Annotated in this window: 96 protein-coding genes, 1 tRNA gene, 1 pseudogene and 1 riboswitch (2 of these 99 cut by a window edge); of the genes and pseudogenes, 61 read left to right on the forward strand and 37 right to left on the reverse strand. The window is 48.5% G+C overall.

What is annotated here, in order from left to right; genetic code table 11:
* The 4 genes in view from PRU_RS14090 to PRU_RS14105 are tightly spaced (at most 19 nt apart) and all read left to right on the forward strand, a layout consistent with a single transcriptional unit that may run on beyond the window.
* Window positions 1-1,499: the 3' portion of a glycoside hydrolase family 31 protein gene (locus PRU_RS14090; protein ID WP_013064576.1), read on the forward strand. It extends 649 nt beyond the left edge of the window; the window shows 1,499 of its 2,148 coding nt (coding positions 650-2,148); the start codon falls outside the window, past its left edge; its stop codon occupies window positions 1,497-1,499.
* 19 nt (window positions 1,500-1,518) lie between these two features.
* On the forward strand, window positions 1,519-3,447 hold the full coding sequence (locus PRU_RS15485) for an alpha/beta hydrolase-fold protein (protein WP_080517214.1): 1,929 nt from the start codon (window positions 1,519-1,521) through the stop codon (window positions 3,445-3,447).
* A 17-nt stretch (window positions 3,448-3,464) separates the two neighbouring features.
* Window positions 3,465-4,649, forward strand: a complete 1,185-nt coding sequence (locus PRU_RS14100; RefSeq protein WP_013065393.1) for a glucuronyl esterase domain-containing protein — start codon at window positions 3,465-3,467, stop codon at window positions 4,647-4,649.
* Window positions 4,646-5,590, forward strand: coding sequence for an alpha/beta hydrolase (locus tag PRU_RS14105; protein ID WP_041386361.1), 945 nt, complete (start codon window positions 4,646-4,648; stop codon window positions 5,588-5,590). The genes PRU_RS14100 and PRU_RS14105 overlap by 4 nt, the downstream gene beginning before the upstream one ends.
* 102 nt (window positions 5,591-5,692) lie before the next feature.
* Here the strand turns inward: PRU_RS14105 and pulA are convergent, their stop codons facing one another.
* The 5 genes from pulA to rnr all read right to left on the reverse strand — a co-directional run bounded on the left by pulA (window position 5,693) and on the right by rnr (window position 16,441).
* On the reverse strand, window positions 5,693-7,564 hold the full coding sequence (gene pulA, locus PRU_RS14110; RefSeq protein WP_224083064.1) for a type I pullulanase: 1,872 nt from the start codon (window positions 7,562-7,564) through the stop codon (window positions 5,693-5,695).
* Between the two features lie 36 nt (window positions 7,565-7,600).
* The gene (locus tag PRU_RS14115; protein ID WP_013065504.1) at window positions 7,601-9,814 is read right to left on the reverse strand and encodes a glycoside hydrolase family 97 protein; all 2,214 of its coding nucleotides are present in this window, start codon (window positions 9,812-9,814) and stop codon (window positions 7,601-7,603) included.
* Window positions 9,815-12,493, reverse strand: a complete 2,679-nt coding sequence (locus tag PRU_RS14120; RefSeq protein ID WP_041386364.1) for a 4-alpha-glucanotransferase — start codon at window positions 12,491-12,493, stop codon at window positions 9,815-9,817.
* Window positions 12,494-12,610: 117 nt separating this feature from the next.
* Window positions 12,611-14,194, reverse strand: coding sequence for an ATP-binding protein (locus PRU_RS14125; protein WP_041386365.1), 1,584 nt, complete (start codon window positions 14,192-14,194; stop codon window positions 12,611-12,613).
* Between the two features lie 105 nt (window positions 14,195-14,299).
* Window positions 14,300-16,441: a ribonuclease R gene (gene rnr / locus PRU_RS14130; RefSeq protein ID WP_013064580.1), complete on the reverse strand. Its 2,142-nt coding sequence runs from the start codon at window positions 16,439-16,441 to the stop codon at window positions 14,300-14,302.
* A gap of 159 nt (window positions 16,442-16,600) precedes the next feature.
* Here rnr and PRU_RS14135 point away from each other — a divergent pair, with 159 nt between their 5' ends.
* The 4 genes from PRU_RS14135 to PRU_RS14150 all read left to right on the forward strand — a co-directional run bounded on the left by PRU_RS14135 (window position 16,601) and on the right by PRU_RS14150 (window position 19,579).
* On the forward strand, window positions 16,601-17,596 hold the full coding sequence (locus PRU_RS14135) for an NAD-dependent epimerase/dehydratase family protein (RefSeq protein ID WP_013063410.1): 996 nt from the start codon (window positions 16,601-16,603) through the stop codon (window positions 17,594-17,596).
* A complete protein-coding gene (locus tag PRU_RS14140; RefSeq protein ID WP_013065396.1) occupies window positions 17,587-18,543 on the forward strand; it encodes a phosphatase PAP2 family protein in 957 nt (318 codons plus the stop codon). The genes PRU_RS14135 and PRU_RS14140 overlap by 10 nt, the downstream gene beginning before the upstream one ends.
* 144 nt (window positions 18,544-18,687) lie before the next feature.
* A complete protein-coding gene (gene greA / locus PRU_RS14145; RefSeq protein ID WP_013064600.1) occupies window positions 18,688-19,155 on the forward strand; it encodes a transcription elongation factor GreA in 468 nt (155 codons plus the stop codon).
* Window positions 19,156-19,186: 31 nt separating this feature from the next.
* A complete protein-coding gene (locus PRU_RS14150) occupies window positions 19,187-19,579 on the forward strand; it encodes an HIT family protein (protein ID WP_013064248.1) in 393 nt (130 codons plus the stop codon).
* Here the strand turns inward: PRU_RS14150 and PRU_RS14155 are convergent, their stop codons facing one another.
* On the reverse strand, window positions 19,580-20,677 hold the full coding sequence (locus PRU_RS14155) for a mannose-1-phosphate guanylyltransferase (RefSeq protein ID WP_013063060.1): 1,098 nt from the start codon (window positions 20,675-20,677) through the stop codon (window positions 19,580-19,582).
* 156 nt (window positions 20,678-20,833) lie between these two features.
* Here PRU_RS14155 and PRU_RS14160 point away from each other — a divergent pair.
* From PRU_RS14160 to pdxT, 10 genes are all read left to right on the forward strand, one after another.
* Window positions 20,834-20,918: transfer RNA gene (locus tag PRU_RS14160), tRNA-Leu, on the forward strand.
* Window positions 20,919-21,067: 149 nt separating this feature from the next.
* Window positions 21,068-22,447 carry a glycoside hydrolase family 28 protein gene (locus PRU_RS14165; RefSeq protein ID WP_224082998.1) on the forward strand — a complete coding sequence of 460 codons (1,380 nt, stop codon included), beginning with the start codon at window positions 21,068-21,070 and terminating at the stop codon, window positions 22,445-22,447.
* Between the two features lie 47 nt (window positions 22,448-22,494).
* Entirely contained in the window at window positions 22,495-23,142 is a 648-nt protein-coding gene (gene trhA / locus PRU_RS14170; protein ID WP_013065398.1) for a PAQR family membrane homeostasis protein TrhA, read from the forward strand.
* A gap of 83 nt (window positions 23,143-23,225) precedes the next feature.
* Entirely contained in the window at window positions 23,226-24,731 is a 1,506-nt protein-coding gene (locus tag PRU_RS14175; protein WP_013065192.1) for a succinate CoA transferase, read from the forward strand.
* A gap of 24 nt (window positions 24,732-24,755) precedes the next feature.
* On the forward strand, window positions 24,756-26,849 hold the full coding sequence (locus tag PRU_RS15490) for a PP2C family protein-serine/threonine phosphatase (RefSeq protein WP_013065692.1): 2,094 nt from the start codon (window positions 24,756-24,758) through the stop codon (window positions 26,847-26,849).
* A 341-nt stretch (window positions 26,850-27,190) separates the two neighbouring features.
* Window positions 27,191-28,189 (forward strand): LacI family DNA-binding transcriptional regulator, encoded by a 999-nt coding sequence (locus PRU_RS14185; RefSeq protein WP_013064016.1) that lies wholly within the window; start codon window positions 27,191-27,193, stop codon window positions 28,187-28,189.
* Window positions 28,190-28,216: 27 nt separating this feature from the next.
* The gene (locus PRU_RS14190) at window positions 28,217-31,120 is read left to right on the forward strand and encodes a TonB-dependent receptor (protein ID WP_013063117.1); all 2,904 of its coding nucleotides are present in this window, start codon (window positions 28,217-28,219) and stop codon (window positions 31,118-31,120) included.
* A 100-nt stretch (window positions 31,121-31,220) separates the two neighbouring features.
* Window positions 31,221-32,111 carry a bifunctional hydroxymethylpyrimidine kinase/phosphomethylpyrimidine kinase gene (locus PRU_RS14195; RefSeq protein ID WP_013065545.1) on the forward strand — a complete coding sequence of 297 codons (891 nt, stop codon included), beginning with the start codon at window positions 31,221-31,223 and terminating at the stop codon, window positions 32,109-32,111.
* A 7-nt stretch (window positions 32,112-32,118) separates the two neighbouring features.
* Complete coding sequence (gene pdxS / locus PRU_RS14200; RefSeq protein WP_013065551.1) at window positions 32,119-32,994, forward strand: pyridoxal 5'-phosphate synthase lyase subunit PdxS; 876 nt, start codon at window positions 32,119-32,121, stop codon at window positions 32,992-32,994.
* A 22-nt stretch (window positions 32,995-33,016) separates the two neighbouring features.
* Window positions 33,017-33,616, forward strand: a complete 600-nt coding sequence (pdxT, locus tag PRU_RS14205) for a pyridoxal 5'-phosphate synthase glutaminase subunit PdxT (protein WP_013064779.1) — start codon at window positions 33,017-33,019, stop codon at window positions 33,614-33,616.
* Here pdxT and galA read toward each other — a convergent pair.
* Together galA and PRU_RS14215 are read right to left on the reverse strand one after the other, a co-directional pair.
* Window positions 33,600-36,035 carry a beta-galactosidase GalA gene (galA, locus tag PRU_RS14210; protein WP_041386366.1) on the reverse strand — a complete coding sequence of 812 codons (2,436 nt, stop codon included), beginning with the start codon at window positions 36,033-36,035 and terminating at the stop codon, window positions 33,600-33,602. The two genes, pdxT and galA, sit on opposite strands and share 17 nt — an antisense overlap.
* Before the next feature lie 122 nt (window positions 36,036-36,157).
* Entirely contained in the window at window positions 36,158-37,288 is a 1,131-nt protein-coding gene (locus tag PRU_RS14215; protein ID WP_080517215.1) for a DUF4421 family protein, read from the reverse strand.
* 261 nt (window positions 37,289-37,549) lie between these two features.
* Here PRU_RS14215 and PRU_RS14220 point away from each other — a divergent pair, with 261 nt between their 5' ends.
* The 9 genes from PRU_RS14220 (at window position 37,550) to PRU_RS16190 (ending at window position 45,877) form a co-directional block, all read left to right on the forward strand.
* On the forward strand, window positions 37,550-37,879 hold the full coding sequence (locus PRU_RS14220; protein WP_041386368.1) for a hypothetical protein: 330 nt from the start codon (window positions 37,550-37,552) through the stop codon (window positions 37,877-37,879).
* A gap of 263 nt (window positions 37,880-38,142) precedes the next feature.
* Window positions 38,143-38,616, forward strand: coding sequence for a D-Ala-D-Ala carboxypeptidase family metallohydrolase (locus tag PRU_RS14225; protein ID WP_049769190.1), 474 nt, complete (start codon window positions 38,143-38,145; stop codon window positions 38,614-38,616).
* A 22-nt stretch (window positions 38,617-38,638) separates the two neighbouring features.
* Window positions 38,639-39,328 carry a Lin1244/Lin1753 domain-containing protein gene (locus PRU_RS14230; RefSeq protein ID WP_013064608.1) on the forward strand — a complete coding sequence of 230 codons (690 nt, stop codon included), beginning with the start codon at window positions 38,639-38,641 and terminating at the stop codon, window positions 39,326-39,328.
* Window positions 39,285-41,204: a bifunctional DNA primase/helicase gene (locus PRU_RS14235; protein ID WP_074683851.1), complete on the forward strand. Its 1,920-nt coding sequence runs from the start codon at window positions 39,285-39,287 to the stop codon at window positions 41,202-41,204. Before PRU_RS14230 ends, PRU_RS14235 begins: the two co-directional genes overlap by 44 nt.
* 431 nt (window positions 41,205-41,635) lie before the next feature.
* Entirely contained in the window at window positions 41,636-42,271 is a 636-nt protein-coding gene (locus PRU_RS14240; protein ID WP_013064722.1) for a type IV toxin-antitoxin system AbiEi family antitoxin domain-containing protein, read from the forward strand.
* Complete coding sequence (locus tag PRU_RS14245) at window positions 42,255-43,079, forward strand: nucleotidyl transferase AbiEii/AbiGii toxin family protein (protein ID WP_041386372.1); 825 nt, start codon at window positions 42,255-42,257, stop codon at window positions 43,077-43,079. The genes PRU_RS14240 and PRU_RS14245 overlap by 17 nt, the downstream gene beginning before the upstream one ends.
* Window positions 43,080-43,200: 121 nt before the next feature.
* Complete coding sequence (locus PRU_RS14250; RefSeq protein WP_080517216.1) at window positions 43,201-45,000, forward strand: clostripain-related cysteine peptidase; 1,800 nt, start codon at window positions 43,201-43,203, stop codon at window positions 44,998-45,000.
* 177 nt (window positions 45,001-45,177) lie between these two features.
* Window positions 45,178-45,702: an HU family DNA-binding protein gene (locus PRU_RS14255; protein ID WP_013064338.1), complete on the forward strand. Its 525-nt coding sequence runs from the start codon at window positions 45,178-45,180 to the stop codon at window positions 45,700-45,702.
* A gap of 73 nt (window positions 45,703-45,775) precedes the next feature.
* Complete coding sequence (locus PRU_RS16190) at window positions 45,776-45,877, forward strand: smalltalk protein (protein WP_157054556.1); 102 nt, start codon at window positions 45,776-45,778, stop codon at window positions 45,875-45,877.
* Between the two features lie 73 nt (window positions 45,878-45,950).
* On the opposite strand, the gene PRU_RS14260 is transcribed toward PRU_RS16190, so the two are convergent.
* From PRU_RS14260 to PRU_RS14270, 3 genes are read right to left on the reverse strand one after another with little or no spacing between them, the layout of a single operon-like run.
* The gene (locus PRU_RS14260; RefSeq protein ID WP_049769191.1) at window positions 45,951-47,570 is read right to left on the reverse strand and encodes an alpha-L-fucosidase; all 1,620 of its coding nucleotides are present in this window, start codon (window positions 47,568-47,570) and stop codon (window positions 45,951-45,953) included.
* 29 nt (window positions 47,571-47,599) lie between these two features.
* Complete coding sequence (locus tag PRU_RS14265) at window positions 47,600-49,420, reverse strand: L-fucose isomerase (protein ID WP_013065244.1); 1,821 nt, start codon at window positions 49,418-49,420, stop codon at window positions 47,600-47,602.
* A complete protein-coding gene (locus PRU_RS14270; RefSeq protein ID WP_013064670.1) occupies window positions 49,413-49,808 on the reverse strand; it encodes an L-rhamnose mutarotase in 396 nt (131 codons plus the stop codon). Before PRU_RS14270 ends, PRU_RS14265 begins: the two co-directional genes overlap by 8 nt.
* 248 nt (window positions 49,809-50,056) lie before the next feature.
* Between PRU_RS14270 and PRU_RS14275 the strand changes: the two genes are divergently transcribed.
* The 7 genes from PRU_RS14275 to PRU_RS14305 all read left to right on the forward strand — a co-directional run bounded on the left by PRU_RS14275 (window position 50,057) and on the right by PRU_RS14305 (window position 58,171).
* Window positions 50,057-50,920, forward strand: coding sequence for an AraC family transcriptional regulator (locus PRU_RS14275; RefSeq protein ID WP_033150429.1), 864 nt, complete (start codon window positions 50,057-50,059; stop codon window positions 50,918-50,920).
* Between the two features lie 53 nt (window positions 50,921-50,973).
* Window positions 50,974-52,338, forward strand: coding sequence for an oxygen-independent coproporphyrinogen III oxidase (gene hemN / locus PRU_RS14280; protein WP_013063369.1), 1,365 nt, complete (start codon window positions 50,974-50,976; stop codon window positions 52,336-52,338).
* A 2-nt stretch (window positions 52,339-52,340) separates the two neighbouring features.
* Window positions 52,341-53,696, forward strand: a complete 1,356-nt coding sequence (hemG, locus tag PRU_RS14285; RefSeq protein WP_013065713.1) for a protoporphyrinogen oxidase — start codon at window positions 52,341-52,343, stop codon at window positions 53,694-53,696.
* Between the two features lie 79 nt (window positions 53,697-53,775).
* On the forward strand, window positions 53,776-56,403 hold the full coding sequence (locus tag PRU_RS14290; protein ID WP_013063552.1) for a beta-glucosidase: 2,628 nt from the start codon (window positions 53,776-53,778) through the stop codon (window positions 56,401-56,403).
* 9 nt (window positions 56,404-56,412) lie between these two features.
* A complete protein-coding gene (locus PRU_RS14295; RefSeq protein ID WP_049769192.1) occupies window positions 56,413-57,030 on the forward strand; it encodes a nitroreductase family protein in 618 nt (205 codons plus the stop codon).
* A 129-nt stretch (window positions 57,031-57,159) separates the two neighbouring features.
* Entirely contained in the window at window positions 57,160-57,705 is a 546-nt protein-coding gene (locus PRU_RS14300; RefSeq protein WP_013064456.1) for a glutathione peroxidase, read from the forward strand.
* Between the two features lie 22 nt (window positions 57,706-57,727).
* Window positions 57,728-58,171: a MarR family winged helix-turn-helix transcriptional regulator gene (locus PRU_RS14305; protein WP_013063869.1), complete on the forward strand. Its 444-nt coding sequence runs from the start codon at window positions 57,728-57,730 to the stop codon at window positions 58,169-58,171.
* A 3-nt stretch (window positions 58,172-58,174) separates the two neighbouring features.
* On the opposite strand, the gene PRU_RS14310 is transcribed toward PRU_RS14305, so the two are convergent.
* Window positions 58,175-58,636, reverse strand: a complete 462-nt coding sequence (locus tag PRU_RS14310) for an Lrp/AsnC family transcriptional regulator (RefSeq protein ID WP_013063543.1) — start codon at window positions 58,634-58,636, stop codon at window positions 58,175-58,177.
* 216 nt (window positions 58,637-58,852) lie between these two features.
* On the opposite strand from PRU_RS14310, the gene PRU_RS14315 reads away from it, so the two are divergent.
* Entirely contained in the window at window positions 58,853-60,145 is a 1,293-nt protein-coding gene (locus PRU_RS14315) for an O-acetylhomoserine aminocarboxypropyltransferase/cysteine synthase family protein (protein WP_013065213.1), read from the forward strand.
* Between the two features lie 176 nt (window positions 60,146-60,321).
* Window positions 60,322-61,269: a cysteine synthase A gene (gene cysK, locus PRU_RS14320; protein WP_013064323.1), complete on the forward strand. Its 948-nt coding sequence runs from the start codon at window positions 60,322-60,324 to the stop codon at window positions 61,267-61,269.
* Between the two features lie 156 nt (window positions 61,270-61,425).
* Here cysK and PRU_RS14325 read toward each other — a convergent pair whose 3' ends face one another.
* Entirely contained in the window at window positions 61,426-62,835 is a 1,410-nt protein-coding gene (locus tag PRU_RS14325; RefSeq protein ID WP_013064780.1) for a histidine-type phosphatase, read from the reverse strand.
* A gap of 21 nt (window positions 62,836-62,856) precedes the next feature.
* Window positions 62,857-64,662, reverse strand: a complete 1,806-nt coding sequence (locus PRU_RS14330; protein ID WP_041386378.1) for a helix-turn-helix domain-containing protein — start codon at window positions 64,660-64,662, stop codon at window positions 62,857-62,859.
* Between the two features lie 1,094 nt (window positions 64,663-65,756).
* Window positions 65,757-65,941, forward strand: a riboswitch (cobalamin riboswitch).
* A gap of 47 nt (window positions 65,942-65,988) precedes the next feature.
* Between PRU_RS14330 and PRU_RS14335 the strand changes: the two genes are divergently transcribed.
* Entirely contained in the window at window positions 65,989-66,384 is a 396-nt protein-coding gene (locus PRU_RS14335) for an NADPH-dependent FMN reductase family protein (protein ID WP_036908982.1), read from the forward strand.
* A gap of 229 nt (window positions 66,385-66,613) precedes the next feature.
* Here the strand turns inward: PRU_RS14335 and fldA are convergent, their stop codons facing one another.
* The 16 genes from fldA to PRU_RS14410 all read right to left on the reverse strand — a co-directional run bounded on the left by fldA (window position 66,614) and on the right by PRU_RS14410 (window position 83,107).
* Window positions 66,614-67,108 (reverse strand): flavodoxin FldA, encoded by a 495-nt coding sequence (fldA, locus tag PRU_RS14340; RefSeq protein WP_013064475.1) that lies wholly within the window; start codon window positions 67,106-67,108, stop codon window positions 66,614-66,616.
* 24 nt (window positions 67,109-67,132) lie between these two features.
* Window positions 67,133-67,507 carry a DUF2023 family protein gene (locus PRU_RS14345; protein WP_028908099.1) on the reverse strand — a complete coding sequence of 125 codons (375 nt, stop codon included), beginning with the start codon at window positions 67,505-67,507 and terminating at the stop codon, window positions 67,133-67,135.
* A gap of 139 nt (window positions 67,508-67,646) precedes the next feature.
* Window positions 67,647-68,807 carry a cytochrome c biogenesis protein CcsA gene (locus PRU_RS14350; protein WP_013063176.1) on the reverse strand — a complete coding sequence of 387 codons (1,161 nt, stop codon included), beginning with the start codon at window positions 68,805-68,807 and terminating at the stop codon, window positions 67,647-67,649.
* Window positions 68,808-68,837: 30 nt separating this feature from the next.
* Window positions 68,838-70,592 (reverse strand): di-heme oxidoredictase family protein, encoded by a 1,755-nt coding sequence (locus PRU_RS14355; RefSeq protein WP_041386380.1) that lies wholly within the window; start codon window positions 70,590-70,592, stop codon window positions 68,838-68,840.
* A 32-nt stretch (window positions 70,593-70,624) separates the two neighbouring features.
* Entirely contained in the window at window positions 70,625-71,959 is a 1,335-nt protein-coding gene (locus PRU_RS14360) for an imelysin family protein (protein ID WP_013064031.1), read from the reverse strand.
* Between the two features lie 33 nt (window positions 71,960-71,992).
* On the reverse strand, window positions 71,993-73,273 hold the full coding sequence (locus tag PRU_RS14365; RefSeq protein WP_033150438.1) for a hypothetical protein: 1,281 nt from the start codon (window positions 73,271-73,273) through the stop codon (window positions 71,993-71,995).
* A gap of 111 nt (window positions 73,274-73,384) precedes the next feature.
* On the reverse strand, window positions 73,385-74,104 hold the full coding sequence (locus PRU_RS14370; protein WP_013063659.1) for a LytR/AlgR family response regulator transcription factor: 720 nt from the start codon (window positions 74,102-74,104) through the stop codon (window positions 73,385-73,387).
* Window positions 74,101-75,255 carry a sensor histidine kinase gene (locus PRU_RS14375; protein ID WP_041386932.1) on the reverse strand — a complete coding sequence of 385 codons (1,155 nt, stop codon included), beginning with the start codon at window positions 75,253-75,255 and terminating at the stop codon, window positions 74,101-74,103. Before PRU_RS14375 ends, PRU_RS14370 begins: the two co-directional genes overlap by 4 nt.
* A gap of 54 nt (window positions 75,256-75,309) precedes the next feature.
* The gene (locus PRU_RS14380) at window positions 75,310-77,076 is read right to left on the reverse strand and encodes a carbohydrate-binding domain-containing protein (RefSeq protein WP_013065099.1); all 1,767 of its coding nucleotides are present in this window, start codon (window positions 77,074-77,076) and stop codon (window positions 75,310-75,312) included.
* Between the two features lie 103 nt (window positions 77,077-77,179).
* Window positions 77,180-77,626 (reverse strand): DUF5675 family protein, encoded by a 447-nt coding sequence (locus PRU_RS14385; protein WP_013063724.1) that lies wholly within the window; start codon window positions 77,624-77,626, stop codon window positions 77,180-77,182.
* An 82-nt stretch (window positions 77,627-77,708) separates the two neighbouring features.
* On the reverse strand, window positions 77,709-80,015 hold the full coding sequence (locus PRU_RS14390; RefSeq protein ID WP_013064978.1) for a DUF3987 domain-containing protein: 2,307 nt from the start codon (window positions 80,013-80,015) through the stop codon (window positions 77,709-77,711).
* A complete protein-coding gene (locus PRU_RS14395; protein ID WP_041386382.1) occupies window positions 80,006-80,470 on the reverse strand; it encodes a hypothetical protein in 465 nt (154 codons plus the stop codon). The genes PRU_RS14390 and PRU_RS14395 overlap by 10 nt, the downstream gene beginning before the upstream one ends.
* 106 nt (window positions 80,471-80,576) lie before the next feature.
* Entirely contained in the window at window positions 80,577-80,732 is a 156-nt protein-coding gene (locus tag PRU_RS16195; protein WP_177168165.1) for a hypothetical protein, read from the reverse strand.
* A 151-nt stretch (window positions 80,733-80,883) separates the two neighbouring features.
* Window positions 80,884-81,360 carry a hypothetical protein gene (locus tag PRU_RS14400; protein WP_013063392.1) on the reverse strand — a complete coding sequence of 159 codons (477 nt, stop codon included), beginning with the start codon at window positions 81,358-81,360 and terminating at the stop codon, window positions 80,884-80,886.
* Entirely contained in the window at window positions 81,360-82,121 is a 762-nt protein-coding gene (locus tag PRU_RS14405; protein WP_013065174.1) for a hypothetical protein, read from the reverse strand. The genes PRU_RS14400 and PRU_RS14405 overlap by 1 nt, the downstream gene beginning before the upstream one ends.
* Window positions 82,118-83,107: a hypothetical protein gene (locus PRU_RS14410; RefSeq protein ID WP_041386384.1), complete on the reverse strand. Its 990-nt coding sequence runs from the start codon at window positions 83,105-83,107 to the stop codon at window positions 82,118-82,120. Before PRU_RS14410 ends, PRU_RS14405 begins: the two co-directional genes overlap by 4 nt.
* 833 nt (window positions 83,108-83,940) lie before the next feature.
* Here PRU_RS14410 and PRU_RS14420 point away from each other — a divergent pair.
* The 16 genes from PRU_RS14420 to PRU_RS16200 all read left to right on the forward strand — a co-directional run bounded on the left by PRU_RS14420 (window position 83,941) and on the right by PRU_RS16200 (window position 96,144).
* A complete protein-coding gene (locus PRU_RS14420; RefSeq protein ID WP_013063059.1) occupies window positions 83,941-84,852 on the forward strand; it encodes a WYL domain-containing protein in 912 nt (303 codons plus the stop codon).
* Window positions 84,849-85,340 (forward strand): 3'-5' exonuclease, encoded by a 492-nt coding sequence (locus PRU_RS14425; protein WP_013065021.1) that lies wholly within the window; start codon window positions 84,849-84,851, stop codon window positions 85,338-85,340. Before PRU_RS14420 ends, PRU_RS14425 begins: the two co-directional genes overlap by 4 nt.
* Before the next feature lie 125 nt (window positions 85,341-85,465).
* Window positions 85,466-86,437: a virulence protein RhuM/Fic/DOC family protein gene (rhuM, locus tag PRU_RS14430; RefSeq protein WP_013064447.1), complete on the forward strand. Its 972-nt coding sequence runs from the start codon at window positions 85,466-85,468 to the stop codon at window positions 86,435-86,437.
* 162 nt (window positions 86,438-86,599) lie between these two features.
* On the forward strand, window positions 86,600-86,995 hold the full coding sequence (locus PRU_RS14435) for a DUF6557 family protein (RefSeq protein ID WP_041386388.1): 396 nt from the start codon (window positions 86,600-86,602) through the stop codon (window positions 86,993-86,995).
* Between the two features lie 78 nt (window positions 86,996-87,073).
* Window positions 87,074-87,904 carry a hypothetical protein gene (locus PRU_RS16380; RefSeq protein ID WP_013063433.1) on the forward strand — a complete coding sequence of 277 codons (831 nt, stop codon included), beginning with the start codon at window positions 87,074-87,076 and terminating at the stop codon, window positions 87,902-87,904.
* Window positions 87,905-87,908: 4 nt separating this feature from the next.
* Window positions 87,909-88,268, forward strand: a complete 360-nt coding sequence (locus PRU_RS14445) for a hypothetical protein (RefSeq protein WP_041386390.1) — start codon at window positions 87,909-87,911, stop codon at window positions 88,266-88,268.
* 39 nt (window positions 88,269-88,307) lie between these two features.
* Window positions 88,308-89,486, forward strand: a complete 1,179-nt coding sequence (locus tag PRU_RS14450; RefSeq protein WP_143040102.1) for a hypothetical protein — start codon at window positions 88,308-88,310, stop codon at window positions 89,484-89,486.
* Between the two features lie 94 nt (window positions 89,487-89,580).
* Window positions 89,581-90,234, forward strand: a complete 654-nt coding sequence (locus PRU_RS14455) for an ATP-binding protein (RefSeq protein WP_013063007.1) — start codon at window positions 89,581-89,583, stop codon at window positions 90,232-90,234.
* A gap of 132 nt (window positions 90,235-90,366) precedes the next feature.
* A complete protein-coding gene (locus PRU_RS14460; RefSeq protein ID WP_187288012.1) occupies window positions 90,367-90,765 on the forward strand; it encodes a hypothetical protein in 399 nt (132 codons plus the stop codon).
* A 16-nt stretch (window positions 90,766-90,781) separates the two neighbouring features.
* A complete protein-coding gene (locus PRU_RS14465; RefSeq protein ID WP_143040100.1) occupies window positions 90,782-91,804 on the forward strand; it encodes a DUF6557 family protein in 1,023 nt (340 codons plus the stop codon).
* 1 nt (window position 91,805) lies between these two features.
* Window positions 91,806-92,108, forward strand: a complete 303-nt coding sequence (locus PRU_RS14470; RefSeq protein WP_041386393.1) for a hypothetical protein — start codon at window positions 91,806-91,808, stop codon at window positions 92,106-92,108.
* Window positions 92,109-92,123: 15 nt separating this feature from the next.
* Window positions 92,124-92,438 (forward strand): hypothetical protein, encoded by a 315-nt coding sequence (locus tag PRU_RS14475; protein WP_041386395.1) that lies wholly within the window; start codon window positions 92,124-92,126, stop codon window positions 92,436-92,438.
* Complete coding sequence (locus tag PRU_RS14480) at window positions 92,429-93,079, forward strand: hypothetical protein (RefSeq protein ID WP_143040099.1); 651 nt, start codon at window positions 92,429-92,431, stop codon at window positions 93,077-93,079. Before PRU_RS14475 ends, PRU_RS14480 begins: the two co-directional genes overlap by 10 nt.
* Window positions 93,080-93,641: 562 nt before the next feature.
* The gene (locus tag PRU_RS14485) at window positions 93,642-94,850 is read left to right on the forward strand and encodes a PDDEXK nuclease domain-containing protein (RefSeq protein WP_013063459.1); all 1,209 of its coding nucleotides are present in this window, start codon (window positions 93,642-93,644) and stop codon (window positions 94,848-94,850) included.
* A gap of 583 nt (window positions 94,851-95,433) precedes the next feature.
* Window positions 95,434-95,979, forward strand: coding sequence for an HU family DNA-binding protein (locus tag PRU_RS14490; RefSeq protein ID WP_013063743.1), 546 nt, complete (start codon window positions 95,434-95,436; stop codon window positions 95,977-95,979).
* 63 nt (window positions 95,980-96,042) lie between these two features.
* Complete coding sequence (locus tag PRU_RS16200) at window positions 96,043-96,144, forward strand: smalltalk protein (RefSeq protein WP_177168164.1); 102 nt, start codon at window positions 96,043-96,045, stop codon at window positions 96,142-96,144.
* A 69-nt stretch (window positions 96,145-96,213) separates the two neighbouring features.
* Here the strand turns inward: PRU_RS16200 and PRU_RS14495 are convergent, their stop codons facing one another.
* Window positions 96,214-96,855 carry a helix-turn-helix transcriptional regulator gene (locus tag PRU_RS14495; RefSeq protein WP_013064366.1) on the reverse strand — a complete coding sequence of 214 codons (642 nt, stop codon included), beginning with the start codon at window positions 96,853-96,855 and terminating at the stop codon, window positions 96,214-96,216.
* Between the two features lie 130 nt (window positions 96,856-96,985).
* Window positions 96,986-97,795, reverse strand: a complete 810-nt coding sequence (locus tag PRU_RS14500) for a tRNA threonylcarbamoyladenosine dehydratase (RefSeq protein WP_013065272.1) — start codon at window positions 97,793-97,795, stop codon at window positions 96,986-96,988.
* A 307-nt stretch (window positions 97,796-98,102) separates the two neighbouring features.
* Between PRU_RS14500 and PRU_RS14505 the strand changes: the two genes are divergently transcribed.
* The 8 genes from PRU_RS14505 to PRU_RS14540 are packed head-to-tail and all read left to right on the forward strand — an operon-like array spanning window position 98,103 to window position 109,789.
* Window positions 98,103-98,981 (forward strand): hypothetical protein, encoded by an 879-nt coding sequence (locus PRU_RS14505; protein ID WP_013063145.1) that lies wholly within the window; start codon window positions 98,103-98,105, stop codon window positions 98,979-98,981.
* A gap of 17 nt (window positions 98,982-98,998) precedes the next feature.
* On the forward strand, window positions 98,999-102,067 hold the full coding sequence (locus PRU_RS14510; RefSeq protein WP_013064792.1) for a SusC/RagA family TonB-linked outer membrane protein: 3,069 nt from the start codon (window positions 98,999-99,001) through the stop codon (window positions 102,065-102,067).
* A gap of 20 nt (window positions 102,068-102,087) precedes the next feature.
* Window positions 102,088-103,719, forward strand: a complete 1,632-nt coding sequence (locus PRU_RS14515; RefSeq protein ID WP_013065383.1) for a RagB/SusD family nutrient uptake outer membrane protein — start codon at window positions 102,088-102,090, stop codon at window positions 103,717-103,719.
* A gap of 21 nt (window positions 103,720-103,740) precedes the next feature.
* Window positions 103,741-105,009 carry an OsmC family protein gene (locus PRU_RS15495; protein ID WP_013063383.1) on the forward strand — a complete coding sequence of 423 codons (1,269 nt, stop codon included), beginning with the start codon at window positions 103,741-103,743 and terminating at the stop codon, window positions 105,007-105,009.
* A gap of 21 nt (window positions 105,010-105,030) precedes the next feature.
* On the forward strand, window positions 105,031-106,266 hold the full coding sequence (locus PRU_RS15500; protein WP_013064099.1) for an OsmC family protein: 1,236 nt from the start codon (window positions 105,031-105,033) through the stop codon (window positions 106,264-106,266).
* The gene (locus PRU_RS15505; protein WP_049769197.1) at window positions 106,266-106,862 is read left to right on the forward strand and encodes a C-GCAxxG-C-C family protein; all 597 of its coding nucleotides are present in this window, start codon (window positions 106,266-106,268) and stop codon (window positions 106,860-106,862) included. The genes PRU_RS15500 and PRU_RS15505 overlap by 1 nt, the downstream gene beginning before the upstream one ends.
* A 16-nt stretch (window positions 106,863-106,878) precedes the next feature.
* Window positions 106,879-107,838: a FixH family protein gene (locus PRU_RS14535; RefSeq protein ID WP_170857884.1), complete on the forward strand. Its 960-nt coding sequence runs from the start codon at window positions 106,879-106,881 to the stop codon at window positions 107,836-107,838.
* Window positions 107,839-107,854: 16 nt separating this feature from the next.
* Window positions 107,855-109,789 (forward strand): TonB-dependent receptor, encoded by a 1,935-nt coding sequence (locus PRU_RS14540; protein WP_177168163.1) that lies wholly within the window; start codon window positions 107,855-107,857, stop codon window positions 109,787-109,789.
* 1 nt (window position 109,790) lies between these two features.
* On the opposite strand, the gene PRU_RS14545 is transcribed toward PRU_RS14540, so the two are convergent.
* The 5 genes and pseudogenes from PRU_RS14545 to PRU_RS14565 all read right to left on the reverse strand — a co-directional run.
* Window positions 109,791-110,168 carry a RidA family protein gene (locus tag PRU_RS14545; RefSeq protein ID WP_013063066.1) on the reverse strand — a complete coding sequence of 126 codons (378 nt, stop codon included), beginning with the start codon at window positions 110,166-110,168 and terminating at the stop codon, window positions 109,791-109,793.
* Window positions 110,169-110,181: 13 nt separating this feature from the next.
* Window positions 110,182-110,712: a peroxiredoxin family protein gene (locus tag PRU_RS14550; protein WP_013064017.1), complete on the reverse strand. Its 531-nt coding sequence runs from the start codon at window positions 110,710-110,712 to the stop codon at window positions 110,182-110,184.
* 22 nt (window positions 110,713-110,734) lie between these two features.
* Window positions 110,735-112,225 (reverse strand): cysteine--tRNA ligase, encoded by a 1,491-nt coding sequence (cysS, locus tag PRU_RS14555; protein ID WP_013065397.1) that lies wholly within the window; start codon window positions 112,223-112,225, stop codon window positions 110,735-110,737.
* 153 nt (window positions 112,226-112,378) lie between these two features.
* Window positions 112,379-113,563: pseudogene (locus PRU_RS14560) on the reverse strand (iron-containing alcohol dehydrogenase).
* A gap of 8 nt (window positions 113,564-113,571) precedes the next feature.
* On the reverse strand, window positions 113,572-115,343 hold the 3' portion of the coding sequence (locus PRU_RS14565; protein ID WP_013063726.1) for a glycoside hydrolase family 97 protein. It continues 94 nt past the right edge of the window; the window shows 1,772 of its 1,866 coding nt (coding positions 95-1,866); its start codon lies off the right edge, out of view — the gene reads right to left on this strand; the stop codon is at window positions 113,572-113,574.

Below are 115,343 nucleotides of genomic sequence, written 5' to 3' on the forward strand. Positions count from 1 at the left end.
CGCGCCGCCATAACCTGACCATAGATGGCGAGCAGGTGATAGAGATGCAGAACGTATGGCTGCCACCTACGGCCTCTAAGATAGTACATCTGACCAAAGGTCGTCACCAGCTGTCGGCAGAACTGACCAAGATTGATCAGCCTGTCGTATATTATAATAAGGTGAAAGACGAGACTGTGTTCCGTTCGCCAGTAGCCGATGGTGTTGACTATACGGTGTTTGTGGGTTCGCCTGATGAGATTATTGCGACCTATCGCGAGCTGACCGGTGAGTGCCCTCAGATGCCAGAGTGGGCTTTGGGGTATATCCACTGTCGCGAGCGTTTCCACTCGTCGGATGAGATTCTCCAGACCGCCAACCGCTTCCGTAGCGAGAACCTGCCCGTGAGTATGCTGGTTCAGGACTGGCAGTATTGGGGCAAATACGGTTGGAACTCGATGCGTTTCGATGAGGCGTTCTATCCCGATCCCAAGGCGCTGACCGACAGTCTGCACCAGATGGGCATGAAACTGATGCTGAGTGTGTGGTCGAAGATCGACAAGAACTCTGAAGTGGGTCAGCAGATGCTAGCCGCCAACTATTATATCCCTGAAACTGATTGGATTGACTTTTTTAATCCTGAGGCTGCCGCTGCCTATTGGAAGAACTTCAAAGAGCGCCTGTTGCCTTTGGGTATCGATGCCTGGTGGCAGGATGCTACCGAACCTGAGAACGACGACCTGTTGGACCGTAAGGTGAACAACGGTCGATGGAATGGTGAACAGGTGCGTAATGTCTATCCGCTACTGGTGAACAAGACGGTGTATGAAGGTCTTTTGGCTGCTGGTAAGGAACCAATGATACTCACCCGTTGCGGTTTTGCTGGTATCCAGCGCTATGGCTCGGCCATGTGGAGTGGTGATGTGGGTAACGATTGGGAGACTTTCCGCCGCCAGATTACAGCAGGTCTTGGCATGCAGGCTGCTGGTATCCCCTGGTGGACCTACGATGCCGGCGGCTTCTTCCGTCCGCAGAACCAATATACCGATAGTGCTTATATTGAACGCATGCTGCGCTGGATAGAGACCGCTGTTTATCTGCCACTGATGCGTGTGCATGGTTATATGAGTAATACCGAACCCTGGAACTATGGTCAGGAGGCGCAGACAATCATTGCTAACTGTCTGAAAGAGCGCTATCAGCTTCTGCCTTATATCAAGCGTTGCGCCAAGGCTGTCTCTGAACAGGGTAGTACACTGATGCGCCCATTGGTGTTCGACTTCGCACATGATGCCGAGGCTCTGAAGCAAAAGTATGAATACATGTTTGGTCCGGCACTGCTCATCAGTCCGGTTACCGAGCCAGGTGTGACCACATGGCGCACCTATCTGCCCAAGCATCCTGGCGGTTGGACCGACTATCATACAGGAAAATACTACGATGGCGGACAGTATGTTGAAACGCCAGTAACTAAGGCCTATATCCCTGTGTTTGTCAGAGTTGGATATTCTATAGAATAATTACATAAACTTTAAACTTATGAGCAAAAAACTATTATTAACTCTACTCATGGCCTGCGCTATGCAGGCAAAGGCCGGCACCATCACCAATGCTGATGGTACGGTAACATTCCAGTATAAGAACGACCAGGCCAAAGAGGTGCTGGTTGATGTGCAGTTTGCAGGGCGTAAAGCCATGCAGAAAGATGCCAAGACAGGCTTATGGACCGTAACGCTGGGTCCGGCTGCCCCCGACATGTATCCCTATTGCTTCGTGGTTGACGGTGTGAGCATCATGGACCCCGACAATCCACAGTACTTCCCCAACGAGGGCTTTAAGAACAGTCTGTTGGAGATCAAATCGAAAGACGGATTGCCCCACGACATCAAGAATGTGCCCCATGGCACCATGGAGTATATCCATTATTACTCTAAGAGTCTGGGCGGCACCAATACCGCCATCGTGTATTTGCCACCCAACTACATGATGAGTCGTGATAAGAAATACCCTGTATTCTATCTGATTAGTGGTACTACTGATACCGAAGAGGTTTATTATAAGGTGGGTCGTGTGAACTATATCCTCGACAATCTGCTGGCACAGAAGGCTGCCAAGGAGATGATTATCGTGCAGCCTTATGGTAATCCCACCAAACTGTTGGCAGCGCCTGCTGCTAACGGTGCCCCACAAACCCGTTTTGGTGGCGACGTGTTCAGTAAGGACCTGATCAACGACCTGATGCCTTATATCGAGAAAAACTACCGTACCATCAACAATAAGGATCATCGTGCCATCGGTGGTTTCTCGCGTGGTGGAAACCAGGCTTTGTTCAATGGCTTGAGCAACCTGGATAAGTTCTCGTATCTGTGCAGCTACAGTTCGTTTACATCAACCGATATTGCTGGTGTTTACGATAATGCTGAGGATACGAATAAGAAGATACGCCTGTTCTGGTTGGGTGTTGGTACCGACGATTTCCTGTATGGCAATGCCCGCGACTATATGGAGTTCCTCGACACCAAGGGTATCCGCAGTGTGAAGGAGTTTACCAACGATAAGTTCGGACATACCTGGATGAACGCCAAGTATTTCCTGACCAAGACCTTGCCACTGCTCTTCAATAAGAAAGCTGCCGAAACAGCCATGGCTACCGGTGAGCCAGCCCCTGCCAAGACCGGAAAGGAGCAGCAGTTCACTCCTGGTGTTATGGCCCGACTCTTCCCACGTCCTATCATCTCGCCCGAATATACCGAGGATGGTATCATCTTCCGTTTCAAGGCGCCTGAGGCTAAGAAGGTGGAGCTGGAGTGCGAGATGCTGCCCGAGAATGTGGCTATGGAGCGCGACAGCGACGGCGTGTGGAGCGTGAGGCTGAACGAGTATCTGTTTGAGACCTTTAAGTATTGCTTTGTGGTTGACAGCATGCAGGTTACCGACCCCAGCAACATGTATATCTCGCCCGATGCCGGCTTTAAGTACAGTGTGGCCGACAATCCTAAGTCGCCATTCAACTTCGCCTCGCAAGGTGAGATGGATCACGGTCGTGTCAGCTACGACTTGGAGCGTAATACCGCTTTCTATATCTCTGGCAATATGCGTATGGGCGTGATGCCTGCCTTTATCCAGCTGATTCCTGTCGAAGGTGAATCGGTAGAAAGCTGGTTTAAGGTAGGTGGTGCCGATGCCATTACCGACCGTTTGATTGCCGATGGCAATGCCAAGCCCTGTATGATCACCGTGAGCGCTCAGGATCTAAGTCAGCAGCAGGGTGGTATGCAGATGCCTGGCTTTAAGATGAATAAGCTGGACGCCAACGATTATCCTACATGGAGCTTGCGTCGCAGAGCCTTAGTAAAACTGTTGCTCGAAATTAAGAAGCAGCCCGATCCTGAGTTCCCCGCTATGGGCGGCTTTGGCGGTGGCGGCTTTAATGGAGGCGGTGGCTTTGGCGGCGGCTTCGGTATGTAAATCAAGAGAAAAAAACTATGAGACTTATATCAACTATTGTACTGTGTTGTGCTGCCCTCTGCGCTCAGGCGCAGCAGGGTGGCCAACTTCCATTAGCTTATCAGGTAGAGAATACTGGCGCAGCTTTTGCAAAGCCTGCCATGCCTGCAGCTAATGAACTGCCCGTTATCAAGGATCTGCCCGACCCACTGAAAGGCGTGAATGGTTTTAGTGACTGGGCGCGTAAGCGTAGTGAGATAGCTGCGCTGATACAGCATTATGGTATTGGCGAGAAACCTGCTGTGAAGAAAGAGAATATCAAGGCCCGCATGAGTGGCGACACCCTCATTGTGGATGTGACCGTGAATGGACAGACACTCACTTTGACCTCTGAAATCAGATATCCCAAAACGGGCAAGGCGCCTTATCCCCTGATGATTGGCTCGAGCATGATTGCGCTGCCACGCCAGTTGTTCGAGGACCGTCCCATTGCCACCATGAACTTCCACGAGAAGCAGGTGAACGACTACGGACAGTGGGGCAAGCACCATGAGCGTGGTGAGCACAACTTCGACCGTCTCTATCCACAGTTGAAGGATAACGGTGCTTATAGCGAATGGGCTTGGGGCTTCAGTCGTTTGATTGATGGCTTGGAGCTGTTAGGTCCTGAGGTAACCAAGATTGATACCAAGCGTATTGGTGTTACAGGTTGCTCGTATGCCGGAAAAATGGCCCTGTATTGTGGTGCTTTTGATGAGCGTGTGGCTCTGACCATCGCTCAGGAACCTGGTGGTGGCGGTGCTGCTGCCTGGCGCTACTCGCATCTGCAGGACAGCGTAGAGAATCTGGATAAGACCGACTATCACTGGTTCTTGGAGAGTCAGCTCACTAACTTCCATGGCGACAGTGTGTATCAGCTGCCTTACGACCAACATGAGCTCTGTGCACTGATTTGTCCACGTGCCTTGCTGCTGTTAGGTAATCCCGATTACAAGTGGTTGGCCGACGATGCCATGTTGGTATCAGCCAAGGCAGCCAAGAAGGTATGGGAGCGTTTCGGTATTGCCGATCGTATGGGTTGGAGTATCGTTGGTGGTCACGGCCACTGTCAGTTGCCTGAGTGCCAATGGCCCGAAGTTTTGGCCTTTATTGATAAATTTTTGTTAGGCAAAGATACTAAAACGAGTGATATTCGCGTTTATTCTAAAACATTAATCAAATGAAGAAGACTATATTATCAGTATGTATGTGTTGCCTCTCGGCTATGGCCATGGCTCAGCCAGCAGGCGGATTCGGAGGTTTTCAGGCACCTCAGGTGAAGCTGGAAACCTCGCAGGAATGGAAGGATGTGAATTATGCTGGCGACGACCAGGCTTATCACACCTGTGATATCTATCTCCCTAAGAAGGAGCAGGCATCCTATCCTGTGGTGATTCATATCTATGGCAGTGCCTGGTTCAGTAACAGCAGTAAGGGTATGGCTGATTTGGGTACCATCGTCAAGAGTCTGTTGGATGCCGGTTTTGCAGTGGTTTGTCCAAACCACCGTTCGAGCATGGATGCCAAGTGGCCTGCTCAGATTCACGATATTCGTGCCGTCATCCGTTTTGTACGTGGTGAGGCTAAGAAGTATAAGTTTGATACCAAGTTCATCGCTACCAGCGGCTTCTCATCAGGTGGTCATCTGGCTTCTACTGCTGCTACTACCAGTGGTACCAAGCAGACTAAGGTGGGCACCGTGGATATCGACCTGGAGGGCAACGTAGGTAACTATCTGAACGAGAGCAGTTCTGTAAATGCTGCTTGCGACTGGTCGGGACCTATCGACCTGACTGCTATGGACTGTGGTGAGTCGATGAAGATGGGCGAGAACAGTCCTGAGGACGTGCTGTTGAACTCAAAGTTGGCTAAGGAACCTGATAAGTATCTCAGTCTGAGTGCCAATACCTATGTGGATAAGAACGATCCTCCTATCATCATCTTCCACGGTGAGAAGGATAACGTTGTGCCCTGCTGCCAGGGAAAGGCTTTCTTCGAGACGTTGAAGGCTGCAGGAGTAAAGACCGAGGCTACCTTCGTTCCCGAAGGCAGTCATGGCGGACCAGCTATGTATGTAGAAGAAAACCTTCAGAAGATGGTGAATTTCCTGAAGGCGCTCCTGTAAAATGACTATTCTTATAACAAGAAGTAGCTTTTCGCCATGCGAAAAGCTACTTCTTGTTGGGTGATAAGCTACTTTTCGATTAGCGAAAAGTTACTTTTTGATTTAGTCGTGGAGAATTAATGCCGACTGGGCATCTACGATGGCCTTGGAGCCTTTGAGGGTGCCGAGGCCATTCTCATTGATGGTGCCATCGCAGCATACGATGGTGTAGTGGCCATCAGGGATGGTGAGCTCCATGGGCTCCTTGTTGGCATTGAGCACCACGATGATGTTGCGCCAGTCGTCGCGTCCTGCATAGTTCTTCAGACGGAAGGCTACCACACTCTCTGGAGCATCGATAAACTCCAGATGCTTGCGCACCAAGTCGGCATTGCCCAAACGGAAAGCAGGATGATTCTTGCGCAACTGAATCAGGTTCTTATAATAATTGAACACCTGTGGATACTGCTTCAGGTTGTCCCAGTTGAGCTGATTGATGCTGTCGGGCGACTCAAAGCTGTTGTGCACACCTTTCTTATTGCGCAGCAGCTCCTCGCCACTGAGCATGAAAGGCACGCCCTGTGAGGTGAACACGGCTGTCTGTGCCAGCAGGTCGAGCTTGATCAGTTCCTCGGTGGTGATGCCTGGGATGCTGCTCTGCAGGCGATCCACCAGGCACATGTCGTCGTGACAGCTCACGTAGCTGATCATTTGCGTAGGCTCTGTGGCCCAAGGCTCCTTGCTGTAGTTCACCTTGGTCATATCCACCTGCGGATGACTGATGGCACCAGCGATACCGAACTTGATGCTCTCCTTATGGCCTGCCAAGCCAGCTAAGAATGCGGGCTGCTTATCGTCGCTGAACGGACCGCGCAAAGCATCGCGAATCTCATCGCTAAAGGCTGCGATAGTTGGCATCTGTGGGATGTTGGCCTTCATGCCCAACTGCTCGTTAGGAATAGCACAGGCACCAGCACTCCAACCCTCGCCATAAATAAAGATGGTGGGATCGATGTCGTTAACAGCCTTTCGGATGGCGTTCATCGTCTCGATGTCGTGAACGCCCATCAGATCGAAACGGAATCCATCGATATGGAATTCGTTAATCCAGTACTTCACGCTCTCAATCATGAACTGGCGCATCATGGGCTTTTCGGATGCAGTCTCGTTGCCACAGCCACTGCCGTTGCTGTACTGACCATCGGCTGTTTTGCGATAGAAATAGTCGGGATAGGTGCGCTGGAAGTTGGAGTGCTCGATGTCGTAGGTGTGGTTATACACCACGTCGAGAATCACGCGGATGCCAGCCTTGTGCAGCGCCTGCACCATCTGCTTGAACTCACGAATACGCACCTCGGGCTTGTAAGGATTGGTGGAATAGCCACCCTCGGGCACATTGTAGTTCACTGGATCGTAGCCCCAGTTGTACTTGTTGTCGCTCAGTCGTGTCTCATCCACTGAACCATAGTCGTAGCTGGGCAGGATATGCACAGCGTTGATACCCAACGACTTCAGATGGTCGATAGCCCAAGGCTCGGTGAGCGCCATGAACTTGCCTGGATACTGCGCATCCTGACGATTGATAGAGAAGTCGCGATGGTGCATCTCGTAGATAATCAGATCTGCAGGCGATTTTGTGACAGGACGCTCATCACAGCACCAGTGCTCAGGATCGGTGCTGGCCATATTGATGATGGCGCCACGCTTACCGTTGGCACCTACGGCCTTGGCAAAGACACCAGGGCACTCGCCCTTACCCATGTCGAAGGTGTAGAACTTTCCCATCAGGTCGCCCTTGATGGTAGCTGTCCAGCACTCGTTGCCAGTCTTCTGCATTTTTACGCGTTTGATGGCCTTGCCTCCTAGTCCGTCTTTATAGACACGGACAGTAATCTGCTTGGCATCATTGGGTGCAAACAACTGGAACTTGGTTGCTTGAGGTGCATAGCTCACCTCTTTAAACGTCTGTGCTACTACCTGATGGGGTAGTAGCATAGACAACAATCCTGCAAAAATCAATTTCTTCATGCTTTATTTTGCAATAAGTGATACGGCGAAACCTCCACCAGGAGCCTCTGTGAGCTTAAGCACATCCTTGGCTGTTACCACCTTCTTGGTGATGACATAAGCCTGAGGATTCTTCTCGTAGTGAGCATCCTTGGCATCGGCATAGATGGTACAGTCGTACTTACGACCTTTGTCTAAGAAGTTGAGTTTGATGGTGCTCTTGTGTCCGTTCTCATCACATTTGCCACCGATAAACCAGTTGTCGGTGCCCTTGGCCTTGCGGGCTACGGTGATATAGTCGGCAGGCTCGGCCTCCAGGTAGATGCTCTCGTCCCAGTCGCAAGCCACATCACGGATGAACTGGAAGGCATCGTCGAACTTCTCGTAGTTTTCGGGCAGGTCGGCAGCCATCTGCAATGGTGAGTACATGGTGAGATAGAGGGCCAGCGAACCGGCGATGGTGATGCGTGCCCAAGAGTCGTTGTCGCTCCACTCCTTCAGCTTGGTGACGAAGATACCTGGGGTGTAGTCCATCGGACCGCCCTGCAAACGGGTGAATGGCAGGATGCAGGTGTGATCGGGGTTAGAACCACCGAAGGCCTCGTACTCTGTGCCGCGAGCCGACTCGTTACCAACGAGGTTAGGCCATGTACGGCAGAGACCTGTAGGACGTGTTGCCTCGTGGGCATTGACCATGATATGGTGCTTGGCAGCCTCTTTCACTACATAGAGGTAGTGGTTGTTCATCGACTGTGAGTAGTGATGGTCGCCACGAGGGATGATGTCACCCACGTAACCGGTCTTCACAGCGTCGTAGCCGTATTTGTTCATCAGGTTGAAAGCCTGTTCCATGTGGCGCTCGTAGTTCTGGGTAGAGCTTGAGGTCTCGTGGTGCATCAGCAGTTTCACACCCTTAGAGTGGGCATAGTCGTTGAGCATCTTGATGTCGAAATCAGGATAGGGGGTCACGAAGTCAAACACGTCGCGCTTCCACAGGTTGGCCCAGTCTTCCCAACCAACGTTCCAACCTTCAACCAATACCTCGTCGAGGCCGTTCTTGGCTGCAAAGTCGATATAACGCTTCACCTTCTCGTTGTTGGCACCATGACGACCGTTAGGCTTCACCTTGTTCCAGTCGATCTGGTCGAGCTTAATGCTGGGATACTCATCGGTATAGTTCCATGAGCTCTTGCCCACAATCATTTCCCACCATACACCGCAGTACTTAGTGGGGTGGATCCATGAGGTGTCTTCAATCTTACAAGGCTCGTTCAGGTTCAGGATGAGGTTGTTCGACAGCATGTCGCGTGCATCATCCGATACCATCACGGTGCGCCAAGGGGTATTGCAAGGTGTCTGCATGGCACCCTTCAAGCCTGTAGCATCGGGAGTAAGGTGGCTCACGAAGGTGAAAGGCTGTGGCAAAGGATAGCGTGAAGGAGCCGGATTTGGGGTATAGGCATTAGTAAAGCCTTTCAGCTCCTGTGAGAGATGCTTGGTCTGAGCATCAACCAACTCCAGGTGCATCGTAGCGTAATCCTGGCAGGCTGCTTCGTGGATGTTGATGTACAGTCCATCGTCGCTCTTCATCTGGAGCGAAGTCTGAACGCCAGTCTCTGAGAATACGGCTACCGATGAGTTATACCAGTTAACGGCCTCGTTGAAACGGGCACGTATGCCAGAGAGCTTGGTCTCTTGTGTCTCCTGCTCCTGGGTGTCGTAATCGCCAGGCAGCCACCAGGCAGTGTGATCGCCTGCCATGGCAAACTCTGTGCGTTCCTCTTCAATCAGGAAGTAGTTGAGCTCTTTCTGCTGAGGGAACTCGTAACGGAATCCGATACCATCGTCATAGACACGGAAACGGATGAGCATCTGGCGCTTAGCTGATGGCTGATCCAACGTTACTGCCAGTTCGTTGTAATGGTTGCGAATGTTCTTGGTTTCGCCCCATACTGGCTGCCAGGTCTCGTCGAAGGTAGAGGTTTCTTCCTTGGCGATAGCGAAGCCGTCCATCAGGTCGGTCTCGTTGGTCCACTTGGATGAGTGGCGGTCCTTAGCCAGCTCCAGTCCGAGATGAGAAGGCTTGATGACGGCACGTCCCTTGTAGGTCATCTCATAGACAGGGCGACCAGTGTTGTCAACAGAAAACTTTAATTCAATGTTGCCGTTAGGCGATTTCACATTGCCGGCGATGGCCATCAGTGGCAGCAAAGCCAGCGATAAGAGTAACTTTTTCATTTATTTTCTTCCGCTTTGAATAATTAATGTGCTGATTTCGTTATTGAAGTCGTCGGCCTGCAGCAACTGCTCGATAGTGAGGTGCATGCGATAACGCCAGTAGTGGCGTGGATTGGCCGGGATGTTGATGCGCTCGGCATTCTGGTCGGGAAGGCGAAGGCCCTCGTCGATGCTCAGCCAATCCTGCAATGACAGCAGACAGAGCATAGAGGGCGATGTGAGATGACGACTCACAATGTCCTTTGCCAACCAACCAGGCAGTGGGTGTGGAGCTGCACCACCACGACGTAAAGTGGTGTTATAGTAAGTCTGTGTCTGCTCCTCGTCCTCGTCCCACCATTGGCGCAATGTTGACATATCGTGGGTAGAGATGGTATCTACCGAGCGATAGGGGTTGTGCGACAGTTTGCCGAAGCGTGTAGTCGGATCCTTTGGCATCGACTGGATTTCGAGGCTCAGGATGCGCAGTTCGTTCATCACCCAGGGTACGCAATCGGGCACCATACCCAGGTCTTCGGCACATACCAGCATGCGTGTGGCCTGTGTCAAACGTGGCATCTTCTTCATCGCTTCGGTGTACCAGAACTGGTTGTTGCGGCGATAGAAGTAGTCGTTGTACAAACGATTGAACACGAACTTATCGTTGTCCCAAAGGGCCTCGTAGATAAAGTCGTTCTGCACACCGATGCGTGGGTGGAACTTGTCCTTGTTCTTGCGATCGCGCACAAAGAGCACATCGCTGATGAGGGCATATAGACCATCGCGCAGATTCAGATCAGCCTCGTCGGTCTTGCCCTTGAATACGGCTTCAACCTTACGCTGGGTGTCGTATTCGGGCTTCATCTGCCAGATATCGTCGTGAGCATGATCCAGGAAGGTGTCCTTCACGTACTGAGCACGCTCGCCAAATATGCGCTCCAAAGTCCAGTCGGCAATGAATGGCTTGGTGAACAGCTCTTCCTGGAAGTGCAGACCGTAGGCTTCGATTTCCTCGCGGGTCATACCCAGTGAGGGCGAGAACTGACCTAACAAACCGTGAACGGCATCGATAGGTATTTCCCAAATGCGGAAGAAACCTAACACGTGGTCGATGCGATAGGCATCGAAGTACTCTGCCATCTTGCGGAAACGGCGAACCCACCAAGAGCAGCCGTCTTCAAGCATGGCATCCCAGTTGTAGGTGGGGAAGCCCCAGTTCTGTCCGTTAGCCGAGAATGCATCGGGTGGTGCACCGGCCTGTCCGTTCAGGTTAAAGTACTTGGGCTCTACCCAAGCCTCTACACCATCGCGACTGATGCCGATGGGGATATCGCCCTTCAAAACCACGCGCTTCTTGCGGGCATAAGCATGGGCGGCACGCATCTGCTGATCGAGGTTGAACTGTACATAGTACCAGAAGGCCACCTCTTTATATAACTTAGTTGTTGACTTGCTCATGGCCTCGCGCTCGCTGTCGGGCAACTCATGATGGTCGGGCCAGTCTTGGAATGTGGCTGTGCCGTATAGATCACGGTAATGACAGAAAGCGGCATAAGGTACCAGCCACTCCTTATTCTGTTCGAAGAACTGCTTGAAGGCTGCCGTCTTCATGGTCTTGGCACCTTCCTGAGCATAGATGGCACGCAGATACTCCATCTTGGCATTGTTTACACGCTCATAGTCGATTTGTGGTAGGGCGTTCAGCGATTTACGCAGAACCTCGTACTCCTGGCGCAGTTTTTCGTCTTTCAGCTGTGGCAGCTGGCGCAAATCGGTGTATTGCGGATGCAGTGCATAGATGCTGATAGAGTTGTAGGGATATGAATCCTGCCAGGTGTGGGTGATATTGGTATCGTTGATGGGCAGCACTTGCAGTACGCGCTGCTTGGTCTTGTCGCACCAGTCAATCATCAGCTTCAGGTCGCCGAAGTCGCCAACACCAAAGCTGCCCTCACTGCGTAATGAGAAGATAGGGATAACGGTACCGGCACCCTTCCAAGGATAGACAGGGAAGTAGGCCTGCGACAGTTCATAGACAACGACCTCGCCATCTGCTATTTCCGGTAGCTCAACGGTACGGTTCATACCGTTCTCCCACAATGGAGTGACATCTACCTCTTCGTCGAGGGCCACGAATTTGAACTCGATGGTACGAGGGAGTTTGTCGGCGTCAAGACTGATCACCCATTCGTTGTTCTCGTGCTCAGCCATGTCGATGGCACGCTTTGCCTCCCAGTTTCCTAAGGTCTCGCCGCCACCAATCAGTGCCAGGCGCTCGTTGTTGCGCAGCTGTGGGGCACGAACCTTCAGACGTACGGTCTTGCCATAGGATGTAAGGTTGCTCATTTTTTGTGTACGGGCGGCCACACATTCGGTAAAAGCAGTCGAGTACATATACGAATCCTCTGGGATATCAATCCAGTGGTCGTAAACCATATAACGGGCTCCCTTGGCTGCAGCAAACTCCAAACGGTGTGGAATAACCAGCCACTCGTGACGCTGCTCATGGTCGCCGCGCATCACGGTATAATAATAGTCGATGTGGGCAGCCGATTTCTCTGCCTTATTCATTTCGCACATCCAGTGCAGCCCATCCAGGGTTGTCATCTTGTGCTCTTCCGTCTTGCCATCCGTTAGGATGTTCAGTGCCAGCTCTTCGCCGAAGATAGTCTGGTACTCCAGGTTGAAAGTGATCTTCATACCAACTTGCTTTTAGTTATTTTTGGCAAAAGTACAAAAATAACCCGTTCGGTGTTTCCAAACGGGCTTGTAATTGATAGTTTCTCGATGCAAACGATTGCATGCAAGAAACTCTGCTTATCGGGGGAGTGTCATGACGAATCTGGCGCCAGGATTGAAGTCGGTATCCAGTTGTATATCGCCTCCCATTCGGCGGGCCATACTACGTGCTACGGTTAGTCCGATACCAGTGCCTTCGTAATAGGCGTCGAGCTGTACAAACTCGTCGAAGATGTGCTCAGCTTCCTTGGCTGGAACGCCTATACCATTGTCTTCGATTGCGAACTGTACACTGCTGGGCAGGGCCTCTATATGCAGTTTTACATGTTGATCGGCACTTTTTGCACTGAATTTGCGCGCATTGTCGAGTAACAAAGTCAGGGCACGAACAGCTGCCTGCATATTTGTCTTCAGTAGAATCTTCTCTACCTCAGGCTGTATCTCCAGATCAAACGTCAGTGAGGGATTATCGGCAATCATACTCTTGGCGATGGCCTCGCTGGCAATCTTGTTAGGCGATACCTTATCGGTTCGCTCAATCACGTTGCGACTGTTGGCATCGCTCAGTTCCAACATCTTGTTAACCAGACCGGTAATACGTTCGGTATTGGTTACAATGTCGTTGGCAATCTGCTTCTTCTCGTCCTCGCCTAACTCTAAGTCTGGAGTGGTGAGTATCTGTGTAAAGCCACTCAGGATATTCAATGGGGTACGTATCTCGTGCGAAATCTGTTGGATAAAGTGGGTCTTCATCTTCGATGATTCCTCAGCTCTGGCTGTGGCCTCTATCAACTGGTGGTTGGTTTGCTCCAACTCCATGTGGCTCATTTCCAAGATGTTGTAGTTGGTTTCTAACATAGCGTTAGTGAACTGCAACTTGCGGCGAGAGCGATAGAGGGTAAAGATATAAAGTGAGATGAGTGCCAGGATGATTATAACACTTAGATACCAGATCCACATGGGCACACCATGATGACTAACGCCTTCCTTGATTTCCGAGCCATATATCTTGTCAACCAGTCCTTCGCTGTCCATCTTGGCTATCTCCAGACTGATGGCGTCGATCAGCTCCTTGTTGTGGCCTACATAGCAGTATTCGCGTGGCTGTAGCGAAATCTCCTCTCGAGCCAGACTCTCGAGGCCGTAATGATCGATAAAGTATTTGGCCTGATAACGGTAGCAGATAATGGCATCGTAACGGCCGTTTGCCAGTTCGCGGAACGACTGGTCGAGATCGTTAACTTTTACGCAAGTACCACCTTCGCGCTCCACCAGTTCGGAAATATGGCGTGAGTTCAGGAAGGCAAATGTCTTACCTTTCAGGTTACGGAAGTCAAACGTCTTGTAGTCGCTTTTACGATACACCACCTGGTAGTACAGACGGAAGATAGGACGCGAATAATAGATGGTATCCTTGCGATAGGATGAGTAAACCATCATCGCCAGATCGGTATCGCCGTTAAGCACCGAGGTGGCCACCTTGTTCCACAGGTTGGGCACATAATAGTATTTGATACCCATACGCTTCATCAACTCGCGTGTAAAGTCGATGTCGTAACCATGGGGAAGTCCGTCTTTATCTACCGATTGCAGTGGGGCATAGTTGGCATCCAGACCAATGGTAATCTGGTCTGTAGGTGGCACGAATGCTATTGCTCGCATAGATATACTGCATAGAGTTGTTATCAACAACCCTACAATCCAGTATCTGTCTAGTCTCAATTTAATCACGTGTATTTGTTTTATTAATATAAGTTCTTAATCTTCTTAATCATCAGCCAGCGTAAAGTCTAACTGCTTGCGCTCCAGATTGGCACGGGCTACCTGAATACGTATGGGGTCGCCCAACTGGTACTTGGTGTGATGACGACGACCTACAATCATGTAGTTCTTCTCGTCGAAGTCGTAGTAGTCGTTACCCAGGTCGCGAATAGGTATCATTCCTTCACAGTGGGTCTCGTCAATCTGGGCATAGATACCGTACGACTGGATGCCGCTGATATGTGCATCGTAGGTATTACCAATCTTGTCGGCCATAAACTCTACCATCTTGTACTTGATAGAGTCGCGCTCAGCATTCATGGATATCTGCTCCATGTCGCTGCAGTGCTCGCAGAACTCCTCGTACTTATCCTTGTTGGCCGAACGGGCACCATCCTGATACTTGGTAAGCAGACGGTGAACCATCATGTCGGGATAACGACGGATGGGTGAAGTGAAGTGCGTGTAGTAGTCGAATGCAAGTCCATAGTGACCGATATTGTGTACGCTATACTTGGCTTTCATCATGGCACGCAAAGCAACAGTCTCAATGGCATTCTGCTCGCGTGTACCTTCGGCCTGCGACATCAGGGCGTTAAGCGACTTGGTGATAGCACCCTTGGTACCGGCAGTTTTTACCTTATAGCCGAACTTAGCCACAAACTCGCGCAGATTCTCCAGCTTCTGTGGATCTGGTTGGTCGTGAATACGGTAGGGCAGCGTCTTTGCTTTAACACCCTTCTTCACGCGACCGATACTTTCGGCCACCGTTTTATTGGCCAGCAGCATGAATTCCTCAATCAGCTTGTTGGCATCTTTCGACACCTTGAAGTAGGCGCGGATAGGTTTGCCAGTCTCGTCGATATCAAAGTGCAACTCCTCGCGGTCGAACTTTACACTACCGTTCTTGAATCGGGCTTCGCGCAGTTTCTTGGCCAGCGCATCGAGCTTCAACAGGAATTCGGCGTTTTCGCCTTTTCCCTCTTCAATAATCTGTTGAACCTCTTCGTAGGCATAGCGACGGTCGCTCTTAATCACGGTGTGTGCCAGATGCCAATCCTTGATGTTTGCCTCGTCGTCCATCTTGAAGATAACGCTGTAGCACAGTTTTTCCTCGTCGGGGCGCAGCGAACAGATAAAGTTACACAAACGCTCGGGCAGCATAGGGATGGTACGATCCACCAGATAGATACTGGTGGCACGTGCATATGCTTCCTTGTCGATGGTTGAACCCTCTTTTACGTAGTGTGATACATCGGCGATGTGTACGCCAACCTCCCAAAGACCTTTGTCTGTCTTCCTGATACTCAGGGCATCGTCGAAGTCCTTGGCATCCTTGGGGTCGATGGTGCATGTGAATACATCGCGGAAGTCCTCACGGCGAGCAATCTCCTCTGGGGTGATAGCTGCGTCGATCTTCTCGGCAGCCTCTTCTACGTTCTTGGGATACTTATAAGGCAGATTATACTGTGCCAGGATGGCGTGCATCTCAGCATTGTTTTCACCTGTCTTACCCAGAATATCGATGACCTGACCGATGATGTTCTTATGGTCCTGATCGGGCCACTGGATAATCTTTACTACAGCCTTGTCGTCGGTCTTACCTCCCTTCAGCTTACGCTTAGGGATAATGATATCGTGAACAATCGTAGAGTCGGCTGTTACCAGGAAGGCTATATCCTTTTCAACGCGCAGCTTACCAACGATCGTGTCGTGGGCTCGCTTCACAATCTCGATAACCATTGCCTCTTTGATATGCTTATCGCGGCGCGCCATAAGTGATACCTTTACATGGTCGCCATCCATAGCCGACATCGAGTTACGTTCGGCCACAAACACAGGTGTACCACCATCATCAGGCACAAACGAGTTACGTCCGTTAGCTTTTCTATGGAAGATACCTTCCTGTACCTGAGTCTTCAGGTTTAGTTTGTAGGAGTTGTCGCTCACTTTCAGCAGGAAATCATCCCACGCCATCTCCTCCATCACATCGATGGCCAGCATCTTGAGAGGATGAGTGTCGAGTTTCAACACCTTGAATATTTGTTTGAACGAGAATGTTTCGTTAGGATTATGTTGAAACAGGTTCTGTAGTAGTTCGCTTACCTGCTTCTTTCCTAAACGTTTTCCACCTTTCTTCTTACCCATAGCTTGTTTTCTTTTTTCTTTCTGCCTGCAAAGATAAGAAAAAAAAGGCACGGATTACACGGATTGACACAGATTTTTTCGTAAAATAGTTAAAATCCGTGTAATCCGTGTAATCCGTGCCTAAAAAATTGTAACTTTGCACGGAAATTTTTAAGATGTATGAAGATATTAGTAACTGGTGCGAGTGGTTTTATCGGCTCGTTTATTGTTGAGGAGGCACTCCGTCGCGGCTTTGATACATGGGCTGCGGTACGTGGCAGTAGCTCTAAGGCTTATCTGCAGGATGAGCGCATCAACTTTATCGAACTGAACCTTTCGTCGAAGGCTCAATTGGTGGAGCAGCTACGTGGTCAGGCATTCGATTATGTGGTACATGCTGCAGGTGTAACTAAGTGCTTGGATAAACAGGATTTCTTCCGTATAAACACCGAGGGAACTAAGAATCTGGTTGATGCACTCGTCGAGGTAGGTATGCCGCTGAAGCGATTGGTGTTTGTAAGCAGCTTGAGCATTTTTGGTGCTATCCGTGAACAGCAGCCTTATCAGGAGATTAAGGAAACCGATACGCCCCAGCCTAATACCGCTTATGGTCGCAGTAAACTGGCCGCTGAGCAGTATCTGGAACAGATGGCCTCGCGCGTACCTTATATAATAGTACGTCCAACTGGTGTTTATGGTCCTCGTGAGAAAGACTATTTTATTATGGCCAAGAGCATTAAGCAGCACTCTGATTTTGCTGTAGGCTACAAGCGTCAGGATATCACCTTTGTATATGTAAAGGATGTGGTTCAGGCCATCTTTCTGGCTTTGGATAAGGGCGAGAACGGTAGAAAGTACTTCTTGAGCGATGGTAAGGTATATCAGAGCGAGACGTTCAGCAATCTGATTCATCAGGAACTGGGATGCCCATGGTGGATTCGAATCAAGGCGCCTATCTGGGTACTGCGTGTGGTAACCTTCTTTGGTGAGTATATCGGACGACTGACAGGTAAGGTAACCGCGCTTAATAACGATAAATATAATATTCTTCGTCAGCGTAATTGGCGTTGTGATATACAGCCCGCTATCAGTGAACTGGGCTATAAGCCTGAGTACGATCTGGAACGTGGCGTGAAAGAAACAATTAAATGGTATCAGGATAACAAATGGTTATAAAAAAGATATTCGAGATAGAAAAGAAACCCCGTAAGGGATTAATGGCATTCGAGTGGGCAGTGATGGCTTATTTGCTGTTTACGTTGCTGCTTATTATGATTACCTTTACCAAATTGCAGAATCCAGGCGAAATGCTTTGGGGACGTGCGCAGGTGGTTATTTCTACTCTGGCACTCTGGTGGGTGTATCGTATGATTCCCTGCCGCCTCACGATGATGTTCCGTGTGGCATTGCAGCTGATACTGCTGTCGTGGTGGTATCCTGATACCTATGATATCAATCAGGTATTCCCTAATCTCGACCATGTGTTTGCCGGTTACGAGCAGCAGCTGTTTCACTTTCAGCCCGCTCTGGTCTTCTCGCAGGCTATCTCTAATCCGGTGTTTAGCGAGCTGATGCATCTGGGCTATGCCTCGTATTATCCACTCATAGCCCTGGTAACACTTTACTATTTCCTGTATCGTTATCAGGAGTTTTCGCGCGTGGTGTTTATCATCCTGGCATCGTTCATGCTCTATTATGTCATCTTTGTACTGATGCCCGTTACCGGTCCGCAGTATTACTACTTGGCAGCAGGCGTAGATCAGATAGCACAGGGCAACTTCCCCAATGTGGGCGATTATTTCGCTACCCACACTGAGGCGTTAACCATACCAGGTTGGAAGGATGGCTTCTTCTACCAGTGTGTGGCCAGTGCGCACGCAGCAGGCGAACGTCCTACGGCAGCTTTCCCCAGCAGTCATGTGGGTGTAACCACCATTCTGTTGTTGTTGGCTTGGCATGCCCGTAATCGTAAACTGCTGTACACATTGTTGCCCTTTTACGTGCTGATGTGTTTCGCAACTGTTTACATTCAGGCGCACTATGCAGTAGATGTGATTGGTGGTTGGATTTCGGCCCTCGTCATCTATGCGTTTTTGTTTTTTTTATCAAAAAAATTTGTTTGATTCGAAAATAATGCTTATCTTTGCAACCGAATAAGTAAGGATAAGACATAATACAACATAGGGATTCCGACACAAGGCGAGTCGGGATTCTTTTCTTTTTTGTCCATCCGAGTAATTAAGAAAATCTTTAAAAATTGAATAGTTATGGCATACATGTCACAAGAAGGCTACGATAAACTGATAGCCGAACTGCAGCGTTTAGAAGGTGTTGAGCGTCCAAAGGCCTCAGCCGCTATTGCCGAGGCCCGTGAAAAGGGCGATTTGAGTGAGAACTCTGAGTACGATGCCGCTAAGGAGGCACAGGCTCACCTTGAGGATAAGATCAATCAGCTGAAGATGACTATCGCCGAAGCAAAGGTGATAGATACCAGCCGTTTGAGCACCGATTCTGTACAGATTCTCTCGAAAGTAGAGATGACTAACCTGACCAATAAGGCCAAGATGACTTACACTATTGTAAGCGAGAGCGAGGCTAACCTGCGTGAGGGTAAGATCTCTATCCAGACTCCTATTGCCCAGGGCTTGCTGAACCATAAGGTGGGTGATGAGGTTGAGGTGAAGATTCCTCGTGGTACTATCAAACTGCGTATCGACAAGATCACTGTTGGTTAATTGAAAATTTGATAATTGAAAATTGAAAGGCATGGATATCTTTAGCAAAATCGCAGCTGGCGAGATTCCCAGCTATAAGTGCGCTGAGAACGAGGAGTTCTACGCATTTCTTGATATTAATCCGTTGGTAGAGGGACATACACTGGTTATCCCCCGCCGCGAAGTAGATTACATCTTTGATATGGACGACGACGAGTTGGCTCGCTATCAGGTGTTTGCTAAGCGCGTTGCTCTGGCCATCAAGAAGGCCTTCCCATGCAAAAAGGTAGCACAGGTAGTGCTGGGCCTCGAAGTGCCCCACGCACATATCCACCTCATCCCTATGCAGAGTGAGGCCGATGTTGACTTCCGCCGTGAAAAGCTGAAGCTTACAGAAGATCAGTTTAAGGCTATTGCCGAAAAAATACGTGGTGAGTTTGTGTGATTACACAAACTCATCGCCGTATTTAATCCTTACCTCGTTTACATATTTCTTTACCATCGACGAGTTGTCGCTCTTCTTGCAGATGAGTAGCACTCCGTCTTCTTCGGCTACGATATATCCCTCCAGACCGTTGAACACGCCCAGTTTTCCTTTAGGTAGCTTGATGATGTTGTTCTTGCAGTCCTCTAGTATCACCTCCGAGTCCATCACCACGTTGTCGTCGGGTACTTTGTGCATCACCTCGTAGATGGCATGCCAGGTACCCAGGTCGGCCCAACCAAAGTCGCATTTCATCACATACACGTTGTTGTTGCTCTGCTCCAGAATGGCGTAGTCGAGTGATAGGTTGGGATAGCGTGGATAGTTATCGGCCACAAACTTGGCTTCCTCTTCCTCTGTGTAGTTCGGATTGTCGTAGCGTAACTCACGCAGTACCGGGGGAAATACATGCTCGAACGTGTCGAGCAAGTGGTAGGCGTTCGAAATGAAGATGCCTGTGTTCCAGTAGAACTCGCCGCTCTCCATAAACATGCGTGCAAACTCGCGTTCGGGCTTCTCGGTGAATGATTTAACCTCGAACACATCTGGCTTGCAGCTCAGGTCGCCCAGCTGTATGTAACCATAGCCTGGCTCGGCACGTGTGGGTTTAACGCCCATAGCCAGCAGCACGTTGTTTCTGGTAACGTAACTGATGCCTACCTCCATGCTGTGTTCAAATGATGACTCGTTCAATATCAGCTGATCGCTGGGCGATACGATGATATTGGCATCTGGTGTGTGGTGGTGAATACGCATGGCAGCCCAAGCTACACTGGGGGCTGTGTTGCGATGAATAGGCTCTACGATGATGTTCTTTGTGTCAACCTCAGGTAGTTGTTCTTTCACCAGTTCCAGATATCCCGCGCATGTACATATTAATATATTATCTTTGGGTAACAATCGGGCAAAACGGTCGTAAGTCGTTTGTAACAAAGTGCGGCCAGTGCCAAAAAGGTCCAAAAACTGTTTAGGGTACTGCTCTCGGCTAACGGGCCACAATCGCTGACCGCGACCCCCTGCCAGAATCACGCAGTAATTTTTATTATTATTTATTTCCATCATTAGGATTTTAGCATTATATTCTACCTGCAAACATACAAATATTTTGCGAAACAAACAAGAAAATCCAAGTTTTTTTTCATTTTCTTTTGGTAATTCAAATAAAAGTCGTATCTTTGCACCCGCTTTAGGAGATTAAGCAGCAAAGACTGTTAAGCCCAGATGGCGGAATCGGTAGACGCGCTGGTCTCAAACACCAGTGGAGCAATCCATCCCGGTTCGATCCCGGGTCTGGGTACCAAGTCCTAAGGCAAGGGAATCTTCGGATTCCCTTTTTTTGTGCCAAAAAGTTAGTAGTTTTTCAGGAAAATGATTACCTTTGCAGCCATGAGAAAGTGTTTTGCGTTTTTTCTGTTGCTGTTGTTGACTGTTTTGTCTTGCTCTGCTAAGGTGAAAACAACGATAAGTACCCGCGATTTGCAGGTAGATACTACAGGCCAGTCGCTGTGTACCAACCAGTTGCAACAAGCCATCGATCGTTTGGCTAAGAAAGGTGGTGGCACATTGTTGCTGGCGCCAGGACACTATCTTACAGGTGGCTTGATGCTGCGTTCAGGCATTACACTGCAGTTTGATGAGGGTGCTGTGTTGCTTGGTAGCACCAATCCTTACCACTATCAGTCGATGGCTGTTGAAGATACCGACGACCAACGGGGTGATAATGCCTCGATGGCCTTGTTGATGGCAGATGGAGCTGAACACGTTTCTATTTGCGGAAAGGGTGTGATTGATGGGCAGGGCCTGCAGTTGGCCCTGAATATCGATAGTCTGCACCATACAGGCGAACGGGTTGATGCACATTACAACCAGCGTCGCCAACGTCCCAGCGAACTGGCGCGTCCCAAACTCTTTTTCTTTTACCGCTGTAAGAATATTGAGGTCAATGACGTGACATTGAAAAGTAGTGCCAACTGGGGCTTGTCGTTCGATTTATGTCAGCACCTGAAGCTTACCAACCTGACTATCGAGAACCGTGCTTATTGGAATAATGATGGTATCGACTTTACGGATTGCCAGCATGTACTGGTAGCCGATTGCCGTATCAACTCGGCCGATGATGGCGTTTGCTTGAAGTCGTATCACACCCAGAGCGAGTGTCGTGATATAGAGCTGGCTCGTTTGGATATCCGTAGCAGTGCTTCGGCCATCAAGTTCGGTACTGCCTCGTGGGGTGGATTCCGTCAGGTGTATATCCACGATATCAAGGTTCGCGATACGTTCCGTTCAGCCATTGCTATCGAGAGTGTTGATGGTGCTCAGATAGATAGCATCCTTGTGGAGCGTGTTGATGCACGGAACACCGGCAATCCTGTATTTATGCGTTTAGGACAGCGTGCAGGTCAGCGTAAAGGCTCGCTTAAGCATGTTACCATTCGCGATTTTAAGTGTGAGGTACCTTTCGGTCGTCCTGATGAGGCTTACGACTTGCGAGGCCCTGAAGTGGATTTCTTTCACAATCCCTTCCCCAGTAGCATCTGCGGTATCCCTGGCAATAAAATCCAGGATGTTCTGCTTCAGAATGTCAGCATCCTTTATCCTGGTCGGGCCACCAAAGGTATGGCCTATATTCCTCTTTGGCGTAAAGGCGATGTACCCGAACAGATACAGAAATATCCGGAGTTTACCATGTTTGGCGAACTCCCGTCATGGGGCTTCTATCTTCGTCATATCGATGGTATAACGCTCCAAAATGTGCAGCTGAAGTTAGCGGCCGATGATTTCCGTCCTGCCATTGTTGATGAGGATGTGGACGGACTGTTGATTAAATAAGAAAATGTCAAAAACTCTACAAAAGATTTTAATTAAATAGATTCGTTATGATTAGGTATACCAAGAAGGAGGAGATATGGAATGCGGCATCGCACGGTGGAGGTGTTCTGTTGGGTGTGGTGTTTGGTATTATTTTCCTGATATGGTGCTTCCAGGCCGATAATAACTGGGCCCGAATTGGCGTGATTCTTTACCTGTTTGGTATGCTGGGCTCGTATGCAGCTTCTACCATCTATCACTCCATCAAACACCACTCAAAATGGAAGGAACGATTACGCAAATGGGACCATGCTGCCATCTACTGGCATATAGCTGGCTCGTACTCGCCTTTAACGTTGGTGGCCCTGCGCGAACAAGGTTATTGGGGATGGAGCCTTTTCTGCTTTGTGTGGGCTTGTGCTATTGCAGGAACCATTATCAGCTTTATCCGTCTAAAAGAGCATTCCAACGTCGAAACGTTCTGTTTCGTCGGTATGGGACTGAGTGTTCTGGTGGCCTTCAAACCTCTGATCGATTCGGTATCAACCGCGGCTGTTGTATGGATTATTGCCGAGGGTGTGAGCTACATCACTGGTGCCGTTTTTTATTCTTTGAATAAGACCAAGTATATGCACTCCGTTTTCCACTTTTTTGTGCTTGCTGGTAGCATTTGTCACATCATTGCCGTGTGGGATGTGCTGATGGAGTACTTATAATGGTTAAAAGTTCGGGGTTTTTTTTGGTCGTTTCGCTAAAAAGTAGTAATTTTGCACGCACATTTGCAAATTTAATCTATCATATGGCATATACACGTATCACAGCTGCCGAGGCTGCAGCATTGATTAAGAATGGCGAGAACATCGCCATGAGTGGTTTTACACCCGCAGGTGTAGCCAAGGCAACAACAAAAGAGTTGGCTAAAATTGCTGTAGCTGAGCATGAGGCTGGTCGCGAGTTTAAGGTAGGTATCTTTACCGGTGCTTCTACTGGTCAGAGTACCGATGGCGACTTGGCAAATGCGCAGGCCATTAAGTATCGTGCCCCTTATACCACTAATCCCGATTTCCGTAAGCATGTTAATTTGGGTGAGATTCCCTATAACGACCTGCACCTGAGTCATATGGCACAGGAGCTGCGTTACGGTTTCTATGGCGATGTGGATTGGGCTATCCTCGAGGTGTGCGACATCGAAGAGGTTGGCAACGACTATCACGTGTATCTCACTGCTGCAGGTGGTATCTCGCCCACAGCAGCCCGTTTGGCTAAGAAGGTTATTCTCGAGCTCAACTCGTTCCACAATCCCAACGCCAAGTTTATTCACGACGTGTATGAGCCACTTGATCCTCCTTACCGCAAGGCTATCCCCATTGAGCACGTAGGCGACCGTATTGGTAAGCCCTATGTAAGCATTCCTAAGGACAAGGTGGTAGGAGTTGTAGAGTGCAACATTCCCGACGAGGCCCGTGCCTTTAAGGATAGCGATCCTGTAACCGAAAAGATTGGTTTCCTGACTGCCGAGTTCCTGGTGGAGGAGATGCACAAAGGTCGTATCCCTCAGGAGTTCCTGCCATTGCAGAGTGGTGTAGGTTCAACAGCCAACGCTATTCTTGGTGCACTCGGTGAGGACAAGCACGTGCCTAACTTCAATATCTATACCGAGGTGATTCAGAACTCGGTTATCGAGATGATGCTGAACGGACGTGTAAAAGATGCATCGGCTTGCTCGCTCACTGTATCTAACGATTGCCTGATGCAGGTTTACGACAATATGGACTACATGAAGCAGCACCTGACACTGCGTCAGAGCGAGATCAGTAACTCGCCTGAGCTTATCCGTAGATTAGGTGTGATTGCTATTAATACGGCTATCGAGGCCGACCTTTATGGTAACGTAAACTCTACCCACATCAGTGGTGTGAAGATGATGAACGGTATTGGTGGTAGCGGCGACTTTATCCGCAATGCCTACCTCTCTATCTTCACCTGTCCTTCGATTGCTAAGGGTGGTGTCATCAGTTCTATCGTGCCATTCGTTAGTCACCAGGACTCTTCGGAGCACGATGTTAATATCATCGTAACCGAGCAGGGTGTGGCCGACTTGCGTGGTAAGAGCCCTGCCCAGCGTGCAGAGTGTATTATCGAGAACTGCGCACATCCCGACTATAAGCAGCTGTTGTGGGATTACCTGAAGATTGCTAAGATGGGACAGACCCGTCATTGCCTCACTGCTGCATTTGCCATGCACGACACACTGGCTCGTAAGGGCGACATGAAACTGACTGACTTTGCTGAATATGTGAAATAAAAACAATGGACTAATTATTAATATATGAGAGATTTTAAAAAATGGCAATTTAGAATTACCTTAATCCTTACTGCTGCAATCCTGATGTCGTGTGGCGGCAATTCGCGCTCATGGAAGGGAAACAGTAAGTCGGCTAAGGATTCGCTGAAGGTAAGTGCCATAGACAGTATGATTGTAGCTGTTGAGGAAGCAAAGGATTATGAACGTAAGTTTGCTTTGGCCGACAGTTTGGAAAAGACAGGCGACATCAGTCCTGTAAAGGCAAATTATTGGCGTGGTACTGCTTTGCGCAGCATGAAGAAAAAAGCAGCCTCTGAGGCATACTTCAAGAAAGCCTTGGAAGTAGAGGAGTTACAGGAAAAGGATGTGCTCTATTATAGCCGTTCGGCTCGCATATTGTCGCAGATGCTTTCGGTTAAGAACGATTACGAAGCAACCCTGCGTGTGGCAACACCTGCCGTACAGAAACTGGCAGGACTTCCCAAGGCACAGTCGGGCGATTTGGCTGTCCTCTATTATGTAATCGGTTCGGCCCAGATGTATCTTGGTCACGTCGAGGATGCTTCTGAGAGTTACGAGAAATCCTTCGAGCAGTATATGAAATCTATCTCGAAGAAAGATACCAACGGTTCACGTATCCGTTCGGCCATTACCGGTATTAACAATATTACCGTGGCCTGTCTGAACACCCAGCACTATAAGGAGGGTAAGAAGTGGAACGACCGTACCGACTCTCTGCTGTATGTGTATCGCTTGCGTCCGGATGCCGACTCTGAGGTTTGCGACCACTATCGCGCTCGTATCCGTTTGTTCAACGCTTTGACTGCCTATGAGTTCGGTCATCGTGCCGAGGCAGATGCCAGCTTTGCTGCCTTCCAGAAAACTGATTATGCAGCTACCGAGCAGGGAAAGTTGGATGCTAACGACTATCTGATGAAGGCTCATCGTTTCGAGGAGGCTGCTAAGAACTTCCGTACGCTCGATCACTGGGTTGATGTCCGTGGCATGAAGATGAATCTTGATAATATCTCGATGTATCTCATTCCTAAGTATCGTGCCAATATCGGTGCTGGCCGTAAGGATTCGGCTATTTACGTAGCCAATCAGATTGTAAACGCATACGATTCGGCCCTTGTATGGTCAAAGCGTGATGATACAGCCGAGATGGCAACCATCTACGAAACCCATCAGAAGGAAGAAGAACTGGCTCGCAGTCAGTGGGAGCTTGAGAAGCGTGGACATGATATTGCCCGTCAGCGTATGATCAGCTTCGGTATTGGAATCCTGCTGCTCACAGGCTTCCTGGGCTTCTATACACTTAACAAGCGTAAGGCCTTTAAGCTGTTGCAGGATGCCTACGATCAGCTTGAGGAGGCTACTTCGGCCCGTGAGCGTATCGAGAGTGAGTTGCGTATTGCGCGCGATATCCAGATGTCGATGATTCCGGCCTCTAACCTTGAGAGCGAGGGCTTGGATCTGTTTGCATCGATGACGCCTGCCAAGGAGGTTGGTGGTGACCTTTACGACTACTTCCTTGAGAAGGATCACCTTTACATTGCTATCGGCGACGTATCTGGTAAGGGTGTGCCTGCCTCACTGTTCATGGCTCAGGTTATCCGCCTGTTCCGTGCCATGGCTAAGCAGCACTACACGCCTGCTGATATTTGTACCCGCATCAACAACGAGTTGACCGAGAATAACGAGAACGGTATGTTCATCACCATGTTCATTGGTTTGATCGACCTGAATAGCGGTCGTCTCGACTTCTGTAACGCAGGTCATAATCCTCCCGTACTGGGCGGCGATGCTGATGGTGGTAACTTCCTGAAGATGGTTCCAAATGCACCTATCGGTTTGTGGCAGGGCCTCGAGTTCGAGGGTGAGTATATCGATAGCATCAAGGGTAAGCCTCTCTTCATCTATACCGATGGTTTGAACGAGGCCGAGAACCCCGATCTGGTTCGCTTTGGCGATGATCACATGCTGGATGTTCTCCGTCATACCGAGTTTGCTAACGCCATGCAGGTGGTTGAGAGCTTGAAGCGTCAGGTAGAGGAGCACCGTCAGGGTGCCGATCCTAACGACGACCTCACTATGATGTGCCTGAAGGTTGGATAATCCGTAAAATTATATACCGATATCATCAAAAGTACCGCAACGCGTTGCGGTACTTTTTTGCGTATATGCGCTTGCATTTTTAGCAAAAAATGTTCATATTTGCAATACCAAAACAACACAAATATTCATATAATAGGTCATTTGATGGTATCACAATAGGGTTGTCTTGTTGCACATATCATTAAATTTAATTAGTTAGATAAGGTCACCGGCTTGTGAAAGTCGGTGACCCATCTAACTGGGGAAAGCAACGCGTTGCGCAATTTTTTTTGATGTGTTGTGCCTATTATTTACGCAAAAATATGTATTTTTGTGCTGACTAACATTATACAACGACTTAGATGAAAAGAATTTCGCAGCGAGAAATCGCTAACTTATTGGGTGTCAACGTCTCTACCGTATCTCGTGCTTTGCGAGGTCTCGAAGGCGTTAGTCAGGAATTACGTCAGAAAATTCTTAGTCTTGCCAAGGAGCAGGGCTACCGTCCCAACCCGTTTGCTGTAAGCTTACGTTACGATACCACCCGTACCATTGGTATTGTGGTGCCCGATGTATCGTTTAACCATTATGCCCAAATCGTGAAGCGTATCGAGGCCGAGGCCCGCAAAGTGGGCTACATGTGCATCATCACCGACTCCGACGACAAGTACGAGAACGAAAAGAATTGTATCGACTTGCTGGTGAATATGCATGTCGAGGGTATTATCATTTGCCTGGCTCAGGAAACCACCGACTTCTCGCATATTCAGCATCTCCGTAGGATTCACATGCCTGTGGTGCTGTTTGATAGAGATGCTGATATCGATATCTCGTCGGTAGTTATCAACGATGTTGAATCAGCTCGTGAAGTTACTTGCAGGTTGATTGACGGTGGTGCCAAGCGTATTGCTTTCCTGGGTGGTCCTAACCGCCTGAAGCAGACGGCCGATCGCAAGCATGGCTATCTTGAGGCTCTGCGCGAACGTGGAATACCTATCCGCAAGGAGTTGGTAAAGTGTGATTTTCTAAGCTTCAGTTCTGGTTTCTCGAATACTACCGAGTTGCTTGATATGCACGACCGTCCTGATGCCATTGTTGCCAGTCATGGTTTGCTGACCCTTTCGTCAATGAAGGCCATCGAGGCTCGTGGGATGAATGTTCCCAATGATATCTCAGTTGTGGGTTATATGAGCGATTGGATTTCGGAGGTATTAACCCCTCGTGTATCGTTTGTTAAGCAGAATCAAAAAGAGATAGCCGTAAAGGCCTTTAAACTGCTGCACGACCAGATGGATGGCGACACCTGTGTGCAGCATGTCATCGTAAAAGCCCGACTGGAGTTGCGCGACAGTACCCGATGACAACCAACATAAAATTTAATTAGTAATATGTACAATTTAATTAGGTCTTTTTTAGTTTTAACTTTATTATTTGTAACCTTTACAGCTGCGGCGCAGCCCGACCCCGAGGACAGAAAGCTTACTATCCGCGGACAGGTGCGCGATGCCGAGCTGAAGGAACCGATGGTACAGGCTACCATCCAGTTGTTTGCCGCCTCCGACAGCACTTTTGTAGGCGGCACCGTTAGTAACGAGCGCGGTAATTTTTATCTTACCGCCCCATCCAGTGGCACCTATCGCATTAAAATCTCGTCGGTAGGCTACCAGACCATCGAACGCGAGATAACGCTGCGTCGTAACGCTAATCAGGATTTGGGCAACCTGCTCATGGAGACCGAGAGTATCATGCTGCAGGAGGCTGTTATCACCGGTCGTGCCGCACAAGTCATCGTTAAAAAGGATACCATCCTGTATAACCCTGAGGCCTACCGTACTCCCGAGGGCTCGCCTATCGAGGAGCTTATCAAGCGTATTCCTGGTGCCGAGGTAGATGAGGATGGCAACATCACCATCAACGGTAAGCAGGTTAAGAAGATTCTGCTGGATGGTAAGGAGTTTATGCTGGGCGATGTCGAGACGGCACTCAAGAATATCCCCGTGAGCATCATCCAGAACATGAAGTTCTACGATCAGCAGAGCGATGAGTCGCGTATCACTGGTATCGAGGATGGCGAGAAGGAAACCGTGCTCGACTTCTCTATTAAGAAAGGTATGAACCGCGGCTACATGACCAACCTCGACTTGGGTGGCGGCACCAAGCATCGCTATGCCTCGCGTGGTATGGGGAGCAGCTTTACCGATAAAACACGCTTTGTGCTGTTGGGTAACTTTAATAATAAGGAGGAGAATGCCGGCTGGTGGAACCGTCGTGGCTTGAACTCGCGCAAGATGTTAGGCACCAACTTCAACTTTGATGATAACGATAAGCTCAAGATTGATGCCAGCGTGCGTTGGAACCACCGTGGTGGCGACAACCAGACCGAGAATGCCAAGGAGGATTTTTACAGCGAAGGCAGCACCTTCTCTAACACCCTTACGGCCAACTATACCCGTAGCGATAACTGGTGGGGTAACCTGCGCTTTGAGTGGAAGCCCGACAGTCTTACTAACATCCTGGTACGTGCCAACGGTAGCTATGGCACCAGCGATGGCACTACCCAGTCGATGGCTGCCACCTACGATGCCGACCCTTATCTGTATGCCACCGACCCGCTCAACCAGCTCTCGGTGCTCAAGCCCTATGCCATTAACCAGAACTTGAATGCCAACCTGACGTATGGCGAGAACAAGAATGCCTGGGCCATGCTGCAGCTGTATCGCCGCTTGAATCCTCGCGGTCGTAACATCATTCTGCGTGTTGAGGGTAGTGCCGGCAACAGCGAGAACCAGAGCGTATCCGATAACGAGGTGCTGCTGTTCCGCAAGCAGGATCTGTATGGTAACGATTCTACCTACTATACTGCCCGTTACAGCACCACGCCTGCCGATAACTGGGGCTATGTGCTGCGTACATCCTACAGCGAGCCCCTGTGGAAAGGTGCCCACCTGCAGCTCAGCTACGAGTTGCGCTATAACCAGAATAAGAGCGACCGTCTGACTTACGACTTCAGTCACATGTCTACGAACATCTTCGAGGGCATCACCCCCGAGTACCGCACCTGGGATCCCTGGCTGCACAGTGTGTACGATAAACTCGACGATTACCTGGAGCGCGACCTGAGCCGCTATTCCGAGTATAAGAACTATACCCACAACGTGCGCCTGAACCTGCGCCACCGTGTCGAGAAGTACGATTACAACATCGGTTTCCTGGTTCAGCCCCAGCACTCTAACTTTATCCAGAACTACCGTGGTGTGTATGTAGATACCGTGCGTAATGTAACCAACCTTACGCCAACATTCGATTTCCACTATAAGTTCAGCGATCAGAGCAACCTGTGGCTGCACTACCGTGGCGATACCCGTCAGCCTGAGATGACCCAGCTGCTCGATATCACCGACGACTCTAATCCGCTTTACGTCACCATGGGTAACCCTGGTCTGAAGCCTCAGTTCACCAGTTCGCTCAATGGTTATTACAACAACTATATTGTGCGTTACAAGCGTAGTATCGTGGTTTATGCCAACTACCGCCACATCCGCAACTCCATCTCAAACCTGGTGCGTTACAACCCCGAAACAGGTGGTAGCATCACCCGTCCCGAGAATATCAACGGCAACTGGAACGTTAATGCCGGCTTTACCTTTAATACGGCGCTCGACAGTACTGCCCATTGGAATGTAGGTACCGATACCCGTGTGCGCTATAACAATCTGGTAAGCTATGTGGCACAGGATAAGGCCGATGCCGCCAAGAACACCACCCGTACCACTAACCTGAACGAGCGCATCACCATGGGCTACCGTAACGATTGGGTCGAGGTGTCGCTCGATGGCCAGCTCAACTACCAGCACACCCGCAACGAGCTGCAGCCCACAGCCAACCTCGATACCTGGCAGTTTAACTACGGTGGACAGTTCCTGGTGCGCCTGCCGCTCGACTTCGAGTTGAGCATGAACCTGCACGAGCGCAGTCGTCGTGGCTATAACGATGCCTCGATGAACACCAACGAGCTGATATGGAATGGTCAGGTATCCAAGCCGTTCCTCAAGAATAAGTCGCTCATCGTGGCCCTTAACTTCTACGATCTGTTGGGGCAGCAGAGCAACTACGAGCGATGGGTAAACGCCACTGGTCGTAGCGATACCCGCTTCAACAGCGTTAACTCTTACGCCATGCTGCATGTGCGTTACCGCCTGAATATGTTCGGTGGCAAGATCGACACCGAGGGCCGTTACGACAAGAAGTGGGGCGGCCGCGACAACCGTGGTCGTGGTGGATGGCGCCGATAAACACTAAAAAGAACTGCAATTTTTTTCCAAATTGCAGTTTTTTTTATCAATGTGCGAATAAATTTTGGATAATTCAGTGTTTTTTGTTTCCTTTGCACCCATGAATACGATACTCACGATAACAGGTAGCGACGGTACAGGTGGTTCTGGTGTTCAGGCCGACATCCAGCTCATCAGTGCGTTAGGCGGTGCTGCAGCATCGGCTATCACGTCGATTACCGTGCAGAACACCCTGGGTATCCAGGAGTTCCACGATCTGCCTGCCTCAGTGGTTCGTCAACAGGTCGAGGCTATCATCAACGACCTCCAGCCGCAAGTCATCAAGATTGGTCTGGTGCGCCGTATCGATGTGGTCGAGATGCTGGCCGATGTGCTCAAGCGCTATCAGCCCAAGCACATTATCTATGCCCCCGTGCTCACATCTACCAAGGGCGAACAACTGGTTCTGCCCCGTGTTTACGAGGCCATCCAGCGCCTGCTCATACCGCTGTGTACCGTGGTTCTGGCGCCATCCGATCTGCCTGGCGGTCCCCGTCGCCATGGTCTTGCCAACCAGTTGGGATCGGCATTGGCCTATTATCTCAGTCTCGACGAGAAGGTGAGCGATGCTCTGCTGCATGCGCAAACCTATCTCAAGCAGCTGCCTGCCGTTTATGCCGATGGTAACACCCGTAGCGAGGAGCTTTACAATCAGTTCCTGGATGCTGTTGAGCATTACTACAACCGCTATGCCGATGTGGCTTTCTATGCCGAACAGCTCAATGTTAGTGCGCGCTATCTGGCACAGGTAACCCGTCAGATTGCCGGTCGTTCGCCCAAGGCCATCATCGACGAGCGTATCACTGCCGAGATTGTCAAGCTTATCACCACAACCAACAAGCCACTCAAGGACGTAGCCCTGTGTCTGGGCTTCTCGTCGCAGGCCCACCTGTCGCGTTTCTTCAAAAAGCGCAAAGGTGTTTCGCCCACCGAATTTCAACATAAACAATAAATACAAAATGACAAACGAAAGACAAGCGTTAAACCGCCAGTTAGCTCAGATGCTGAAGGGTGGTGTTATAATGGACGTGACTACTCCCGAGCAGGCCAAGATAGCCGAAGAGGCTGGTGCCTGCGCTGTAATGGCCCTCGAACGTATTCCTGCCGACATCCGTGCAGCAGGAGGTGTTAGCCGTATGAGCGACCCTAAGATGATTCGTGGCATCCAGGAGGCTGTAACTATTCCCGTGATGGCCAAGTGCCGTATCGGTCATATTGCCGAGGCTCAGATCTTGCAGGCCATCGAGATTGATTATATCGACGAGAGCGAGGTGCTCAGCCCAGCCGATAACATCTATCATATCGATAAGACCAAGTTCGATGTGCCCTTTGTGTGTGGTGCCAAGAACCTTGGCGAGGCCCTGCGCCGTATTGCCGAGGGCGCTACCATGATTCGTACTAAGGGCGAACCAGGTACCGGCGATGTAGTACAGGCTGTGAGTCACATGCGCCTGATGCAGAGCGAGATCCGCCGATTGGTATCTATGAGCGAGGATGAGCTTTACGAGGCAGCCAAGCAGTTGCAGGCCCCTTACGAGCTGGTACGCTACGTACACGATAATGGCAAGCTGCCTGTGGTTAACTTTGCTGCTGGTGGTGTGGCTACCCCTGCCGATGCTGCGCTCATGATGCAACTTGGTGCCGAGGGTGTGTTTGTAGGTAGCGGTATCTTTAAGAGTGGCAACCCCCGCAAGCGTGCTGCCGCCATCGTACAGGCCGTAACCAACTGGCAGGATGCCAAGCTGCTGGCCCAGCTCTCCGAGGATCTTGGCGAGGCTATGGTAGGTATCAACGAGCAGGAGATCCAGCTCTTAATGGCCGAGAGAGGTAAGTGAATAGTGAAGAGTGAATAGTGAAATGAAAGCAGCAGTGTTGGCCCTGCAAGGGGCATTTATAGAGCACGAGCAGGTGCTGCAACGCCTAGGCGTTGAAACGGTGGAGATTCGCCAATTAAAGGATTGGCAAAAGTTTGTCTCCTCAGCATCCCCCTCCCTTTTGGGAGGGGTTAGGGGTAGGCTTGATGGGGGTAGGCTCCTCATCCTGCCTGGTGGCGAAAGCACCGTGCAGCTGCGCCTGCTCAAGGAGTTGGGGCTTTTCGAACCCATCCGCCAGGCCATTGCCGATGGCATGCCTGTGCTAGGCACCTGTGCTGGCATGATTCTGCTCTCACAGGGTTATCTGGGCACTATGGACATCCGTGTGCGTCGCAACGCCTACGGTCGCCAGTTAGGCAGTTTCCACACCACAGGCACTGTCGAAGGCATTGGCGACGACGTGCCTATGACCTTTATCCGTGCACCGTATATCGAAGAGGTGCTGTCGGCCGATTGTCAGCCGATAGCCGAAGTAGATGGCCATATCGTTGCCGCTCGTCAGGGTAACCAGATTGCCACGGCATTCCACCCCGAACTCGACAGCGATACCCGCCTGCACCAATTGCTTATTTCGTTACAATAATAACTACTCCGTTCTTTAGGCCGCCACTCTCACATGTCAGGGTGGCGGTTGTTTTTTGTGTGGTGCTCTGCACCAGCACCTGTGCCCTGCCGTTAAAGGCTGGCACGCTGAATGTCTTACAGTTCAGCTCCTTGGGATGGTCGATGCCTGCATACATCGGGTCGCCGTTGCCCACACCTAATATGCGGGCATCACCCTCTAATCGCAGGCTCAACATCGGACAGGCATCAGGCACTACGCGCCCTTTCTTGTCCTGCACCTCGATGGTCACCACTGCCAGGTCCTGTCCGTCGGCCGTAATCGTCTGTCGGTCGGTCTTCAGCACTGTCTTATAGGCAGGCTTGGTGGTCTCTATGGTCTGTGTCAGTGTGCGCTTGCCGTTCTTGTAGCCTATGGCCACCACCTTACCTGGCTGGTAGGTGGCTTTCCACTTCAGGTGCCCGTTCTTCGGCATCGCCTGTCGGCCCAGTTTCTTTCCGTTCACTATCAGTTCTACCTCGTCGCAGTTGCTGTAGGCCCACAGTTCTATCTCCTCGCCCTCGTGACCCTGCAGGTTCCAGTGTGGCAGCAGGTGCAGCGTAGGCTCATCCGTCCACCAGGCTTTCAGATAGTAAGCCTCGTCTTTCCAGAATCCGCAGTAGTCCAGGATACCGAATTCCGAGTCGTGCGCAGGATAGGACAGGGGATTGGGCTCGCCGCGATAGTCAAAGCCCGTCCAGTAGAACAGTCCTGCAGCCCATGGTCGCTCGTCGTAGAACTTCCAGCCGCGCTCAATGATGTTCTCGTAGTTCTGTTCCATGGTACGGTTCATACTCACCATGCGCCCCTTGCAGTCGGGGTTGTTAAAGTAGATGCCGCGTGTGCCGCAGCCCGTTGTCTCTTCGGTGCCCACAATCTTCCAGTCGGGGTTGGCCTTCTTACGGTTATCCACATCGTTCTGGATAATGTAGTTAAATCCCTTCACGTCCAGTCCCTTTATCAGCTCGGTACCGCCAGCATTAGCCACCGTACTGGGGCGTGTAGGGTCGTACAGTCTGGTGTATTCGCGCATGGCTTCGGCCAGTCGTGTGCCCTGTATGTTGTTTTCCAAGCCCCATTCCTCGTTGCCGTCGCTCCACAGGATAATGCTGGGGTGATTACGGTCGCGCTTAATCATCCGCTCCAGCAGTCGCAGATGCTCGTCGTTGATGCCCATCAGTCGGTTCTCGTCGATGACTAAGATGCCCTCGCGGTCGCAGATGTCCAGCAGTGCTGGCGTCATGGGGTTGTGCGATGCGCGATAGGCATTGCAGCCAAAGGCCTTCAGCTGCTTAATGCGCCATGCCTGCAAGGCATCGGGAATGGCAGCGCCTACACCCGCATGGTCCTGATGCAGGTTCACGCCCTTCAGCTTCAGGGGCTGGCCGTTCAGCAAGAAACCACGGTCGGCTGTAAACTGTATATCACGCAAACCTGTTGTTGTTTCGTACACATCCGTTACCTTACCATCTACCTTTACCGTGGTCTCCACCTTATACAGATAGGGTTCGGTGGTGCTCCACAGGTGCGGATTAGAAATCTTTATCCGATGATCGGTTGTTCGCGTTTCTTTGGCGAGTATAGGGTACGTGAATCCGCTGACGTGTGCCACCTCTCTGCCTTCGGCATCCAGTATTCGCTGCTCAACCTCATATAGCTGGGTTTTCAAGCTGCTGTTGGTCACCTCTGTCTTTACATGTACCACAGCCTCGTTGTAAGGCTGCTGCAGTTCGGCGTACACAAACGTACCGAAAGGTGCCACGCTGACCTGTGCCGCTTTCTCCAACCACACGTCGCGATAGATGCCGGCGCCCTCGTAAAACCACCCCTCCTCCAGGGTGGCATCGGCGCGCACGCATATCAGGTTGTCGTCGCCGTATTTGATATAGGGTGTGATGTCGTAGGTCTGTGTGGCGTAACCGCTGGGTTCGATGCCCATATAAAAGCCGTTGAACCATACACGGGCATTGCGGAAGATGCCGTCGAAGCGCAGCATCAGTCGCTTGCCCAGATCCTCGTTGGGTATGTGGATGGTTTTGCGATACCATCCCACGCTGGTTTCAGGGTATTTGTAGCCCACCGTCTTATAGCCGTGCGAGTGACTGGCTTCGGCCGCATAGGGCAGTGTGGTCACCCAGTCGTGCGGCAACTGCACCTCGTGCCAACGGTTGTCCTCCACAAATTTCTGCGCGTACGGTCCCTCGTTGTGTATCGAGTTGGCCTTTGTCAGATAGTTAAAATACTCCGTGCCGCAACCGAAGTCCTTTTGAGGGTCGGCAGCGTTTCCCAGTGCAAATCGCCATCCCTTGTCAAGTCGGATGGTTTCGCGTACGCTCTGTGCATTCAAGTTGGCAGTTAGCAGGCAGCCTATCGCTGCTACAATCATCGTTTTAAGTTTCATTGTTTGCTGTTTATAGTTATTTTTTTGCAAAGATAGTGCAAATCGCGCGAAATACAAAATTATTTTTCGCAAAGTCGTTCTATAATACTAACAATCAGCAAAATAGTACAAACGATCATCGGTTATAATCTTATGCCGATGGCGGTGTTGATAAACCAGTCGTTCAGATAGCCATGAGTGCTTTGGTGGCGATAGCGTATGTTGTTAAACTGTCCGTAGGCACTGATAAAGTAGCGTCCGAAGTTGTAGGTGACCGACATGCGTGTGTCGAATCCCAGACTGATACCGCTGTTGATGGTTTTGTCGCCCATGGGTGTGATGTGCACATGGCTATAGAACCACTCGTCCCATTCCTCGTTGCTGATGTCTTCGCTCCAGAATCTGTCGTCGGTCATCAGTTCGGGCACGTTGGTGGCGTAGGCAAACACCTTCAGTTTGTTCACGAATGTCACCATGGGCATCAGCATCACGTTAACCAGCAGTCCGCGTGCTGGCACCCAGTTGTAGGCATAGCCCACGCCAGCGCTGCCCTGCCACAGCTTTACTTTGCCCAGTCCGTGCATCAGGTACACCAGGTCGCCATTCAGGTCGGTGGCATAGTCGATACGCGTATAGTTGTACATCAGTCCGGCCATGAGCGATCCAGCCGAACGTTTCTGTATCACCGACTGGTCGTAGGCCGCTGCATACGAGAATTTCTTGCCGTTGAACATATAGTAGCCATCGGCAATCACGGTTCGCACGTGTATAGGGTCTATCAGTTGTACGTCGTCCCAGGTTTTCTGTTCTTCCTCGCTCAGCAGTTCGCTGTTCAGGTTGATGCTGGGGTTGCTGTTGTCGAACGAGTGTATGCGCACGTTCACGCCGTAGGCGCCTCCAGTGGCACCAAACACCAGGTTGCTACCTTTATCGCCGCCCACGTTCACGGTGTAGCCGATGCCATAGCCTCGGTAGCCCGCCCAGAAACCTACGTACTGTGAGGGCTGCGTTTTAAGATAGGGTCGGGCACTGTAGTCCACGCCTAATATGTTTCCATCGGCGTTCATACTCACAATCGTCTGACTCACATTGCCCTTGGCTATCAGTTGCCATGGTTTCTCAGAAGCATCAATATAGCTACGGTCGAGGCCTCTCACCGACATCGAGTCGATCATCGTGCCCACTTTCTTCACGAAAGTAGTCAGGCCCCCTTGCGCCGTCGCCGTCCCGCAACAGCCCATACCTATTGCTAAAATGATGCTTTTCAATGTCATTGTATATTAATAATCAGATTGTTTGCTTGCAAATATACGAATAAGTATTTAAAGTTCCAAATATTTTGGGTACTTTTGCATTCCGGAATGTCCGAAGTAGCTAACACAACAACTAATTATCTAAGCCCAGGATCAATTTGTTGGGCTGCTTTCCTGGCTATGGGCGCACGATTGGAAAACTCACCCAATACATCTTTGGCCAACGTCTAATCTATTAATCATTTGGCGTTTAACTCTAAATTAATGATGATTAAATAGATTATGAAGAAATTAAATATTTCTGCCGACACACCGCTGTCGGTGCTTTTTCATGATGGATGTCATGATCAGCTAAAGAATGATATCAAGTACTTGTGCAACTTTCTGATTGATTGCCAATCGGATGTTGATGTGCTTAAGGTGAGTAGATTTGATTTTGATTTCAGCTCCCCCAAGTTTCGTCCGTGCAAGGTGTATCAGAAACTGGCTAACATGGTTAACCGTCATCTGCTGATTGTGTCGCACAGAGAGTTGAGCCGCTATATGGCTGAACACTCTAATCTGCATGCCAGTGCCGAATCGATATATCGTTCGATATATAAGTATATGTAAGCACTGTTGCTAATGCACTCTGATGGGAAGAAACTTGTCCTAATATAGGACTGGTTTCTTCCTTTTACTATTGGAATAGCCTGAAAAAAGCATTACCTTTGCAGGTGGTTATAGGAACCAATATAATTCACTTAAAACTGTAAAAGTATGAATCAACAACCACTGGCAAACAGATTATTACGATAGGGCGTCACCTTCAGGGGTGGCGCCCTTCTTGGGATTTCTTTACTTTCGAATAAATATTAATCAATTGTATTAACAAAATGATGAAAACTATTTTTGATGCAACCATGCGTCTATCAGAACACTTTACGCTCGGCGAGATGTGCTACTCAGCAACAGCCGAAGCTAAAAAGATTCCTAACATTCCACTGAAGCAGCACATCACAGCGATGCAGAACCTTTGCGAGCGCTGTCTGGAGCCCGTGCGCTGCCAGTTGGGACTGCCCATCAAGGTGAACAGCGGTTACCGCTGCCAGCTGCTCAACCAGATGGTGGGCGGTGTGCCCACGTCGCAGCACCTGAAGGGTGAGGCTGCCGACATCACCATCCCCCGCAGTCACCGTCCGTTCGGTCACCCCACGGATGAGCAGGCAGCACGCCTGCTACTGAAGTATGCCGAGCAGTATGCCGACTTCGACCAGCTCATCCTGGAGCACCGTGGCAACAGTTGGTGGGTGCACATCAGCTGCCGAATTGACTTCCGTAAAAACCGCAAACAGGTGTTGAAAATGTAATAATTGCAAAATAAAGAAAGCAATGAAGAATAAGGGTTTTATAAAGTTATATCGCAGTATGCTGTCGAAGCCTGAGATGACCGATCTTGTGAACGAACAGGGTGCGGTTGGCTTCGGCGTGTACATGATGATAGTGCTGCACCTGTCGCAGTGTGATGATTACGAAGGGATGTTCACCAATGGACAGCTCAGTGCCTTTGCTGCCCAAGCCAAAACTACCCGTAAGAATGTGCGCCATATTATTGAGGATTTCGGATTGTTTGAGATCAACGGAAACCGATTTAAAACCGCAACAAAATCGGAAGAAAATGCCGACGAAACCGAAACTAAATCGCCACACTCACATGCGCGTAATAATAGGTACGCAGGCGAAGATGTAGAAATAGATATAGAAAAAGAAAAAAAAGAAAAAGGCACGAAGGTTCCCGATATGATCGGACCTTCGGCCTACGAGGTGATGACGCGCGAGGGCCTGCGACAGGGCGGCCATGGCGAACCTGTGCCTTGGTGGGCACCGCCGCAGCGCGATGTGTACATGGTGTGGAGCCTGGTGGCCGACAGGTGGGTGCCGCCAGCGCAGATAGATGCCGAGGCCGAACGCCAGCGCCACAAAGAGATGAAGCCCGCCGACTTTATGATGAAGACGGCCTGGGAAGTACTAACCGAAGATGAACAAACAAGAATTCAAGACAATGCAAAACGACAGCTTTAAACCCCAAAAACAGTGGGAACAAACCAGCACGGGCTACTATATTGTGCCCATCGACAAGTTGGATGTGAAGGGTGCCCCAAAGGACAACGACGGCAAGCCCGACCTGAAGGCACCGGGCATGACGATTGTGCGCTGCAAATGTCCCGACTGTAGCGACACCCGTAAGCACCAGGATGAGCACTGCGTAAGGCTCGACACCATGACCGGACTGGGCAAGTGCTACAACTGCGGCTTTAAGTTCGTGATCAGCAGTAAGGTGCCCGACTATAACAAGAAACGTGGCTACCAGAAAAAGAAATTCAAACTGCCTGATACCAGTAAACTGAGGCCTATCGACGGTATCGGTATCAACTATCTGCTGGACCGGAAAATACAACCACAGACAGCCGCAAAGGCAGGTGTGCGCTCGGCCACCCGAACGTTCGATGGCATTGAGCGTTCGTGCCTGGCCTTTACCTATCGCGAGGGCAGCAAGGTGGTAAACATCCAGTATAAAACCACCAGCAAGGACTTTGCTGTTGAGAGCGACTGCGAGCTGATACCTTGGAACATTGATGCCGCCATCGGTCAGGACACGCTGATTGTTACCGAGGGGATGATGGATGCGCTGGCACTGATGGAGTGCGGGTTCGACAACGTGATATCGGTGTCGAACGGCGCCGAGAGTGATGTACGGACGTTCGACCGCTTTCGCTACAGTCATCTGGATGGCATTCGTACCTTTTATCTGGCTGGCGACATGGACGAACCCGGTGTGGAGCTGCGCCAAAAACTGGCCCTATACTTCGGCGAGGCACGCTGCCGCATCGTAGAGTGGCGCGTGGGCGATGATGCGGCCAAGGATGCCAACGAGATGCTGATGGAACATGGTGTGGATGCGGTGCTGCAGTGTATCAACCACGCACAGCTGTGCCCGATAGTGGGGGTGGAGACCATCGACGACTATCGCGAACGCACCAAGTATATTTGGGAGCACGGCATCGCACCAGGCAAAACAGTAGGGTGGGGTGAGTTCGACGACCACGTGCAGTTTGAGCCGGGGCGCACGGTGATTATCGTGGGCGAACCCAACACAGGAAAATCGACCTTTGCCGACGACCTGGTGCTGAACCTGGCACTGCAGCATGGTTGGAAGGCGGCGCTCTATTCGCCCGAGATGTTTCCACCCGAGCGCCACATTGAGCGTATGGCCACTACCATCGCGGGGCGTAAGTTCCGTAAAGAACTGGTGCAGACCGAGCGTGGGGTTGACTATCGCAAGCCGCTGATACCTGAGCGCATGGCCGACAGAATTCTGGACTGGCTGTGCAGTAACGTGTTTTTTATCACCGAGACATCGGGTCGCACCATCCACAAGCTGCTGCACCGTGCCGAACAGCTGCAGCATCGCTATGGCATACAGCAGTTGCTGCTCGATCCGTTTAACTACATACAGTTGCCCGAGGGAGCTAAGAGCGACACGATGAAGATTGGCGACGTGCTGGCCGAGATAGAGCTGTTTGCCCATCGCACAGGACTGCTCATCTTTGTGGTGGTGCATCCGTCGAAACCGCAGAAGGGCGAGCAAATTGATTCGCTTTACAATGCCAGTGGGTCGGCCGAATTCCGTAACCGTGCCGACTACGGACTGGTGCTGGTGAACGACGACAAGCAGTGTGCGCGCAACGGCTATCATCTGCTGAAGATCATCGTGGATAAGGTACGCGACGATGCCATGGGACATAAAGGCACCTGTCATGTGTCGTTCGATCCCCAGAACTATCGTCATGGCATGGTGCAGACCATCCACCTTATGGGCGAGGTGAACCAGTACAACATCCTCGACATCAGTCCTCACTGCTGGCTGGATCAAACCAAAGAACCAACGCTGTTTTAATCTTTAATGTTTAATGTTTAATGGAAATAACTTGTACGCGTTGCGGGCAAACACTGCCGCGCAGCAAATTAGAACGCATGAAGACGGGCACCTACCGTCGGGTGTGCAACCATTGTAAGTGGCTGTACTACGTAAAGCCCAGTCGCGATCGGCGCATCCTTCGCGACCTGGAGGCCCGCCACCACCATCCCAACGAAAAGTAGCTTTTCACCCTCCGAAAAGTAACTTTTCACTCATCAAAAAGTAGCTTTTCGATGCATGAAAAGCTACTTTTCGTTTTTGCCACTGCAAGGGCTGATTCTTAGGGGATCAGCCTTTTTTTTTGAAATAAAGTTAAAATAGTAATATTTTGCACAGAAAACAAAGAAAATATTTGTTTTGTGTACGAAATATAACTATATTTGCACCATTCAAGCACTAATTGTATATAGATGACACCGTTTGAGAACATAGGCAATATCCCCTTTGATGTTAATGTGCTAAGTGCGTTTTTCCCGAACCATAAGCATATTAACGAAAAAGCGCGCGCGCTCGAAAAGAATGGTCAGATTATACGCTTAAAGAAGGGTATGTACGTGGCCAGCAAGATGGAAACCGGTAAGGAACTGTCGAAGGAACTGATAGCCAATCACATTTACGGGCCATCGTATGTGGGTTGCGAATATGCCTTGCGCTATTATGGTTTGATACCTGAACGTGTGTATCAGGTAACATCAGTTACCACCAAGCACTCCAGAGATTTTGAGAACGCTGTAGGCCGTTTCAGTTATCAGAACTGCTCGCCAGAATACTTCGCTGTTGGCGTTAGAATAGAGCAGGCCGATGGTGTTAGTTTCTTGATAGCTGCCCCCGAGAAGGCTCTTTGCGATGTGATAAACTTTAGCAAGTGTCTGAATCTACGTTTCATGAAGGATGTAGGGAGTTATCTTGAGGAAGACATCCGTTTTGACACTGACGCACTTGAGAACTTTGATATCGAACTTCTTGAACGTTGTGCATTAGCAAGCCGCAAGCAATCGAGTATAAACACGTTAATAAAGTATATAAAGCATGTCAGACATCTTTGAACAAATGGTAGCACAGCACACTATCGCAGGCGATAACGATAGGAAGAATGCACTCTACGAGGTAATGCAGCAGGTGGTGTTGAGTGGCCTTTATCGTGGTGGTTTCTTTAAGGAGGCGGCCTTCTATGGTGGTACGTGTCTCAGGATATTCCACGGATTGAGACGATATTCTGAGGATATGGATTTCTCTTTGCTGGCGAAGAATCCGAATTTTACGCTCGAAACCTATTTTCCAGCCATTATCGAAGAGGCAAGACTATTAGGACGGACAGTTACGATTACTAAGAAGGACAAGCGTACCTTTGGCAAGGTTGAATCTGCTTTTCTGAAGGATAATACTGATGTGTACAATCTGACGTTTCAGACCGAAAAGACATTGAAGATAAAGATCGAGGTAGATGTAAATCCGCCTCTTGAGTTTTCTACCGAGCAGAAACTGCTTATGCAGCCCTTCTCGTTTACTACACGTTGTTTTACGTTACCCGATTTGTATGCCGGTAAGATGCATGCTCTAACATTCCGGGCTTGGAAGAATCGCATAAAAGGACGCGATTGGTACGATTTCGAGTGGTATGTACGAAATCGCGTGGCGTTGGATTTTGAACATCTAAAGGTAAGGACAAAGGAATTTAATGATATCGACCTTACTAAGGAACTCTTCATGGAACTCCTAAAGGAACGTATTTCTAAAGCAGACATTGATGCAGTAAAGACCGATGTTATCCCTTACATCATCGACAAGCGCGAACTCGACATCTGGAGCAACGATTACTTCCTGCAACTGGCCGATATGATTGTGTTTAAATAAAATAATCACGGGGGCCGCCCCGTGATTATTTTATTATAAGAAATTTGGAAGTTATTAAAAAATTCTTTATATTTGCGGCGTGATACTAATAACAACAAGTAAATATTAAAGTAATACCATTATGAAAACAAACCTAAAACAATTGATGCTATTGGCATGTTTCATGCTGAGTTTTGTGGCGTGCACTAACGATAGTGGTGATAACCCTGCGAAAGGAATCGACACCAGGATTGTGGGCAACTGGTTCTCGGATGTGTCGGGGATGACCTATGCCAAGTGGAACTATGGTAAGACATGGCAGAACACCGAGTTTAAAGCCGACGGTACGGGCAGCACCCGTATCTACTACACCTTTGAGGATGATGTCATCGGTTGCGAGAAGATTGACTTTACGTACACGGCATCGGCCAATGGTGTGTTGACGATGAACCCGAAGGATAGGGAGAAGATGTACGCTAACTGGCAGCTGGTGGGCGACGAGCTGACTCTTGGTGATGGCGATATCGACCTGAAATTTAAGAAAACCACTAGTGACATGGCTGCTAAGTTCGATACCTGGAGCAAGGACGATGAGATGATAGATGTGCCGCAACCCGCCAAATACACCGTGTTTGTATATGGCAATGCGGGTGGCACCATGGATTTTATTATAGAACAGGGCTTATGGGAGAGACTGCAGCAGTACCTGACCGACCACAACAACGTGCGCGTGGTGTGCATGTATAAATATGGTAAGGATCAGCCGGATCCAGATAAGGCCTTTACGGGCAAATATGCAGCGCCTGGCGATATCGTGTGGTTTGAGCTGACTGGCGAGACCGACCTGAACACAATTAAGGAACAAGGTATGCAGGCTTTCGGCATGGGCGAGAAAGCCAAGCAACTGAAGATTTGTGACCCTAACACCATGCGCATGTTCCTGGAGTTCAGCAGTCTGCTGTGCCCTGCCGAGGATTACGTAATGGGCATCTGGGGGCACGGATCGGGCTTTGATGCCTTGTACGATGTGCCTGGTAAGTACGAAGTGCAGCAGGCTCGTGCTACCCGTGGTGTGATGGTAGACGAGTGGGTGGATAACGAGTGGATGGACATGTACGAGATGTACGATGCCATGCAGGCTGCGGGCATTGAGAAGTTTAACACGCTGATGTTCCACAACTGCTTTATGGGTAATATCGAAACGCTGACACAGGCACGCAGCTTTGCCGACTACATTTTTGCCTCAGCCCATATACTGAGTAGCGGCGGTGAGCTGATGACGGAATTTATTCGCGGCCTTATAGAAACAGGCGATGCCGAGAAGGCTGGCAACCTGATGTTTGAACGCTGTACACCTGAATGGCAGAACAGTTATGTAGACGTAGCCAAGAATGTTTACGCCAACGGCGACTACAAGATGATTCGCACCGATAAGTTCGAGCCTATCATCGATGCTGCCAAGCAGCTGTGCGACCGCATTCTGGCACTCTATCCCACACAGAAGGAGGCCATCGACCGTGCTACCAAGAGCGTGTATCGCTTCGAGCCTATCGATGCGAATAAAAACGAGTTTATTTACCCATTCTTCGACATCGCTAACTATGCCCAGCTGTTGGCTAAGGAAACCGACGATGCCGAGCTGAAAGCTATATCGGCAGCGATGGATAAGGCCTTCGACGAGGCTTTTGTATGCTATCGCGATGTGAACAACAGTAAGGAGCATCTGGATCACTACACACTGAGCATCTGCCTGATGAGTAAACTCTTCTACACCTTCGACTACATGACGAATGTTCCGGAGTTAAAAGCCTTGAACAACTACAATGAAGGCTACGAGAAGTGCGACTTCCACAAGCTGACGGGGTGGGGCAACTGGCTGAAAACCAACGAGCAGTTCTTGAACAGCAATCCACAGAAAGGTGGAGGCGGTAAATTAAAATAATAATAGTGGAACTGTCCATGCGTAATTTTGGCTAACTACATAGGGCTGATTCTTTTGGAATCGGCCTTATTTTTTTGTACCTTTGCAACGTGTTCAGGAGAATCCTGAGCCTGACGAAAAGTCAGAGTGTTTAACGCAGTAGGGATGTAAATCCCGAGTAAAGAAAGGAGGAGCAATATGTCTGTATTTTACAGATTGTCGAAGGTGACATCACCTAAAGCCAAGGGCTATGGCAAGTGGTATCCACGAGCCGTGATTACCCAGACCGTGGATACGGAGATGCTGGCCACCATCATGCAGCGTAACTGTACCTTGAAAAAGGCGGATATCGTGGCTGTGATCTCTGAGCTCATCGAGACGATGGCCGACCAGTTACAGGATTCTAAGCGTGTGAAGCTGAATGGCTTTGGATCGTTTAAGATCGGTATCCGTGGCGAGGGCGCTGACAGCGCTGCTGACTTCAGCATCAGCAAGAACATCAAGGGCTTGCACGTGCTGTTTCAGCCCGAGGTAAAGACCGATGGCAGTGGTCTGCGTCAGAAGACCTTCATCACTGGTTGTAGTGTGCAGGAGGCGCCAAAGAACGATGTCGACACCACTAAGCCCGCTAACAGCGGTAGCAATGGTGGTGGCAATGGTGGCAGCACCCAGCCAAGCAACGGTGGTAACGGCGGTGGCAGCCACGAGCCCATCGGGGATTAAGGTTTGGGGCTTCGGCCCCAGCCTTATTAAAATGTAAAAATGTAATAATGTAAAAATTAAGAAAGGAGGAATTATGATGAAGAACTGGAGGACGATTGCGAAGATCGTGGTGGCAGTAATCACCGCCTTGTTAGGCGCAGTAGGTGCAACTGCCGCAGGCGTTCAAATCGTGTGAAATGAAAGCGGTGCAACTCTCACGAGCTGCACCGTTTGCCCTTTTATAAGGGTGAATTTAGTTGTTAGTAGGTTTATTTTGTTATACGGAGTACAGGAGCGATCTTGTTGCAGGGCTTGGGCAGGTTTACTACCAGTCCCTCGGCTGTTTGGCTGGCCTTGAGTTTGCCGTAGCCTAACAGATAAACGTTCGTAATAGTTTTCTTGAAATCTTTATTGCCTTTGGCCAGCGACTTGATGACCAGACGTCCATCCTGAGGCCATCCCATAGCGGTGGCGTACAGGTATTTCTTGGTCTGGTTAAAGCGGATGTCGCGGTAGTCCATACCGTTGTACTGCCCCTCGTTAAAGCCCTGGGCATTGATGGCAATGGCCTTCTCGGCTACAGGACCCTCGCCGAACTTAACCCAAGGACGGGTACCAAAGATACTCTCGCCGTTAGGTGTCATCCAGGCTTCGAGCTCGTCGAGGAACTGCGAGGCCTTCTCGTCGTAGGTGCCATCGGCACGCAGGGGGATATTAAGCAGCAGGTTGCCATTCTTGGATACGATGTCGACCAGCTGTTTTACCATGTTCTCGGATGTGCGGTAACCGTGCTTGTAGGTGCTGGTGTTATAGTGCCAGTCGCCAATGCAGTTGCAGGTTTGCCAGGGCTCGGCGATAATCTGGTTGGGGGCACCACGCTCTACATCCCAGGTAAGAGCCTTCTTCTGCTCCTCGCTCAGTATCTTACCAAACACCACGCTACGTGGATTCTTGTTATACATGTGGGTGGCAATCTTCAGTCCACAGTCGCTGATGGGATAGAAGGGCAGCACCGTTACATCGAAGTAGATGAGGTCGGGATTGTAGCGGTTGATGGCATCGAGGGTGCGATCGTAGAAGTTGGTGACGAACTCCTCGGATGGTGTGGCTGCGCCGTTCTCCCAGCCCCATTGGGCATGTATCTGACCGTTGTTCCACGAGCGGTCGCTCATGGGGTGGTTCTGGGCATACAGCTTCTGGGGGTCGAGACCTTCCCACCACTTGCCTTTGCCATCGGCCTTAGTAAGCTTGCCATCGTAATATACGCCGGCTTTCGGACCGTTCTGATCGTAACGCTGTGCGGTTTCGTACCAGGTCCAGGCATGGTCGGCATGGAACGAGATACCCAGTGGCAGTCCGGCTTTCTTGGCAGCACGGGCCCAGCCTTCGAGGATATCCTTATGCGGACCGATGTTCTTGGAGTTCCACTCCTGATACTGCGAATCCCACAGGTCGAAGTTGTCGTGGTGATTGCCCAGTACAAAGAAGTACTGAGCACCACAACGCTTGTAGCGCTGCACGAGCGCCTCGGGATCCCACTTCTCGGCCTTGAACAAGGGCAGGATGTCCTTGAAACCGAACTCGGAAGGATGACCGTAGTGCTTTACATGGTGCTTGTACTGACTACTACCCTCGATATACATGCCACGAGCCATCCAGTCGCCAGAACCTTCGACACACTGAGGTCCCCAGTGGGCCCAGATGCCGAACTTGGCATTGCGGAACCATTCGGGTGTCTGGTGTGTCTCTAACGACTGCCAGGTGGGTTCGTACTTGCCCTGCTGCATCTTCTCATGTCTTTCAGATACGGGCACCTTGTAATCTTGTGCAAAGGCAGTCAGCGTTGCGCCGACTGCCATGAACGTAAATAGTAGTTCTCTTGTTGTCATTAATTGTTAGTAAACGTAAGTATGAATTGTTATTTATATATCGGACCAAAATTCTTGCAGGCACGGTAGTCGGCGCCCTCCTTGTCCATGCCAAAGGCATTCCAGGCAGCAGGACGGAAGATGTCCTTGTCGGCTATGTTGTGCATGCATACAGGTATGCGCAGGATAGAGCAGAGTGTGAGCAGGTCGGCACCGATATGGCCGTAGGCGATGGCACCGTGGTTGGCACCCCAGCAGTTCATCACGCTGTACACATCCTTAAAGCAATCCTTGGTAGCGTCGAGTCGTGGCACAAACCAGGTGGTAGGCCAGGTGGGATCGGTACGCTTGTCGAGTATGTTGTGGGTTTCGGCATCCAGCTCTACAGTCCAGCCTTCGGCCAGCTGCAGCACAGGACCTAAGCCTTGTACCATGTTGATACGCATCATGGTCATGGGCATGCCGCCCTTGGTAACGAAGTGCGAGCTGTAGCCGCCACCACGGAAGTAGTCGCGATCGGCTGGCATCCAGCTGGTAGCCTTCAGGCAGGCCTCTACGTCGGCATCGGTCATATTCCAGAACTCCTTCATGGTGGGGTTTCCGTTAGCATCTGTCATGGCGCCTGTGGCATCGAGTGTGGTGGCACCGCTGTTGATAAGGTGGATGAATCCACCAGCAGCCAGTCCCTCAGGGCGATGGCCTGCCACACGCTCTACAGCCTCGGGGCTCCAGTAGGTGCGGATGTCGGAGAACATCACACCACGGTTGGTGAGCAGATGGCCGAACAGCATCGACATGCCGTTGAGGAAATCGTTCTCGGTGGCCAGCACATCGGCTTCGCGACGGCCGTTCCAGTCGAATGAGGTGCAGAGCATCGACTCGGGGAAGTCGAAGTTGGGCTTGTAATCGGTCCACTGGCGCTGGCCCTGTACACCGCCAAAGATGGCGTTGTGGCCCAGTGCCTCTTCCTTATAGCCCATCTCCAGCAGGCGTGGGTTGCCGTGCATCAGGTCGCGGATAATCATCATGGTCTTAACGGTGAACTCCCAGTCGGCATCCTTTTCCTGGCGGTTCTTGCCCTTGCCTTTACCGTTGAAGGTGGTCATAGGTGTGCCGGGGAACAGGGGGCGGTCCTCGTTATAATCGTGGCCCTCCTGGGGCTTGCAGTATTTCTCTACCCACTGCATGGCCTTGTTGAACTCATCGGGATCGAAGATGCCGAAATCAACACGGCGCAGAATCTCTACTAATGACACATACTCGGTGCGCATGCCCAGATACTGCTGCAGGAAATCGGCGTTAACGATACTGCCGGCAATACCCATGCAGGTGTTACCTAATGAGAGGTAGCTCTTGCCCTTCATGGTGGCTACGGCCTGTGCGGCACGTGCAAAGCGCAGCAGTTTCTCGGCTACATCGGCGGGGATGGTGTTATCGTCGAGGTCCTGTACATCGTGTCCATAGATGCCAAAGGCAGGCAGTCCCTTCTGGGCGTGGGCGGCCAGTACGGCAGCCAGATACACAGCGCCTGGACGCTCGGTGCCGTTAAAGCCCCAAACAGCCTTGGGGTAGTGGGGATTCATGTCCATGGTTTCGGAACCGTAGCACCAGCACGATGTAACGGTGATGGTGGCACCAACACCCTCGCGTTCGAACTTCTGGGCGCAGGCAGCACTCTCGGCCACACGACCGATGGTAGTGTCGGCAATCACGCACTCAACAGGCGAGCCGTCGCCATTACGCAAGTTTGAACTGATGAGCTGGGTTACAGCCTTTGCTAAAGCCATTGTTTTTTGTTCGAGGCTTTCGCGAACGCCCCCTTGACGACCGTCGATGGTGGGGCGAATACCAATTTTAGGATAGTTATTCATGATCATAAAGATAAAACATGCGGTCCATCATGCGCCACTTCTCGTCGGAAGTACTGCCTGGCTTGCAGGCCTGGAACATGGCTACGTAATCCTCCCATTCGGCCTGGCGAGGCAGAGTGGCCAGTCGGGCCATGGCGCTGTCCCAATCAAAATCCAGTGGGGTTTCTACAATCATGAACAAACGGTTATCCAGGATGTAGAGCTCCATCTCGAGGATGCCCACCTCACGGATACCTGCTAAGATTTCGGGCCAGGCATGCAGGCGGTCGTGCGCCTCCTTGTACTTGGCTATCAGCTCAGGATCGTTTTTAAGATCCATGGTTTGGCAATACCTTTTTACGGGCATGCTGTAAGTCTTGCATTTGTAACCTGAAATTTTCTCGTCCATTATCGTAGTTTTCTTTTTTGTCGGCGCAAAGTTAAGGAATAATTTTAAATACACCAATCAACAAACGCGTTTTTTTAGAGAAAATCGACGGCAGAATGGTAAAAAAGTTAATTTTATTTCAGATTTATAGCACTTTATCGATATTTTATAGTTAGTTTTCGAATCGGCACTGAAAAAAACTTGAAATTTGTTGTATATTTAAAATAAATGTTGTTACTTTGTAAACGAAACACTATAAACACTTGGTTATGAACTATCCTATAGACAAGCTTCACTTACTGACCCTGAACGTAGGACTGGCCGACCATATGGCCGACTGGAACTGGAAAAATGTGCGCAGTCCGTTTGCGCGCTTGTATTACGTTACCGATGGTACGGCGCAGGTTGAGATGCCGTCGGGTGTTTACACGCTGATACCTAACCATCTGTATTTTATACCAGCCTATACCATGCATAGCTATATCTGCGATGCACCGTTCTCACATTATTATATACATATATACGAGGATATGCACAGCGATATGAGCATACTGGACCAATGGGACTATCCCGTGGAGGTAAAGGCGGCTCCAGGCGATCTGGAACTGGTAAGGCGACTGTGCTTTATCAACCCATTCCTGAAGCTGCAGCAGTCGGACCCTGAAGCGTACGACAACCACCAGACGCTGATTAGTAACCTGGAACTTAATCAGCGCCGTCCGTTCTGCGATAAGGTAGAGAGTCGTGGTATCCTGTACATCCTGATGTCGCGATTCCTGAAGTATGCCACGCCTAAGGCCGATGTGAAGGACGACCGTATACATCTGACGCTGGCCTATATACGCAAGCACATCGGCGAAAGGCTCGACATAGAACAGCTGGCCGAAAAGGCCTGCATGTCGAAGGATCATTTCATACGCGTGTTTAAGCACGAAACAGGCGAAACACCCAATGCCTTTATTACCAAGCGCAAGCTGGAGAAGGCCGAGCTGACACTGGTAACCACCAACATGGCCGTGAACCGTATAGCCGACGCGTTAGGCTACGACGACTACTCGTACTTTAACCGCATTTTCAAGAAAAACTCGGGTATGACGCCCCAGCAATACCGTAAAAGTCATTTTAAACTGTAAATCCATATAAATAGGGATTGTGAGGGCCGGCGGAATGTAGTACCTTTGCACCCATGCAAACAGACATTATAGAGAAGTATAACCGTCCGGTACCGAGATACACCAGCTATCCACCGGCAAATTACTTTAGTAACTTTACCGAGGCCGACTATCTGATGATGGTTGATCAGAGTAACGAGGCCCGACAGAACCAGATATCTTTCTACCTGCATATTCCCTTTTGCAGGCACTTGTGCCATTACTGCGGCTGCAACTCGTATCCTCAGGCCAAGCCCGAGGTGGTAAAGGCATATGTTGAGGCTCTGCACAAGGAAATCGATCTGGTGGCTAAGCATATCAGCGATGATCGACAGATTTCGCAGATACACTATGGCGGCGGCAGTCCTACGGCATTGCCCATTGCCATGATTAAGGAGCTGAACGAGCACCTGTTATCGATAGCGCCTACCATTGAGCGCCCCGAGATTGCCATCGAGTGCCATCCCGGTTATCTGGATGCCAACGACTGGCAGCAGCTTACTGCATGCGGTTTTACACGCTATAGTCTGGGTGTGCAGGACTTGCGCCCCGAAGTGCTGAAGGTGGTGAACCGACGTGAGTCGATGATGCCTGTGGGTGAGATTCTTGAGATGCTGCACGAGAGTGGGGCAACGGTGAATCTCGACTTCCTGTATGGATTGCCCCTGCAAACTATCGACTCGTTCCGTAATACCATCGAGCAGGCGGCTGCATGGCGACCCGACCGATTGGTTACTTTCTCGTATGCACATCTGCCAAAGTTGTTCCCACGACAGCAGATACTGGATAAGGTGGGACTGCCTGCCAACCAGGAGAAGAACGGCATGTATGAGACGGCTACAGAGGTGCTGACAGCGGCCGGCTATCAGCCCATAGGTCTGGACCATTTTGTGCTGCCCGATGACGAACTGGCTGTGGCGCTTGGCAAGGGACAGCTGCACCGTAACTTTCAGGGCTACTGCACACGTCGTACAACGGCGCAGGTGTATGCCTTTGGTGTTACGGGTATCAGTCAGCTGGACGACTGCTACGCCCAGAACGGTCGCGATATCAACACGTATATCGAAACCCTGAACAGTGGTCAGCTCTACATTTCACGCGGCTATCATCTTACCCCTCAGGAAAAGCTGGTGCGCCAGGTGGTAGAGACGCTGATGTGTAACTACACCCTGAACTGGAGCGACGTGGCTGCACACCTGGGTGTGAGTGCCGCTGAGGTGCGCGAGGCCTGTGGCTACAACGAAACCACATTCAGCGAGATGCAGGCCGACGGACTGTTACGCTTTGACGACGACCATATTGAGGTGAACACCTGTGGGCGCCCATTTGTGCGCTGCGTGGCTGCTGCACTCGACCCACTGATGGCTCATAACGACAAACAATTCTCAAAACCGATATAACAATGCAAAAACGTGATATAGTAGTGATAGGTGCCGGACTGACTGGACTGAGCACTGCCTTTAACCTGAAGAAGATGGGCCGCGATGTGCTGGTGCTTGAAAAGCAGAACCGCATAGGTGGCCAGATAGCTACGCACAACGAGGATGGATTTACGTTCGAGAGTGGTCCTAACACAGGCGTGGTATCGTTTCCCGAGGTAACCGAGTTGTTCCGCGATCTGGAGGGACGCTGCCAGATGGAGACAGCCCGTGAATCGTCGAAGCGCCGACTGATATGGAAAGGCAGTGAGTTTCATGCTTTGCCTGCCAGTTTGCCAGCAGCTATCAGTACCCCCTTGTTTACACTGAAGGATAAGTTCCGTATACTGGGTGAGCCCTGGCGTAAGAAGGGTACCGACCCTGATGAACCTGTAGGTGCACTGGCACAGCGCCGACTGGGACGCTCGTTCTACGAGTATGCCGTTGATCCGTTTGTGTCGGGTGTGTATGCCGGTGATCCGATGAAGCTGACCACCCGCTATGCGTTGCCTAAGCTTTATAATTTGGAGGCTAACTACGGCAGTTTTGTGCGTGGTGCCATTGCTAAGGCCAAGGAGCCTAAGAGCGAGCGCGACCGCTTGGCTACCAAGAAGGTGTTCTCGGCCTTTGGCGGTTTGCAGAATCTGGTAGAGGCACTGGCTGAGGGCATCGACATTGTAACCGGTGCACAGGCGATAACGGTGATGCCCGATGGCGAGCACAAATGGCTGATACGCTATAACAACGGTACCGAGGAGATACACTGCAACCATGTGATTACCACTGTGGGTGCTTATGCCTTGTCATCGTTGCTACCCTTTGTGGCGCAGGAGCAGATGGCGCCTATCAGCAAGCTTTACTATGCACCTATCATACAGGTGTGCGTGGGCATTAAGAACACTGGCGGTATCGACTATGCGGCCTTTGGCGGTTTGGTGCCCAGCAAGGAGCAGAAGCAGGTGCTGGGTATCTTGTTCCCATCGGCCTGCTTTGTGCAGCGTGCGCCCGAGGGTGGTGCCCTGTACTCGTACTTTATGGGTGGCGCCCGTCATACCGACTATCTGCAGAAGAGCGATGCCGAGATACGCTCGATGGTGCGCGAGGCTTTCCACAGTATGCTGAAATATCCTATGAACGTAGAGCCCGACATGATACGTATCTTCCGTCATGAGCATGCCATTCCGCAGTATGGCGTGGATAGTGGCGAGCGTTTTAAGGCGGTGGAGGCTATCCAGCAGCAGTACCCCGGACTGATTATAGCCGGTAATCTGCGCGACGGTATCGGCATGGGTAACCGCATTCAGCAGGCAGCCGCTATCGCCCGATTATTTCAAAAATAAGATTAAAATCAACGCCCAAATGATGCGGCGTTAAAGAATTATTACTATCTTTGTGGCCACTATAACAAAAACAGTGGTTATGAAGAGACTTTTGATGATGTCCCTATTCGTGGGTTTCTGCGCTACAGCGATGGATGCGCAAGGTTTGCCGTATCAGAATGCGAACCTGTCAGCAGCACAGCGAGCTGATGACCTGTTGAGCCGACTGACGCTCGATGAGAAGGTGAGTCTGATGATGGATACATCGCCTGCCATCCCCCGTTTGGGTATTCCTCAGTTCCAGTGGTGGAACGAGGCGCTGCACGGCATCGGTCGTAACGGCTTTGCTACCGTATTCCCCATCACCATGGCTATGGCGGCTTCGTGGGACGATGCGCTGCTGCACCAGGTGTTTACGGCTGTGAGCGACGAGGCGCGTGTAAAAGCCCAGCAAGCCAAGTGTACAGGGGATATCAAACGCTATCAGAGTTTATCGTTCTGGACACCGAACATCAATATATTCCGTGATCCCCGTTGGGGCCGCGGACAGGAAACCTATGGCGAGGACCCTTACCTGACGGCTAAGATGGGACTGGCTGTGGTGCGTGGCTTGCAGGGTGTAGGCTACAACGGCGAGGACCTAGGTGTAAGCAAATATCGTAAACTGCTGGCATGTGCCAAGCATTTTGCCGTGCATAGCGGTCCGGAGTGGAACCGTCATGAGTTTAATATCGAGAATCTGCCTGAACGTGATTTGTGGGAGACCTATCTGCCTGCCTTTAAGGCACTAGTGCAGGAAGGAAAAGTGGCCGAGGTGATGTGTGCCTATCAGCGTATCGACGGTCAGGCCTGTTGTGCGCAGACCCGTTACGAGCAGCAGATACTGCGTGACGAATGGGGCTTTGACGGACTGATTACCAGCGACTGTGGTGCCATTCGTGATTTCCTGCCTCGTTGGCATAATGTGTCCAAGGATGGGGCCGAAGCCAGTGCCAAAGCCGTGTTGGCTGGTACCGACGTGGAGTGCGGTTCGGAGTACAAGCACCTGCCTGAGGCTGTGCGTCGTGGAGATGTGAAGGAGGCCGATATTGATCGTAGTCTGCGCAGACTGTTGATAGCCCGTTTTGAGTTGGGCGATATGGATAGCGACGACCTGAATGCATGGACCAAGATACCAGAGACAGTAGTGGCTTCGCAGGCACATAAGGATCTGGCCCTGAAAATGGCACTGAAGAGTATTGTGCTGCTGCAGAATAAAATTAAGGTGCTGCCTTTAGGCAATCCGTTAAATGCTGGCGCAGGCTCTGACAAGGATATTGTGGTGATGGGTCCGAATGCCAACGATTCGGTGATGATGTGGGGTAACTATGCCGGCTATCCAACACACACCGTGACGGCACTGGATGGTATCACCCGTATGGCAAAGACGCTTTCGCCCGATGCCACGGTACGTTTTATTCAAGGCTGCGGGCTGACACGAAACGAGGTGTTCGAGAGTCGCTTCAATCAGATAAAAGATCCGTTAGGTAATAGCGGCATACAGATAGCTTACTGGAATAATACCGAGATGCAGGGCGCACCTGTAACGGTGGTGAACCGTAAGCAGCCCGTACAGCTGAGTAATGGCGGTAACACGGTGTTTGCACCTGGCGTGAACCTGGAGAATTGCTCGGCACGACTGGACGGTACACTGGTGCCGACAGCCGATGAGACACTGAGCTTTGAGATTAGCGGCGACGACCGCTTGCGCCTGATAGTGAATGGCGATACATTGGTGAACATCTGGAATCCACGTCAGCGTATTCAGAGCGGTAAGAAGGAGATAGCCGTAAAAGCCGGACAGCACTACCGCATTCAGATTGATTATGTACAGGAAACGGGTTACGGTGCCTTGAACTTCGATATCAAGAAGCGTGTGAACCCAACAGCCGAGGAGCTGTTGGCTCAGATAGGCAATACCCAGACCATCATATTTGTAGGTGGTATATCGCCTAACCTGGAGGGTGAGGAGATGCGTGTGAACGAGCCTGGCTTTAAGGGGGGCGACCGCACCAGCATAGAACTGCCACAGGCACAGCGCGACTTGTTGGCTGTGCTGCATAAGGCTGGCAAGAAGGTGATTTTTGTAAACTGTTCGGGATCGGCCATGGCGCTGGCTCCGGAACTGGAAACATGTGATGCTATCCTGCAGTGGTGGTATGGTGGCGAGCAGGGTGGTGCTGCCTTGGCTACAACACTGTTTGGTATGGTAGCCCCCAGTGGAAAACTGCCGGTTACCTTCTATAAGAGTACCGACGAGTTGCCCGATTTCCTGGATTACACCATGAAGAATCGTACGTACCGTTATTACGAAGGCGAGCCGCTGTTCCCATTCGGTTTCGGTCTGGGCTACACCACTTTCAATATAGACAAACCTATCTATAAAAATAATAAGGTACAGGTGCGCGTAAAGAATCTGGGCACTACAGCCGGTACCGAAACTGTACAGGTATATATCCGTCATCTGGCTGACAAGGAAGGTCCAAAGAAATCGCTGCGTGCCTATCAACAGGTAACCCTGAATGCAGCAGAGGCAAAGACCATCAGTATAGAACTGCCACGTAAGAGTTTCGAGGGTTGGGATGTGAAAACCAACACTATGCGCGTAGTGCCTGGCAAGTACGAGGTGATGGTGGGCAACTCGAGTGCCGACAAAGATCTGAAGAAAATAATAGTCAACATTAAATAACAACAACCAATGACAAAAAAGTTTTTAATAGGTGCAGCCACAGTGCTGCTTGCTTTAACCAGTTGCCATAATGACAACACCAACACAGAGACGTCGGTATCGTTCGACGAAGTTTTAACCACCCGTAGAAGCGTACGCAGCTACGACCCAGCGAAGAAAATCTCGGAGGCCGAAGTACGCGAACTGCTCAAGGCTACCCAGGAGGCTCCATCGTGGGCTAACCAGCAGCCTTCGAAGTATTATGTGGCTATCGGCGAGGAGAAACTGAAGGCTGCCATGGAGATGATTGGCGCCAACAAGGATCGCGTGGCCGATGCACCGGTACTGATTGTGTCGACCTTTGAGCGCGGAAAATCGGGCTATTTCCAGGGACAGGCTACCAACGAGGTAGGCGAAGGCTGGGGTGCCTATGATAACGGACTGAGCAACTGCTACCTGATATTGAAAGCACGCGCCATGGGATTCGATACCCTGATTATGGGTATGCGCGATGCCGACCAACTGAGAGCGCTGTTTAACATCCCCGAGGACGAGACTGTGATGGCTGTAATTGCCTTGGGCTACAGAAACGAAGAGCCCACACATCCCGACAGACGCGATCTGGATGATATCGTAAAGTTCTTCTAATCAAGGACTTTTAAATACGTATCGCAAGCGATATATAGTTAAACTCTCTTAAAGTTTTTACTAAATCGCTTGCGATATAAATAATTATGCTTACCTTTGCATCGCAAACGATATAATTGTAATAATGATATGAGTAAGATTTATGATTTCAAGGCTCTGACGAGCAAAGGTAAGGAGATTGATTTCTCTGAGTTCCAGGGAAAGGTGCTGCTGGTAGTTAACACAGCCAGCAAGTGTGGATTCACCCCTCAGTTCGAAGGATTGGAGGCGTTGAACCAGAAGTATAAGGATCAGGGACTGGTGGTTATCGGTTTTCCCTGCAACCAGTTTAAGGAGCAGGATCCAGGTACCGACAGCGAGATTAGCGAGTTCTGCCAGTTGAACTACGGCGTTACCTTCCAGATTATGAAGAAGATTGATGTGAATGGTGCTGCTGCCGATCCTATTTTTGAGTATCTGAAGACACAGGCTCCCACCGAGGAGTATAAAGGTTTAAAGGCCAAGGCTGCCAAGGCTCTCTTCAAAACCATCAGCAAGAGTGTAGAGAAGGACAGCGATATTAAGTGGAATTTCACCAAGTTCCTGATTTCGAAAGACGGTGATACCATTAAGCGCTATGCACCTACTACCGAGCCTGCTGACTTTGAGAAGGACATTGAGGCCATGCTTGGTTAATTGAAAATTAAAAATAAAAAATATGCACGAAGAATTACGACTCGATAATCAAGTCTGCTTCCGTTTGTATACGGCTACACGTTTAATAACTCAGGCTTATACGCCTCTGCTGAATGAGCTGGGTATTACCTATCCGCAGTATCTGGTAATGATGGTTCTGTGGGAGCAGGACGCCCAACCTGTGAACGACATTGCACGCCGACTGCTGCTGGAAACAAACACTGTTACGCCGCTGCTGCAGCGTATGGAGAAACTGGGCATAGTGACCCGACAGCGCGGAAAGGAGGATAAGCGCCAGCAGATAGTATCGCTTACCGAGAAAGGTAAGGCGATGGAAGAGCAGGCTTATCAGGTTATTCCCGCCGGTATGGGTCGTGAACTGAGTGCTTGTCCGTTCCAGTTTGACGACTATGAGCGGTTGGCTGGCGAACTGGACACCATCATCAACACATTACGACAAAGATAATCTTCAGCCGATGTGGATACCGTAGTTCTGTTTCACCTCGCTCATCACAAAGGTGCTCTCGATAGAGGCCAGGCTTTCTATCTCGCCCAGTTTGTTGAGCACGAACTCCTGGTATTGTTTCATGTCGCGCGCGCGTACCTTTAAAAGGTAGTCGTAGGCACCCGAGGTGTTGTAGCATTCGGTAACCTCAGGTATGCGCTGGATGCGACGAACAAATGAGTCGGCAATCTCGTGGTTAATATGCTTGAGTTTAACCTTGCAGAAAACCTGCAAGCCCTGACCCAATTTCTCGGGATCGAGAATAGCCACATACTTTTTAATATACCCCTGTCTTTCGAGTCGTTTCTGACGCTCAAAGACGGGGGTTGGTGTTAAATGAACGGCATCGGCCAGCTCTTTGGTGGTCAATTTGGCGTTTTTTTGCAGTGTTTTCAGTATCTGCAAGTCGGTTTCGTCTAATTCCATCGCTGTTTTACATTAAACATTAAGCATTAAACATTAAATATTCAGAAAGATATTCTGTTTGGGGGCTATGTGAAAGCCAGAATTAGAACTTTATTCTTTCTCGACTGCAAAATTAGGTATATTTTCTGAATTAAACAAGAAATTTGGTAGATTTTTCTAAACCTATTACCTTTGCACCCAGAAAGTTTAATCAAATAAAAAGAAAGGAATAAAGTTATGAGTACAAGTAAGAATTATCGTTTCGAGACTTTGCAACTGCATGTAGGCCAGGAACAGGCCGACCCCGCTACTGATGCACGTGCCGTGCCCATCTATCAGACCACAAGCTATGTGTTCCACAACTCAAAGCATGCTGCCGATCGTTTCGGACTTCGCGATGCTGGTAATATCTACGGTCGACTGACCAACTCTACACAAGGTGTGTTCGAGGACCGTGTGGCAGCACTCGAAGGTGGAGTAGCAGGTCTTGCAGTTGCCAGTGGTGCAGCCGCTATTACTTACGCTCTGCAGAACATTGTGCAGGCAGGTGACCATATCGTAGCTGCTGATAACCTGTATGGTGGTTCTTACAACCTCATTACCCATACACTGGCTACCCAGGGCATTACCAATACCATCGTGAATGTAAACGATCTGGCTGCGCTCGAGGCTGCCATCAAGCCCAACACAAAAGTAGTATATGCCGAGACCTTCGGTAACCCTAACAGCGATGTGCTCGACCTTGAGGGTGTGGCTGCTGTTGCTCACAAGTATGGCATCCCATTCATCGTTGATAACACCTTCGGTACCCCATACCTGATCCGTCCATTGGAGCATGGTGCCGACATCGTAGTACACTCGGCCACTAAGTTCCTGGGTGGACACGGAACCTCACTGGGTGGTGTGATTGTAGATGGTGGTAAGTTCGACTGGAAGGCTAATCCCGAAAAATTCCCCACACTGGCTAAGCCCGATCCATCGTACCATGGTATCGTATTTGCCGATGCAGTAGGTGCTGCCGCTTACGTGACTCGTATCCGTGCCGTGATTCTGCGCGATACCGGTGCTACACTGTCGCCATTCAATGCCTTTATCCTGCTGCAGGGTGTTGAGACACTGAGTCTGCGTGTAGAGCGCCACGTGGAGAATGCACTGAAGGTTGTTGACTTCCTGGCCAACCATCCAAAGGTGGCTAAGGTTAATCACCCAGCATTGGCAAGTCATCACGACCATGCTTTGTACAATAAGTATTTCCCACAGGGTGGTGCCTCAATCTTCACCTTCGAGATTAAGGGCGGGCAGGAAGAGGCCTGGAAGTTTATCGATGCCCTGCAGATTTTCTCACTGCTGGCTAACGTGGCCGATGTGAAGAGTCTGGTTATCCACCCATATACCACCACTCACTCACAGCTGAGTCCTGAGGAGCTGGCTGAGCAGCACATCACGCCATCAACCATCCGCTTGAGTATCGGTACTGAGCACATCGACGACATTATTGCCGACTTGTCACAGGCTTTTGACCAAATTTAACGGGAACGGGGAGTAAAATCCCCGTTTTTCAACAATATACCAAACGTTTGGTATATAGAATGCCACACAAGAGGGATTGTGAGACTGCAAAAAACGTCGTACCTTTGCAGTGTGATAAAAATCATATTGAAGAGAGAGATTTATTTGTTATTAATTTTATAAAAAAGGTAAGGATTATGAGTAAAATCGCAAAACAGCTGACAGAGCTCGTCGGCAACACTCCACTTCTTGAGCTCAACAAGTTTTCACAGGCAAAGGGTCTGGAGACTCCTGTTATTGCCAAGGTAGAATTCTTTAATCCTGGTGGTAGCGTAAAAGATCGTATCGCACTGGCGATGATTGAAGACGCAGAGGCCAAAGGCATCTTGAAGCCAGGTGCAACCATTATCGAACCAACCTCTGGAAACACGGGCGTAGGACTGGCACTGGTATCAGCCGTCAAAGGCTACCATTTGATCCTTACCATGCCTGAAACCATGAGTGTAGAGCGCCGAAACCTTGTGAAAGCCTATGGTGCCGAGGTACGACTCACTTCTGGTAAAGACGGCATGCCAGGCGCCATCCGCGCTGCAGAGGAACTGCGCGACTCTATCCCTGGTGCTGTGATTCTGCAGCAGTTTGAGAACGCTGCTAACCCTGCTAAGCACTATGCTACTACAGGTCCTGAGATCTGGCGTGACACCGATGGACAGGTCGACATCTTTATCGGCGGTGTAGGTACTGGTGGTACTATCAGCGGTACAGGTAAGTATCTGAAGGAGCAGAATCCAAACGTGAAAATTATCGCTGTAGAGCCCAAGTCGAGCCCTGTACTGAACGGCGGTCAGAGCGGTCCTCACAAGATTCAGGGTATCGGTGCAGGTTTCATTCCCAAGACCTACGATGCAACTGTTATCGACGAGGTGTTTGATGTAGAGAACGACGCTGCTATCCGTACAGGTCGTGAGATTGCTCAGCAGGAAGGTCTGCTGGTAGGTATCTCGGCAGGTGCAGCCCTCTATGCTGCTACCGAGGTGGCTAAGCGTCCTGAGAATAAGGGTAAGAAGATAGTAGTGCTGCTGCCTGATACTGGCGAGCGCTATCTCTCGACAGTGCTTTATGCATTCGAAGATTATCCACTTTAAGTTGTTTGTTAATAAAAAGTGGGTGACCGTTTGGTCACCCATTTTTTTTATTCCGATAGCATTGTTATTTCGATGCGGCGTTTGGCTGCCAGAATCTTCTGGGCCATACGCTGTTTGCGCTCAGTACTTATTGGTAGGGTGTGCAATACTTAAAAACTAGTATTTTGTTCTTGCGGTCTTATGGCCTTGTTCGATAACGATTCCTCGGTAACTATTAGGAGCCAGGGTTCCGCTGAGTGTGTAGGAACGGGCAGAGCCGGAGGGAATGGTGGTGGCAGGAGCTGGGATGGCGGAAGCCTCGGTGTCTTTGATGGCATCGTATTCCGTCATTGTTTCGGCCATGCGGGCATCGAGATCTGACAGACGATAGAGTCCATCGCTATTAGCCGTCAGTCCTTCGATGGTGACGGGGAGAATCATAGGTGGCTCTTCGACAGAAAGCAATGTGCGGTTCTGTAACTGACTGACGGACTGATATACCAGATTGATGGCAACGTACTCATCTGTACCGTTGCTCCACTTCTCGAACACGAGTTTAGAACCGATGGGGGTATGTAGTTCCAGAGCCTGTTCGGTTTCTGGATATACGAGACGCAGGGCTGCACCGATACTGGCCAGATTGCTGTCGTGACCACAGAGGAATGTGAACTTACGTCGGTCGTGGTGCAGTTCTTCACGGATACGACTCACTAATGGGTAAGCCAGGTTTACGGCAGCACTATGAGTTGTGAAGAGCAAAGCGTCGTATACCTCCTTGATGCCGCAGATGGCTCGCCATTGCTCCTGAGTCAACTCATGGCCGAAGGCCGACAAGCTCTCGCTTTCGTAGCATTGCAGCACCAGAGCGTCGGCTACGCTATTGGCCAGCTTAAAGCCGCCTGTCATCTTTGGTTCGTCGCCCTTCTCTAATGTAAACTGCGTGTCATCGTACCAGAAGTGCGTTGTGTCGTTCTGCGCTGCTGGTGAGTGCGCCATATCAATGATTTCCTCTACCAGCGTTAGGGTGGGCTGTACAGACTGCATCCAAGCCTGTGGACCGTTGTGCATGGCGTTTATCTCGGCGAGAACCTGCTGGCGGTAGGTATCGTTCATCTTTGTGAACTGTGGCGTAAACAAGGGATCCATCTTGTCCTCCTCGTACTTGTGCTTAATCTCCACGTTGGCGAAGGGCAGGAATCCGGCTGAGAAATACTTAGCTGTGGCAAATGTACGCTGGCGAGAGTTGGCGTAGAACAGCACATCGTCGCCATCGGGACGGTAGTTGTCGGGCAGCAGTCCTTCGCCTACCAACCATTTGCGGAAAAACTGTCCCATCTCTGTTTCAAGTACGCCGCCACGCAATGATAACTGACTGCCTGGCGATGTCCACTTAAACCATTCATAAGGCGTTACTCGCATATAGGTGGCACCGCCCGATGCCAGTGGTGAGCGGATGTTGTGGCGACTCATCACTACGACCTCCTTCAGCTGATACTTAGCTTTGAAGTCGGCCGATCGCTTTGTCTGTGCCTGTGTACTGATTGTTGCTGTCATGGCAGCAAGCATTAATAAAAGTAGTTTTTTCATTCTGTCCATATGTTATTTTTTTTACGCGTTGTTATTTGTTTGTTTATAGGTGGTTGGCGTCATGCCGTACTTGGTGCGGAAGTTGCGGGTAAAGGTGTCGGCATTGGTAAATCCGCTGGCCTGACTTACCTGCTCAACGTTCAGGTCGGGCTGGCTGTTCATCAGACTTACAGCATAATCGAGGCGCAGTTCGCGAACGTAGGCTGGCAGCGAAACACTATCGCTACCCTGTGCAAAGGCGGCACCAATGCGTTCCTTCGACAGGCCTGTACGATCGATGAGCGACTGTCGGTCAAAGTCGGGCTGCAAGAACAGTTTCTCGTTTTCAATCAAATCGCGCAGGCAGAGGAATAACTGCTCGTCGGTAAGTGTCGTGAAATCAGAGATGCTAAGTCCTGCTCCAATTGTACTTGGTTCAGCAGTTTCAGCTTCGACCTTTGGTGAATTTGTTGATTCGGCCGAACGGTTAGCGGCTTTCAGTTCTTTGTATTTCTCCTTATACTCTACGGCCTCGGTAATCTGTCGGGCCAGGATGCGGTTGTGTCGCTGGGTGATGCGCCACTGCAGGAAGGCATAGAGACCGAAAGCCAGGATAAGTAAAGCTGCTGTGGTGACGGCAATGCTGATGGCTGTTACGAATCGGTTCTGGGCGCGCTGTTCTGCTATCTGGCGCTCCTTGCCCTGCGTGTCGTAGATGGTAGCCAGTTCGGCACTTTCGCTACGCTTCTGGCGTACAAGGGCCGTATCGTAGACTTCGGCTATCTGCATGGCCACATGGAGGGCCGAGTCCTTACGTCCGGCAAAATAGTTGGAACGGAACTTAGGCAGCAGATTCTGACCGATGGTTTCTAAATCGTATTCATAACCCCAATCCTTAATAAAACGGTCGAGCTCGGTATAGTTGTCGGCAGCTTCGGCATAGCGACGGGCTTCTACCAGGTATCCGCAGCCGTTGATGCGTCCCTCGAGTGTTTGTCCAAAGTCGGTTTTCATATATTGGGCATAATTGCGGGCGGCTTCGGCTGTTTTTCCGTTCATCTGGTACACTTGTGCACGATGCAGCCAAACTAAGGCACGCAGTGTTTTTAATTCTTTTTCAATCGGCTTGGGCTCTTTCTCATAGATAGTTACAAGCGAGTCCATGCGATCTACCCATACGCCGGCCTCATTCAAGTGGTGATTGATGTGACTAACGGCGATATTCTCTAAGGTTTGAATGCTGGCTGCTATCGGTCGGTTTGTAGAGTCGTTAACTGTGCGAAGTACCCACAGATAGGCATCGTCATAACTCTTCTTGGCTTCGTCGAAGCGTTCCAACATTATCTGGGTGTCGCCTAGGCTTAAGTAAAGCGTCTGTAATTCGACAGGACAGTATGGATTGTCCACATCCTTCAGCTTGTCGATAAGCAGGAGGGCAGTGCGCATGGCATTATCGTAGTCGCGATCGGTGGTTAGCATGATAACCAGGTTAGTGCCTGCATGTATGTACTCCCAGAAGTCCTCGGCAGGAGGATTCTCGATAGAAACAACACGACGGAAGCACTCGATGCACTTATCCATCTGTCCCATCTGGAAATAAGCTACGCCACGATAGCCTTCGGCACGTATCGGCGAGAGTTCGCCAACTTCGGCCAAACTGTCAGTAACGGCCAGGAAATGCTCAAAGTCGCCAGAAAATCTAGCAGCCAGAGCAATACTGTCGCCACGTGTGGAAATGCGCTTTGCGGGGATGTCGCCTCGTTTTTCACCGCCCTTACCGCCACAGGCCGTGAGCACGGTAAGGATGATAGCTATACTTATTAAATATATGCACCTACAAATTTTCATGATAAATAGTTTGTAGGTGCAAAGGTACGGGTTATTTTCTAAAAACCCAAATAAAAAATCAAGTTTTTATCTTTTCCCCCTTCAATATTCCATTCATAAAGATTTAGAATCTGTAACCACCGGCAGAGAGAACCGAATACATGCCGAAACTCTTTTTGCGTAGCCAGTTGAATTTAGTTAGCATTAATTATCATTGTGAGTCATGTCGAGCACCAACATTCTTACCACCAGGATAAATAATATCACGGCGACGACTAACAGAACCATCAGCGCTATTTCCATGTTTTTAGAAGTTTATCACACCAATATTGAAATGCATCTTTTTAAGATATATACTATTACAGTTTACCATTGTGGCTCATGTCGAGTACCCACAATCTTACAATCATTGCCAACACTATTAAGGCGAATGCCATCAGGATAATTAGATTTGTTTCCATACTTTTATTACTTTTGTTTTTAAATTTCTGGTGCAAAGATATAACAAAAAGACAGTATCTGCAATAGCACAGACAAATGGTCGGGTGGTTTCAGACAAATAGTCGGGTATTTGTTCGCGATAACTACACCTATTATAGATATAAAATTGTTTAAAACCACAAAACAAAATGTAGTTTTATCGTGTGTTTTGCTATCATTATCTTGAAATTAAGTACCAAAAGTTGTGTAATTTGTCCGACGACGTGTCGTTTTGTCCGACAGATTGTCTGAAATGTCCGACGATTTGTCTGAAACCACCCGACTATTTGTCTAAACCCTTGTGGGAATGGATTTTTTGCCTTACCTTTGCAACCAGAAAATTTAATCGCTCTTTCTTTTTTTTAAGTAATAGATATAACCTAATGATCAATATCCTTTTGACAATGAAGTGCAGTGCGTAATGGAACGAAGCGTTAACTGCCAAACGTGCCCCAGGCCAACTATCTCGCTAACGGATAGAAGGCCTGGGGCCTTTTTTTGTATAAAACAAATTATTTTTGATTTTTTGTTTGGCGTATAAGAATAATGTTGTATATTTGCAACGTGATTCAAGAATGAGTCTATGTGAAAGTTGAGGCTACGCCTCGACATAACGTGAACGTTGAGGCATAGCCTCGACCTTCGCCCGTAAAGGTTCGCTTAGCCGCGATTAATTGGGAATGTGAGTGAGAATCTCCGACTGTCCCGCAGCAGTGAACTCCATTATGGCTCCTAAGCATCAATGCCATTGCCCGTTTGGGTGAGAAGGCGCTTGGGAGTGGAGGAAAGTCTGAAGACCAGCCTTTTTCGGTATTTGCTAAATGCTCTCGATGTAAGGGCGTGAGGCGCAACTTAATTTTTGTGGGTATGAAACATGAATCAATCGTCGTGGTATACGACAGTTGTCAGGCTATTGCAGAAGAAATAGCCGACAAGCTTGGCGCTGAAACTATCAGCGTACAGAGTATTAACAACAGGCAGATAGAAAACTGCCAGAGTTTTGTTCTTGCATTAGAGTTTATGGCTGATGGAAGTATGACTCCCCATTGGCAGTGGGCTTGTCAAACGTTGCGTGGTGCTAGCCTAAGTGGAAAGAACTTTGCCGTGTTAGTGGCATTAGGTAACAAACTGAATCATGATGCAGATAAAATTTGCCATGAACTGCGTGAACGCCATGCGCACATTGTTGGCGAACAGCTATATGCTGAAACGCCCCAATGCAATCTCGAAAATTGGATATGTTCTGTTTCACCTAATTTATAATCAAATTACTATGGTATACATTTTAGTAGTAGCTTTGGAATTTTTGCTCGCAACCATTGGTGTAGCGTGTCTTATCAGACACTATAACCACAAAGTTTAGTGGCTATATAGAAACAATGATTGTTAATTTATGCCGCAAAGATGCGAAAAAAGAAAGGTGGCTGGTCGTCTCGACTAGCCACCTTTACCCTAACTAAACAAATACTTATTTATAAATTTACACCTGTGATTAAAGACTTGGAGTAATAGCTGCCAACCAGGCATCGATACGTGTATCGGTCTGGTCGTCCTCATTGATGTCGTCGAGAGGCAGGCCAATAAACTTTCCGTCGATAACTGCTTCAGAATCGTCGAAAGTGTAACCATCGGTTTCAACGCTACCAATAAAGTTGGCACCGCTGTCTTTGATGCCGTTATAGAGCTCACCCATACCACCTACAAATGTATCACTATAGGTAGAACAGTCGCCACAACCAAAGATGGCGATAGTTTTTCCGCTCAGGTCGGCACCCTGTAAGGTCTTCAAACCGTCGTACCAATCGTCCTGCAGTTCGCCAGCTCCCCAGGTAGAGGTACCTAAGATCAGATTCTGGTTTGCGGCAACGGTTTCGGCCGAAAGATCCTGTACATTCAAGGCTTCGCAACCCAGCTTCGAGGCTATCTTCTCTGCGATGGCCTCGCATGTTCCTGTAGAGGAACCATAAATTACAATAGTTGAATTCATTACTTTATATTATCATTATGTGGTTTAATTCTTACATTTGCAGTTTCCGTCGCATTGTCCTTTACGTTTGCAATAGCGCTCGCACTGGGCACAGATGTCGTACCCCAACATAGCACCAAGAATAAAATCCTCTTCAGGTGTAAGTTGGTTCAACGGACGGGTAACAATGAGTCGGATGGCATCCAGGCATTCGCGACGCCCAAAGTAAACGTTCAGGTTCTGCTGACCTGCAGGCTGCAGCACGTAGGGTATGCCTTGGCTTTCCAATCGTTCAACAGCCTGGTTACCATACTTTTTATTGCAGGTAAACAGTACCATCTGGCGCACGCCTTTATTCAGCTCGTAGATGTGGTTCATCAGTACTTTGAGTTCCGTTGGGATGTTTCTTTCTGTTCTCATTGTTATACTTTTAATTCGACGGTGCAAAGGTACGGCGAAAAAATAAAGTGCGCAATACCTAAAACAGAGTGTTTTAAGCATCGCGCACCTTTCGGTGTTCAATAAAAAGAACTAATATAAAATAGGTATTGGAGTATCCTTAAGCGTACGAGTGCATGCCGCCTAAGAAGTAGTTTACACCAAAGTAAGTCATGAGGATGGTGAGGAATGCCAGAACCATATACACGTTGTGATTAAGTTTGATGCTACGATGGGCGGGGATGCCGTAAATCATCAGGGTGATGAGTGCCCAGGTTTCTTTGGGGTCCCACGACCAGTAGTTTCCCCACGAGATGTTGGCCCAGATGGCACCGATAAAGATACCAAAGCCTAAGAAGGTGAGTGCAGGGTAGAGCAGCATCTGCGACAGGTGTTGCATGCCTTGGCGATGCTTGGCAGAAATAATACCCACCAGACTGCTGAGGCAGGCAAACAACAATAGGGTGTAAGCCAGCATGATAGTTGCAATATGGATGGGCAGCAAACGCGAGTTGAGTACAGGCATGGGGTGGTTCTCAGGCGAGTACTTATTCAAGAAGTGATACATCAGGAATAAGAAGCATGCCGCGATGCCAGCTGCAAAGATATTCAGTTGTCGGCGATGATTGCGCAGCAAAGCCAGCTGTTCGCGGAACCTGCCCTTAGGATCGATGAGTATCCAGATGAGCGATACAAACAGCAAGGCGTAACCACAGTAGGTTACGGGGATGCCCCATGGATCGTAATTCAGCGACAGGATACTACCCTGCATATCTGCATCGTAGTCCATTTGATACAGGCGGATATTCCTATAACTGGCAATCTGATTCATTGAGATGGTAAAGGGCTTGCCATCGATGGTAACCTGCGAGATATAGTCGGATGGCATCTCTGTCCCCTCATAGAACTTTACGTCAAAATGCTCCAGACAGATGTTGAAAGGCAACTGGTGGAGGTGCATGTCGCGTGTTAGGAATGTGTTGGTGGCTACGCCCTGACGTAAAGGTACTACACCTCTTACGGCGGTGAGATGCGTGAGCAGGGCACCTGCCAGGATAACTACAAACGACAGGTGTAGCACCATTACCGATGGGCGACGCACCTTACGCTTGATGAGCCAGAATATGCTGATGGCTACTAACAAAGCCCATAAGGCCGAGAACCACCAGGCACCATAGATATTGTTGGATACATACTCTGTACCCTGATATTTCTCAAAAACCGTGGCGGCTGCCAGTACAGCAACCACCACGATGTATAGAATGATTATACTTCGCTTCATATATAATAAAACGTAAATGGCGTGCGATTATTATATTGACTCGATGAATTTTATTACAGCATCTCTATCGGCCTTAGGCAGATGATAGAATTTCTCTGTTGGTCCGTAAGCATCCGACTGCTTTGAATAACCATGCCACATGATAGCCTCAAGTACACTGCGGGCACGGCAGTCGTGCAGACGATCGTTAGCACCTGTAAGCAACTGCGACAGTCCGCGACCCCACAATGGTGTGGTGCGGCACCAGCCAGTGCGGATGTCGTTCTTCATCATCAGGCGATGCTGAACCATATCGGTGTAAGGCCAGATGGTCTGGTTAGGATAGCGTGGCAGCATCTTGTTGGCATCCTTACCAATGCTCTTGGCATAAGCCTTGATGCTGGCATCTACCCACATATCGTCGTTGCCAGTCTTCCATGAAGGACGGTGGCAGCGGGCACAGCCAATCTGCGAGAACAGATCCTTACCGCGCTGTACGGCTTCATCGTTCAGATTACGGGCAGCAGGCACAGCCAGAGCACGATGCCATACCATAAACTGATAGTACTGCTTGTCGCTCATCTCTTCCTTGCCATTATAAGGTGCACCGTTAAACAGGTACTTGTCGAAAGTCTCTTTCTTGGCAATCGACGAACAGCTCAGAATCTCGTTTACACGAGCCGCAATACCTTCGTCGGTACCATCGGCATAGTAGGGGTGCAGAATGCTGAGTGGCGATTCACCATGCTCTTTGATATAGCTGATAACCTCCTTATCCTCGCTTTGTGCCTTTGCCCATGCTGGGGTGGTGTATAGGAAGTGACGGTCGCTACGGGTGACGTTGGTGATATTCCAGATAGCGTTAGAACCGGCACCATCCTGCAGCGAACCGCGAGTCATGGCATAGGTGAAGCGCTTAATCGGACCATGAGAGCCACGGAATGTGCCCAGATCGTTATAAGCAGCCGAATAGTAGGCAGACGCCTTGAAGGTGCCAGCCTCCTGATCCCACATGGCAGGGTTCAGTGTGGCATGCTTCGACTCGGCCAACCACTGTGCCTCGATATCCTCATCGCTGATGGCATCGAGCAGGCCTGTACCATAAACACCGATGGTTGACTCCAGTCGTACCTCGTAGTTGGTAGGCAGTGGGTTGGTGTTGAAGGCGGTCTGTGGGATTGTTACTTCAGGATAGATGAGGGCGTACTCCTCGCCATCTTCAAACTTCATGGGCAGTCCGCTCTCCATGGCTGTCACATTCTTCCAGTCGATGGTTATCTGATTTTCGTCGATAGGAGCCTTGAAGGGTGACATGGCCTGTGTCTGAGGCATACCTGTAACCTCGGTGATGTAGCCGTTGGTATCAGGATGATAAATCACCAGCAGATAGCCGTTGCCAATCTGGTTGGCACGATATTCGGTCTGTCGCTTGCCGTGACCATAGCTGGGGTGGCAGGCGATACACGAGTTGCGCACCCATGCAGGACCTAAGCCTTTACGTGGTTCCTGCTCAAAGGTGTAGAGCTTCTCAAAGAAACCTTCACCCGTATTGAAGTCTTCCTCCATGCCAGCGGCTATAGCAGCAGGAGTGATGGCCGAATAGCTGGCCTTCTCGGTGGTGCCGAGCTCACCGCCGGGGTACCATTCCTCGGCAGTAAAATTACCAGTAGCTTTTCCGAATGCTTGTTCTTCAGGTGTCAGAGGTCCCAGATCTGCAAAGTCGTTATTATCGGAACATGCTGTCAGCCCTGCGGCCGACAGCATTCCGAAACATACAACACATGTTAGTTTCGATATTTTCTCCATTAGTGTATTTGTTTAATTAATGTTCAGGTGTATTACTCTCCAGATGTAGAGTCCCAGTTGTCGGGATCGTCGAAGTTCTTGCCCCATACCACGCTGCAATACTTAACGAATGGTGTTGGCATGTTGCTGATACCCTCGATAGCACCCACGTAGTTGCTTTCTACAGCGGTGTTCACCTTGTCGCTCTTTACGCTGGCAAAGAAGGTGTGGAAGCTGTACTCGTTAGCCTTCTTGTCGGTTGAACCCAGCCATACGTTACGGATACTGCGGATGTTATCGCGGAAGTCGGTGATTGAGTTGTAGCTGTAAGGCGACTCTACATAAGCGATGTCGCCTGCAGAGAATGGGTTGGCAATCTTGGCTGTACCTACCTCGTTACAGATAGCCAAGCATGAGCCTTCGTCGTTAATCAGTACCTGAGCAATGGCATCCTTCAGTGTGGGGAAGGTGCTCTTGCTGCCACTTACACCAGCCTGCTTCAGGTTCTCGCCATAAGAGAGACCTGCGGCGGTAGTCATATCCAGACCTGCGGCCTTAACTACTGCTACACGAGCGGCATTAGCTGCTGTCTCGCCCTCCCAGGCAACCTGCAACTGGAAGCAACGCTGCTTAAGCAGGGTGCAGATAGTCTGAGCGTAAGCCAGCTCCTGGGCACCAGTAATCTTCTCGAAGTTAGTGTAGGTATCGTTACCCTGCAACTCGGCTACCTTACGGTTCTGACCGTTACGGAACAGGATGAACTCCAAAGCGTGGAAGCCCAGGATGGTGGCATCCTCCAGCATCTCGTCGTTCATGCCATTGTTAAAGTAGTTGAGCAGCAGACTGCGGTTCAAAGGCCATGAATCGATAGTTGGGTCGATATCGAAATCGCTGGCGGCACCCATCAGGAATGCCTCAGAGCGCTCCCAGTTCTGGCGGGCCTGCTTAAAGTCGGCACAAGCCTTGTCAATCTGGGCCTGTGTAATGCTGTTTACGGTCAGACCGTTCAGAGTCTTCTCCAAATCCTCAACATCATCAGCCAACTGTGTATAGGTAGGAACGATGACGTTACCAACCAGAGTCTCGAGTACCTTGCGCAGGTAAGCCTCTTGAGCCTCGCTCAGTTTTGCTGTAGCGATGGTGGTATTGGCATTTTCAAGCTCTGAAATCAGCGACAAACAGTTGTCGATAGCGTCCTGACCGAAAGCCTTGCTGTTGTAGTTTGCAGCGGTGGTGTTCTGGGGATAGCTGTCCTCATCTACCAATGGTGTAGTGTTGATAACGTTGAACTCGTTACCGTTCTCTTCATTGTTGTTGTTACTTTCACTGCAGGCAGTGAACGCGAGTCCCATCATGAGGACCGACATTGCATAAGTAATTTTCTTCATTGCTGTTATAATAATTATGTGGTTATTTTCTTATTAGAGGAAGAATCCTTCGTAAGCCACACCGATGTTAACTGATGGCTCGTTGTTGTATTTGCTCTTTAAGAAGCGCTTAGAGTACTCGGCCTTGATCACAATCTGCTTGATGGGGTGATAGTTCAGACCCACTGCCATGCGCTTAACGGCTGTGTAGTCGTAGCTGATGCCCTTGGTGTCGCTGGCGTAGGGATTGTAAGCCTCGTAACGTCCGAACAGATAAAGGCGCTCACCCTGCTGGCGCATGCTCTGTATCTGCGAGAAGATGTCGTAGCCAGCCTCGATACCCATGGCATAAGCATTGCCGCTTACAAAGGCAGAGTGCTTGTAAGGCGACTTAGAGTTCAAACGGTTGTACATGTACTTCAGCTCTTCAGCGTCGCCTAAGTAACCGTAGTCGGCCTGTCCGCGAACAATCCAGTTGTGGGCATTGTAGGTGAAGTCGATGGCACCAATGGCCACCTTACCCTGATAGGTGGCGCCTGTACCGTTGGCATCGTTAGGGTAGGTATTGCCGATGCTGTGACCGTAGTAGCCGCTCAGACCGATACGTAAACCAGGAATAGAGTAGTTGTCGATACGCAGGGCTGCTGCATATTTGTTGGCTACATCAAACTCCATGGGTGACTTGTGACCTTTGTGAATCCAACCTACGTTGGTAAACTGGTCGGCATTCAAGCCGCCTAAGAACTGAGCCTCGTAGCGGAACTTGCCTGCACGGCCCCAGAACGATACGCCTGTCTGATGCCAGGTGCTGGGCATGATGGTGTTTTCGCCTTCGGGGCGATAAACAGTAAAGTAGCTCAGTGGCTCGTGGTGGGCATTGTTCAAACCTACGGGCACTACGATATGTCCGGCACGGATGTTAGCCCAAGGGGCAAACGACTTCTGCAGCCAGAACTGCTCCAGTTCTACCTCGCCGCCTTTCTCGGTTTCCTGTTCCCACTCACCGCCTTCTTCGTCTTCCTTCTCGTAGGCAATACCTGCGCCGCCATGCTCAAACTCTATCTCGGTACCAAAACTCCAGCCTTTGCCAAAGTCGTAACCTAAATATATCACTGCATGGGGGATGTCAAGACGTCCGTGACTGGGATCGTTCTTATGTTCCTCGGGCTGACTGTAGCGACTCACGTGGTCGCTGTAATAATTTCGTGTAAAGTTTGCTTCGCCATAGCCACCAACGCTCAAACGTGAGGTTTTGGTGCTATCTGCATTGTTCTTCTGTGCGCTGCCTGTTAAGCAGATCGCCATCATCATTAATGTATATATAAACCTTTTCATAACCGAATTTAGTCTCTTAAACAAATCCGGGTGCAAAGGTACGGCGATTAAGGCAATGTTACAATACCTAAAAAGTGTGAAAAAAGAAAGTGACCGCGTGTGCGGCCACCCTTATTTTCCTAAAAACTTGGTATCGAGATAGGCTTGAAATGCATCTTTATACAAATCGCCTATTGGTAAATAGGTATCGCTATCCATAATCACACGGTTCTTATTTACCTCCTGAATCTTGTTCAGGTTGATGATATAAGAGCGGTGAATACGCATAAAGTTGTTGGGCAGATGTTCTTGCATCTTCTTCATGGATAGGAGTGTGATGATGGGTTTCGCCTCGCCTTCTATCCACACTTTCAGGTATTCGCTCATGGCCTCTACATACCTGATATCGGGGATGCTCACCTTTACAATGCGGTAGTCGGTCTTCAGGAAGAGCGAGTCGTCGCTATCGGTAGCAGGCTTGGCTGCAGCTACCGATTCGGTTAGTCGGTCCTTAATCCGGTTGGCGGCACGTTGCAGATCCTGTAGGCCGAAAGGTTTCAGCAGGTAATCTACGGCATTCACCTTAAATCCCTCAACCGCATACTCTGAGTAGGCGGTGGTGAATACAATCAGTGGTGGTACCGCCAGCGACTTTACAAAGTCCATACCATTCAGGTCGGGCATGTTGATATCGCAGAAGATGGCATCAACTGTATCGTTCTCTAAAAACTTGCGGGCTTCTAAGGCACTCTGGCATTGAGCTGCCAGTTGCAGAAATGGCACCTTATTAATATAGGAAACCAGTTGCCCCAGAGCCAATGGCTCATCGTCGATAGCTAAACAACGTATCATAATGGTAATATTAGTTCTACAAAATAGGTATCAGTATCATCTTTGATGCTCAGCGTGTAGTTCTTGTCATACAACAAGTCCAGTCGCTTCTTAACGTTCACTAAACCTACACCACCTTTCATTTCATTAGGACGCTCAGCCTTGGAGTTCTTACAGGTAAAGTGCAGGTGGGTTACCTGAGGCAGTGGCTCGATAAGTTCTACCTTAATATCGATAAACGATTCGTGCTGATAACTCACGCCATGCTTAAAGGCATTCTCGATAAACGAAATCAGCATCAGGGGTGGAACGGTTTTGTCGGGCACCTGGGTAGGCAGGTCGAGATTAATCTTCACCTTGTCGGTATAACGTAGCTTCATCAGTGTGATGTAAGTACGTATAAACTCTAGTTCGCGATTCAAAGGCACACCGCTCTTATCGCCTTCGTAAAGCACAAAGCGCATCATCTTCGACAGTTCAAGGATGGTGTCCTGTGCCTTGGCTGGATCGATATCTACCAGGGCATGGATATTGTTGAGCGTGTTCATAAAGAAGTGTGGGTTTATCTGATATTTCAGATATTCCAGCTGCTGCTCCAGATTCTGCTTTTCCAGCTCGTGCAGTTTGCGCTGGTCGCTACGGGTGCGGAAGTAGAGCTTGGAACCAAGGTTGGCACCAAACATCAGCACGAGTATGACGGTGGCAATGATGTCGTGAAGTCCTCTGCCCGGTCCCTCTTTGCGCATGAATGGCGGATGGGGCTTTCGGTCATGAAATTCTGGTGGCATTCTGCGGTCATCGCGATCCATTCTGCGGTCGTCGCGTTCTTGGCGTGGGCCGTTAAAGAATTCGCGTTTTTCTCTTTCAGGGAAAGGCCGTGGATGAGTATTCATCTGAACGAACACAAATCCTGTAATCACAATGGTGATGGCCGATAAGTATAGGGTGCGCTTATGCCGCTGGATGAGCAAGGGTGCCAGCAGGAAATTGTGAAACAGAAACAGCAATAAAAATATAATGAACTTGCCCCAGATAAAGAATACTTCACCCCATTGAAAGCTGAGGTTATCATCGCTCATGGTACGTAGATACAGACTTAGTAGCGGAGTTGCAAAGAGCAAACTCCACACTACTAAGTATATCAGGTTTTCTTGTCTCGACTGATTTTTCATCCAATACATTCCAATTACTACTATTAATAACGTGAAAATATGCGATTTATTGTGTCAGTGCCAACCGCCAGGCCAACCGCCGCCTCCGCCCATGCTATTACCGCCGGTATAGCTGGACAGCGAAACGCTGCTTCCACCTGATATGGAACCGCCTGCAATGCCTAAGCCGCCAAAGAAACTGCTACCGCCGCTAACCGATGTGCCCGACTGCAGGGTGGGGGTAGTGGCTGCTGATACTACAAGCCCGGAACCGCCACTGGATGGGGTGCGGAACGAGAAGGTGTTCTCGCCAACGGTCATGGTGTACCAGGTGTTCTTGCTCCATGACGACGACTGGTAGCACGACTGTGTAAGACTGCTGCCACTCTCCAGTCCGCCTACGGCCACGATGGTGCCACCGGTGAGATAGAGTTTCTTGCCGCCTTCGGTATTGGCATCGATGGCCACCTCGGGCTGTCCCGAACAGATGGCATACACCAGTCCGCCTTTCAGATAGATGTTGCCATTGGCATCCAGTCCGTCGTTGTTCTTGCCCTGTGCATACACATAGCCGCCAGTGATGGTCATGTCGCCTTTCGAGTTGATGGCATCGTCGTAGGCATAGCAAGCCACCTCGCCACCGCTGATGTTCAGCTGGCTCTTGGTCTCGATGCCCTCGCCGTTATAGCCGCTGGTGCGCACCCAGATGGTACCGCCGCTGATGTTGATATCACCATCCACCTTGATACCCTTAGGCGATGAGGTGTCGTTGTTGCTCTTATACTGTCCGCCTTCGGTCACCACATACACGTTGCCGCCATTAAAGTTGGCATCCATATCTACGTTGATGCCTTTGCCGCCGCTGCCAGTGCTCTTGAGCCATAACTCGCCAGCATTGATGGTAAAGGTAGAGTCGGCCTTGATGCCGGCAGCCCCTTTGGCCTCCTGATCGTCGGTGTCGTAGGTGCCGTCGCCAGTGGTGATGACGGTGGTGCGACCGCCGTTAACCACGATGTTACTCTCGCAGTTAATACCTTTGGCTGCTGCCGCCGTTACCTCTACGTTGATGATACCGCCGTTGATAAACACACCGTCGTTGGCTTTGATACCATGGTTGACGGTTGATTTGGCGTAGATGTTGTTGCCTTTGCGAAACACAATGTAGTCGGCCGAGTGGATGGCATTGTTGGTATTGCCGACAACACTTAGCTGTCCGCTGCCGTTAAACAGTAGTTTTCCCTTGCAGTAGAGTGCTCCCTTTTGGCTGCCACTCGTACCATCGGTCAGTGTATTGCTGGTGCCGTCGACTAATACGATATAGGCGCGCTTGCCGCTCAGCAGATTCAGGGCTGCCGAGTCGGGATTGGTGATATTTACACCATTCAGCTTTATTTCGTACTTCTTGTCGCCTACAACGGTAAACGATCCGTTGCTGGTGGTGCCGCTCAGTACATAGCAGATGTTTTTGGTAGAGCCGTGATTGGCTGTGATATGTCCGCCGTTCACGGTTATCTCTACGCCGTTCTCGGTCTTAGCTGTGGGGCTGGCCATATCGATGGCAACCTCGGTGGTAAAAGTACTGTTTTCCAGAGCGTCTTCCTCGTCGGGCATGTACTCTGTAGCCGCATCAGTTGGTTCGGCCGATGTCTGGTCGATGTTTACGGTAAATGTGGTTAGATCGCCAGTGGTGGTCGAACTGCCGCTGCTATTCTCGCTGGGAGTGTCGTTGCCCCAGTTATCTCCCCAACTGTTAGTGTAATCGCTGAATGGGTCGCCGGCCGAACAGCTTATCAAAAGTGCTACCGATGCCACCTGCATCATTCTGGTCATTGCTTTTTTCATGTTTTAATGCGTTTTAGTGAATTATTTGGTGTGCAAAGGTAGCATGATGAGGCCGATCCGCCAAAAAAAATCAGCGAACCGGCCAAAACAAATTACAAAATGCCTACTTGATGGTTATCCACACAGCCTCGCCGCGGTCTTTGGCCTCTACAATCTTATGCTTCAGACGGTGCAGCCAGATGCGGCTGTCAACTACTTGCCCCACCAGCTTGTTCTTGCCAACAAGAATGCAGCCTTCGGTGTCGGCGGCCGTATTGCCCGTGTGGATGCGTATGCCCTCAAATTTTGGCACGCCGAGCAGGATGGGGAGCCACTGCCCGAACTTGGGGCTCCAACTGATTACCACGGCATATCGGCCTTCGGGTATGGCGGAGCGGCCTTTCACTTTGTAGGCTCCGTGGGCATAGTCGCGCCAGGTGGGTTCCAGCGTGTCGCAGAAGTACTGGTTCTCCGTGCCTGCCAGATACTCGTCGTCCACGTGTCGCTGAATGTAAATATGCCCAATGGTGTAAGTTTTGCGTTTTGCTATACGCTCTAGAATCAATTCCATAATTTTTGAATGTGCTTAATGTTACATTGTTGCAAAGTTACTTTGTGACAAAGCGGAAGCCAATTTTTACATTTTTACATTTTTAATTTTTACATTTTTCCTTCCTCCAGTGGTGGCGGTCGGTCTTGGTGATCCACCCGTCGCGGCTCCAGCGTGAGATGATCATGCGCAGGGCCGATTCCGAGCAGTAGCCGCGCTTCAGCGCTCGCAGGTCGTCGATGGTGAAGCTGGGTGCCAACTGGTCGAACACGCTGTGGTTGGTGCCATATCGCTTACACTCTTCGCTGGCTTCTACATACTGGTTCTGCAGGGCATCGCCGAAGGTCTTGATTTGCTGCATCAGACAGTAGTCGGCCATCATCAGGGCAAAATCCAGGCATTGTTTCGATTCTTTATCCTTGCCGCTCAAAAGATGGAATATCACCCCACAACGGAAACCAATCACGGCAGCACGTTTACGATAGGTGTCCTTCACATGGTCGATGTCCTTGGCCGCTTCTACGCGCTTCTGCTCCACCCAGTCCTCGATAGCCTTGCGCAGGCGGGGGGTATCCACAAGTCCGCTGTATGAGCGAAGCCGGCTTACTGCTTCTTGTATTCTGGCTTCGTCGTCGGCCGACCGACGGCCAAACTTGGGCATCTTCGAAAAACTGGAGTCGGGCATTTCTGCCACGAGGATACGAGAAGAAAGACCGTTCTCGATATTATCCGACTTGAAGCATTTCCTCATGGCCCCATTGGTTCCAAGCATCGTCCAGTTATAGGCTACTTTCACCACGCCCGACTCTGCGGCATCCGAGTTGTAATCCTGGCCCCATTCACCTTTATCAAAGCTCAGACGATAGATGTCGTACTTCGAACTCCAGGAGCCAGCACCATTCGTTTTCCTGAGGGTGTCAAGTTCCTCTCCGAACGAGTAGATAGTGTGTCCCTGGGCATTTTTGAAACGCTTCAAAAGGGTTGAACACGAAACTGTTACGGGTACCATCCGGATTAGAACCTTTGGATCTTCAGGAGCCTTCTCGTTGGCCTTGCGACCTTTTTTGCGCTCCTTCCATTCCTCCTCACGTTTGCGGGCAAGGGCATCTTCTTCGTCGAACTGACGCTTCCAAATGTCAACGGCATTCTTCACCACGCTTTTGTTAGAGGCCTGCTCGCCACGGATAATCGACATAAGTCCAAGGTGCTGCAAATTGCCGTCGCAATATTGAATCTGAACTTGATCGGCGTAAGCCGCTGCTATTGGCAATACACCGCAGAGCACGGGCATGTGCATCGTAACCGGTACACCCGCAAGGCTCTCTTTCAAACCAATGGGCAGAACCTTTACATTCACCTTTGCTCCAGTCTCGGCAGCCACCACCTCGGCATCCTCGATTTCATCCGATGAGATACCCATTTCGAGCGCACTCACAATCTGATCAATCAGCCGCGACCCTTTGGTTGGCTCCTTACAGGCCGAGTGGATAATGCCTCGCATCTCCTGATCCGACAACCCGTACTTGGGCATCACCTCGAGCAACCAATCCTTGTTATTATCACAGATGGCACGAAGATTAGCAGCCAACTGATGGAGTCGTTTATTCCGCTCGCCCTCTGATGGTTCACCACCTGTTCGGCGCCAGTACTCACAGATAATAGAGGTATAAGGCACGCCCTTGAACTCTGCAGGGTGATTAGCCGGATGATCGGTTAGATGATCGGCACCTTCTCCCTCGGGATCATAGTAGCTACCATCCTCCGTACGACCATCAATCGAAAGCCCTCTATCGGTATAGGCCTTTCTCCTCGCGGCCACCTCTTGCTCTGAAAGCTGAGCGTACCAGCCATCGGCACGATAAATCTCAAAATCGGCAGGCGAAATATAGATGAACCTCTCTGGGGTAAAGCAGCTGGTATCACAGGCAACACCAAGAGCCTTACAATATTCGCGCTGTGCTTCGGGCACCGTCATACCCAACGGCAGACGAATATCAATGTGCAGTTTACGGCGGATGGAGTAATCCTTATGAAGCATCAGCCCCTGCCACTTTCCACCTGCCTCGATATCGAGCCGTTCCGACATCTTGTTGGCCTTTTCCACCAACTCAGGGTCGTCGATATCGATGCAAGTCTGCCAAGTGAAACTCTCTGCCACGATGTGCTCACGGTCGCGATAGTCGTCACGGAACTGGGTGTAGTGCGGACAACGGAATGGCAGCCACGACTTTAATTTACGCTGCTGTTCGTCGTCGTCAGTTAAATTGATACGTTCTGCCATCTGTTTCAGTCGAGGTGACTGAGTAAGTGCATCGTAGTCGTGGAGCGGGCATTCTTTCACGAATGCCCTGGTTTGCTCCTTAGTCTGACGTGCGTTGAGTGCTATCAGTCGCTCCAAAATCATTTCCATATTGTTTCCTCCTTTCTGGTTTTAAAGTACGACATAATCTCGTCGGCCTCCTCTTCGTAGAGAGCCTTGGTGAGCGCCAGTCCGTATTTCTTCGGGAACTTAAAGGTTACGTATACGAACTCCCTGTCTAATCTGCGTTCACCAGCTTTGTGACTATTGTTGCTGCGCTTGCGGAATATGGGGCGTGTTATCTTCACGGCACCGTGAGCAGTCTCGAAGAGTGTATCGTGGAGCGGCCCTTTTGTGCCGTCCTTGTAGCGCTTCACTCTGGTGCGCCCGTCGGCATCCACCTCGATGCCTGCACGATAGCTCACTCGGCTGCCGTCGGTTACCTGCTTCTCATCCTCCCATGGGCATGGATACACGTTGATATCTCCGTTGGTCATGAAGTTAATACTTGCATCCATCTGGATAGCGTTATTCAAAATCTGTTCTTGAAATTTCTGTGGATTCATTTTCTGAAACTTTAGCGAGACCGGGCAAGTGCTGAAATTGGATCCTTTTCACTCGCGAGACTTCCCTCATCCTGCTTTCGTCTCAGATTAAACTTAGTGTTACTTTTTAGCGATTAAGAAACTGAACGTAGAAAGGCTGCTGTCCTCCTCTGCCCGTTCTTCTACTCAGCATCCTGCACTTGTTCATCAGCGCCATCTGCTGTCGAGCCTGATTCTTCAATCTGTCGTAGAGTCGCTTACCTTGCATTAAATCTCTTGCCATAATTATAATGGTGTACTCACAGGGCTTAACCTCCGCACCGTTGCATCTGGTTTTCTGTTTTCCGAGTGCAAAGGTACGGCAACCTACATGAAAAAACCTGCTACGTAGTAGGTACGCGTAGCAGGTACGATGTTTTGCAAAAAGCTGATAATCAGCCTAATACATTTTTCAGTTTGTCTTGGTATTTTAGAGACTTCTTCTGATCTAAAGCTTTGTTGAAATACGAACGCAGTGTTTCTGGCCTTTCGTTCCACAACATCCCGAATACTTGCCATACATCGTTAATCTTCAACTTATCGCAAACGTTTTTGGCCAGCAATGCCCGTTCAGAACAGCTCAGCCCGTTAGCCTGCCATTCCTCAGTCAGCATGCCAGCATCCACCAGTTTGTCCATCAGCTCTTCAGCCTCTTCTGTCTTCAGCCTCTCGGGTATCACTCCATCCGCTGCATCTGGGTTTGATGAGGCTTCGGCCGCATTGCCATTGTTAATCTGGATACCGATGCCTCCAGGCTCTATGTTTCCAAACTCGTTTTCCACATATTTCACGGCCACTACATCGCCCTTGAAGTTACTTAGGTCGAACCCTTCGGTAGCCGCCTTTATCAGTTCTTTGATGTCTATATCCATTATTCCTTTTTTATTTCCTTAATTACACCAGTGCCGCCAGCCTCTATATTCTGGATCTCAGTATCCACAACCTTTGTGTTTACATATTCCTTTGGCTTTATGATAGTGGAACTTTTTATACCAAACTTGTCATACAGGGCTATAACTTCTTTGTCATAAGCATGGTTGTGTTCGATGTTATAACGATTAATAAACAGCAGATTCCCCTTAATGGATTCTTTGTCCATTTTGTCGGAACATGCTGCCATGTAGGCAAACAGCTGTTTGATTTCTTCCGATCCGCCGCCATCCAGCTTTATCTCTTGCAGTTCATAGTCCAACAGATTTGTTTTCTTGCCTTCCAGCCAACGAGCATCCTCCTTATTAGTCATTTTTTCGATGAGAGGCCACATCAGTTCGTGACCGTCTAAATGCTCGAAGATGTGGAGGATAATCTTTCGGATATCTATGTTCGCATATTTTTTGTTCAGGGCTTGCAATTGGACTGTGGCTAATACCAGGATGAGCATGGCATCATTATCTCCCTCGGCTTCATCCTCCAAATCCTCAATCTCATATTCTAAGCCTTCGTCGATGTCTGGTAAAGCCAGTACTTCGTGGCAAAAGTTTTGGGCAGACAAGACAACTTCGGCGGGTGACAATTCTGTATGCCCATCGCGTTGCATTTGCTTTAGTGCATCTTGACTGATGATATATACCACATCAGCGAGCAGCTGATGACGGGCTGGTTTCTGTTGCTCCTTTTCTAACCTTACTATCATGCAGCCTGCTCCTCATCTATAGCTTCCACCTCGTGCTTCATCGAGTTCATCAGTCCGAGCACCGCTTCTTCGGCTTTCAGACGGTCTTCTGGTTCTACCTTGCTACCGTCCTTCTTTCTTGACTTGAACAAAATTTCCAGATGATTCTCGTCGAACTCATGGCTCACAATCTTATCCGTATTGTCGCCATCGTTGTCAATGAAGCATCTGAACGTGATTCCATCGGTAGTTATCAGTTCCACAGGCTCATCTACGGCTTCGGCAAACGTTAGCATATTGCGCATGAAAACACTATTCTTATCTACATAAAGTGCTGCCTTTCTGTCTTCTGGCATTACTGTGTAATGTCCTTTATACTTAGCTTTCTTCTGCGCATAGCACACATCCAGGATTTGCCCCATGATGGAATCATCGAAATAGTCGCGTTTCTTGGCCTTCAATGCCTCCACTTTCGCCAGAATATCCTCCTTCTCCATCTCTGGTGTTCCAAAGCGCATCTGCTGGGTATGTGCCTGTTGAAGCTCCCATATCGTGAAAAGGTCGGCGGGGTAATAGTCGGGCAGAATCTCAAACCCATAGCAATGATCCAAGAATAGTCGCTTGTCTATGACCTGTGACAGAATCTTTGCCACCTTATGCGTGTCGCTGAAAGCCTTCCTTCGCTTCTGGATGGCCACGGTACGCATGTTGTTGCGATTGTCGATAATGACAAAACACGATGGCTCGTCCTTGGCCATAGCGGGTTCAAAGTCGCGCTCCACGGGTATATCAATATTATTTGCAAAGCGCATCACCGTGATACTTGGTGCTATGCTCAAATGATACACCTTGTGTTTATATACCTTGCGGTCGGAATCTTCTCCTAAACAAAACTCGATGCTCTCATTATTTTCAAAGAGCGCATCCAAATGCTGTTGACGCAGCTGCCAGTCGTAGCAGCCTGCAGCGTACTTGTATTTACAGTAATATTGTGCGAATTTAGACATTGGTTTATTAATTTGTGCTGTCAAATCTCACACGAAGGCAGATTACCCCCGTGCGTGTGAATATATAAATATTGTTAGTTACAGCATTGCTAATATCGCTCTCAGATTTTGTGTCAGTATTTAATGTTCTTATTAAACTCTGTCAGGTTGATGCTTGGCCGATAATGCAATACAGTCGATTTAGCGTGGTTGTATATGTCCACGTTTGAGTGATATCCTAAATTGTAATTCTTCATAATTTTTTAAACAGTTTTTAATTGGCTACAAAGTTACAAAAAAACCTTGTAACAGCAAAGCGATTTTGGAAGATTAACGCAATTCGGCCTGAAATAAAGGCAAAGAGGGGAAAAATGAAGAAGTTCAATTTGGGTCAAATAGCAAATTGTGGAGGATTGGTGAAGGAGTTAGGTTTCCAAATCGTAACCTCATTTAGCCATCTCCTTCATCTTTGTGACGAAGCTATTGAAGCTCGTCAGCAGCTCCTCGTAGGTACTGCGCTCAATTGATATAACTTCCATGTCTGTTTAGTTTTAAATTCTGAGCACAAAGGTACATCATGTTTTCCAGATAGACTCATTTTGAAAATTCTCTATTGTGAAATAACAATTCAGAGGAACATAATCCTAATGTCTGCCGAGCTTGCTCATAAGGAAGCAGACACGCATCTTTGTGTGGCACTCCACAGAAAAGTGCGTATTAGGCTACACCCTTCTACGGAATCAATTTGCGGCATTGCAAGCAATAAAAGACAGGTGCAACCTTGAATTATTTCGACCTATGCCTCAATTATTCACACCTTTTTTGTATCTTTGCAGCATCAAATATTAAAATGTATGGCAAAGAACCTATTAAACAAGTACGTCTGGTTGGTGGAAACCATTTACAAAGCCAAAAGGATCTCTTTTGAGGAGATCAACCATCGTTGGCTCGATAATGATATAAGCGAGGACAAACCGTTGTCAATTAGGACTTTCCACAAATGGCGTATCGCTATCGAAGAGATGTTTGGTCTCATCATTGAGAATGAACAGGGTGGTCAGTATCGCTACTATATCCAGAATGCTGAAGAACTGAGAAGTGGCTCGATGCGCAGCTGGCTTTTCAACACGCTGACTGTCAGTAATCTGATGCTGGATAGCGTCAGCATCAAGGATAAGGTGTTGTTCGAAGAAATCCCTGATGGCGAGCAGTATCTCCCTGATATTCTTGAAGCCCTGAAGAAGAATCTGGTACTTGGAATGACTTATCAGAGTTTTACCCGTGACGAGGCCAATACTTTCGAAATTGAGCCTTATTGTCTGAGGGCTTTTAAACAACGCTGGTACTTGGTGGCGCGTAGTCCCTATTATAATAAGATCATGATTTACGCTTTGGATAGGGTTCAATGGCTGGGATTAACCGAAAAGACTTTCAAATACCCCAAGGATTTTATTCCTGTAGAATTCTTTGATGATTGTTTTGGCATCATTGCTGACCAAAACGTCAGCATAGAGACTGTCAAGTTCAAGGTCTCCACAGGACAGGCAAATTATCTTCGCAGTTTGAGATTGCATCAATCACAGCATGAGATTGAACGGACAGATGAATATAGCATCTTTACTGTCAGGCTTCGCCCTACCTTCGATTTCCGTCAGGAGATTCTCTCGCAAGGTTGTGACATCGAAGTATTGGAGCCCAAATGGTTCCGTGATGAGGTGGCAGAGATTTCAAAACACATGTGGAACAAATACAAGGATGACAAATGAGAGACTTTGCAGCAATAGATTTTGAGACAGCAAACAACGAGCGTACCAGTGTTTGTTCCGTTGGTGTGGTCATCGTCAGAAATGGCGAGATAGTAGACACCTTCTACTCTCTGATTCAGCCAGAGCCCAATTATTATAATTATTGGTGCAGCCAAGTGCATGGGCTTTCTCGTGAGGACACTGAGGACGCTCCTGTATTCCCAGAGGTTTGGAAGCAGATAGAACCACTTATTGATGGCTTGCCCTTAGTGGCCCATAACAAAAGCTTTGATGAGAGTTGCCTGAAAGCCGTATTCCGTTGCTATCAGATGGATTATCCGGATTATCCGTTCTACTGCACATGTGTGGCTTCTCGCAAGGCTTTTCCACAATTACCCAACCATCAATTGCATACGGTTTCAGAATACTGTGGTTATCACCTCGAAAACCACCATCATGCCCTCGCAGATGCTGAGGCTTGTGCCTGGATAGCAAGGGAGATTCTGTAATTATCAACTTATCAACGTTACATTATTATCCTCATAAAAAGAAAAAGAAAGAAAAATAAGATATAAGTGTATGATGAATAAGAAAAAAGTAGTATCTTTGCAGAATGGTTTTATCAGATAGCAAAATGGACGAGAACAAGATTGTAATATATCAGACGGAAGACGGACAGACACAGATTGATGTCCGCTTGGAGAATGAGACGGTATGGTTGACGCAGGCTCAGATGGCGGAACTATTTCAGAAAGATCAGTCTGTTATAGCTCGTCATATTAACAATGCTTTGAAGGAGGGTGAACTTGAAGAAAATAGTAATATGCATTTTTTGCATAATACTCAATACAAGTATCGTCCAACAAAGATTTACGACCTTGATACCATTATCTGTGTTGGCTACCGTGTTCATAGTAAACGTGGTGCTGCATTTCGTATCTGGGCACGCAAGATTATCAAGGATTATCTTGTGAAAGGCTATGCTGTAAACCAGCGCATTCATAGTGAGCAGATTGGAGAGTTGCGTCAGTTGGTAGGTATGCTTGGGCGTACCCTGCAAAACCAACCTGTTATCTCTACTGATGAAACTGCAGCTTTGTTCGAAGTGGTTACAGATTATACTTATGCACTTGATACACTCGATAACTACGACTACGAGCGACTCGCCATCGATAAGACCACAAAAGAAGAGCCTTTCCACGCTACTTACGAAAATGCGATGGAAGCCATCAGTGGCTTGCGAGAGAAATTTGGTGGCTCAACTCTCTTTGGTAACGAGAAAGATGATTCTTTCAAGAGTAGTATTGGCCAGATCTATCAGACTTTTGGAGGTGAGGAACTCTATCCAAGTGTTGAGGAGAAAGCAGCCATGTTGCTATATCTGGTAACGAAGAACCACTCCTTTAGTGATGGCAACAAGCGTATTGCTGCCACGTTATTCCTCTGGTTTCTGAACAATAACCACATCCTGTATCGCAAAGACGGTTCAAAACGTCTGGCTGATAACACCCTCGTTGCTCTTACGTTGATGATTGCAGAGAGCAAGACGGAGGAGAAGGACGTGATGGTAAAAGTCGTGGTTAATTTAATTAATCAGAAGAACTAACCAATTTCGTCATTTATCAACTTTTCCACGCTACATCATTATACTCATATAAGAATAAGAGAAATAAGAAAAGATAATAATAATGATGTTTTTATAAGGTGTGCCTCAATACGGCGCACCTTTCTTGTATCTTTGCATCGTGAACTATAAAGATGTAACGATATGACAGTATCAGAATTATTTAAGAAGTATGACTTTGAAAGCCTACTACCGCATTTAAATCACCTCTTTATGGTGAATAGTGGGCGGCATTTCTCTGAAGCGAGTATTGAGGTGTTCAGAGGTCTTTATAAAAAATGGACCGAGTGCGAAACAAAACCTACGAATCGCCATATCCGACTTGTATCTCGTTGGGAGCATACAAGTCCTTCCATTGATATGAATTGTCATGTTAAAGAGAAGAATGTTTTTTGCTACGCAGTAGCAGACCAGAAAGATATGATTGAAGTACTGGGCATGAAAGTGAGAGTAGATAAAGACGTTGAAATCAGCGAGGTGGAGTTGGCAGCTGGTCTCTTTTGGGAAATGACCTATTATGGTCCTAAAGAAAATGGATAGTTATACGAAATTATGTTAATACGCTCTATTGTTCAAAATAAAGTAGTATCTTTGTTGCACCTAAAAGAAATAAGGAATATGATTAACGGATTTAAGGTTATAACCCTCTGCGGTAGCACTCGCTTCAAGGAAGAATTCTTGGAAGCACAAAAGCGTCTGACACTTGAAGGCAACATCGTTATTTCTGTGGGGCTGTTTGGCCATTCTGGTGACGATGTGGTATGGACAGAGGGAGTGAAGGATATGTTAGATCGCCAGCATCTGGCAAAGATTGACTTGGCTGATGAAATCTTTGTCATCAATGTGGGTGGTTATATTGGCGATAGCACCAGACGCGAAATCGCATATGCAGAATTCAAAGGCAAGACAATTAAATATATGGAAAATAGTAAGAAAACAAACATCTATGAGAATTACGCTGCATTGCGCGAACTTCATGATGCAGGAAGAATCTCTGATGATGATTTTGAACAGGCGGGACGAGACTTTGACGAAAAGCGTAAAACTGCTATAGCTGAGTATAACGCATGCCAAGGTCCCTGGCCCTATCAGTGGAAAAACATAGATACTGTTGTCTGTGGAGTTTTGCAGCAGATGGACGTTGTCTCTATTGACTATTCAGACCTCAAAGATCTCTATGATGCTGATAGCGTATATGAAGTTCGCATTAAAGGAAAAGGAGCCAATGATGAAGAACAACTTCAAAACATCATTGACACAATCAGAAGTGAATACATGGCCAAACTACGTTCCCCAAGGAAGGCTGTTGTAACGTTATGTGCTTCGTCTAATCCTTCTGGCTTACTTGAAAAACTTGCCGACTGCATGGATGGCCTGAATGTAGTTTGGCAGACAAGAACTCTCCATACAGATACAAAAGAAATAGAATTGTCAATATTATTTGTATAAGTATATGGAATTGTTAGAACAAAAGATAAATGAACTAATAGGACGGTTAGAGGCATTACATAAGAATCCCAATCCTGATTTTGATAGATTAAGGGAAAAAGTTGATGCTATAGAGTATGACTATTCCAAGTTAGAAGAAGAATATTATGAGTTGAGGGAAGGAGAAGAGGCATTACTTCTTCCTATAGAGTATATCGAAGACCGTCTTCAGTATGCAAATGCATTAATCTTTAGGATCTGCGATGAAAACGGATTGGAATACGCTGATTATAATGAATATGATGGCGGAATAATTAGGGTGCCTTTGGAAGATAAGGAAGAGAATAGTTCTTTGCAATATCTGCCGATGGATAATATAGAATAAGCGTGATTGTATATTTTTTATGGATATAATTGGAAAAATATGAGTGGAGAAGAATACAAAAAATGGGTTAACGAAGCATATTTATATATTAGTAAAAAGGAGGTATATGATAGAGTAAACCAACTTAAGTATGTCAATGTAGGTTCTACTCAGTACATTCCCAAAATTGACGGAAATGTAGAATTCGTATTTCTTGGTCATGATGCCCATGAAGGGAGAGGCGATAACGACAAATTGGATATTACCTTTGCGAAAGAAAGATTTTATAAAGGTAATGGTGATCCAAGAATTTGGCGTAAATGCCCTGAATGGAAAATATGGAATAATATGGAACGCGCTTTATGGAGAGTTGGTTTTGCTGAGATAATGGATGATAAATATATCTCAGATGAAATACTGAAGAATACGATAGTAACCAATGCTTTGTTTTTTACTTATGCGAATGACAGCGAAAAAGCGCTCGCAAAAAAACTCAATACTCTCTTGGGACCAGATATTGTTAATGAGTGTATGAAACGTACAGGGGAGCTTATTTTTGAGGTAATAAAACCCAAAATGGTAATATGCTCTTCTTGTTCTATGGTTTTTGAGCCTCTTATAAAGAACTATAATGCAGATATTAGGTATGAGGTTATCCGTTTGGAAGGAACAAGTAGAAGAGTTATGAGATGTAATTATAATGGTGTTACCGTGCTAGGAATACCACATACAAGTTATCCTGTTCCATTACCTGTGGCAGCATTTGTTCGAGACTCATATTTGGGGAAAGATAATGGATATACAATGTCAAATGTATCTTATGCGTCTTCTATTAATCCCATGCATCTTCGTGCTAAGGCACTAAAAAAAATGATTAGTAAAAATTGGGCGGTACAAAGTATTTACTATAATATACTTTACCACGAATATTATTCTACAAAAGTAGATGGAAAATATGTAAATAGCAAAGACAATATTGTTATTGATTTGACTCCTGAAGAAGACAAGAATCAATATGTGGTACTTGTATTCACACGTCAGAATGACATTGAAAAGACAAGAGATTTAATAAAAGGCATTTGGCCATATGAAAAATTCAATCCATGGGTATGCGACAAATCGCGCCATGTTCATGAGGTGATTTCTTTCGAAGAAAGCAATGAGGAGATTAAAAACAAGATGGAGAAAGTGCTACAAGAAGTGAAGGCATATCGTGACAAAGAGTATCCTCTGAAATAAAAGCTTATATTATTCTTTCTTTATAACCTCTGCCCTAAAACGGCATTGGGTTCTATTATCTTTGCATAGTGATTAATATATAAAGAATAAAGTTATGGAGAATGAAAAAAAACGATTTTCAAGTGAGATAAAAGTGATAGACGAATTATTTCCAAAGGGAAAAGTCTCAATTCTGGCATCTGGTCCCGGTGTGGGCAAAACAATATTTGCTTGCAAAATAGCCAAGTGGTTAACTTATCACAGGGAACGCGTTCTTTATGTCAATATGGCGTCTGACCATATAAATATAGACACTTCGGATGACGATACTATTCCATGGAAATGTAGCTTATTAGACATGCCTCTTCTTTCAATAGAGGATATATCGTTTGTATTGTCAAGAAGATATACTTTTGACACCATTATTCTCGACTACATAGAATTGATGTATTTTGTCAAAGGTATAGAATGCTTGAAAAGGAAAGAAGAACTAAATGCTATTTGGCATTTTCTTGACCATATTGCAAAAGAAAAGAACATTCGTGTAATAGGATTGTCCCAGTTGGAACGAGGCCGTATAGATGGAACAGAAGAGTCTTGTTTCGATAAAGTGCTGAAATACTTAAACAGGGATTTTGTTAGGGAAAGACTTGTCGTTTTACATCGCCCTAGTTATTATGAGCCACAAGATAATAATACTGAGCAAGTACAATTAATAACGTTTAAGAATGGAATAAAAAAGGAAAACATATTAGAAAATACAAAATAGGAAAAGAAGTAATACTTACAGGCTTACAGGTTTAAGTTACAATACAATATAAAGCGCGATACAGAAAAGCTCAACCTCTGCCCCAAAACGGCAGGGGTTTCTTTTATCTTTGCACCATAAATGAAAAATAGTATGAACTCGAACAGAAATTCCAGAAGAAAAGATTGTCTTATAATGGTGTTGACAATCGTTATTATTACCCTCGTCGCTATCGTTTTATGTGGTTCATTAATGAGGGTACTTGAAGGACGCTTGCTATTTCAACTATTTGTTGCAGTATTGTTAAGTGTTTCCGCTACCGGTATAATAACGACTCTGTTATTATACTCACAGCGTATACAACATGAGGAATGGGTAAGAGCACAAATGGTGTTTTTAGAGGAACAAATCAGAGACCAACGGCTTTTTGAGTCAAAGCAAAAGCAGAAAGAAAAAGAAAGGCTTTGGGGATTTTTAAGAAAACTATGTGATATGGTTAAAGACCAGAAGATCTTACCTGAATACATCTACAAGGAATTATATAATGAATAAAGATATAAGAACAATTATGACTTTCAAAGAATTATTAAACAGCGTTACATTTGAGGAGGTGGCTCCCTGTCTTTTGCATTTGCATCCAGATGCAGAGGGTAATTTGAAATGGTATAAGATTCATTTCGATATGTTGCGTCAGATGACACCCAAGCATCATGATGATGCAAATAGTGATGTGTGCAATATCACAATGGAAAAGTGGAGGGAAGGTAAGATGATTCTCGATGCTCATCCAATGGAGGGTGATTTGTGGGAGCATTCACTAACAAAAGAAATCATTCTCGCTCCTGATGTTGAAGCTACAAATGCTGAATTAGCAGCTTGTTGCATCTGGCATACCTCATTCTATGGCTTTGTGGATAAGCAGGCACAGGAATGCTTAAGGTTTGACGAGGATGATTTAGATATCAAAGACAGGTGGGACGACTCTATCTATAATAAGGTAAAAGCAATGCGGTATTTCTCCATCATTCGCAGAAATGGTGGCCATGTTCCTACTTTGAAAGAATTGCCGCAATCAAAGAAAAAGGAATTGATTAAGCAATCTAAAGAATATTTCTGGTGTATCAGTGAATCGATGAACAATACTAAAAAGAAGAGGATGTTCCGAAGAGAATTTATGGGCTACTACTACGAGCGTATGGCAGCTATCAGCAGGTTTATCGTTCAGGCAATTCCGGCATTGGGTGACGAAAGAAATAATATGAGTATTGAACAACTCTGTGGTTTGTTTAAGTCAGACCTATTTAGCCCAGAAACAATCACATCGTATGCTGATGAGCATACGAATGGGGCAAAGTATTTCTGCGATTTACTGGAGATGGAAGATATCAATACCAGATTAGATAGAATGGTAGTGGTTCTAACAACAGGAGAATATCATAAAGAACTGACGGAAGACGAACAACGCTTATGCAAGCTTCTTATTGGCAATTGTAAATCAAGCAACATCCTCTTGGCTACAGACCCCTCATTAGGCAGACAAGTCCGTATCGACTATGCTACGTTTAATTTAAAATATCCATTAGTAAAATAATATGGGAAAAAGGAAAGTGAGAAATGATGACTATATTAATAGTTTTCCAATAAGTGAGGTCTGGGGGACTTATCACTATTTGGCACGAGAGATTGCTCCTCGATTGAAAGCTTTCAAGGCTCTTGATAAACATGGATGGCCAGAAGATTTCGAGAGCCAGGAGGATTGGAATAAGGCTATTCAGAAGATGATTGATGCTTTTGATTTGGTGAAGTACTATTCTCCGTCTTATGAAGAAGATATACGGATTGTTGAACAAGGGGTGGAATTGTTCTGCAAGTATTATCGTGATTTGTCGGATTAACAATATTGATTCTATATGAAAAGGAAGAAGAAAGATGACTCCGCTGAGAACTGGAGTTACAAGAATGACTTTCCAATAGAGGAAGTCTGGAACACAGACAATTATTTGGCTGGGGTGATTGCTGCTAGATTAAAAGCATTCAAAGCTCTCGACAAGCATGGCTATTGTCCTGCGTTTAAGGGAATGGCAGAATGGAACAAGGCCATTCAGAAGATGATTGATGCATTCGAGTTACTGAAGCATATAACAACATTCAGTGAAGAAGAAGAAAAGACCATTGAGGAAGGACTTGAATTGTTCTGCAAGCATTATCGAAATTTATGGGATTAACTAATCGTGTTATTATGGACAACAATGTAGATGTTATAGAGAGGGAGATCTTTCTAAAATATAATGATTATCGCTGTTATAACTCTGATAATGATGTGCTTTTGTCCCTACGAAAAGGCATCATCAACAAGCAGATTCTGGCAAATCAAAAAGAGCTATTACCTGATATTATCGCCTTTAATGATGCACTGCGTGAGGCACTTCGTGACATGTACGATCGAGCTCATCGTATCTGGGATAAGATGATAAACATCATAGATGAGGGTGATGGCGAAGAGATGGAGCTTACTGCTAAAATATATCTCGACACAGACTATCCGGCTTTGCATCCTATACAAGGTGATGATAGGCAGGATTTGTGGTACGCACTGTGTGATGATGATCTGAATCCTATGTATGCTGATGGCATTTCTGTGCTGACTCTGACATTCCCCAGGGATGAGGGCTATACTTTTGATACGTTCATAGGTATGGATTGCCCTCCACCTAATTGGAATGAAGGTCTTGACCCTGAGTTGACAAAGGACTTGCACCTCATCAGCCAATTCCACAATCTCTTTCAGCATATGTTGTTTGCCATTACTGATTTCATCTATGTAAGGAAGTTCAAGACGGAGATTAATATTGAAATTATACAGTAAATAAACAATAAATGTTTTTGGTAATTTAAAAGAAATGATTACCTTTGCACACGAAGTTGAGTCATGAAATGGCTGGTGACCCATCTTCGGGTGCTCATTGAAAGCAATTTATAGCAGAACGTGGAATTGAGAACGGTCTCCAATCCGTAACCCAGAAAATCCTCAAATCCCCAGACTGCCTCTATTTAAAGAAATCCTGCAAATTCTTGCAAAGTTACAAAAAAACCTTGTAACAGCAAAGCGATTTTGGAAGATTAACGCAATTCGGCCTAAAATAAAGGCAAGACGGGGAAGAATGAAGAAGTATTTTGGATGGAAGTTTACCTAATGTGGCAAGTATAACATTAATTCCATGATTAACAAGCCTTGCAAATGATAGTTTTTGAGTAAAAACTTGTTGTTATCAAAAAAAAGTGTGTATATTTGCACTCATGAATGCTAATGACCAGAATATCACATATACCTTTTATAAATTGGGGCCAAGTTTTATTACGTGGTTCTATCCTTTTGCATACTATATAGGTAGAAAGAACAGATTATTGATTAATTTTGCAAACGCAATATGGCAACAGACAAACAGAAACTACAGATGAGTGAAGATTTTGACTCTTTGGTCAGACGTATACAGAACACGAGCGATGTCCTGCAACAAGACGCTCGATTGGTCATCAATCGGAATGTCACCACACGTGCGTGGCTGACAGGTTTTTATATTGTGGAATACGAACAGCACGGAAAGGATCGTGCAAAGTATGGCGATAAACTGCTAAAACGTTTGGCTGAACAATTAGATGACAAAAGCTTCAGCCTTGCCAGTCTGAAGAATTATAGGCAATTCTATCTTTATTATCCTGAGATAGCACGACCTATAGCAGACTATTTACAGCATAAGACACAAAAAAGCCAATCACTGATTAGCCTTTTTCAACAGATAGGAAATCAGAGACTTATAAAAAGCCAATCACTGATTAGCCTTTCTGATGGATTACAATCAGATATTGTTTCTGAGGATGGATTTGCTATTAAAGCGGCAAATGGGAATGTGATGGCTGCTCCTGATATGGTATTTAATAGATTATCTTTCACACATATAGCGCAGTTGATACACTTGAATGACCCTCAGAAACGAGCATTTTATGCCATCGAAGCCATGCGTGGACCATGGAGTGTGAGAGAACTTCAGCGGCAGATAGACAGCAATTACTACGAACGTAGCGGGTGGAGTAAGAAACCAGAACTGTTGGCAAGCAAAGTCAATGACAAAATAGAGAGACCTACTTTCAGAGGAGAACTGAAATCGCATTATGTATTTGAGTTTTTAGGGCTATACGCAAAAGATACTATCGAGGAAGATGTATTGGAGCAAAGCCTCATTGACCATCTGGAAGAATTCTTGTTAGAGCTGGGCATGGGATTCTGTTTGGAGGCACGACAGAAGAAACTGCTTATCGACGATCGTTACTTCAAGGCAGACTTGGTGTTTTACCACAGGATATTGAAATGTCACTGTATCGTGGAATTGAAAGGGCATCGTTTGGATTATGCGGATGTTGCTCAGTTGAATATGTATATAGAGTATTATCGCAAGAACTATATGCAACCTGAAGACAATCCCCCTGTAGGTCTGCTCCTCTGCACAGAGTACGGACAAGAAATGGTTGAATACTTATCACCATTCGTGGATCCTCAGTTGTTTGTAGCACAATACGAACTTCAACTGCCCAGCAAGGAGAAGATGAAGGAATTCCTGTTGAGAGAAAACAGAGGATAATTTTTTTTTGAGATTTACAAGCCTTGCAAACGGAAATCGCTTGCAAGGTTTGTATTATGGTAATAGGACGTAATTGATCGTCACATTGTAACTTTGTAACAATGTAACATTAAGGTGGTGGTAGTTTGGGTGGGGAATGGTATAAGAATATATAATAATTATAATTATTATATATTTATAGTGGGGTAGGCTGCAATTTGGATGGGGCTTAATGTTGCAAAGTGGCAAAGTGGCGATGTGGCAACCGAAAAATGCGCATCCTGGACGTTATTGGCGAGAGGTAATCTTTGAGGGTCGAAAATTACGGCTTCGAGCATCGTATATTACGGCTCGTTCATTTTCATCAAATTCGTGCTGAAAATCGCGATTAAGCGAGAACAGGGTCATGCTCGCATGAATTCTGTCGAGCGTGAGCGATTTCGATGAATTCTTCATCAAAATCGGGCCAATTGGAGGGCCGAAATTTGGAGGCGCACGAAAAATGTTGTACCTTTGTACTCGCAAACAAGAAGCGGGAGGTCGGTCACCCGATGTAGTTGGCCGCAAAGTATCTAATACCATGTAAAACACACATTTTAAAATTATGGCAAAGATTTTGTACGAAGTAAAGCAGAACACTAACAGCGTATCGAGTGCCTTCGGCAAGTGGTTCGCAATCATCAAGAACCTGGAAACGCTGAACACACGCAAGTTGGCTGCTCACATCTCGGAGCACGGCTCTATCTACACCCCCGACGTGGTGTACGGCGTGCTGGAGAAGTTCCGCTCGTGTCTCATCGAGATGCTGTTGGAGAGTAAGAAGGTGAAGATTGATGGCCTTGGCACATTCTACTGCACCTTGGAGAACCAGAAGAACGGCGCGGTGAAAAAGGATGAGTTTAACGTTGGCAAGCATCTGAAGGCGCTGCACATCCGATTCCTGCCCGAGCAGGCTGCCGAGGAGAATATCTCGTCGAGGGAGTTCCTGAAGAAGGCCGAGTTTATCAACGTCGAGAGTCTGTTAAAGGGTGAGTCGGATGACAAGCCAGCTGGCGGCGGTGCGAGCGGTGGAAACACCTCTGGTAGCGGCAGCGGTCAGAACACCGGCGGCAACCAGGGCGGTGGCAGCCATGAGCCCATCGGCGACTAAGGGCTGGGGCGAAAGCCCCACCCAACTTTAAATGTAAAAATGCAAAAATGTAAAAATTGAGTTATGAGTAAGAAAGAAACGATTAAGTTTGTGGCGCAGCTGATAGCATCGATTGCTACGGCAATCATCACGGCGCTGGGCACAACCTCGTGCATGGGGTATTGAGCAAAAACAGGGGCCGAAAAGCGAATGGCTTGGGGAGGGGAAACCGATGTTTCTCCTTCCCTGTTTTTTTTAGATGTAAAACTCTGAAGGGTCGACCAGTCCGGCACGGATGGCATACTTAATGAGTTCGTGGGCTGTGTTGATGCCCAGTTTGCGGAAGATATTCTTGCGGTGGGTGGTGATGGTGTGGATGCTCGAAAAACGCTCTTCGGCAATCTCCTTGGTGGTTTTACCTTGGGCGATGGCTTTTACGATTTCGGCTTCGGTGGCGGTTAGAATGTCAGGCTTTTCCTCGTCGTTCTGCTGTGAGATAATCACTTCGAGCGCACGCTGACTGATAAAACGCTGATGGTGACTTACAGCGTGCAGGGCATCGCGCACGTCCTTCATCGGTCCGTCCTTAAATACTATGCTGAACTGATGCGATGAATAGATGACGCGACGCAGGAATTGAGGCGTCAGCTCATCGCTGATGAGCAGCCATTGCGATAAGGCAAAGCGTTCGCTTACAATCAGCAACTGGTCTTCGTCGGCAAAATCAAACAGGGTATAGTCGAGTATCACCACAGCATGCTCGTGCTCCTTTAGCTTGGCAACCAGACTTGTTTTGTCTGATGCTCGGTATATCTGGTTCTCGTCGTTCTGCTTGAGCAGACTTTCGATTGCAAACCTTGTTATTTCCTGATTATCTGCTATTATATACTTTGCCATAACTGTTCCGATTTTGGGTGCAAAGATACAAAGAATAGATATAACCTCCAAATATCTGGCGATATTTAGATAATATATCTATAAACGTGGCGTTAATTGATGTTTTTTGCTGGATTCGAAGCCTGTTTGCCTATTTCGTAGAATAATATTCTATATCTTCTATCACCAGACCTGCCAACATAAAACCAAAGATAGCGGTGATATGAGCAAGCGTACCATTGATCTGGGCTTTAGAAGAGCACCACTCGTGGTTCAACAGACTCTTGTCGCCTGGACCATTCTGGGCTTTGGGGCACATGCACTTCTCGGTGCCACAGGTGGCATTATGCCCCCGGTTCTCCAGTAGCTCGTCGCTATAAACGCACTGGAACTTTCGCTTAGGGAATTGCTTCTGCGACTTGAATTTCTTTCTAAGTGCGCGGGCCAGTGGATCGCCCTGTACCTTCCAGAACTCTGTAACTTTGATACGGGTAGGATCCAGCTTTAAGGCAGCTCCCATTGATGAGAACAGTTTGGCATTAGTACGACAAGCCAGGAGAATAAGCGTAGCCTTATCTTTCAGCGAATCGATGGCATCGATGATGTAGTCGTAGGTGTCGAGTTCGAACTCATCTGCATTCTCTGCCGTGAAAACCTTTTGTAGGGCATTAATCTCTACTGAAGGGTTGATTGTTAGCAAGCGCTCTTTCAGTGCATCTACCTTTACCTGACCGACGGTCTTTGTGGTAGCCATCAGCTGGCGGTTGATGTTGGTGATACAAACGCGGTCGCTATCCACAATCGTCAAATGCCTGATACCACTACGTACCAGACTCTCTGCGCACCATGAACCAACACCTCCCACGCCAAAGATAATCACCCTTTTCTGGGCGATGCGCTCCATAGATTCATTGCCTAAAAGCAGTTCGGAGCGACGGAATATTGCATCATCTGTTGCCATATCGTTATATTTTGGCTGCAAAATTAACATATTTCCTGCAAATAAATAACAAAATAGGTCGAAAAATACCAATATACCATCAATGTGGTATATGGAATGCCATAGGGTAGGGATTGTGGGGATGGAGAAAACGCCGTACCTTTGCACCCAGAAACATTAATTAATTATTTAAAGGGTTATAAAGGTATGAAAAGAACAATGCGAATGCGTATGCAAGATGTTTGTTGTTGTCGCCAGATGATGATGACAATGATGATGAAGGAGGGTATATATATAATAGGTATAAACAAAATTAAAAAGAAGCAATATGAAAAAGATAGCATTAACAATAGCAGTATTATTCAGTATCAGCATCAGCAATATTTGGGCTGAAGGTAACGGTGTGAACGACGTTAACGAAGTTAAAGGCACCAACAATACAACCGTACGCACCATTAAGGCACCACGCTTTGCGCGTCCATTGGTCGAAAAGTGGATTAAAGAATACGCAAAAACACAACCAGGCGTAGAGTTCCAGATTGCAAAGGGACAAGGTAATTCCGACCTGAATGTAGTACTTGATGATAAAAACTTTAGCCAGATTGTTTATTTCGGAGAGACAGCCGTGCTGCCTATCACCGCACGTAGCTCTGAGGCAGCCCGACTGCTCGAAGGTAAACACTTGAACAACAAGAAACTAAAGCAGCTTTATTTCCTGAATGAGGATTTTGACGAGGAAGTAAAGAAGAACAAGGCTTTCGAAACCATCACTGTTTATAGCGGCAGCAATGCCACATCGGTAGCTTCGTCGTTCGCTCACAATTTTGGCGAGGAGAGCAGCAATTTCCGTGGCAAGCGTATATCAGGCGACGACCTGTTTTTGAACACCGCTTTGGCAAAGGATCCTCTGGGCGTGTCGTTCAACGCACTTCCTAATATCTTTGATCTGAAGAGCCGCCACCTGAAAGAAGATCTCTCGCTGGTAGGTCTTGACGTGAAGAAGGACTTGGCCAACAGTTTCAGCGATAACGGCACACTCGACGAACTGCTTACAGCACTCGAGAATAGTAAGGAGTCGGAGGTTGCTATCGAGAAAGTCGGCATCAGTGTGAACAATGCCGACGACGAGGTGAACAAGTTCTTGGAATGGGTGCTGGCACAGGGCACCAAGTACAACCACGAATATGGATTGTTGAATCTTAAATAAATAGTAGTATTAGTCTTATGGGAAAAAGATTGTTAGTTGCAACGCTTGTTGCAATAGGGCCCTTAGTGGCCTTTGCGCAGAACCTGATTACCGGACACATCACAGACGTTCGCACCGGCGAGCCGCTGATTGGTGCTTCGGTGATAGTGAAAACTGATAAGGGACGAGGTGTGGTGACCGATGTGGATGGTAACTTTAAGCTTGAGACAAAGGTAGAAGCCCCACTGACCCTGAAAGTAGAATACGTAGGCTATCGTGCCCTCGATGTAGATGTTTACGATTTCGATGAGCCAGTAGAGATAGCCCTGATTGATAACTCGAACCGTCTGGACGAGGTGGTAGTAGTAGGTTATGGTGTACAGAAGCGTAAGCAGCTTACTGGTGCTGTAACTACCGTAAAGAATGATGAACTGCTGAATACCTCGACCTCGTTCGATAACATCCTGGGTGGTGCCGTTGCTGGTCTTGATGCCACAGCATCATCTGGTCAGCCAGGTGCATCGGTAAATATCCGCATCCGTGGTGGTAACTCTATCAATGCCGGTAACGAGCCCCTTTATGTGATTGATGGTGTACTGCTGTACAACAGTAGTTCGGCCACTAATGCCGGCAATAGCGTGGCTGGTACAAACTTTAATCCTTTGGCCTCAATCAACCCATCTGACATCGAGTCGATCGAGGTGCTGAAGGATGTGTCAGCCTCGGCTATCTATGGTTCGCGTGGTGCCAATGGTGTAATAATCGTAACCACCAAGAGTGGTAAACATGGTAAGGTTAAGGTGGATTACGGTTATTCTATTGGCGTATCGTCGGTCCGTAAGCGTTTGGATGTGCTTAACGCTGAGCAGTGGGGCGAGTTGTATCTGGAGTTGGCAACCGATGCCCAGAAGAAAGCTTCGGGTGTTACACCTGAGTTGGTTAAGACTTGGGGCGAGGGCACCGATTGGCAGGATGCTTTGTTCCGTACTGCTACCACCCAGCAGCATCAGGTATCGGTAAGTGGTGGTTCGGATAATGAGCGCTTCCATATTTCGGGCAACTATACCAATCAGGATGGTGTGATTCGCGGCTCAGGATTTACCCGCTTGGGTGCACGTTTGAACTATGAACGTGACATTCTGAAGAACGTAACCGTTGGCCTGAAGACGAGCTTCTCAAAGAGCACTCAGACCGGTTCTCAGTCGTTCCGCGGACAGTCGAACGGTGTGAGCGGCCTGCTGGAGTTGGCCTTGCGTACATCGCCTGCAGTACCTATTTATAATACTGATGGTACCTACAACTATGCTAATCCTTTTGAGGCAGGCGACTTTGTGCGCAATGGCCTGACTCCAAATGCTATTGCCGACCTGAGCGAGGTGGATGCACAGACACGTGTTGATAATACGCTGGTGAGCGCTTTTGCACAGTGGGAAATCATCAAAGGGCTGAAATTGCGTACACAGGGTTCGGTAAACATCCTGAATACCCGTCAGAGTGTGTTCGGTCCTGCCACCTCACAGATTGGTTTCAACTCTGATGGCTATGGTGCCGTGGGTTCAAAGCGCTGGGAGAGCGACCAGGTTGAGGTCACCCTGACATGGAACAAGAAAATTGGTAATATCCACGAGTTCGAGGTGCTGGGTGGTTATACCTATCAGCAGGAGAAGAGTGAGCGACTGCTGGGCAGTACAGCTGATTATGCCAACGACAATCTGGGTTATCAGAGTCTGCAGTCGGGTTCACAGCTGATTGCTACCGAGACCGATTTTGTAACATCGGTTCTTTATTCAGGTATCGGTCGTATCAACTACTCGCTGCTGGATCGCTACCATCTTACAGCCACCTTGCGTGCCGATGGTTCAAGCCGTTTTGCCAAAAACAAGAAATGGGGCTGGTTCCCATCACTTGGATTTGCTTGGAATGTGAACGAAGAGAAGTTCCTGAAGAACATCAAGTGGATTGAAGACTTGAAACTGCGTGCCAGCATTGGTACTGTGGGTAACCAGGAGATTGGCGACTATACCTTCCTCTCAACTTATGCAGCTACCCATTATTTCCTTGGCGGTATTAAGAATACAGCCTATTACCGTTCGGCTTTGGGCAACGACGACCTGAAGTGGGAAACTACCACCTCGTACGATTTGGGTTTCGACTTTAATATCCTGAAGGGTAAACTGGGTTTTGTTTTCGATGTGTATCACAAGAAAACTTCCGACCTGCTGCTGAATATTCCTGTTGAGCAGACTACAGGTTTCAGCAGCCAGCTTACAAACGTAGGCAACGTCACCAATGATGGTGTTGAGTTTGCTGTTAATGCCACCCTTTGGCAGGCCAAGGACCTTACATGGCAGGTGAGCGCCAATATTGCCCACAACCACAACGAGGTAACAAGCATCGGTACCGGACAGAGTGAGATTATCAACGGCAACCAGACCATTATCCGTCCAGGCGAAGCACTCGGTACTTACTATGGCTGGCAGTTTGATGGCATCGTGCAGACATCCGAGGATTTGAAGTCGGTTCCTGCACCATCCAACAAACCAGTCGTAGAATATGGCGACGTGAAGTATGTAGATCAGAATGGTGATGGTGTGGTAGATCAGGAGAACGACCGTGTAGTACTTGGTTCAGCACAGCCCGATTTTACCTATGGTTTTGCTACTCAGCTGCGTTATAAGAGTTGGAACTTGAGTCTTAACTTCCAGGGTTCATATGGTAATAAGCTTTATAACCAGATGGAACAGGCACTCGAGTCGCCTAATGCCAGCTATAATGCTTCCACCAAGCTGCTGAACCGTTGGACAGCCGAGAATCCCAGCACTACCATCCCACGTGCCGTAGCTCAGAATAACTATAGCGCTTATCTTGATAGCCGCTTTATTGAAGATGCCAGTTATCTGCGCCTGAAGAATATTCAGATTGGCTACAATTTCCAGCCCAAAGTGGGTAACAATCAGAAACTGGGTGTTTACCTCTACGCTTCGGCCCAGAACCTGCTTACAATAACCAATTACAGTGGTTATGATCCTGAGTACAGCGGCTACGTAGATCGTGGAACCTATCCTGCATCTCGTACATTTACATTTGGTGTTAAACTGTCGTATTAATCTTTAAAGGTATAAGAAAAATGAAAAAGAATCAGATATATCATACAGCGCAATCTCTGTTGGCAGGCGTGGTGTTCGGCTTGACACTTGCATCGTGCGAGTCGTTGGATCAGGGTAACCTGAGCGAGCTGGCCGAAAGCAATCTTCCTCAGAGCGATGCAGATGCCAAGGCACTTGTTAATGCCGTATATTCGTCGGATATTGAACTGGCCACTACTTACATGTATCTTATCGACCTCACTACCGAGACCACCGTGAGCGGTGAGAATCCTAATGGTGGCGGTGGCATGTTAGGACTGCTCTCATGGGATGGAACCAACTCCTATGTGGTGAGCCTGTGGCGTGCTGTATATGCCTCGCTGGCACGTGCTAACGATACCATCGAGAAGTTGCAGACTAATCCTGCAGGCGTGTCACCCGAGATTGCATCGCAGGTGATAGGCGAAGCCAAGTTTCTGCGTGCTTACTATCTGAACTATGCCGTGCAGCTGTGGGGGCCAGTGCCTGTCATCACCAGCAGCAAAGGCGGTACAAATGCAGTAAGAAACTCGGAGACAGAGGTTTATCAGCAGATAGTGGCCGACCTTGAGGATGCTGCAGCCCGACTGCCTGAGCGCAGTAAGCAGAGTCAGAGTGATATCGGTCGTGCCTCGCGTGGTGCAGCCTTGGCAGCCTTGGCAAAGGTTTACCTGACCTGGGCTCAGGTGGATGACGACCTGACCGATGCGCAGCGCAAGGAGTATTTCGGCAAGTCGGCTCAGTATGCACAGCAGGTGATCGATTCTAATGAATATAGTCTTGAAGAGGATTTCTATGACAACTGGAACAACCAGAACCGAAATGGTAAGGAGAGCATATTTGCCATCCAGTTCTATCTGGGATCAAGCACACGCGATGGCGATGCTTCGGGCAATAACCACCTGTGCCACTGCTCGTTCTCAACCAGCTTCAGCGTGTCGCTGCCACATATCGCACCGGGTCCGGACAACACCGTCGAGAATTCATATCTGCCGGGTGATCAGCGCAAGGATGTATCATTTGCCGACTCACTTTGGCGTCCTTCTACACAGAACTATTTCCACTTCTATTTTGATGCCGACGGTGATGGCATCCGCGAGTCGGGCTTCTCACGCTACAACAAGTACATCGACCATGACAGGGTTGAGACAAGTGCTGCCGACCGTGCTATGAACCGTCAGGTGATCCGTCTGGCTGAGGTGTATCTGGTACTGGCCGAGGCTATCAACGAGCGTGACGGACAGCCTAATCAGCAGGCCTATGATGCCTTCAACAAGGTGCGTCGCCGTGCATTCCGCGAGGATATCTTCAGCGCAGCAGCACAGTCACACGACCTGAAGTCAGGTCTTGACTACGAAGGCTTCAAGAGTGCCATCATACAGGAACGCTCATGGGAGTTCGTCCTGGAGCAGAAACATCTGCTCGACCTGAAGCGCTGGAAGATTCTGGTGAAGACCATTAAGAATAGTGCTTTGGCCAAGAACTTCCCAGAGTATAACAAGCAGACGATTGATTTCAAGCATTATCGTTTCCCCATCCCACAAGCACAGCGAGTAGTTAACCCCAATCTCTGGCAGAACTATGGCTACGATGGTTCCGACATCACCACCAACCCCTATGTAGGCAGAGAATAAACAAAAAAAAGAGAGAGCAATATGAAAAGATTAATTTTGTCAGCCGTAATTGCAAGTGCTACCCTCACGGGGGCACTTGCTCAACAAAACGATCAGCGCCTGAATAAGGCCATCACCGATAAAGGCTATTTTCAGAAAGCCTGGAAGAGTGCACCATCATTTCGCGACCTGCTTAAGCGTCGCAAGGCAGCAGTCAATCAGTTCAGAGCTATCCCTACTGCAGCATTGCACCCCATCACTATCAGAGCTTTTGCCACAGCAGAGCAGCGTGCCGGCACACGTCATGTGATTATACGTGAGCATCAGTATCTGAATGACAGTGGTTACAACAATGGGGGCTTCGACCTGGGAATTGGTACTCCCGACCATGTGATTGCAGCTATTGCCGGTGATATCATCGACAGCTACGTCACACAGGCTGCTATCAAGGGCGTTGCCATCGACTCGCTTGCCATCAATATCAAGCAGACTGGGCATTCGCTGCAGAACTGGGGACTGGATTATACCATCTTTATTGATTCGCCTGCTTCTGACCAGCAACTTGAGGAGTTACGTGTCCTGGCCGAGAAAAACTCACCACTTTATCAGTTCTCTATCCGTGCGCATAAGGTAAACACAACAGTTGAACTGCATAAGAGTGCCGAGGAATTGGAGATTCCACCTACCTATCAACCAGGTTTGCGTGAGTTCATTGAGTGGGAAACGCGTAAAGGCGAGGCTAACAAGCAGCTTCGTGAAAGCGGTCAGCGTCCCGATAAGGCAAAGTTTGGTGGCTATGCATACGACTATCCTTACTCTCGTAAGAATGAGTTCACGCCTGCTCAGAGCGAGAGCTATCTGAATCCTGACGGTCCCACTGCTTTCATCAATCCCTCATCAGGTGTAACCGTACTTCAAGTGCGCCATCACAGAGTGTTGCAGGATCATCCACAGATTTTTGGTGGTAACGACCTTGGTCCTACAGCTGTTGAGAGTCATATCGGATTGCTTGGTTCGTGCTTTACCCATGTGGCAGAGGGAACCGCAGCACGCAACAGGATTCCACTTGATACCCTTAACGTAGCACTCACTGCCCAGTTCGACCCACGCAGCGGTCGCAAAGGCTACGAGCAAACCCCACTTTATCCTACCGACATACAGATGCGTGTGGTGATAAGCAGTCCACGCAGTGAGGCTGAGATCCGTCAGCTGGTTGCCGATACCGAGCGTGGATGCCCCATCTACAATCTGGTAACCAACGCGCAGGAAATCAAAGGAGGTATAAAAAGAGTAATAGCAAAGAATAAGTAATCATTAAAAATAGAAAGAGTTATGAAAAAGAATCAGATTGTTATCATTACAGCAGCCCTTGCTTTGCAGGTTAGTAGTGCACTCGCACAGGGGCCTCTCAATATCTTTAAGTCGGCTCAGCAGAAAGCCAAGTTGGAACAGAATGCCCCTTCGTTGCGTAACCACCTGAAGGAGCGTAAGGTGGCCCTTGAGGCTTGGAATGCTATACCCGCCAGCGATTTGCAGCCAGTAACACTTACAGCCAATGTTACCGCCAAGAACCGCTCGGGCGTGCGTGAACTCCGAATCAGAGAGTTTCATTATATTGGCGACTGTGGTTATGCACATGGTGGACAGGATTCGGGTGTGGACACCCCAACTACAGCTCAGGCCGTGTTTGCTTCCGACCTTGCCGACAGCTATCTGAATCAGGCTGCGCTGCTGGGTATCGATATCGACTCGCTGACTATCGAAATCCACGGTCAGCCCGACAAGGTGAAGACCAATCGTGTGTGGTATCCACGCAACTTCCTCTACACCATCTATATTGATTCACCTGCCTCGGATGCTGAGTTGGAAAAGTTGGCAGTATTGGCAGAGCAGAACTCGGCTGTAGCCACTCTGGTGAAGGCTGCCGTAGTACCTCAACTGATTATCGATCAGAAGTCGTCACCACGCGAGAAGAAGGTTGAAGGCGCCACCTTGGCTGGACTTCGCGAGTATATCTGGGGTAAGCGTCAGGCGCTGCAGGCCAGTAAGGCTAAGGCTGAGGCAGCAAAAGCCAAGAATCCAAAGGCTGACGCAGATGCCTTGCGTAAAGCACTTGCTCCAAAGCAGGGCCCATGGGTAAAGGTTTTCCCCAATGGTGTGCGTCAGCTAACCGTAAATGATAAATATCTCATTCTGCACGATAATCCTGCTTATCTGGGTGGTACCAATCTCGGTTTTACCTCAATCGAGGGTGTGCTTGGCATCCTGGGCACCTGTATCACTCACATCTCATTGGGACAGGCAGCAGAACGCGCACTCGACGTGGATTCTATCTCGCTGACCGTCGAGGCTGAATGGGACCCACGAGCAGGTCGCAAGGGCTTTGAGAAGGTGTCGATTGCTCCACAGAATGTGCGTTATACTTTGCATGTGAAGACACCCGAAAGTGCTCAGGCCGTGAAAGAGTGGATCGAGGCTGTTGAGAAGATTTGCCCCATGTACAACCTCTTCAAGGACACACAGACATTCGAGCATCGCATCGTACGTGGTAGTTTTAAAAGACAATAATGATGAAGTATGAGCCTGCATATTTACTCGCTTTGGCTACTTGGCCTGTAACCGTTTGTGCTACCAATGCACAGGCAGACTCACTACGCATAGCTCGTCCGGCCGCTTTTCCTGCTGTAAGCCGACATCAGACGCTCGACTCGCTGAAAGCAGAAGTGAAGCTGCAACTGGAGCAGCGGTACGGACAGCACTATGGGTGCTCGGCACTCTCACTAACCTCTATCGCTGCTACACTGGGCAGTCCACTAAGCGAGCAGCAGCTTCGAAGCATGTCGGAGGCGTTCTCGGGTGGTATCGGGCATAAGTTTGGCGAAGGCACTTGTGGCGCACTTACCGGTGCCATTGCAGCCTTAGGTTTTTATGCCAGTGGCGATAAGGAGAAACATTTGCGGTTGGCAGCTGAAGTATATGATGAGTTTAAGAAGCAACAGGGATCCATTACGTGTGGTGATATCTACGCCCGTTATCATTTTAGTCACTGCGACGGATGTAATCTCTGTGCGATACAGAAGGTGATTGAAGTTCTTTACCGTGAGGGTGATATCCACACAAGTACCATCGCCCCATGGCAGCAGTTAACAGAAGAAAAGAAATAAAAAGGAGATGATGATTATGGAAAAGAGAGTTTTTACAAGAATTAGCGCGATAGTTTTTTGGCTGTTTTCAGGTTTCGCACTCACTGCCTGCGGAGGTAGTGACGATCCAGTAGTACCTATCAATATACCAACCGAAGACGACGAATGCTGCAATGCCGAAGAGACATTTCTGGCATATACTTTCCTGCACAACGGTTATCTGAAAGAGATTGAATCGCTACGCGACACAATCGATGAGAAATATGCCCTGAGCGTTTACTCGCGAGGTGGCAAACTGCATGCAGGCTATAATGATGTGTTTTTTGCGCTGACAAAAATCTCTAATCAAGGTTTTGTTCGTGATTTTTCTGTAACAGAGATAAGTCCCGTGATGACCATGACCGAGAAAGGTATGAAGCACTCAACACCAACGGCTACAGAGAGCAGCCTTTACGATGAAACATTCCCTGCCGTACAGCACGCGTGGATATCTTTCGTAATGAGTAGTAGCAGTATGGGCTATTGGGAACTGGGATACAAGGCAACTACCCAGAATAAAACAGTTGCCCATACCGGTAGTGTTATCGAGGTTTCGGCCAATGCTACAGGCCAGGAGTGGATTAAGTCGTTCAAATATCAGGATGTAAATTATTACCTCTCGCTGGTAAATCCTAATGATTTCCAGACTGGTATAAACACTATTCAGGCATACGTGTCGCAGCAGAATGCTGAGAAAGCCAAACCCTGGCCATTGGCTGATCAGGAGTTTACTATCGAAATTATACCCACTATGCCCGATATGGGCAATCATTCTTCGCCCGATAATGTGGCTCTTACCAAACAGCCATCAGGCATATACGAAGGTAAGCTAAACCTTACCATGACAGGCCTGTGGGATATTCATCTGGTTGTAAAGGACAAAGAAGGTAACATTGTAGCAGGAGGAGAGAATAATGACAGCGGGTATAGCAATATTTATTGGAGCGTTATATTATAGTAATGTATTGACCGCTTTGCCAACCGACAGTATCGAGAAAGAAGCATCGATTAACGAGGTGACTATCACCTCGACTGTCGGTTCCAAGCGCAAGGTGGCTGGCAAGGGGCGTACAGCATCGATAGAGGAGCATCTGTTGCAGTTGAACAATGTTGCCATGGTGAAACGAGGCGCATATGCCTGGGAACCAGTGGTAAACAATATGTCTACCGAGCGATTGAGTACAACTATCGATGGTATGAAGATATTCTATGCTTGTACCGATAAAATGGATCCTGTAACGTCGTATGTAGAAAGTGGTAACCTGCAGCGCGTAAGACTGGATTCGGGCCTTGATGGCAATCCACAGGCAACAGGAAATATCGGCGGAAGTATTGATCTGAAACTCCGTAAGTCGGGGTTTGATGCTGCTCCTCAGGAGTTTAACCTTACTACTGGGTATGAAGCCAACGGCCATCTGCAGGTGTATGGTGCCGATGCTGCGTTCTCGTCGCAGACGTTCTATGCCAACTTCGGCGCGTTTTATCGTGATGCAGATAATTACAGGGCTGGTGGACATCAGGATGTTCCTTTTTCCAAGTTCCATAAAGTCAATTCGTTTCTGAACCTGGGGTTCCGTCCAGCCCCAAACCACATCGTAGAGGGTACGGTCATTTTCGACCGTGCCACCGATGTTGGCTATCCGGCCCTGAATATGGATGTTAGCGATGCTACAGGACTTATCACGTCGCTTTCTTATCGCAGGGAGCAGCTTGCGGGGCTTTTCTACCGATGGGAAACCAAGGTGTACTATAATCATATCACCCATAATATGGATGATAGCACACGCCCCGACGTGATTATTCACATGGATATGCCTGGTAAAAGCAGTACGGCCGGACTCTATAGTCTGCTCGAGGGCTCAAGGGGTAAACATCAGTATCAGCTTAATTTTGATTGCTATTACAATACCCTTTTTGCTGATATGACCATGTATGTTGAGGGGGCCAAACCCATGTACATGCTTACGTGGCCTGATGTGGGTACTTTCAACAGCGGTTTGTCGTTGTCTGATAATATCCGTTTGTCTGATACGCATAGTATCCATCTGTCGGCAAAAGGCTCTTGGCAGCAGCAACGTATTAACAGCGATGAAGGCTACCACGCCTTGGAAATATTTTTCCCAGGTGTGGAACGTAGCAAGCGTACTTTTATGGGACGTGTGTCTGTAAGCTATGCCTGGCAGAAAAATGGTTGGCGATTGGCTGCTGGAACAGGATACGGTAATCGTGCACCATCGGTTACCGAGTCGTTTGGATACTTCCTGAATAATGCCTTCGACCGTTATGATTACATTGGTAATCCCCACCTTAAGAACGAAAGTGCGGTTGAGTTGAATACATCGGCTTCGTGGCAGAATGATGTGATAGATACTCGCCTAGAGGTGAATGCATTTTTTTTCCATAACTACATTATCGGTACACCCGATAACCGATTGTCGGCCATGACTATCGGAGCTCCGGGTGTGAAGGTTTACCAGAACCTAAAACATGCGAAGATTGTGAATACTGCGTTTACATTCAGTGTCACCCCTCTTTCCTGGTTGCGTTGGGACAATAAGGTGAGTTACAGTTATGGCAAGGAGAGCACTGGGGCTCATCTGCCTTTGATTGCTCCCTTTACCTATCTTACGGCATTGAAACTGTTCCATCAGAACTGGGAAGGAGAATTGGGTGGCGAACTGGTTGGCAAACAGAGCAACTACAGCAATAAATATGGCGAGAGTCTTACACCAGGCTATGCTGTATGGCATATCAGTGCCGGTTATCAGTTTAACATCCATACGGTTGTAGCTAATATCCATGTGGGTGTTGATAACCTGTTTGATCGTTACTATTCTACCTATTCAGATTGGAATCATATTCCCCAAAAGGGTCGTAACATCTATGCCAATCTATCGGTGAAGTTGTAGCTTATTCAGCAGCTACAACTTCAATTTCAACCAAAGCACCCTTGGGGAGTGTTTTTACAGCCACAGCCGAACGGGCTGGATATGGCTCAGCAAAGAACTCGGCATAAACGGCATTCATGTCGGCAAAGTCGTTCATGTCGGCCATAAATACGGTTGTCTTCACCACATGGGCCATGGTTAAGCCTGCTTCTTCAAGAATGGCTTTGATGTTGGTGAGCGATTGACGGGTCTGCTCCTTGATGCCACCCTCTACAAAACTTCCTGTTGCAGGATTGATGGGTATCTGACCTGAGGTGTAGAGCAGGTTGCCTACACGGATGGCCTGACTGTAAGGACCGATGGCAGCTGGTGCCTGATTGGTGCTGATAACTTGTTTCATACCTTTATCATGTTTATTTGTTGATACCTTTCAGCAGTTTCTCTACCTTCTGATACTGTACGGTTGAGAGCAGGATATTGCCTTCGGGTGAGACGACTACCATGGATGGAATCCACTGTACACCGTAGGATTTAGAGATGTCGGTTTCCTTAAACTTCTTCAGTTCGCTCACCTGGGGATAGCTGATGCCGTACTGATTGATGGCCTTCTGCCAAGCTTCAACGTTGGTATCCATCGATACGCCTACAAACTCCACCTTGTCGGAGTGGAAATCGTTGTACAGGCGAACTACCTCAGGCGCATCCTTGCGACAGTCGGGGCACCACGAGGCCCAGAAATCAAGTACTACAGTCTTACCTTTCAGCGAACTGAGGCTGAAGGGTTTGCCGTCGGGGGTATTCATGGTGAAGTCGGGAGCCACAGTGCCTGGCTGTATCAGACTGGTGGCATACTTGGCATCCAGATCTTCGTCGGTGGTTTGCGCTTTTGTGTTAATGGCAAACCCCGCTAAGAGCAGGGCTGCCAATAGTGTTTTGAGCTTCATAAGAGATACTTGTTTGTTTTATCTATTTGTTCAGTTTCCAGGTAACACCATCCTTGGTGTCCTTCACCTCGAAACCGGCTGCTGCGAGTTCATCGCGAATCTTATCGCTGGTAGCCCAGTCCTTATCAGCCTTGGCCTTAGCACGCAGTTCCAGTACCATATCCATTACCTTACCAAAGGCAGCCTCGCGCTCATCGTTGGTGCCGCTCTTCTCGGCCTTCAAGCCCAGAATATCCTCGGCAAAGAGGTGCATGGTTTCCTTCAGCTCCTGCAGGCAGTCGGCGCAGATGGTGGCTTTGTGGTCGGTGAGCTTGTTCACCACGGTGCAAGCTTCGAACAGATAACTGATCACCTGTGGGGTTGCCAGGTCGTCGTTCATGGCGTCGTAGCACTTCTGGCGCAGAGCCTTAACTACCTTCTCAGTCTCGGCATCGCACTTGTCGGCTACCTGAACACGCTCCAAGTCGGCAATGGCGTTCATCATCTTCTCCAATCCCTTCTCGGCAGCCTCCAAGGCCTCGTTCGAGAAATCTACCGTGCCACGGTAGTGAGCGCTGAGCACGAAGAAACGGATGGTCATCGGTGAGTAGGCCTTCTTCAGCAATGGGTGATTGCCGGTGAAGAACTGCTCGAGGGTGATGAAGTTGTTATACGACTTACCCATCTTCTGTCCGTTGATGGTCAGCATGTTGTTATGCATCCAGTATTTTACAGCGGGGTGACCCATCGAGGCCTGTGCCTGTGCAATCTCGCACTCGTGGTGTGGGAATACCAGGTCCATACCACCACCATGGATGTCGAACTCTTCGCCTAAGTACTTGCGGCCCATGGCTGTGCACTCGCAGTGCCAACCGGGGAATCCGTCGCTCCAAGGACTAGGCCAGCGCATGATGTGCTCGGGCTGAGCCTTCTTCCACAGGGCAAAGTCGGCCTGGTTGCGCTTCTCGCCTACACCGTCGAGCTCACGACTGGCATCCTTCACGTTCTCGAGCGAACGACCTGAAAGAATACCATACTGGAACTTCTTGTTGTAAGCTTCGATATCAAAGTAGATAGAACCGTTGCTCTCGTAAGCAAAGCCATTGTCGAGAATCTGCTGAACCAGTTGCTGCTGCTCGATGATATGACCAGTGGCATGGGGCTCGATAGAGGGGCGCAGCACATTCAGTGCATCCATAGCCGCATGATAGCGGTTGGTGTAGTACTGGGCAATCTCCATAGGCTCCAACTGCTCCAAGCGGGCTTTCTTGGCAATCTTATCCTCACCCTCGTCGGCATCGTGCTCCAAGTGACCTACGTCGGTAATATTACGTACATAACGTACTTTATACCCCAGGTGCTTCAGATAACGGAACACCAGGTCGAAAGTAATCGCAGGACGGGCGTGTCCCAGATGGGGATCGCCATACACGGTAGGACCACAAACATACATACCCACGTTGGGGGCGTGAAGGGGCTCGAAACGCTCCTTCTGTCGTGTCAAAGTATTGTAAATTACTAACTTAGATTCCATAATGCTCTTAAATTTTGGGTGCAAAGGTAATAAAAAGTTGGCACTGATTACACGGATTAACACAGATTTTTTATATAAAGAGCGAAAAATTGCTTTAAATGAATCATAATCCGTGTTAATTCGCGTAATCCGTGCCACCTATCATTAATATCTTCATCCGCGTGCCATTTTGTAGATTGCCTCCATATCCTCGGCCTTCAGCACCTTCAGGTTACCGCAGGTAATGGTGTTGTTACGACTGCACTTGCGTACCATCTCCTTGATTTCTTCGTCGGTGATGTCCTTGCCAATCAGTTCCTTGATGTTGATAGGCATACCGATGGCATGATAGAAACGCTCCATGGCCAGGATTCCCTTTTCGGCTGTGCCTTCGGGATCGGTAAAGTCGTTGGGTACATCCATTACGTTAACGGCAAAACGCACAAATCTGCTCAGATTCTCGTGCATGGTATAGCGGGCCCAACTTGGCCAGATGGCAGCCAGACCGGCACCATGGGTTACGTCGAACATGCCACTGAGCTCGTGCTCCAGCTGGTGGGTAGCCCAATCGCCGATAGCACCGCAGCCAGTCAGGTCGTTATGCATCAGCGAACCGCCCTACATAATCTGTGCACGGTAGCGATAGTCCTCAGGATTCTTCAGCACAGGGAATACTGCGTTCTTGATACTACGCAGTGCAGCCTCGGCCAAATCGGTAGTAAAGTCCATATCATCGTCCTTGGTAAAGTAACGTTCCATGGTATGCATCATCATATCGGTAACACCGGCTGCCGTCTGGTAAGGAGGCAATGTCATGGTGCGACGAGGATTCAGAATAGCAAACTTGGGGCGACTCAGATTGTTACTGTAACCCACCTTTACATCGCCGTCCTCATTAGTAATCACTGAGCTTTCGCTCATCTCACTACCAGCAGCAGGAATGGTAAGCACCGCTGCTACGGGCAGCATGGTCTTAGGTTGGGCCTTACCCATGTAGATATCCCATACGTTACCCTCGAAAGGTACACCGTAGCCAATACACTTAGCCGAGTCGATAACACTACCGCCACCTATGGCCAGGATAAAGTCGATACCCTCCTTACGGCAGAGTTCGATGCCCTGCTGAGCCAACGATAAACGGGGATTGGGCACTACGCCTCCCAGCGTAACATACTCAACGCCGCCATCGCTCAGTAAACCACAAATCTTGTCGAGCAAACCAGAACGCTTAGCGCTTTGTCCGCCATAATGTACCAGCACCTTTGTGCCGCCATACTTCTTTACCAGCGCAGCTACCTGCTCTTCACTCTGTTCTCCAAACACCACCTCGGTAGGGGCATAGAAATTAAAATCCTTCATAAAAATGTTTATTTTTGTGATTTGATGACCAGCACGAAACCACCACGGGGTTGGGTGGCGATTTGCTTGGGTATCTGATTGCCCTTGGTAATCAGCCAATCCTTATTGCCTGACAGTTGATACTGGGCTGGGTCGGCATCGGCAAAGGTCTGCACGCACTTGGCGCCACTGATAAAGCTCAAATCTACATCAAGCACCTTCTTGTTGTCGGTACCGTTGATACCAGCTACGTACCAGGTTTCGCCGCTGCGTCGGGCCAGTACTACGCTCTCGCCGGGATAACCGCTCACGTAGCGGGTCTCATCCCATGTGGTGGGCAGCTTTCCGAAGAAATCCTGTACCTGCTGAGGCTGAACCAGATAGCTCTCGGGTTTGTCGGCCAGGTGCTGCAGGGCACTCTCGTACAGTACGGTCAGAGCCAGTTCGTGGGCATCGCTGGTAATATGTGGATGCTGTGAATCGCTGAAGGTACATGGTGTGTAGTCCATAGGACCGATGATGTTACGGGTAAAGGGTAGTGTGGTGTTATGACTGGCTGCTACGTTGGTAAATGTGGGCACGTTGTTGTACCACTCGGCACCATACACACCCTCGGTCGACATGAGGTTGGGGTAGGTGCGCTGCCATCCACGAGGTACGGTGGCACCATGGAAGTTAACCAGCAGATGATGCTTGGCGGCACTCTCCAGCAGGTCGATACAGTAAGTCATATCGCGCTGACAGTCGCCTGAGAAGAAGTCGATCTTTACACCAGCTACGCCAATCTTCTCGCACCAGGCAAACTCCTTTTCACGGTCTTCGGGCTTGTTCAGGCGGAACTTCGGTGTGGGGGCACCATCAATCCAGCCTACTGATGAGTTATACCAAATCATGGGTTTAACACCCTTCGAGTTGGCATAAGCTACGGCATCCTCGATGGTCTTGTCGTCCTTCATCTCATCCCACTCAGCATCAATCAGCACGTAAGGCAGCTTCAGGGTAACAGCCATATCTACGTATTTCTTAATAATATTGTAGTCGTTCGAACCATGGTTGTATGCCCAGTAGATCCATGATACAACGCCGGGTTTAATCCAACTGGTATCGCTTAGTTTGCAAGGCTCGCTTACGTCGGTTACCAAGGTGCTCTGAATCAGGTCCTGCATGCTGCCGATGATAGCGATGCGCCAAGGTGAATGCCACTTGCCTTTGAGGTTGACCTCGTTTACGTCGGGTGTGACGCGCAGCAGCTCGCCATCGGTATAGAGGCATGCTGCAGCCTGGTTGCGCTCGATGTTAGCTTCGGAGAGCAGCATGAATACACCCTCCTGTGGCTCAACCAGTGTGGGGAATCCCCAGCGCAGGTTGTAACCCTCGTCGGATTTTACCACGCCAGCCATGCGTCCGATAGGTTTTATCTTGCCTGTGGTGCTCATGGGGTAGAATCCCTCGTAGCTGTCGGTCCACTGCAGCATCCAGCGCTTGGTGCCTTCGGGAATCATGTAGGCTGTCTTCTCCTTGGGCAGCTTGCCTTTCAGTCCGCTCAGTTCATAGCGGAAGGCTGCACCGTCGTTATACAGGCGCAGTACCAGCTGCAGGTTGCCGCTCAACTTTGCCACATACTCGTTGGCCTCGTTGGTGCAGGTAGATTTTTTGCCTGCCAGCATCTGATAGTTGGCTGTGACTTTGCCAATGGGCTTAAATTTCAGCCGATTGCTTTTGATGCCCTCGTAGCCCAGTACGGGGATATTCAGCACCTCTTGCTGCTGATAGTTCACGATGATGCCCTGGCCGCTGTTGG

This window comes from Xylanibacter ruminicola 23 (assembly GCF_000025925.1).
GTDB lineage: Bacteria > Bacteroidota > Bacteroidia > Bacteroidales > Bacteroidaceae > Prevotella > Prevotella ruminicola.

What these genes read in the sequence shown, in the direction of transcription:
- PRU_RS15485 (WP_080517214.1), top strand. Translation starts at nt 1,519, where the DNA reads ATGAGCAAAAAACTATTATTAACTCTACTCATGGCCTGCGCTATGCAG.
- PRU_RS14100 (WP_013065393.1), top strand. Translation starts at nt 3,465, where the DNA reads ATGAGACTTATATCAACTATTGTACTGTGTTGTGCTGCCCTCTGCGCT.
- PRU_RS14105 (WP_041386361.1), top strand. Translation starts at nt 4,646, where the DNA reads ATGAAGAAGACTATATTATCAGTATGTATGTGTTGCCTCTCGGCTATG.
- pulA (WP_224083064.1), bottom strand. Translation starts at nt 7,564, where the DNA reads ATGCTACTACCCCATCAGGTAGTAGCACAGACGTTTAAAGAGGTGAGC.
- PRU_RS14115 (WP_013065504.1), bottom strand. Translation starts at nt 9,814, where the DNA reads ATGAAAAAGTTACTCTTATCGCTGGCTTTGCTGCCACTGATGGCCATC.
- PRU_RS14120 (WP_041386364.1), bottom strand. Translation starts at nt 12,493, where the DNA reads ATGAAGATCACTTTCAACCTGGAGTACCAGACTATCTTCGGCGAAGAG.
- PRU_RS14125 (WP_041386365.1), bottom strand. Translation starts at nt 14,194, where the DNA reads ATGCGAGCAATAGCATTCGTGCCACCTACAGACCAGATTACCATTGGT.
- rnr (WP_013064580.1), bottom strand. Translation starts at nt 16,441, where the DNA reads ATGGGTAAGAAGAAAGGTGGAAAACGTTTAGGAAAGAAGCAGGTAAGC.
- PRU_RS14135 (WP_013063410.1), top strand. Translation starts at nt 16,601, where the DNA reads ATGAAGATATTAGTAACTGGTGCGAGTGGTTTTATCGGCTCGTTTATT.
- PRU_RS14140 (WP_013065396.1), top strand. Translation starts at nt 17,587, where the DNA reads ATGGTTATAAAAAAGATATTCGAGATAGAAAAGAAACCCCGTAAGGGA.
- greA (WP_013064600.1), top strand. Translation starts at nt 18,688, where the DNA reads ATGGCATACATGTCACAAGAAGGCTACGATAAACTGATAGCCGAACTG.
- PRU_RS14150 (WP_013064248.1), top strand. Translation starts at nt 19,187, where the DNA reads ATGGATATCTTTAGCAAAATCGCAGCTGGCGAGATTCCCAGCTATAAG.
- PRU_RS14155 (WP_013063060.1), bottom strand. Translation starts at nt 20,677, where the DNA reads ATGGAAATAAATAATAATAAAAATTACTGCGTGATTCTGGCAGGGGGT.
- trhA (WP_013065398.1), top strand. Translation starts at nt 22,495, where the DNA reads ATGATTAGGTATACCAAGAAGGAGGAGATATGGAATGCGGCATCGCAC.
- PRU_RS14175 (WP_013065192.1), top strand. Translation starts at nt 23,226, where the DNA reads ATGGCATATACACGTATCACAGCTGCCGAGGCTGCAGCATTGATTAAG.
- PRU_RS15490 (WP_013065692.1), top strand. Translation starts at nt 24,756, where the DNA reads ATGAGAGATTTTAAAAAATGGCAATTTAGAATTACCTTAATCCTTACT.
- PRU_RS14185 (WP_013064016.1), top strand. Translation starts at nt 27,191, where the DNA reads ATGAAAAGAATTTCGCAGCGAGAAATCGCTAACTTATTGGGTGTCAAC.
- PRU_RS14190 (WP_013063117.1), top strand. Translation starts at nt 28,217, where the DNA reads ATGTACAATTTAATTAGGTCTTTTTTAGTTTTAACTTTATTATTTGTA.
- PRU_RS14195 (WP_013065545.1), top strand. Translation starts at nt 31,221, where the DNA reads ATGAATACGATACTCACGATAACAGGTAGCGACGGTACAGGTGGTTCT.
- pdxS (WP_013065551.1), top strand. Translation starts at nt 32,119, where the DNA reads ATGACAAACGAAAGACAAGCGTTAAACCGCCAGTTAGCTCAGATGCTG.
- pdxT (WP_013064779.1), top strand. Translation starts at nt 33,017, where the DNA reads ATGAAAGCAGCAGTGTTGGCCCTGCAAGGGGCATTTATAGAGCACGAG.
- galA (WP_041386366.1), bottom strand. Translation starts at nt 36,035, where the DNA reads ATGAAACTTAAAACGATGATTGTAGCAGCGATAGGCTGCCTGCTAACT.
- PRU_RS14215 (WP_080517215.1), bottom strand. Translation starts at nt 37,288, where the DNA reads ATGACATTGAAAAGCATCATTTTAGCAATAGGTATGGGCTGTTGCGGG.
- PRU_RS14220 (WP_041386368.1), top strand. Translation starts at nt 37,550, where the DNA reads ATGAAGAAATTAAATATTTCTGCCGACACACCGCTGTCGGTGCTTTTT.
- PRU_RS14225 (WP_049769190.1), top strand. Translation starts at nt 38,143, where the DNA reads ATGATGAAAACTATTTTTGATGCAACCATGCGTCTATCAGAACACTTT.
- PRU_RS14230 (WP_013064608.1), top strand. Translation starts at nt 38,639, where the DNA reads ATGAAGAATAAGGGTTTTATAAAGTTATATCGCAGTATGCTGTCGAAG.
- PRU_RS14235 (WP_074683851.1), top strand. Translation starts at nt 39,285, where the DNA reads ATGAACAAACAAGAATTCAAGACAATGCAAAACGACAGCTTTAAACCC.
- PRU_RS14240 (WP_013064722.1), top strand. Translation starts at nt 41,636, where the DNA reads ATGACACCGTTTGAGAACATAGGCAATATCCCCTTTGATGTTAATGTG.
- PRU_RS14245 (WP_041386372.1), top strand. Translation starts at nt 42,255, where the DNA reads ATGTCAGACATCTTTGAACAAATGGTAGCACAGCACACTATCGCAGGC.
- PRU_RS14250 (WP_080517216.1), top strand. Translation starts at nt 43,201, where the DNA reads ATGAAAACAAACCTAAAACAATTGATGCTATTGGCATGTTTCATGCTG.
- PRU_RS14255 (WP_013064338.1), top strand. Translation starts at nt 45,178, where the DNA reads ATGTCTGTATTTTACAGATTGTCGAAGGTGACATCACCTAAAGCCAAG.
- PRU_RS16190 (WP_157054556.1), top strand. Translation starts at nt 45,776, where the DNA reads ATGATGAAGAACTGGAGGACGATTGCGAAGATCGTGGTGGCAGTAATC.
- PRU_RS14260 (WP_049769191.1), bottom strand. Translation starts at nt 47,570, where the DNA reads ATGACAACAAGAGAACTACTATTTACGTTCATGGCAGTCGGCGCAACG.
- PRU_RS14265 (WP_013065244.1), bottom strand. Translation starts at nt 49,420, where the DNA reads ATGAATAACTATCCTAAAATTGGTATTCGCCCCACCATCGACGGTCGT.
- PRU_RS14270 (WP_013064670.1), bottom strand. Translation starts at nt 49,808, where the DNA reads ATGGACGAGAAAATTTCAGGTTACAAATGCAAGACTTACAGCATGCCC.
- PRU_RS14275 (WP_033150429.1), top strand. Translation starts at nt 50,057, where the DNA reads ATGAACTATCCTATAGACAAGCTTCACTTACTGACCCTGAACGTAGGA.
- hemN (WP_013063369.1), top strand. Translation starts at nt 50,974, where the DNA reads ATGCAAACAGACATTATAGAGAAGTATAACCGTCCGGTACCGAGATAC.
- hemG (WP_013065713.1), top strand. Translation starts at nt 52,341, where the DNA reads ATGCAAAAACGTGATATAGTAGTGATAGGTGCCGGACTGACTGGACTG.
- PRU_RS14290 (WP_013063552.1), top strand. Translation starts at nt 53,776, where the DNA reads ATGAAGAGACTTTTGATGATGTCCCTATTCGTGGGTTTCTGCGCTACA.
- PRU_RS14295 (WP_049769192.1), top strand. Translation starts at nt 56,413, where the DNA reads ATGACAAAAAAGTTTTTAATAGGTGCAGCCACAGTGCTGCTTGCTTTA.
- PRU_RS14300 (WP_013064456.1), top strand. Translation starts at nt 57,160, where the DNA reads ATGAGTAAGATTTATGATTTCAAGGCTCTGACGAGCAAAGGTAAGGAG.
- PRU_RS14305 (WP_013063869.1), top strand. Translation starts at nt 57,728, where the DNA reads ATGCACGAAGAATTACGACTCGATAATCAAGTCTGCTTCCGTTTGTAT.
- PRU_RS14310 (WP_013063543.1), bottom strand. Translation starts at nt 58,636, where the DNA reads ATGGAATTAGACGAAACCGACTTGCAGATACTGAAAACACTGCAAAAA.
- PRU_RS14315 (WP_013065213.1), top strand. Translation starts at nt 58,853, where the DNA reads ATGAGTACAAGTAAGAATTATCGTTTCGAGACTTTGCAACTGCATGTA.
- cysK (WP_013064323.1), top strand. Translation starts at nt 60,322, where the DNA reads ATGAGTAAAATCGCAAAACAGCTGACAGAGCTCGTCGGCAACACTCCA.
- PRU_RS14325 (WP_013064780.1), bottom strand. Translation starts at nt 62,835, where the DNA reads ATGAAAAAACTACTTTTATTAATGCTTGCTGCCATGACAGCAACAATC.
- PRU_RS14330 (WP_041386378.1), bottom strand. Translation starts at nt 64,662, where the DNA reads ATGAAAATTTGTAGGTGCATATATTTAATAAGTATAGCTATCATCCTT.
- PRU_RS14335 (WP_036908982.1), top strand. Translation starts at nt 65,989, where the DNA reads ATGAAACATGAATCAATCGTCGTGGTATACGACAGTTGTCAGGCTATT.
- fldA (WP_013064475.1), bottom strand. Translation starts at nt 67,108, where the DNA reads ATGAATTCAACTATTGTAATTTATGGTTCCTCTACAGGAACATGCGAG.
- PRU_RS14345 (WP_028908099.1), bottom strand. Translation starts at nt 67,507, where the DNA reads ATGAGAACAGAAAGAAACATCCCAACGGAACTCAAAGTACTGATGAAC.
- PRU_RS14350 (WP_013063176.1), bottom strand. Translation starts at nt 68,807, where the DNA reads ATGAAGCGAAGTATAATCATTCTATACATCGTGGTGGTTGCTGTACTG.
- PRU_RS14355 (WP_041386380.1), bottom strand. Translation starts at nt 70,592, where the DNA reads ATGGAGAAAATATCGAAACTAACATGTGTTGTATGTTTCGGAATGCTG.
- PRU_RS14360 (WP_013064031.1), bottom strand. Translation starts at nt 71,959, where the DNA reads ATGAAGAAAATTACTTATGCAATGTCGGTCCTCATGATGGGACTCGCG.
- PRU_RS14365 (WP_033150438.1), bottom strand. Translation starts at nt 73,273, where the DNA reads ATGAAAAGGTTTATATATACATTAATGATGATGGCGATCTGCTTAACA.
- PRU_RS14370 (WP_013063659.1), bottom strand. Translation starts at nt 74,104, where the DNA reads ATGATACGTTGTTTAGCTATCGACGATGAGCCATTGGCTCTGGGGCAA.
- PRU_RS14375 (WP_041386932.1), bottom strand. Translation starts at nt 75,255, where the DNA reads ATGAAAAATCAGTCGAGACAAGAAAACCTGATATACTTAGTAGTGTGG.
- PRU_RS14380 (WP_013065099.1), bottom strand. Translation starts at nt 77,076, where the DNA reads ATGAAAAAAGCAATGACCAGAATGATGCAGGTGGCATCGGTAGCACTT.
- PRU_RS14385 (WP_013063724.1), bottom strand. Translation starts at nt 77,626, where the DNA reads ATGGAATTGATTCTAGAGCGTATAGCAAAACGCAAAACTTACACCATT.
- PRU_RS14390 (WP_013064978.1), bottom strand. Translation starts at nt 80,015, where the DNA reads ATGGAAATGATTTTGGAGCGACTGATAGCACTCAACGCACGTCAGACT.
- PRU_RS14395 (WP_041386382.1), bottom strand. Translation starts at nt 80,470, where the DNA reads ATGAATCCACAGAAATTTCAAGAACAGATTTTGAATAACGCTATCCAG.
- PRU_RS16195 (WP_177168165.1), bottom strand. Translation starts at nt 80,732, where the DNA reads ATGGCAAGAGATTTAATGCAAGGTAAGCGACTCTACGACAGATTGAAG.
- PRU_RS14400 (WP_013063392.1), bottom strand. Translation starts at nt 81,360, where the DNA reads ATGGATATAGACATCAAAGAACTGATAAAGGCGGCTACCGAAGGGTTC.
- PRU_RS14405 (WP_013065174.1), bottom strand. Translation starts at nt 82,121, where the DNA reads ATGATAGTAAGGTTAGAAAAGGAGCAACAGAAACCAGCCCGTCATCAG.
- PRU_RS14410 (WP_041386384.1), bottom strand. Translation starts at nt 83,107, where the DNA reads ATGTCTAAATTCGCACAATATTACTGTAAATACAAGTACGCTGCAGGC.
- PRU_RS14420 (WP_013063059.1), top strand. Translation starts at nt 83,941, where the DNA reads ATGGCAAAGAACCTATTAAACAAGTACGTCTGGTTGGTGGAAACCATT.
- PRU_RS14425 (WP_013065021.1), top strand. Translation starts at nt 84,849, where the DNA reads ATGAGAGACTTTGCAGCAATAGATTTTGAGACAGCAAACAACGAGCGT.
- rhuM (WP_013064447.1), top strand. Translation starts at nt 85,466, where the DNA reads ATGGACGAGAACAAGATTGTAATATATCAGACGGAAGACGGACAGACA.
- PRU_RS14435 (WP_041386388.1), top strand. Translation starts at nt 86,600, where the DNA reads ATGACAGTATCAGAATTATTTAAGAAGTATGACTTTGAAAGCCTACTA.
- PRU_RS16380 (WP_013063433.1), top strand. Translation starts at nt 87,074, where the DNA reads ATGATTAACGGATTTAAGGTTATAACCCTCTGCGGTAGCACTCGCTTC.
- PRU_RS14445 (WP_041386390.1), top strand. Translation starts at nt 87,909, where the DNA reads ATGGAATTGTTAGAACAAAAGATAAATGAACTAATAGGACGGTTAGAG.
- PRU_RS14450 (WP_143040102.1), top strand. Translation starts at nt 88,308, where the DNA reads ATGAGTGGAGAAGAATACAAAAAATGGGTTAACGAAGCATATTTATAT.
- PRU_RS14455 (WP_013063007.1), top strand. Translation starts at nt 89,581, where the DNA reads ATGGAGAATGAAAAAAAACGATTTTCAAGTGAGATAAAAGTGATAGAC.
- PRU_RS14460 (WP_187288012.1), top strand. Translation starts at nt 90,367, where the DNA reads ATGAACTCGAACAGAAATTCCAGAAGAAAAGATTGTCTTATAATGGTG.
- PRU_RS14465 (WP_143040100.1), top strand. Translation starts at nt 90,782, where the DNA reads ATGACTTTCAAAGAATTATTAAACAGCGTTACATTTGAGGAGGTGGCT.
- PRU_RS14470 (WP_041386393.1), top strand. Translation starts at nt 91,806, where the DNA reads ATGGGAAAAAGGAAAGTGAGAAATGATGACTATATTAATAGTTTTCCA.
- PRU_RS14475 (WP_041386395.1), top strand. Translation starts at nt 92,124, where the DNA reads ATGAAAAGGAAGAAGAAAGATGACTCCGCTGAGAACTGGAGTTACAAG.
- PRU_RS14480 (WP_143040099.1), top strand. Translation starts at nt 92,429, where the DNA reads ATGGGATTAACTAATCGTGTTATTATGGACAACAATGTAGATGTTATA.
- PRU_RS14485 (WP_013063459.1), top strand. Translation starts at nt 93,642, where the DNA reads ATGGCAACAGACAAACAGAAACTACAGATGAGTGAAGATTTTGACTCT.
- PRU_RS14490 (WP_013063743.1), top strand. Translation starts at nt 95,434, where the DNA reads ATGGCAAAGATTTTGTACGAAGTAAAGCAGAACACTAACAGCGTATCG.
- PRU_RS16200 (WP_177168164.1), top strand. Translation starts at nt 96,043, where the DNA reads ATGAGTAAGAAAGAAACGATTAAGTTTGTGGCGCAGCTGATAGCATCG.
- PRU_RS14495 (WP_013064366.1), bottom strand. Translation starts at nt 96,855, where the DNA reads ATGGCAAAGTATATAATAGCAGATAATCAGGAAATAACAAGGTTTGCA.
- PRU_RS14500 (WP_013065272.1), bottom strand. Translation starts at nt 97,795, where the DNA reads ATGGCAACAGATGATGCAATATTCCGTCGCTCCGAACTGCTTTTAGGC.
- PRU_RS14505 (WP_013063145.1), top strand. Translation starts at nt 98,103, where the DNA reads ATGAAAAAGATAGCATTAACAATAGCAGTATTATTCAGTATCAGCATC.
- PRU_RS14510 (WP_013064792.1), top strand. Translation starts at nt 98,999, where the DNA reads ATGGGAAAAAGATTGTTAGTTGCAACGCTTGTTGCAATAGGGCCCTTA.
- PRU_RS14515 (WP_013065383.1), top strand. Translation starts at nt 102,088, where the DNA reads ATGAAAAAGAATCAGATATATCATACAGCGCAATCTCTGTTGGCAGGC.
- PRU_RS15495 (WP_013063383.1), top strand. Translation starts at nt 103,741, where the DNA reads ATGAAAAGATTAATTTTGTCAGCCGTAATTGCAAGTGCTACCCTCACG.
- PRU_RS15500 (WP_013064099.1), top strand. Translation starts at nt 105,031, where the DNA reads ATGAAAAAGAATCAGATTGTTATCATTACAGCAGCCCTTGCTTTGCAG.
- PRU_RS15505 (WP_049769197.1), top strand. Translation starts at nt 106,266, where the DNA reads ATGATGAAGTATGAGCCTGCATATTTACTCGCTTTGGCTACTTGGCCT.
- PRU_RS14535 (WP_170857884.1), top strand. Translation starts at nt 106,879, where the DNA reads ATGGAAAAGAGAGTTTTTACAAGAATTAGCGCGATAGTTTTTTGGCTG.
- PRU_RS14545 (WP_013063066.1), bottom strand. Translation starts at nt 110,168, where the DNA reads ATGAAACAAGTTATCAGCACCAATCAGGCACCAGCTGCCATCGGTCCT.
- PRU_RS14550 (WP_013064017.1), bottom strand. Translation starts at nt 110,712, where the DNA reads ATGAAGCTCAAAACACTATTGGCAGCCCTGCTCTTAGCGGGGTTTGCC.
- cysS (WP_013065397.1), bottom strand. Translation starts at nt 112,225, where the DNA reads ATGGAATCTAAGTTAGTAATTTACAATACTTTGACACGACAGAAGGAG.